The 110,349-nt window shown below is 63.4% G+C and carries 113 protein-coding genes and 1 pseudogene (2 of these 114 cut by a window edge); 56 read left to right on the top strand and 58 right to left on the bottom strand.

Features of this window, described 5'->3' with window-relative positions:
* From lysA to G4923_RS05015, 6 genes are all read left to right on the top strand, one after another.
* Positions 1-742, top strand: the 3' portion of a protein-coding gene (gene lysA / locus G4923_RS05040; RefSeq protein WP_042649014.1) for a diaminopimelate decarboxylase. Its footprint begins 509 nt before the window's first position; only the last 742 of its 1,251 coding nucleotides appear in the window; its start codon lies beyond the left edge, outside the window; the stop codon is at positions 740-742.
* 161 nt (positions 743-903) lie between these two features.
* The gene (gene dapF / locus G4923_RS05035; protein ID WP_106885144.1) at positions 904-1,734 is read left to right on the top strand and encodes a diaminopimelate epimerase; all 831 of its coding nucleotides are present in this window, start codon (positions 904-906) and stop codon (positions 1,732-1,734) included.
* A gap of 228 nt (positions 1,735-1,962) precedes the next feature.
* Positions 1,963-2,643: a DUF484 family protein gene (locus tag G4923_RS05030; RefSeq protein WP_162627239.1), complete on the top strand. Its 681-nt coding sequence runs from the start codon at positions 1,963-1,965 to the stop codon at positions 2,641-2,643.
* Positions 2,636-3,589, top strand: a complete 954-nt coding sequence (xerC, locus tag G4923_RS05025; RefSeq protein WP_163135820.1) for a tyrosine recombinase XerC — start codon at positions 2,636-2,638, stop codon at positions 3,587-3,589. Before G4923_RS05030 ends, xerC begins: the two co-directional genes overlap by 8 nt.
* Before the next feature lie 204 nt (positions 3,590-3,793).
* Positions 3,794-4,504, top strand: a complete 711-nt coding sequence (locus G4923_RS05020) for an HAD-IA family hydrolase (protein WP_163135818.1) — start codon at positions 3,794-3,796, stop codon at positions 4,502-4,504.
* Between the two features lie 92 nt (positions 4,505-4,596).
* Positions 4,597-5,001: a hypothetical protein gene (locus G4923_RS05015; RefSeq protein ID WP_163135898.1), complete on the top strand. Its 405-nt coding sequence runs from the start codon at positions 4,597-4,599 to the stop codon at positions 4,999-5,001.
* Here the strand turns inward: G4923_RS05015 and G4923_RS21220 are convergent.
* The 4 genes and pseudogenes from G4923_RS21220 to G4923_RS04995 form a co-directional block, all read right to left on the bottom strand.
* Positions 4,998-5,152 (bottom strand): annotated as a pseudogene (locus G4923_RS21220) (gamma-glutamyl-gamma-aminobutyrate hydrolase family protein); the annotation flags it as partial. The gene G4923_RS05015 and the pseudogene G4923_RS21220 overlap by 4 nt on opposite strands.
* A gap of 94 nt (positions 5,153-5,246) precedes the next feature.
* Positions 5,247-6,017: a gamma-glutamyl-gamma-aminobutyrate hydrolase family protein gene (locus tag G4923_RS05005; RefSeq protein WP_163135816.1), complete on the bottom strand. Its 771-nt coding sequence runs from the start codon at positions 6,015-6,017 to the stop codon at positions 5,247-5,249.
* Between the two features lie 365 nt (positions 6,018-6,382).
* Positions 6,383-7,192, bottom strand: coding sequence for a sugar-phosphatase (gene yidA, locus G4923_RS05000; RefSeq protein ID WP_163135814.1), 810 nt, complete (start codon positions 7,190-7,192; stop codon positions 6,383-6,385).
* Positions 7,193-7,318: 126 nt separating this feature from the next.
* Complete coding sequence (locus G4923_RS04995; RefSeq protein ID WP_338120436.1) at positions 7,319-8,983, bottom strand: DUF342 domain-containing protein; 1,665 nt, start codon at positions 8,981-8,983, stop codon at positions 7,319-7,321.
* 413 nt (positions 8,984-9,396) lie between these two features.
* Between G4923_RS04995 and G4923_RS04990 the strand changes: the two genes are divergently transcribed.
* Positions 9,397-9,912 carry a metal-dependent hydrolase gene (locus G4923_RS04990; protein WP_106885138.1) on the top strand — a complete coding sequence of 172 codons (516 nt, stop codon included), beginning with the start codon at positions 9,397-9,399 and terminating at the stop codon, positions 9,910-9,912.
* A 7-nt stretch (positions 9,913-9,919) separates the two neighbouring features.
* Here the strand turns inward: G4923_RS04990 and G4923_RS04985 are convergent, their stop codons facing one another.
* Together G4923_RS04985 and G4923_RS04980 are read right to left on the bottom strand one after the other, a co-directional pair.
* On the bottom strand, positions 9,920-11,083 hold the full coding sequence (locus tag G4923_RS04985) for a competence/damage-inducible protein A (RefSeq protein WP_163135812.1): 1,164 nt from the start codon (positions 11,081-11,083) through the stop codon (positions 9,920-9,922).
* A 27-nt stretch (positions 11,084-11,110) separates the two neighbouring features.
* The gene (locus G4923_RS04980) at positions 11,111-12,349 is read right to left on the bottom strand and encodes an HD-GYP domain-containing protein (protein WP_163135810.1); all 1,239 of its coding nucleotides are present in this window, start codon (positions 12,347-12,349) and stop codon (positions 11,111-11,113) included.
* A gap of 144 nt (positions 12,350-12,493) precedes the next feature.
* On the opposite strand from G4923_RS04980, the gene metA reads away from it, so the two are divergent.
* On the top strand, positions 12,494-13,441 hold the full coding sequence (gene metA, locus G4923_RS04975; RefSeq protein WP_163135808.1) for a homoserine O-acetyltransferase MetA: 948 nt from the start codon (positions 12,494-12,496) through the stop codon (positions 13,439-13,441).
* 174 nt (positions 13,442-13,615) lie between these two features.
* Here the strand turns inward: metA and G4923_RS04970 are convergent, their stop codons facing one another.
* Positions 13,616-14,134, bottom strand: a complete 519-nt coding sequence (locus tag G4923_RS04970; RefSeq protein WP_163135806.1) for a phosphatase domain-containing protein — start codon at positions 14,132-14,134, stop codon at positions 13,616-13,618.
* A 160-nt stretch (positions 14,135-14,294) separates the two neighbouring features.
* Between G4923_RS04970 and G4923_RS04965 the strand changes: the two genes are divergently transcribed.
* Positions 14,295-14,765 carry an Lrp/AsnC family transcriptional regulator gene (locus G4923_RS04965; RefSeq protein WP_025325515.1) on the top strand — a complete coding sequence of 157 codons (471 nt, stop codon included), beginning with the start codon at positions 14,295-14,297 and terminating at the stop codon, positions 14,763-14,765.
* Between the two features lie 57 nt (positions 14,766-14,822).
* Here the strand turns inward: G4923_RS04965 and G4923_RS04960 are convergent, their stop codons facing one another.
* The gene (locus G4923_RS04960) at positions 14,823-16,787 is read right to left on the bottom strand and encodes an LTA synthase family protein (protein WP_163135804.1); all 1,965 of its coding nucleotides are present in this window, start codon (positions 16,785-16,787) and stop codon (positions 14,823-14,825) included.
* Positions 16,788-17,051: 264 nt separating this feature from the next.
* Here G4923_RS04960 and G4923_RS04955 point away from each other — a divergent pair, with 264 nt between their 5' ends.
* Both G4923_RS04955 and G4923_RS04950 read left to right on the top strand, forming a co-directional pair.
* On the top strand, positions 17,052-17,324 hold the full coding sequence (locus G4923_RS04955; protein ID WP_025325517.1) for a DUF2442 domain-containing protein: 273 nt from the start codon (positions 17,052-17,054) through the stop codon (positions 17,322-17,324).
* Positions 17,325-17,448: 124 nt separating this feature from the next.
* Positions 17,449-19,065, top strand: a complete 1,617-nt coding sequence (locus tag G4923_RS04950) for an alpha-amylase family protein (RefSeq protein ID WP_163135801.1) — start codon at positions 17,449-17,451, stop codon at positions 19,063-19,065.
* A 60-nt stretch (positions 19,066-19,125) separates the two neighbouring features.
* Here G4923_RS04950 and G4923_RS04945 read toward each other — a convergent pair whose 3' ends face one another.
* Positions 19,126-19,662 (bottom strand): MgtC/SapB family protein, encoded by a 537-nt coding sequence (locus tag G4923_RS04945; protein WP_162520041.1) that lies wholly within the window; start codon positions 19,660-19,662, stop codon positions 19,126-19,128.
* A 24-nt stretch (positions 19,663-19,686) separates the two neighbouring features.
* Positions 19,687-21,129 carry a RimK family protein gene (locus G4923_RS04940; RefSeq protein ID WP_163135799.1) on the bottom strand — a complete coding sequence of 481 codons (1,443 nt, stop codon included), beginning with the start codon at positions 21,127-21,129 and terminating at the stop codon, positions 19,687-19,689.
* Positions 21,130-21,315: 186 nt separating this feature from the next.
* On the opposite strand from G4923_RS04940, the gene G4923_RS04935 reads away from it, so the two are divergent.
* From G4923_RS04935 to G4923_RS04920, 4 genes are all read left to right on the top strand, one after another.
* On the top strand, positions 21,316-21,789 hold the full coding sequence (locus G4923_RS04935) for a GNAT family N-acetyltransferase (RefSeq protein ID WP_163135797.1): 474 nt from the start codon (positions 21,316-21,318) through the stop codon (positions 21,787-21,789).
* 27 nt (positions 21,790-21,816) lie between these two features.
* Positions 21,817-22,062, top strand: a complete 246-nt coding sequence (locus G4923_RS04930) for a DUF3624 family protein (RefSeq protein WP_163135795.1) — start codon at positions 21,817-21,819, stop codon at positions 22,060-22,062.
* A gap of 42 nt (positions 22,063-22,104) precedes the next feature.
* Positions 22,105-22,851, top strand: coding sequence for an SDR family oxidoreductase (locus G4923_RS04925; protein ID WP_163135793.1), 747 nt, complete (start codon positions 22,105-22,107; stop codon positions 22,849-22,851).
* Positions 22,852-23,074: 223 nt separating this feature from the next.
* Complete coding sequence (locus tag G4923_RS04920) at positions 23,075-23,512, top strand: hypothetical protein (protein WP_106885127.1); 438 nt, start codon at positions 23,075-23,077, stop codon at positions 23,510-23,512.
* A gap of 114 nt (positions 23,513-23,626) precedes the next feature.
* On the opposite strand, the gene G4923_RS04915 is transcribed toward G4923_RS04920, so the two are convergent.
* The gene (locus G4923_RS04915) at positions 23,627-24,181 is read right to left on the bottom strand and encodes a hypothetical protein (protein WP_234568490.1); all 555 of its coding nucleotides are present in this window, start codon (positions 24,179-24,181) and stop codon (positions 23,627-23,629) included.
* A gap of 455 nt (positions 24,182-24,636) precedes the next feature.
* Here G4923_RS04915 and G4923_RS04910 point away from each other — a divergent pair, with 455 nt between their 5' ends.
* Positions 24,637-25,812, top strand: coding sequence for an iron-containing alcohol dehydrogenase (locus G4923_RS04910; protein WP_111910702.1), 1,176 nt, complete (start codon positions 24,637-24,639; stop codon positions 25,810-25,812).
* Positions 25,813-26,006: 194 nt separating this feature from the next.
* Here the strand turns inward: G4923_RS04910 and G4923_RS04905 are convergent, their stop codons facing one another.
* The 3 genes from G4923_RS04905 to G4923_RS04895 all read right to left on the bottom strand — a co-directional run bounded on the left by G4923_RS04905 (position 26,007) and on the right by G4923_RS04895 (position 28,332).
* Positions 26,007-26,633, bottom strand: a complete 627-nt coding sequence (locus G4923_RS04905; protein WP_163135789.1) for a glutathione S-transferase family protein — start codon at positions 26,631-26,633, stop codon at positions 26,007-26,009.
* A 101-nt stretch (positions 26,634-26,734) separates the two neighbouring features.
* Entirely contained in the window at positions 26,735-28,003 is a 1,269-nt protein-coding gene (locus G4923_RS04900) for an O-acetylhomoserine aminocarboxypropyltransferase/cysteine synthase family protein (protein ID WP_163135787.1), read from the bottom strand.
* Between the two features lie 152 nt (positions 28,004-28,155).
* Positions 28,156-28,332 carry a hypothetical protein gene (locus G4923_RS04895; RefSeq protein WP_163135785.1) on the bottom strand — a complete coding sequence of 59 codons (177 nt, stop codon included), beginning with the start codon at positions 28,330-28,332 and terminating at the stop codon, positions 28,156-28,158.
* A gap of 100 nt (positions 28,333-28,432) precedes the next feature.
* Between G4923_RS04895 and sgrR the strand changes: the two genes are divergently transcribed.
* Genes sgrR through G4923_RS04880 form a run of 3 tightly spaced genes read left to right on the top strand, consistent with a single transcriptional unit; the run spans position 28,433 to position 31,361 of the window.
* Positions 28,433-30,172: an HTH-type transcriptional regulator SgrR gene (gene sgrR, locus G4923_RS04890; protein WP_163135783.1), complete on the top strand. Its 1,740-nt coding sequence runs from the start codon at positions 28,433-28,435 to the stop codon at positions 30,170-30,172.
* Between the two features lie 50 nt (positions 30,173-30,222).
* Positions 30,223-30,618, top strand: a complete 396-nt coding sequence (locus G4923_RS04885; RefSeq protein WP_106885121.1) for an acyl-CoA thioesterase — start codon at positions 30,223-30,225, stop codon at positions 30,616-30,618.
* A 29-nt stretch (positions 30,619-30,647) separates the two neighbouring features.
* Complete coding sequence (locus G4923_RS04880; RefSeq protein ID WP_163135781.1) at positions 30,648-31,361, top strand: hypothetical protein; 714 nt, start codon at positions 30,648-30,650, stop codon at positions 31,359-31,361.
* Positions 31,362-31,406: 45 nt separating this feature from the next.
* Here the strand turns inward: G4923_RS04880 and G4923_RS04875 are convergent, their stop codons facing one another.
* Both G4923_RS04875 and G4923_RS04870 read right to left on the bottom strand, forming a co-directional pair.
* On the bottom strand, positions 31,407-32,156 hold the full coding sequence (locus G4923_RS04875; RefSeq protein ID WP_163135779.1) for a lipase secretion chaperone: 750 nt from the start codon (positions 32,154-32,156) through the stop codon (positions 31,407-31,409).
* A complete protein-coding gene (locus G4923_RS04870; protein WP_163135777.1) occupies positions 32,153-33,064 on the bottom strand; it encodes a lipase family alpha/beta hydrolase in 912 nt (303 codons plus the stop codon). The genes G4923_RS04875 and G4923_RS04870 overlap by 4 nt, the downstream gene beginning before the upstream one ends.
* A gap of 280 nt (positions 33,065-33,344) precedes the next feature.
* Between G4923_RS04870 and G4923_RS04865 the strand changes: the two genes are divergently transcribed.
* Both G4923_RS04865 and G4923_RS04860 read left to right on the top strand, forming a co-directional pair.
* The gene (locus G4923_RS04865; protein ID WP_163135894.1) at positions 33,345-33,770 is read left to right on the top strand and encodes a hypothetical protein; all 426 of its coding nucleotides are present in this window, start codon (positions 33,345-33,347) and stop codon (positions 33,768-33,770) included.
* Between the two features lie 23 nt (positions 33,771-33,793).
* Entirely contained in the window at positions 33,794-34,408 is a 615-nt protein-coding gene (locus G4923_RS04860; RefSeq protein ID WP_163135775.1) for a superoxide dismutase, read from the top strand.
* 61 nt (positions 34,409-34,469) lie between these two features.
* Here the strand turns inward: G4923_RS04860 and G4923_RS04855 are convergent, their stop codons facing one another.
* From G4923_RS04855 to G4923_RS04825, 7 genes are all read right to left on the bottom strand, one after another.
* Entirely contained in the window at positions 34,470-35,360 is an 891-nt protein-coding gene (locus G4923_RS04855) for a SanA/YdcF family protein (protein WP_163135773.1), read from the bottom strand.
* A 257-nt stretch (positions 35,361-35,617) separates the two neighbouring features.
* Complete coding sequence (locus G4923_RS04850; protein ID WP_163135771.1) at positions 35,618-37,027, bottom strand: AMP-binding protein; 1,410 nt, start codon at positions 37,025-37,027, stop codon at positions 35,618-35,620.
* A 10-nt stretch (positions 37,028-37,037) separates the two neighbouring features.
* Positions 37,038-37,967, bottom strand: a complete 930-nt coding sequence (gene menC / locus G4923_RS04845; protein WP_163135769.1) for an o-succinylbenzoate synthase — start codon at positions 37,965-37,967, stop codon at positions 37,038-37,040.
* Positions 37,967-38,827: a 1,4-dihydroxy-2-naphthoyl-CoA synthase gene (gene menB / locus G4923_RS04840; protein ID WP_106885113.1), complete on the bottom strand. Its 861-nt coding sequence runs from the start codon at positions 38,825-38,827 to the stop codon at positions 37,967-37,969. Before menB ends, menC begins: the two co-directional genes overlap by 1 nt.
* Positions 38,828-38,913: 86 nt before the next feature.
* Entirely contained in the window at positions 38,914-39,747 is an 834-nt protein-coding gene (menH, locus tag G4923_RS04835; protein WP_163135767.1) for a 2-succinyl-6-hydroxy-2,4-cyclohexadiene-1-carboxylate synthase, read from the bottom strand.
* Between the two features lie 69 nt (positions 39,748-39,816).
* Positions 39,817-41,550, bottom strand: a complete 1,734-nt coding sequence (gene menD, locus G4923_RS04830) for a 2-succinyl-5-enolpyruvyl-6-hydroxy-3-cyclohexene-1-carboxylic-acid synthase (RefSeq protein ID WP_163135765.1) — start codon at positions 41,548-41,550, stop codon at positions 39,817-39,819.
* A gap of 30 nt (positions 41,551-41,580) precedes the next feature.
* On the bottom strand, positions 41,581-42,900 hold the full coding sequence (locus tag G4923_RS04825) for an isochorismate synthase (RefSeq protein WP_163135763.1): 1,320 nt from the start codon (positions 42,898-42,900) through the stop codon (positions 41,581-41,583).
* Positions 42,901-43,109: 209 nt separating this feature from the next.
* On the opposite strand from G4923_RS04825, the gene G4923_RS04820 reads away from it, so the two are divergent.
* The 5 genes from G4923_RS04820 to G4923_RS04800 all read left to right on the top strand — a co-directional run bounded on the left by G4923_RS04820 (position 43,110) and on the right by G4923_RS04800 (position 48,092).
* Positions 43,110-44,015, top strand: a complete 906-nt coding sequence (locus G4923_RS04820; RefSeq protein ID WP_162520039.1) for a 1,4-dihydroxy-2-naphthoate polyprenyltransferase — start codon at positions 43,110-43,112, stop codon at positions 44,013-44,015.
* Positions 44,016-44,301: 286 nt separating this feature from the next.
* Positions 44,302-46,428: a pyruvate/proton symporter CstA gene (gene cstA / locus G4923_RS04815; RefSeq protein WP_163135762.1), complete on the top strand. Its 2,127-nt coding sequence runs from the start codon at positions 44,302-44,304 to the stop codon at positions 46,426-46,428.
* Positions 46,429-46,487: 59 nt separating this feature from the next.
* On the top strand, positions 46,488-46,685 hold the full coding sequence (locus G4923_RS04810; RefSeq protein WP_025325546.1) for a YbdD/YjiX family protein: 198 nt from the start codon (positions 46,488-46,490) through the stop codon (positions 46,683-46,685).
* Positions 46,686-46,846: 161 nt separating this feature from the next.
* Positions 46,847-47,860, top strand: coding sequence for a CobW family GTP-binding protein (locus G4923_RS04805; RefSeq protein ID WP_163135761.1), 1,014 nt, complete (start codon positions 46,847-46,849; stop codon positions 47,858-47,860).
* A gap of 13 nt (positions 47,861-47,873) precedes the next feature.
* Entirely contained in the window at positions 47,874-48,092 is a 219-nt protein-coding gene (locus tag G4923_RS04800) for a DUF6500 family protein (RefSeq protein ID WP_111910688.1), read from the top strand.
* Between the two features lie 78 nt (positions 48,093-48,170).
* On the opposite strand, the gene G4923_RS04795 is transcribed toward G4923_RS04800, so the two are convergent.
* On the bottom strand, positions 48,171-49,565 hold the full coding sequence (locus G4923_RS04795; protein ID WP_163135759.1) for a PepSY-associated TM helix domain-containing protein: 1,395 nt from the start codon (positions 49,563-49,565) through the stop codon (positions 48,171-48,173).
* A gap of 259 nt (positions 49,566-49,824) precedes the next feature.
* On the opposite strand from G4923_RS04795, the gene G4923_RS04790 reads away from it, so the two are divergent.
* Positions 49,825-50,232 (top strand): hypothetical protein, encoded by a 408-nt coding sequence (locus G4923_RS04790; protein ID WP_106885105.1) that lies wholly within the window; start codon positions 49,825-49,827, stop codon positions 50,230-50,232.
* A 33-nt stretch (positions 50,233-50,265) separates the two neighbouring features.
* Here G4923_RS04790 and G4923_RS04785 read toward each other — a convergent pair whose 3' ends face one another.
* Positions 50,266-50,556, bottom strand: a complete 291-nt coding sequence (locus G4923_RS04785; protein WP_041206500.1) for a YkgJ family cysteine cluster protein — start codon at positions 50,554-50,556, stop codon at positions 50,266-50,268.
* Between the two features lie 90 nt (positions 50,557-50,646).
* A complete protein-coding gene (dbpA, locus tag G4923_RS04780) occupies positions 50,647-52,026 on the bottom strand; it encodes an ATP-dependent RNA helicase DbpA (protein ID WP_106885104.1) in 1,380 nt (459 codons plus the stop codon).
* Between the two features lie 531 nt (positions 52,027-52,557).
* Between dbpA and G4923_RS04775 the strand changes: the two genes are divergently transcribed.
* Positions 52,558-53,763, top strand: coding sequence for a NupC/NupG family nucleoside CNT transporter (locus G4923_RS04775; protein ID WP_163135757.1), 1,206 nt, complete (start codon positions 52,558-52,560; stop codon positions 53,761-53,763).
* Positions 53,764-53,974: 211 nt separating this feature from the next.
* Here G4923_RS04775 and G4923_RS04770 read toward each other — a convergent pair whose 3' ends face one another.
* On the bottom strand, positions 53,975-54,424 hold the full coding sequence (locus G4923_RS04770; protein WP_111910685.1) for a YaiI/YqxD family protein: 450 nt from the start codon (positions 54,422-54,424) through the stop codon (positions 53,975-53,977).
* Between the two features lie 139 nt (positions 54,425-54,563).
* Here G4923_RS04770 and zntB point away from each other — a divergent pair, with 139 nt between their 5' ends.
* On the top strand, positions 54,564-55,529 hold the full coding sequence (gene zntB / locus G4923_RS04765; RefSeq protein ID WP_106885101.1) for a zinc transporter ZntB: 966 nt from the start codon (positions 54,564-54,566) through the stop codon (positions 55,527-55,529).
* Between the two features lie 9 nt (positions 55,530-55,538).
* Complete coding sequence (locus tag G4923_RS04760; RefSeq protein WP_163135755.1) at positions 55,539-56,057, top strand: mechanosensitive ion channel domain-containing protein; 519 nt, start codon at positions 55,539-55,541, stop codon at positions 56,055-56,057.
* Between the two features lie 39 nt (positions 56,058-56,096).
* On the opposite strand, the gene G4923_RS04755 is transcribed toward G4923_RS04760, so the two are convergent.
* The 8 genes from G4923_RS04755 to G4923_RS04720 all read right to left on the bottom strand — a co-directional run bounded on the left by G4923_RS04755 (position 56,097) and on the right by G4923_RS04720 (position 66,669).
* Positions 56,097-56,345: a hypothetical protein gene (locus tag G4923_RS04755; RefSeq protein ID WP_025325558.1), complete on the bottom strand. Its 249-nt coding sequence runs from the start codon at positions 56,343-56,345 to the stop codon at positions 56,097-56,099.
* 83 nt (positions 56,346-56,428) lie between these two features.
* On the bottom strand, positions 56,429-58,216 hold the full coding sequence (locus tag G4923_RS04750) for a cation:proton antiporter (protein ID WP_163135753.1): 1,788 nt from the start codon (positions 58,214-58,216) through the stop codon (positions 56,429-56,431).
* A 124-nt stretch (positions 58,217-58,340) separates the two neighbouring features.
* A complete protein-coding gene (locus G4923_RS04745; protein WP_163135751.1) occupies positions 58,341-58,862 on the bottom strand; it encodes an MltR family transcriptional regulator in 522 nt (173 codons plus the stop codon).
* 114 nt (positions 58,863-58,976) lie between these two features.
* Complete coding sequence (locus G4923_RS04740; RefSeq protein ID WP_163135749.1) at positions 58,977-60,122, bottom strand: mannitol-1-phosphate 5-dehydrogenase; 1,146 nt, start codon at positions 60,120-60,122, stop codon at positions 58,977-58,979.
* A 37-nt stretch (positions 60,123-60,159) separates the two neighbouring features.
* A complete protein-coding gene (locus G4923_RS04735; protein WP_163135747.1) occupies positions 60,160-62,088 on the bottom strand; it encodes a PTS mannitol transporter subunit IICBA in 1,929 nt (642 codons plus the stop codon).
* 677 nt (positions 62,089-62,765) lie between these two features.
* The gene (locus G4923_RS04730; protein ID WP_139744093.1) at positions 62,766-64,802 is read right to left on the bottom strand and encodes an exoribonuclease II; all 2,037 of its coding nucleotides are present in this window, start codon (positions 64,800-64,802) and stop codon (positions 62,766-62,768) included.
* A 100-nt stretch (positions 64,803-64,902) separates the two neighbouring features.
* Positions 64,903-65,802 carry a LysR family transcriptional regulator ArgP gene (locus G4923_RS04725; RefSeq protein ID WP_163135745.1) on the bottom strand — a complete coding sequence of 300 codons (900 nt, stop codon included), beginning with the start codon at positions 65,800-65,802 and terminating at the stop codon, positions 64,903-64,905.
* Between the two features lie 240 nt (positions 65,803-66,042).
* Positions 66,043-66,669, bottom strand: coding sequence for an acyl-homoserine-lactone synthase (locus G4923_RS04720; RefSeq protein WP_111913449.1), 627 nt, complete (start codon positions 66,667-66,669; stop codon positions 66,043-66,045).
* A 64-nt stretch (positions 66,670-66,733) separates the two neighbouring features.
* On the opposite strand from G4923_RS04720, the gene G4923_RS04715 reads away from it, so the two are divergent.
* The 3 genes from G4923_RS04715 to G4923_RS04705 all read left to right on the top strand — a co-directional run bounded on the left by G4923_RS04715 (position 66,734) and on the right by G4923_RS04705 (position 70,508).
* Complete coding sequence (locus tag G4923_RS04715) at positions 66,734-67,516, top strand: LuxR family transcriptional regulator (protein ID WP_106885094.1); 783 nt, start codon at positions 66,734-66,736, stop codon at positions 67,514-67,516.
* A gap of 264 nt (positions 67,517-67,780) precedes the next feature.
* Positions 67,781-68,401 carry an L-lysine exporter gene (gene lysE / locus G4923_RS04710; protein ID WP_163135743.1) on the top strand — a complete coding sequence of 207 codons (621 nt, stop codon included), beginning with the start codon at positions 67,781-67,783 and terminating at the stop codon, positions 68,399-68,401.
* 127 nt (positions 68,402-68,528) lie between these two features.
* A complete protein-coding gene (locus G4923_RS04705) occupies positions 68,529-70,508 on the top strand; it encodes a bifunctional 2',3'-cyclic-nucleotide 2'-phosphodiesterase/3'-nucleotidase (protein ID WP_163135891.1) in 1,980 nt (659 codons plus the stop codon).
* A 67-nt stretch (positions 70,509-70,575) separates the two neighbouring features.
* On the opposite strand, the gene lpxL is transcribed toward G4923_RS04705, so the two are convergent.
* Positions 70,576-71,499 (bottom strand): LpxL/LpxP family Kdo(2)-lipid IV(A) lauroyl/palmitoleoyl acyltransferase, encoded by a 924-nt coding sequence (lpxL, locus tag G4923_RS04700; protein WP_163135741.1) that lies wholly within the window; start codon positions 71,497-71,499, stop codon positions 70,576-70,578.
* Positions 71,500-71,751: 252 nt separating this feature from the next.
* Here lpxL and hldE point away from each other — a divergent pair, with 252 nt between their 5' ends.
* Positions 71,752-73,179 carry a bifunctional D-glycero-beta-D-manno-heptose-7-phosphate kinase/D-glycero-beta-D-manno-heptose 1-phosphate adenylyltransferase HldE gene (hldE, locus tag G4923_RS04695; RefSeq protein WP_139744090.1) on the top strand — a complete coding sequence of 476 codons (1,428 nt, stop codon included), beginning with the start codon at positions 71,752-71,754 and terminating at the stop codon, positions 73,177-73,179.
* 109 nt (positions 73,180-73,288) lie between these two features.
* Here hldE and tolC read toward each other — a convergent pair whose 3' ends face one another.
* Positions 73,289-74,614 carry an outer membrane channel protein TolC gene (gene tolC / locus G4923_RS04690; protein ID WP_106885089.1) on the bottom strand — a complete coding sequence of 442 codons (1,326 nt, stop codon included), beginning with the start codon at positions 74,612-74,614 and terminating at the stop codon, positions 73,289-73,291.
* Positions 74,615-74,921: 307 nt separating this feature from the next.
* Here tolC and nudF point away from each other — a divergent pair, with 307 nt between their 5' ends.
* The 11 genes from nudF (at position 74,922) to parC (ending at position 86,339) form a co-directional block, all read left to right on the top strand.
* Positions 74,922-75,563 (top strand): ADP-ribose diphosphatase, encoded by a 642-nt coding sequence (gene nudF, locus G4923_RS04685; RefSeq protein WP_025325572.1) that lies wholly within the window; start codon positions 74,922-74,924, stop codon positions 75,561-75,563.
* An 84-nt stretch (positions 75,564-75,647) separates the two neighbouring features.
* Positions 75,648-76,094: a DUF1249 domain-containing protein gene (locus G4923_RS04680; protein WP_025325573.1), complete on the top strand. Its 447-nt coding sequence runs from the start codon at positions 75,648-75,650 to the stop codon at positions 76,092-76,094.
* Between the two features lie 27 nt (positions 76,095-76,121).
* The gene (gene cpdA, locus G4923_RS04675) at positions 76,122-76,940 is read left to right on the top strand and encodes a 3',5'-cyclic-AMP phosphodiesterase (protein ID WP_111913459.1); all 819 of its coding nucleotides are present in this window, start codon (positions 76,122-76,124) and stop codon (positions 76,938-76,940) included.
* A gap of 13 nt (positions 76,941-76,953) precedes the next feature.
* A complete protein-coding gene (locus G4923_RS04670; RefSeq protein ID WP_163135739.1) occupies positions 76,954-77,541 on the top strand; it encodes a YqiA/YcfP family alpha/beta fold hydrolase in 588 nt (195 codons plus the stop codon).
* 2 nt (positions 77,542-77,543) lie between these two features.
* A complete protein-coding gene (locus G4923_RS04665; protein ID WP_163135737.1) occupies positions 77,544-78,167 on the top strand; it encodes an NUDIX hydrolase N-terminal domain-containing protein in 624 nt (207 codons plus the stop codon).
* 37 nt (positions 78,168-78,204) lie between these two features.
* Complete coding sequence (locus G4923_RS04660; protein WP_163135735.1) at positions 78,205-78,606, top strand: GFA family protein; 402 nt, start codon at positions 78,205-78,207, stop codon at positions 78,604-78,606.
* A gap of 108 nt (positions 78,607-78,714) precedes the next feature.
* Positions 78,715-78,936 (top strand): DUF1656 domain-containing protein, encoded by a 222-nt coding sequence (locus G4923_RS04655; RefSeq protein WP_163135733.1) that lies wholly within the window; start codon positions 78,715-78,717, stop codon positions 78,934-78,936.
* On the top strand, positions 78,929-79,795 hold the full coding sequence (locus G4923_RS04650) for an efflux RND transporter periplasmic adaptor subunit (RefSeq protein WP_163135731.1): 867 nt from the start codon (positions 78,929-78,931) through the stop codon (positions 79,793-79,795). Before G4923_RS04655 ends, G4923_RS04650 begins: the two co-directional genes overlap by 8 nt.
* Position 79,796: 1 nt before the next feature.
* Positions 79,797-81,809: an FUSC family protein gene (locus tag G4923_RS04645; protein ID WP_163135729.1), complete on the top strand. Its 2,013-nt coding sequence runs from the start codon at positions 79,797-79,799 to the stop codon at positions 81,807-81,809.
* A 261-nt stretch (positions 81,810-82,070) separates the two neighbouring features.
* Positions 82,071-83,966 (top strand): DNA topoisomerase IV subunit B, encoded by a 1,896-nt coding sequence (parE, locus tag G4923_RS04640; protein WP_163135727.1) that lies wholly within the window; start codon positions 82,071-82,073, stop codon positions 83,964-83,966.
* A 78-nt stretch (positions 83,967-84,044) separates the two neighbouring features.
* Complete coding sequence (parC, locus tag G4923_RS04635) at positions 84,045-86,339, top strand: DNA topoisomerase IV subunit A (protein ID WP_163135725.1); 2,295 nt, start codon at positions 84,045-84,047, stop codon at positions 86,337-86,339.
* A 52-nt stretch (positions 86,340-86,391) separates the two neighbouring features.
* Here the strand turns inward: parC and G4923_RS04630 are convergent, their stop codons facing one another.
* Positions 86,392-87,123 carry a hypothetical protein gene (locus tag G4923_RS04630; protein WP_163135723.1) on the bottom strand — a complete coding sequence of 244 codons (732 nt, stop codon included), beginning with the start codon at positions 87,121-87,123 and terminating at the stop codon, positions 86,392-86,394.
* A 783-nt stretch (positions 87,124-87,906) separates the two neighbouring features.
* Here G4923_RS04630 and G4923_RS04625 point away from each other — a divergent pair.
* Positions 87,907-88,119, top strand: a complete 213-nt coding sequence (locus tag G4923_RS04625; protein WP_111913395.1) for a hypothetical protein — start codon at positions 87,907-87,909, stop codon at positions 88,117-88,119.
* Positions 88,120-88,233: 114 nt separating this feature from the next.
* Here G4923_RS04625 and G4923_RS04620 read toward each other — a convergent pair whose 3' ends face one another.
* The 9 genes from G4923_RS04620 to atcJ all read right to left on the bottom strand — a co-directional run bounded on the left by G4923_RS04620 (position 88,234) and on the right by atcJ (position 93,737).
* Positions 88,234-89,007 (bottom strand): CPBP family intramembrane glutamic endopeptidase, encoded by a 774-nt coding sequence (locus G4923_RS04620; RefSeq protein ID WP_163135721.1) that lies wholly within the window; start codon positions 89,005-89,007, stop codon positions 88,234-88,236.
* 257 nt (positions 89,008-89,264) lie between these two features.
* A complete protein-coding gene (locus G4923_RS04615) occupies positions 89,265-89,708 on the bottom strand; it encodes a GNAT family N-acetyltransferase (RefSeq protein WP_163135719.1) in 444 nt (147 codons plus the stop codon).
* A 69-nt stretch (positions 89,709-89,777) separates the two neighbouring features.
* Positions 89,778-90,152: a hypothetical protein gene (locus G4923_RS04610; protein WP_163135716.1), complete on the bottom strand. Its 375-nt coding sequence runs from the start codon at positions 90,150-90,152 to the stop codon at positions 89,778-89,780.
* Positions 90,153-90,223: 71 nt separating this feature from the next.
* A complete protein-coding gene (locus tag G4923_RS04605) occupies positions 90,224-90,475 on the bottom strand; it encodes a hypothetical protein (RefSeq protein WP_162520044.1) in 252 nt (83 codons plus the stop codon).
* A 196-nt stretch (positions 90,476-90,671) separates the two neighbouring features.
* The gene (locus G4923_RS04600) at positions 90,672-90,887 is read right to left on the bottom strand and encodes a glycine zipper 2TM domain-containing protein (protein ID WP_163135714.1); all 216 of its coding nucleotides are present in this window, start codon (positions 90,885-90,887) and stop codon (positions 90,672-90,674) included.
* Positions 90,888-91,226: 339 nt separating this feature from the next.
* The gene (atcC, locus tag G4923_RS04595; protein WP_163135712.1) at positions 91,227-92,129 is read right to left on the bottom strand and encodes a cold adaptation protein AtcC; all 903 of its coding nucleotides are present in this window, start codon (positions 92,127-92,129) and stop codon (positions 91,227-91,229) included.
* A gap of 10 nt (positions 92,130-92,139) precedes the next feature.
* Complete coding sequence (gene atcB / locus G4923_RS04590) at positions 92,140-92,901, bottom strand: cold adaptation protein AtcB (protein WP_163135710.1); 762 nt, start codon at positions 92,899-92,901, stop codon at positions 92,140-92,142.
* A gap of 13 nt (positions 92,902-92,914) precedes the next feature.
* Positions 92,915-93,445: a cold adaptation protein AtcA gene (gene atcA, locus G4923_RS04585; protein WP_163135708.1), complete on the bottom strand. Its 531-nt coding sequence runs from the start codon at positions 93,443-93,445 to the stop codon at positions 92,915-92,917.
* A 7-nt stretch (positions 93,446-93,452) separates the two neighbouring features.
* Positions 93,453-93,737: a cold adaptation protein ActJcold adaptation protein ActJ gene (gene atcJ / locus G4923_RS04580; protein ID WP_163135706.1), complete on the bottom strand. Its 285-nt coding sequence runs from the start codon at positions 93,735-93,737 to the stop codon at positions 93,453-93,455.
* A gap of 360 nt (positions 93,738-94,097) precedes the next feature.
* On the opposite strand from atcJ, the gene G4923_RS04575 reads away from it, so the two are divergent.
* The gene (locus G4923_RS04575) at positions 94,098-94,517 is read left to right on the top strand and encodes an EF-hand domain-containing protein (protein ID WP_106885069.1); all 420 of its coding nucleotides are present in this window, start codon (positions 94,098-94,100) and stop codon (positions 94,515-94,517) included.
* 79 nt (positions 94,518-94,596) lie between these two features.
* On the opposite strand, the gene G4923_RS04570 is transcribed toward G4923_RS04575, so the two are convergent.
* The 4 genes from G4923_RS04570 to G4923_RS04555 are packed head-to-tail and all read right to left on the bottom strand — an operon-like array spanning position 94,597 to position 98,326.
* Positions 94,597-95,124, bottom strand: coding sequence for a protein disulfide oxidoreductase (locus tag G4923_RS04570; protein ID WP_163135704.1), 528 nt, complete (start codon positions 95,122-95,124; stop codon positions 94,597-94,599).
* 3 nt (positions 95,125-95,127) lie between these two features.
* Positions 95,128-95,859: a DsbA family protein gene (locus tag G4923_RS04565; RefSeq protein WP_163135702.1), complete on the bottom strand. Its 732-nt coding sequence runs from the start codon at positions 95,857-95,859 to the stop codon at positions 95,128-95,130.
* Complete coding sequence (locus G4923_RS04560; RefSeq protein ID WP_163135700.1) at positions 95,856-97,898, bottom strand: protein-disulfide reductase DsbD family protein; 2,043 nt, start codon at positions 97,896-97,898, stop codon at positions 95,856-95,858. The genes G4923_RS04565 and G4923_RS04560 overlap by 4 nt, the downstream gene beginning before the upstream one ends.
* 50 nt (positions 97,899-97,948) lie before the next feature.
* Entirely contained in the window at positions 97,949-98,326 is a 378-nt protein-coding gene (locus tag G4923_RS04555; RefSeq protein ID WP_106885065.1) for a hypothetical protein, read from the bottom strand.
* A gap of 176 nt (positions 98,327-98,502) precedes the next feature.
* On the opposite strand from G4923_RS04555, the gene G4923_RS04550 reads away from it, so the two are divergent.
* From G4923_RS04550 to pspG, 4 genes are all read left to right on the top strand, one after another.
* Positions 98,503-99,231: a 1-acylglycerol-3-phosphate O-acyltransferase gene (locus G4923_RS04550; RefSeq protein ID WP_106885064.1), complete on the top strand. Its 729-nt coding sequence runs from the start codon at positions 98,503-98,505 to the stop codon at positions 99,229-99,231.
* Positions 99,232-99,440: 209 nt separating this feature from the next.
* Positions 99,441-100,103 (top strand): phage shock protein PspA, encoded by a 663-nt coding sequence (gene pspA / locus G4923_RS04545; RefSeq protein ID WP_163135697.1) that lies wholly within the window; start codon positions 99,441-99,443, stop codon positions 100,101-100,103.
* A 2-nt stretch (positions 100,104-100,105) separates the two neighbouring features.
* A complete protein-coding gene (locus tag G4923_RS04540; protein WP_005331055.1) occupies positions 100,106-100,312 on the top strand; it encodes a PspC domain-containing protein in 207 nt (68 codons plus the stop codon).
* A 48-nt stretch (positions 100,313-100,360) separates the two neighbouring features.
* Positions 100,361-100,579, top strand: a complete 219-nt coding sequence (pspG, locus tag G4923_RS04535; protein WP_005331057.1) for an envelope stress response protein PspG — start codon at positions 100,361-100,363, stop codon at positions 100,577-100,579.
* 56 nt (positions 100,580-100,635) lie between these two features.
* On the opposite strand, the gene G4923_RS04530 is transcribed toward pspG, so the two are convergent.
* Together G4923_RS04530 and rarD are read right to left on the bottom strand one after the other, a co-directional pair.
* A complete protein-coding gene (locus G4923_RS04530) occupies positions 100,636-100,980 on the bottom strand; it encodes a GIY-YIG nuclease family protein (RefSeq protein ID WP_338120434.1) in 345 nt (114 codons plus the stop codon).
* Positions 100,977-101,870, bottom strand: a complete 894-nt coding sequence (gene rarD, locus G4923_RS04525; protein WP_163135695.1) for an EamA family transporter RarD — start codon at positions 101,868-101,870, stop codon at positions 100,977-100,979. The genes G4923_RS04530 and rarD overlap by 4 nt, the downstream gene beginning before the upstream one ends.
* 101 nt (positions 101,871-101,971) lie before the next feature.
* Here rarD and G4923_RS04520 point away from each other — a divergent pair, with 101 nt between their 5' ends.
* The gene (locus G4923_RS04520; RefSeq protein ID WP_163135693.1) at positions 101,972-102,553 is read left to right on the top strand and encodes a uracil-DNA glycosylase family protein; all 582 of its coding nucleotides are present in this window, start codon (positions 101,972-101,974) and stop codon (positions 102,551-102,553) included.
* A 1-nt stretch (position 102,554) separates the two neighbouring features.
* On the opposite strand, the gene G4923_RS04515 is transcribed toward G4923_RS04520, so the two are convergent.
* Positions 102,555-103,412 carry a DMT family transporter gene (locus G4923_RS04515; RefSeq protein ID WP_005331061.1) on the bottom strand — a complete coding sequence of 286 codons (858 nt, stop codon included), beginning with the start codon at positions 103,410-103,412 and terminating at the stop codon, positions 102,555-102,557.
* A 91-nt stretch (positions 103,413-103,503) separates the two neighbouring features.
* Here G4923_RS04515 and G4923_RS04510 point away from each other — a divergent pair, with 91 nt between their 5' ends.
* Positions 103,504-104,394: a LysR substrate-binding domain-containing protein gene (locus G4923_RS04510; RefSeq protein WP_163135691.1), complete on the top strand. Its 891-nt coding sequence runs from the start codon at positions 103,504-103,506 to the stop codon at positions 104,392-104,394.
* A 97-nt stretch (positions 104,395-104,491) separates the two neighbouring features.
* Here the strand turns inward: G4923_RS04510 and znuB are convergent, their stop codons facing one another.
* Both znuB and znuC read right to left on the bottom strand, forming a co-directional pair.
* Positions 104,492-105,271, bottom strand: coding sequence for a zinc ABC transporter permease subunit ZnuB (gene znuB / locus G4923_RS04505; RefSeq protein WP_163135688.1), 780 nt, complete (start codon positions 105,269-105,271; stop codon positions 104,492-104,494).
* Positions 105,272-105,291: 20 nt separating this feature from the next.
* Positions 105,292-106,056 (bottom strand): zinc ABC transporter ATP-binding protein ZnuC, encoded by a 765-nt coding sequence (gene znuC, locus G4923_RS04500; RefSeq protein WP_106885058.1) that lies wholly within the window; start codon positions 106,054-106,056, stop codon positions 105,292-105,294.
* Between the two features lie 94 nt (positions 106,057-106,150).
* Between znuC and znuA the strand changes: the two genes are divergently transcribed.
* Both znuA and G4923_RS04490 read left to right on the top strand, forming a co-directional pair.
* Complete coding sequence (gene znuA, locus G4923_RS04495) at positions 106,151-107,089, top strand: zinc ABC transporter substrate-binding protein ZnuA (protein WP_163135686.1); 939 nt, start codon at positions 106,151-106,153, stop codon at positions 107,087-107,089.
* 76 nt (positions 107,090-107,165) lie between these two features.
* The gene (locus tag G4923_RS04490) at positions 107,166-107,840 is read left to right on the top strand and encodes a transglutaminase-like cysteine peptidase (protein ID WP_163135684.1); all 675 of its coding nucleotides are present in this window, start codon (positions 107,166-107,168) and stop codon (positions 107,838-107,840) included.
* On the opposite strand, the gene G4923_RS04485 is transcribed toward G4923_RS04490, so the two are convergent.
* On the bottom strand, positions 107,835-108,776 hold the full coding sequence (locus G4923_RS04485) for a TAXI family TRAP transporter solute-binding subunit (RefSeq protein WP_163135682.1): 942 nt from the start codon (positions 108,774-108,776) through the stop codon (positions 107,835-107,837). The two genes, G4923_RS04490 and G4923_RS04485, sit on opposite strands and share 6 nt — an antisense overlap.
* On the bottom strand, positions 108,773-110,071 hold the full coding sequence (locus tag G4923_RS04480) for a LapD/MoxY N-terminal periplasmic domain-containing protein (protein ID WP_163135680.1): 1,299 nt from the start codon (positions 110,069-110,071) through the stop codon (positions 108,773-108,775). Before G4923_RS04480 ends, G4923_RS04485 begins: the two co-directional genes overlap by 4 nt.
* A 270-nt stretch (positions 110,072-110,341) precedes the next feature.
* On the opposite strand from G4923_RS04480, the gene mepM reads away from it, so the two are divergent.
* Positions 110,342-110,349, top strand: partial view of a murein DD-endopeptidase MepM gene (mepM, locus tag G4923_RS04475; protein WP_111913439.1) — the beginning only. Its footprint extends 1,330 nt past the window's final position; the window shows 8 of its 1,338 coding nt (coding positions 1-8); its start codon is at positions 110,342-110,344; its stop codon lies off the right edge, out of view.

The raw sequence follows: 110,349 nt of genomic DNA, 5'->3' as shown, positions 1-110,349 counted from the left end.
CAAGTTCGGCATCCCCATAGAGCAGGCGCCCGCTATCTATCGCAAGGCGGCGGCCATGGCCCACATCGAGATCAAGGGGGTGGATTGCCACATCGGCTCTCAACTCACTGAATTGAATCCCTTTATGGAGGCGGCGGACAAGCTGCTGAAGCTGATCGACGAGCTGGCGGCCGAAGGCATCCATATCCATCACCTGGACGTGGGCGGGGGCCTGGGGGTCAACTATGGCGCCGAGCAGCCACCGCACCCGACCGAGTACGCCGAGGCGCTCAAGCAGAAGCTGGCGGGCCGGGATCTGACCCTGCTGTTCGAGCCGGGCCGTGCCATAGTCGCCAACGCCGGCGTGCTGCTGACCCGGGTCGAGTTCCTCAAGCCCGGCGAGACTCGCAACTTCGCGCTGATCGACGCCGGTATGAACGATCTGCTGCGCCCCTCCCTCTACGGCGCCTGGATGAACATCATAGAGGTGGACAGCCGCACGACCCACGAGAAGGCGCTGTACGACGTGGTGGGCCCCGTGTGTGAAACCGGTGACTTCCTCGGCAAGGAGCGTACCCTGGCGATTGCCGAGGGCTCCCTGCTGGCGGTCCGCTCCGCCGGCGCTTACGGCTTCACCATGTCCTCCAACTACAACACCCGTCCCCGTGCGGCCGAGGTACTGGTGGACGGTGACCAGGCCCACCTCATTCGTGAGCGGGAGCAGCTCGCCGACCTCTGGCGAGGCGAGCACCTGCTGCCTTGAGCTATATGGATTTTCAGCGTTCCTCCAGGTGAGAGCGTGATAAACGGTGAGACAGGAACGCGCGATGTTGATTGAGTTTTCCAGGATGCATGGGGGGTTGGACAACGACTTCAGGGTGGTTGGCGACTTTCGTTACGGCCTGAACGGCGCAGGGAAAAAAGATGTTGATTGAGTTTTCCAAGATGCATGGCCTGGGCAACGACTTCATGGTGGTGGACGGCGTCACCCAGAAGGTGTTTTTCAGCAACGACGTCATCAAGAAGCTGGCGGATCGCCACTTTGGCATCGGCTTCGATCAGCTGCTGCTGGTGGAGCCGCCCTATGATCCCGAGCTCGACTTCCACTATCGCATCTTCAATGCCGATGGCAGCGAGGTGGAGCAGTGCGGCAACGGTGCCCGCTGTTTCGCCCGTTTCGTGCGCCTCAAGGGGCTGATCAACCGGGATCGCATCGCGGTCAGCACGGCCCGTGGCCGCATCACCCTGCAGCTGGAGGGTGAGAACCAGGTCACGGTCAACATGGGGGTGCCCCAGTTCGAGCCGGGCAAGATCCCGTTTCGCGCCCAGAAGGCGGAGAAGACCTACCTGCTGCGGGCGCAGGATCACACTGTGATGTGCGGTGCCGTCTCCATGGGCAATCCCCACTGCGTCATCGAGGTGCCCTCGGTGGCCGATGCTCCGGTGGAGACCCTGGGCCCCATCATGGAGCGCCACGAGCGTTTCCCCGAGCGGGTCAACGTCGGCTTCATGGAGATGGTCAGCGCCAGCGAGATCAAGTTGCGGGTGTTCGAGCGCGGGGTGGGGGAGACCCTGGCCTGCGGCACCGGCGCCTGTGCGGCCGTGGTGCTCGGCATCAGCCAGGGCAAGCTCAGAGAGCGGGTCACCGTCACCCTGCCGGGGGGCAAGCTGACCATCGCCTGGAAGGGGCCGGGTCAGCCGGTCTACATGACTGGCCCGGCCGAGCATGTCTTTGATGGCCAGATAGAGTTGTAAGCCAGTGAGCGGGCCAGCCGAGCATATGACGGGCCCGGCCGAGCATGTCTTTGATGGCCAGATAGAGTTGTAAGCCAGTGAGCGGGCCAGTCGAGCATATGACGGGCCCGGCCGAACACGTGTTCGACGGCCAGATAGAGTGATAGGCATCGAGCGGGGACGTCCTCCGCGCAGCCAAACGGTAATGTCGGGGCCCTGTGCCCCTTTTTCGGATGGATCAACCAAGTTATGAGCGAACTCAAACGGCAGGAATCACTGATGGACGAAGCCACAGTGCTGGAGTACCTGGCCCGTTACCCCGAGTTTTTCCAGCGCCACGGGGCCATGCTGGACAGGATCCGCATTCCCCATGAGCACAAGGGCACCATCTCCCTGGTGGAGCGCCAGCTGGACAGACAGCGCGAGCGCATCGAGCAGCTGGAGCAGGAGATCACCGAACTGATGGGGATCGCCAGTGAGAACGAGCGGATTTTCCGGGTCTATGCGGATCTCTATGGCGAGCTGTATGGCTGCCAGACCCTGTTCGAGCTGAGCGCCGTGATGGGCAAGGCCTTCGTGCAGCGGCTGCGGCTGACTGGCCTGCGGCTCTGGCTCAGCCCGAAGAAATTCCAGCTGACTGGCCCCGAGCAGCGTTTCCTTGCGGACGGCAAGCAGCTCGACCAGCTGCTGGGCCAGCGGCTGCCCGGGACGGATTACTACTTCGGCCGGCTCAACCAGAGCGAGAAGCAGGCGCTGTTTGGCAGCGACGTGCTGGTCAACTCCGTGGCCCTGATGCGGCTCGGGGATCTCGGCGTGCTGGCCTTCGCCAGCTCGGATCCCAGCCACTTCACCCCCCACAACGACACCCTGCTGCTGGGTCAGCTGGGGCGTCTGCTGCAACTGCGTCTGCCCGAGCTGGTTCGTGGCTAAGGCACCCCTCCCCGCCGCCCCCCTGCCTCCCGCCCTGGCGGGGGAACTCACCGCCTTTATCGAATACCTGAGGGTCGAGCGCCAGCTCAGCCCTCATACCCGCAGCAACTATCAGGCCCATCTGGAGGCCATGGCCGCCGAGCTGGTCAGGCTGGGGGTCGATGACTGGGCCCGACTCGAGGCGAGCCAGGTGCGCAGCCTGGTGACCCGGATGCACAAGGCCGGCCTGGCCCCCCGATCGCTCGCCACCAAGGTCTCTGCCCTGCGCAGTTTCTGCGACTGGCAGGTGCGCCAGGGGCGGCTCCCTGCCAACCCGGCCCGCGGCATCGTCACCCCCAAGCAGGGGCGGCCGCTGCCCAAAAACCTCGACGTGGACGAGATGTACCAGCTGCTCAACATCACCGACGAGCAGGATCCGCTGGCGGTGCGGGATCGCGCCATCATGGAACTGATGTACTCCTCCGGCTTGCGCCTCGCCGAGCTGGTGGGGCTCAACCTCGCGGACGTGAAGCTCGATGAGCGCCAGCTCAGGGTCACCGGCAAGGGGTCGCGGGAGCGGGTGCTGCCCATGGGCAGGATGGCGGTGGAGTGGCTGCAGAAGTGGCTCAAGGTGCGGCCCTTGCTGGCGGGGGAAGAGGGGGAGGCGCTGTTCGTCTCCAAGCGCCGGCAGCGACTGTCGGCCCGCTCGGTACAGGAGCGGCTCGACGGCTGGGGCAACAAGCAGGCCCTCAATGCCCACGTTCATCCCCACAAGCTGCGCCACAGCTTCGCCACCCACATGCTGGAGTCCTCCGGCGATCTGCGGGCGGTGCAGGAGCTGCTGGGCCACGCCGATCTCTCCACCACCCAGATCTATACCCACCTCGACTTCCAGCATCTGGCCAAGGTGTATGACAGCGCCCACCCCAGGGCCAAACGGGATCCTGCCACCCCGGAAGATGAGTGAGCTTTGCCAGTTATCAAGGGGCCAAGGGAATGACAGCGCACCATTCGCGAGGGCCAAACGGGATCCCGCTACCCCGGAAGATGAGTAAAAGCGACTGTGCTCGAATGGTTCTGCTCCCTTCTCCCCTAGTGGGAGAAGGCTTGGGGATGAGGGGAATGGGTTTGACAACAGGTAACGGGAACAGCCCCATAAAGAGGAATGACCATGCAGTTCTACCGTCGCTGGCAGCCGGTGGCCGCCATCTCGTTTGACCTTGACGACACCCTCTATGACAACGGCCCCGCCATAGCGCGGGCCGAGCAGTGGATGCTGAGCCACCTGCGCAGCGAATACCTGGCCACCGCCATGCTGGACAAGCCGCGCTGGCTCGAGCTCAAGCGCAACCTGCTGCTGGCCCGGCCCGAGCTGAGCCAGGACGTCAGCCTGGCGCGCCAGCACGGCATCCGCGAGGCCATGGTGCAGGGGGGCATGGCCGCCTCCCGGGCGGAGCAGGAGGCAGAGCGGGTGTTCGCCGCCTTTCTCGCCGAGCGCTCGAAGATAGAGGTGAGCGAGGCAACTCACGCCCTGCTGGCTCGCCTGGCGGAACGCTACCCTCTGGCTGTGATCACCAATGGCAACCTGGATCTGGTGCAGGCTGGCCTCGCGGACTACTTCACCCTGGTCTGCAAGGCGGGGGCCGGGGCCAGGATGAAGCCGGCGCCGGACATGTTCGTGCAGGTGCAGCAGGCCCTCGGGCTCGCCCCCGGCCAGATACTCCACGTGGGGGATCATCCCGAGACGGACGTGCTGGGGGCCAGGTTGCACGGCTTCAAAGCCGCCTGGCTCAACGAGCGCCGGTTGCCCTGGCAGTCGTTGCAGTTGCTGCCGGATGTGGAGCTCGCCACCCTCGACGAGCTGGCCGGGCTGCTGCTCTGATCCTGCTAGAGGGGCAGAGAAAGAGATGCGCAGGCGAGGCCATTTATTTATCCTTGGCGCGGACTGACAAGGGAGTGCTGGGCGTGAGTGGAATGAAGAGTGTCATCTGGTTGGCCATCCCCATGGTGCTGGCGGGCTGCGATCTGTTTAGCGACCACTACCGGATGGAGTTCAGGGATGGATCCTGGCGGGATATCGCCACTTCGCCCTTTTCGGATCAGGCCCGCTGGCGTGAAGGGTGCGCCACCGGCGAGATACTGGTGGACATGACCCTGCCCCTGAAGCGGGGCAAGGTGGTCGATGGCCGCGAACAGCTGCTGATCGGCGGCGAGCTGTTCGAGCTGGAAGAGGCCCGGCTCTATCGCGGCAATGGCATGGTGCTGGGGCAGGCCCCTGACCATGTCCAGCGGGGCCTCAAGGGGCTGGATGTCTGCCGTACCCTGCGCCCGGATCGCGGGGCCCTGCCCAAGTTGAAGGGCAAGGGATTCGGCGACTAGCCCGCCCGCTGCCGATACTGGCGACAGGCGTCGCCGAAGGCGCTAAACAGTTTGATGGAGTGGGGGTTCTCTTTCGCCTTCCACTCAGGGCGCCACTGCACCGCCAGGAGAAAGAGGGTGGGAGCGTGGCATGAATAGCCTCGATCAAGCCACCCTAGACATGGGCCAGCGGCGCTGGATGTCTGTCACACCTTGCGCCCGGATCGCGGGGCCCTGTCCAAGCTGAAGGGCAAGGGGTTCGGCGACTAGCCGACCCGCTGCCGATACTGACGACAGGCGTCGCCGAAGGCGCTAAACAGCTTGATGGAGTGGGGGTTCTCTTTCGCCTTCCATTCCGGGTGCCACTGCACCGCCAGGAGGAAGGGGGAGAGGGCAGGGGCGTGGATCGCTTCGATCAGCCCGTCTTCGGCATGGGCTAGCGGGGCCAGCCCCTTGGCCAGCGTCTTGATCCCCTGGCCGTGCAGGGAGTTGACCGGGATCTGCGCCTCCCCCATCAGGTCGGCAAACCAGCTGCCGGGCACCAGACTCACCTGGTGGCTGTGGCCATACTGCTCCTCCACGGGATCGTCCGCATCCTCTCTGTGATCCGCATAGCCGGGCTCGCAATAGACCTTCTGATGAATATCCCCGCCCAGCGCCACGTTGATCTCCTGCATGCCGCGGCAGATGCCGAGCAGGGGCAGTCCCCGATCGAGGGCGGCGCGCACCAGGGCTATGTCGAACAGATCCCTGTCCCTGTCCTGGGCCTTCTCCGGGGTCAGGTTCTCCTGGCCGTAGAGAGCGGGATCTATGTTGGATCCGGCCCCGCTCAGGTAGACCCCATCGACGAGATCCAGATACTGTTCCAGATCAGCTGTCCCGCAGCAGGTGGGAACCAGCAGGGGCACGCAGCCGCTGAGCTCCACCAGGGGGGTGATGTATTTGTGGGTCATTACCTGGTAGGCGTGGCCACTGCGGGCCTGGGCCCCCATGGTCATCAACACGACGGGTTTGGAATGGGAACTGGGGTTGGGCATAGGTCACCTTGGCTATCCTTGGCGGTCTCATCCTGCGCCTTGGGAAGGCCCTTGCCGCGTCACTCTCGCAAGGGCATGCCTCAAGGCATGGTCATGGGATCAGGGTCGTGCCACAGTGCCAGAATCGTCGGTCAGCCTGGGCGATGACAGCCTGGATCCCGATCCCAGTCTGCCAAGGCCGTTCAATATGTCAAACGAAATGATGCGTTAATGTTAAATCTAGTGGCGACTGAGCCAGCTTGAGTCCCTGCATCAGGGGCTTTAGCGGCAGTTGGCGGGCATTTGGGGGAAAGGTGTGGTGGATATATTAAACATTCGGCCCTGATGGCCGGATAGCAGAAGGGGCCCGCAGGCCCCTCGTCGATTCAGGCATTGAGGATGAACTGCTCTATCACCCTGGCCACGCCGTCCTCGTCGTTGCGGGCCGTGGTGTGTTGCGCCAGCGCCTTGATCTCGTCGGTGGCGTTGCCCATGGCGACCCCGAGTCCGGCATATTCGATCATGTGGCGGTCGTTGCCAGCGTCGCCCACCGCGATCACCTGGGAGGCGTCCAGGTCCAGGTGCTCCGCCAGGGCGGCCACGCCGGTGCCCTTGTTGCTTCGCTTGTTCATGAACTCGAGGAAGTAAGGGGAGCTGCGCACCACCGTGTAGCGCTCATAGAGCTCGGCGGGCAACTGGGCGATGGCGCGGGAGAGCTGGGGCTCGGGGTCTATCATCATCACCTTCATGATCTGCTCGTCGGCGGGCAGGGTGGCGAAGTCCACCAGGTTGATCGGCATCTTGATCAGTTGGGACTCGTGCTCTGTGTAGGTGCTGACCCTGGGGCTGATGAGGCCCTGGCGGACGGAGAAGCCGTGGACGTTGACCCCCAGCTCAGAAGCGAGATGGGCGATGGCGCTGGCGTCGCTGCCGGTCAGCAGCTGGCTGCGCAGTATGCGTTGATCCGCAACCTGTTGCACCAGGGCGCCGTTGTAGCAGATGACGTAGTCATCCTGACCGGTGAGGCCGAGTTCGGCCAGATAGGGGGTCATGCCTTCCAGCGGGCGACCCGAGGTCAGCACTACTGTCACGCCCTGGGCGCGGGCGGCCGCGATGGCGGCATGGGTGCGGGGGGTTATTTGACCGTGCGGGTTCAGCAGGGTGCCATCCATATCCAATGCGATCAGCTTGTACATCTTCTCACTACCTGAGTCTGGCCGGCCCGCCCTATGGGGCCAAGGGGAGGCCGAGTGTAGCGAAAATCGCCGTCGGGATCACGAGTTGAAGGGTTGCATGGGCGGCACTGTCTCTGACTGCGCCTCTCAGTGCTGGCCCTCGTAAGGGGTCAACTGCAGTTGATCTTCCCGGATGGCGAAGTGGATGGGGCCGTGTTCTATGTCGACCCTGTTGTGGTGATGGGCCATCTCCACCTCGACACCGGGGAAGAGGCGCTGGGTGGCGATGATGTCCATGTTGGCCATCAGGGCCTGCAGCTCGCGCTGCGCCTCGGCAAGCTGCTCGTCAAGGGACTTGCTCTCGTCCAGCTGACGGGTGCGGAGCTCCTTGATCTTCTTCAGGGTCTCGGGATTGCGCTTGTCACCGGGCAGTTGCAGCAGCCGCAGGATGAGATCCTGCAGCTTGTCGAGCTGCTCCCGGCAGGCCTGCTTGCGTTGACGCAGGGCCTGCTCCTGCTCCTTGTGGCTGAAGTAGCCACCGAGGATCTGCAGCCGGGTCCGGTTCGCCGCCGAAGCCCCGAGCACGGGCGCCATGATGAGCCGGTTGGCGATGTTGATGCCGCCGATGAGGTGGCCCTTGCGCATGGCGCTGTCCCCGACCCTGATGTCCTGGCCGCTGCGGCAATAGCTGTGGCTGAGCTGGCTCTGGATATGGATGTCGCCATCGGCCTCCAGCCTGGCGTACTGGGCATAGCTGGCGTGGATCTCGCCCCCGGCGTTGAGGTGGCAGAGGTACTGGTCCCCCTCCAGCTTGCGCCCTATGATGCCGTTGCGCACAGTGATGGTGCCGCCGGATTCGATATAGCCCCCCTCGACGAAGCCCCCTATCACCACATCGCCGCTGGTCTTGATCCGCATGCCGGGCATGACGTCCCCGGTGACCAGCAGGGAGCCCTCGAACATGACGTGACCGTGGCGGATGTCGACCTGCTTGACGCTCAGCACCTCGTCCACCCTCATGCCGGCCCGCTCCTGGCAAGGTAGCCCGGCACGGGTCGCCAGCAGCAGATCCGGGTCCTCGGGGGAGAAACAGGTTCCTTCTCCCGCCGTCATGGCGCTCTCCTTGCCGTGGCGGGCCGGCAGCACCTGGCCAGTCACCGTGAAGCCGTCTATGCCCTGGGTGGCGGGGTGGCGCCGCATCAGGGGGGCGCCCGCCTTGACGGTGAGCAGGGTGCCGAGATCGCGCATGTCCACCTTGCCGTGGTCCACCTCCTGGGGCCTCAGGATCCGCTCCGCCGCCGTCTCCACCAGCCGCTCCAGCCGGGTATCCTGGCCATGTCTGGCCGCCTTGCCCAGGGCGATGACGGGGTTGAGTCGGGCGCCGGGGGCCGCCTCGCTGGCGGCCTTGATGGCGGCGGCGAGCAGCCGCTCGCTCACCCCCTGCTTGATTGGGCTCGCCGCCACCGCCTCCTGCAACTGCGCCAGGGTCAGGGGGCTGCCGCCCCAGTCGGCGGTGATCTGGGCGCTGGCGCTCATCTGATCCTTGTCGACCAGCACGAGGAGCCGGGCATCCTGCCGCTGGGCTATGGGTACGGGAGGGTGGTGGGGAGCGTCCGGCTGGGTCAGCAGGGTGTTAAGCAGGGCGACGGCCTGCCGGATTCCCTCGTCGAGGGGCTGATAGCGTCGGCAGTTGGAGAGCCGCAGCAGGGCCAGGACATGTTGCTCCTGGACGGGCTCGGTGAGACCCGGGGTAATGCGCAGACAGACATAGGTCATGTCTGCCGACAGCTGAAACCACGCTTTGCTTAACACCGGGATCCTCCTTCGTTGTCCCGATCCGGCTAGCCCCCCTGTGGCCGGGGGCGGGATCCTTGCCAAGAGTCGATGCCGCCGGGGCGGCCAAGAACCGCAGTATTCTGACATTTCGTCGTCCGGGTCAACGAGCCGAGTGCAAATGGGTGAGCCGGGTTGAGGAAATCCTGTGTGACGGGGAGTTGGGCCGATGGCGAAGGCGCGGCGGCTTGCTGAGTGTCAAATGAGGTGTTCTTGGCGGTATCTGCTGACTATTTCACCGACTGCCGCCCCCGACGGGCATCAAGTTCAGGGTGGCGATACGATTCACCTTGCCAGAGGCGGTTCAAGGGATTTTAATCTGCCGCCGCCCCGAGGCGCTGACGCCGGTCGCTGCCGACCATACTGCCCTCTTGTCCAACCGAACGAGCCCCATGACCGCCCAAGGCCACCTGCTGTTTTCCGTTACCTGCGCCTTGCTTGCCCACAAGGTCGAACTCACTCCGGCCCTAGCCGAAGGCAGCCTGTGGCACATAGTGCCCATGGCCCTGGCCAGTGCCCTGCTGCCGGATCTCGATCACCCCCAGTCCCTGCTCGGTCGGCAACTGCCCTGGATCTCGGGGCCCCTCTCCCGCCTGTTCGGCCATCGCGGCTTCACCCACAGCCTGCTGGCGGTGGGCCTGGGGATATGGGGGCTGGCGCAGTTTCAGGCACCCGGCCCTCTGTCCGGGGTGATGAAGGACGCCCTCATCGTCGGCTACCTCAGCCACCTGCTCGGGGATTGGCTCACACCGGCGGGCATTCCCCTGTTCTGGCCCTGGCGCCGACGCTTTCGGCTGCCCGGCCTGCCCCTCAAGAGCGGCGGGGGCTACGAGAAGGCCTTCTGCCTGCTGACCCTGGCGCTCGCCGGGTACTGGGTGCATGGGAGCGCGGGCTTAGGCGCCTTCTAGCCCGGTATCAGTCGATGCGGCGGGCGGTTCTGGTCAGGGTGAGGTAGTCGGCGAGCACCGGCAGGCCCTGCAGGTGACGGCGCAGCATGTCGAGGGCGGCGAAGGCGAGGATCCGGCGGCCGCTCTCGGGATCCGGGTGACTTAGCTTCACCGTCTGGCCGATTCGCTGGCCGTCTGCGCACAGCAGCAGCGGTACGCCGCCTGGGCCCGCACTGCCTATGGTCAGGCTGGGTTCCCGTCCGCCCCCCGTCAGTTGGTCGAGCTCGCTCGGGAGGTTGTGGCTGAAGCTGGCCTCCAGCACCGGATGGGGGTGGCACATGGCCAGCAGGGCGCCCCGGCTCTCGCCTTCTTGCAGCCACAGCGGCCGCTCCCCCAGCAGGGCCAGGATCTGCTGCGCCGACTCCTCGTTCCCCCGTCCCACCAGCCAGGGACTTATCTCCCCGAGCAGGCGCGCCTCGGCTGCCGCCATGTCGGCGGCGCTGGCCCCATGGCCGATGAGTTTCAGCTCGATGAGGGGCATGGAGGAGCGGTAGCCGAGTTCGATGCCGGCGGGCCAGGGCGCCGCATCCAGCTTGTCCGAGAGAGCGGACTCCGAGATGCCGAAGGTATAGAAGCGGCGCAGCTCTGTGTCCGTCTCTTCCCCCGCCAGCGCCTTGAGGCGCGGCAGGATTTGCTCGCGTACCATCTGCTTGAACTCGAACGGCACGCCCGGGGTGAAGAAGAGCCGGCTCTGGCCGTGGCTGGCCGGGTGGCTGACCAGGAAGCCGCAGGCGGTGCCGACCGGGTTGTCGAGGATCTCGCAGCCCAGGGGCAGCCAGGCCTGCTTGCTGTTGCTCTGGGCCATGGTGCGGCCCCGGCTGGCGTAGCGCTCGGCCATGGTGGCTAGCCAGTCGGGGAACAGGGTCAGGGGCTGGCCGAAGGCCTCGGCCGCTGCCTGGGCGGTGAGATCATCCGCGGTGGGGCCCAGGCCCCCGCACACCAGCACCACCTCGGCCCGGCTGGCACTCTCCTGCAAGGCGGCCTTCAGATCGGCGAGGTTGTCCCCCACTGTGAGGCGGCGGCGCACCTGCCAGCCTTGCTCCAGCAGCAGGGCGCTGAGCCAGGCGGCGTTGGTGTCCACCACCAGGCCGGTCACTATCTCGTCCCCCGTGCTGATGATCTCGATACGCATGCAGACTCCTTGGATGGTGGACCCCAATCAGGGCTTGTTGTGCTCGAAGTAGTAGCTGATCCGGGTGCGCGGGTTGAGGTACTCGAACACCGCCGGGGGCAGTCGCTTGGGGTGGATCACCTTGGCAATCGTCAGCTCGGCCTGCTCGAGATCTATGATGGCCGCCTCCTGGCGCGGGATGCGGGGATCGTACACCAGCACGGCGGGGTAGAGCAGGCGGGAGGCGTTGACCGACATCACCAGCCCGACCTGGCCGTTGGAGAGCTGCACCACGCTGCCGGGCGGGTAGATGCCCATCAGGCGGATCAGCATGCCGAGGTGGTCGGTGTTGAACTGGGCCTTGCGCTGCTTGTAGAGGTTGCCGAGGGCCGAGTAGGGCACCTTGGCCTGCAGGTGGCAGAGGTTGTCGTACTCGTTGATGAGGGACACTATCTGGGTCAGGGGGTCGAGCTGATCCCCCCTGAGCCCCTGTGGCCCGCTGCCGTCCAGATATTCGTGATGGTACTGCACTATGCGCTTCGCCGGCTCAGGGAAACCGCTGGCCAGGCTCAGCAGCTCCAGGCCATAGCGCGGGTGCTGGGCCATCAGATTCTGCTCCGGTTTGGTCAGGGGGCTTGTCTTGCGCAGGATCTGGCTCGGGATCTTCAGCTTGCCGATGTCGTGGAACAGGGCTCCCATGCCGACCTGGCGAATAGCCTCGGCCGGCAACTTGCACTCCCTGGCCAGCAGCATGCTGAGCACGCTGACGTTGAGGGAGTGGAACTGGAGGCTGTTACCATCCGCGCTGTCGGAGACCAGGTGCAGCACCATCTCGTCCACCGACAGCAGTTGCTCCGTCATGGCGTTGATCAGCTCCTGGGCCTCATTGATGGCGTTGAGGGGGCGGGACTGGATCTTGCCCATCAGGTTGCGCACCTGGGCCAGGGACTGCTGGAAATGCTTCTCGCACTGCTGCAGATCCCGACGGTAGCGCTGCAACTGCTCGATGCGCCTGGCCTTCTCCTGCTGCATCTCCTGCTGGCGGCCGACGAGATCGTCAGTGCCATCCGGTGCGGGCTGCACCTGATCGAGGGGCTTGGGGGGGGCGTCGCTCTTGTCGGGAATGATGGTCACCAGCTTGAGACCGAGCCGACGGATCAGCTCTATCTCCTCTTCACTCTTGAGTTTGAAGCTGGAAAACAGGAAAGGGTGCTCGCGCCATCCCAGTGGCAGGGAGACGTAATTGCCGACTTGCAGCCGGTCTACGGAGATCTTGATTCCTGTCATGGGGTTGGGCACGAGAGACACACAGAGCCGTATGCTAGTCAAAGGCAGGGGTGAATACAAAAGGTATCTGATGACAGGATGAGCGCTTTATTATAGGCTTCTAGATGTCCAGACATATTTACCGATGCAGTACAGGGAGTCAGCATGCCGATCAAGATCCCGGACCAGTTGCCCGCCGCCGAAGTGCTGGGGCAGGAGAACATCTTCGTGATGACGGAATCCCGGGCCGTCACCCAGAACATCCGTCCGCTGCGGGTGCTCATCCTCAACCTGATGCCCAAGAAGATAGAGACCGAGATCCAGCTGATGCGGATGCTCTCCAACTCGCCGTTGCAGGTGGATGTGGATCTGCTGCGCATCGACGATCGGGAGTCGAAGAACACACCCCAGGCGCACCTCGAGAACTTCTATCACGACTTCGAGCAGGTGCGTGGCAACAACTACGACGGCATGATCATCACGGGGGCGCCGCTCGGGCTGGTGGAGTTCGAGGAGGTGGTCTACTGGCCGCGCATCGTCGAGATCATCGAGTGGTCCCATCAGCATGTGACCTCGACCCTGTTCCTCTGCTGGGCGGTGCAGGCGGCGCTCAAGGCGCTCTACGGCATGGAGAAGCAGACCCACGGCGAGAAGCTGTCAGGGGTCTATCGCCATCATCGCCTCGATGAGCACGAGCCGCTGCTGCGTGGCTTCGATGACGAGTTCGTCGCACCCCACTCCCGCTATGCGGCCTTCGACGGTGACCTCATCCGCGCCCACACCGATCTGCAGATCTTCGCCGAGTCACAGGAGGCGGGGGTCTATCTGGCGGCGACCAAGGATTGCCGCCAGGTGTTCGTCACCGGCCACCCGGAATACGATGCCCTGACCCTGGACGGGGAGTACCGGCGGGATCTGGCGGCGGGCCTCACCCCCGTCATCCCGGTCAACTACTACCTGGACGACAATCCCGGCCAGACTCCGCGCGCCACCTGGCGCAGCCACGGCCACCTGCTGTTTTCCAACTGGCTCAACTACTACGTCTATCAGCTCACCAGCTATCGGCTGGAGGACATCGGCAAGGTGTTCACCTACGAGCAGCCCAAGGGCTAGGTGTCTCGGGCTGGCTTACCCGCGATGGTCCGCCATCGCCTGGAGGACATCGGCAAGGTGTTCAGCTATGAGTCGCCCAAGGGCTAGGTGTCATCGGGCTGGCGCACCCGTTATGGCCCGCTATCGGGCAAGATGTTCACTAGTCAATCAGCAGCCCAAGGGCCAGGGCACCCTTTAGTCTGCCCCGGCCAGCCGTCGCCCACGGGTGTCGAGCCAGTGACGGTGGCAGGCCAGGGTGAAGGCGCCGGGCCGCCTGGCCCGGATGGCGGCCATGGCCTCCGGCTGGGGCCGGCCCAGGGTCATCAGCAGCAAGGCCGCCACCAGCCCGGTGCGGCCGCTCCCTCCGTGACAGTGAATGGCCAGGTGCCGGCCCTCGCGCAGCAGGGCGAGCAGTTGCGGCAGCACGGGGGGCCAGGCTTGCTCGAAGGCTTCATCGGGGGCCTCATCGTCCGCTATGGGCAGGTGAAACCAGGCCATGCCCCTGGCCTTGACCAGTGAGCCGAGGGAATCTGCGCCGCGTGCGGCCAGCTCATCCTTCGTCATCAGCGTGAGCACACCGCCGGCACCGGCCAGCTGCAACTGGGCCAGGGCGAGGGGCATGGCAACCTGCTGGTTGCCGGGGCAGGGGGTGAGCAACAGCTGACCGTCGAGGCGCGGAACCTCCAGGCTCCAGAAGGGGTGGGCACTGAGCATGAGGATCCTTGTCGGTGCTAGGCGGGTGTCAAACGAACTTGTTGGCCCCCTGTTTGAGTGCGGCACAGCATAGAGGGCGCGGGTGCGATGTCAATCTGCGTTGTGTTCGGCCCGGTTTACGGGCAGAGTCTAAAAAAATTGAGCGATGGAAGGAGTAGAGATGAGAAACCTGGATCAACTGGACTTGGACATCCTGGCCCATCTGTTTCGCGATGCGGGCATGACCAACAAGGATTTGGCGGCCCTGGTCGGGGTGGCTCCCTCCACCTGCCTGGAGCGGGTGCGCAAGCTGCAACAGGACGGGGTGTTGAAGGGCGCTCACTGCGAGGTGGATTATCAGGCCCTGGGCGGCCATATCCAGGCCATGGTCTCCCTGCAGCTGGCGCGCCACAGCCGGCAGATCATAGATGCGTTTCGCGATGCCATACTGGCGTTGCCCGAGGTGATCAGCCTGTTTCACATGGGTGGCAAGGATGATTTCCTGGTGCACCTCTGCGTCGCCGACACCGAGCACCTGCGCAATTTCGTGTTCGATCACTTCACCTCCCGGGAAGAGGTGGTGCACCTCGAGACCTCCCTGGTGTTCGAGCACAGGTTCAGCCGCTCCCTGCCCTGCTTCACTCACCCCTGAGCGCCAGGGAAGCCGCAAAAAACCGCCAGTTGGCGGTTTTTTCGTTTCTGCATCGTGTCAGTTGAGGGCGAGCCTGTCGTCCGGCGCCGTCTGGTAGAGCCCCTGCTGGTAGGCCAGGTTGCCCCAGAGTACCAGGCCCAGAGCGGCGTCCTTCATGGCATCCGGCTGCGGGGCCGGGGTGAGGGTCTCGCTGGCATCGTCATAGACGAAGCCTTCCGCCGCCCGCTCGGGTTGCAGTATCACCACATCCTTGCCCCGCATCAGGGCGAAGTTCTTGTCGTACTGCATGATGGCGCGCCCCGGCCAGTCCGCCGGCATGCGGGTCAGATCCTTGCCCAGCATGGGGTAATCGGCGCTTATGCCCATCAGGGAGAGCAGGGTGGGCGCCATGTCTATTTGGCTGACGATGCGCCTATCCTGTTTCGGCGCTATGCCCTCTCCCACTATGACTCCAGGGATATGGAAGCGGGGGATGGGCACCAGGCTGGCGCCGCCGACCCGGCTGTCGTGATCGGCGATGACCAGGAACAGGGTGTCCTTCCAGTAGTTCGATGCCTTGGCCTTCCTGAAGAACTCGCCGACGGCGTAATCCGCATATTTGGCGGCGTTGTTGCGGGTCGCCTTGGGCTGCTCGTAGAGGGAGATGCGGTTGTCCGGGAACTCGAAGGGATCGTGGTTGCTGGAGCTGAATACCAGGCTGAAGAAGGGCTTGCCCTGCTTGTGGAGTGCCTCGAAGGTGTCGTTGGCCTTGGCCATGAGATCTTCATCCGAGGCGCCCCATGAGCCCTCGAACACAGGGTTCTTGAAGTCCTTCTGCTCGACTATGGTGGTGAAGCCATTGCCGAGGAAGAAGCTGCGCATGTTGTCGAAGTGGCTCTCGCCGCCGTAGATGAAGCTGGTGTCATAGCCCCGCTGCTTGAGCAGATCCGCGATGGTGAAGAAGTTGGTCTGGCTCTTGCCGAGTTTGACCACGGCCTGGGCCGGGGTCGGGGTGAAGCCGGTCAGCACAGCCTCTATGCCGCGCACCGAGCGGGTGCCGGTGGCGTAGAGTTGCTCGAACGCCCATCCCTCCCGGGACAGCGCATCTATGTTGGGGGTCAGGGGCAGGCCGCCGAGGGAGCCGACGAACTGGGCGCCCAGACTCTCCTGCAGCAGGATCACCAGGTTCTTCGGCTTGCCGCCATGGCTGGCTTCGTTGAAGGTCTGGCTGGGCAGGCTCTCGGAATTGAAGTCCTGGCCGGGGCGGCCGCTCTCCTCGCGCACCAGTTCCAGGATCCGCTCTCTGGGCAGTTCCCCGTAGAATTCGCCGGCACTCTCCTCGTTGCTCATCTGCTTGATGGCGAAGAAGAGGGAGTAGGCGGAGTTGACCGTCAGGGCGTTGACCAGGGGATCGCTGGCGAACGCCACCATGGCCGGGTTCAGGGCCCTGTGCCCCAAGCTGGAGCGGGCGCCGAGGAAGCCGATGGCCAGGATCAGCAGGGCGAAGGCCGGGCGCAGATGCCAGCGCGGGAAGCTCAGGTGCCGCATCAGGCGCCCACTCAGCCACCAGCCGCCCCCCAGGGTCAGCAGGCTGAACACCAGGGCCAGCAGCAGTTCGCCCTTGCGGCCCGCCCACAGCATGGCGAGCACCTCCTTCGGGTAGATGAGGTATTCGATATAGAGGCGGTTGGGGCGTACCCCGTATTCGGTGACGAAGGCGGGGGTGGAGATCTCGAGGAAGAGCATCAGCCAGAGCCCCAGGGTCAGCCAGACCCGGATAAGCTGCAACCAGGCGCGGCCCAGGGCATGGGGGCCGGCCAGCAGCAGGGTGAAGACGGCGGGCACGCCCCACAGCCAGCAGAGGGTGGCGAAGTCGACGCGCAATCCCTGCAGCAGCATCTCTGACCAACCGGCGACGGCATCGACCCGCTCCTGTTGCCAGAGCCCCAGGCCTGCCCGGCTGGCGGAGAGGGCGATGAGCGCGATCACCGAAAAAATGGCGATGGGCCAAAATGGACCCAGCCAATCTCTTATTTTTGTCATTGTTTTTCCTGATAAAACCTGTTTTTTGATGCCCATCCGAGGACAGCTTTTTTTATATTGCAGGGTTATGACAATGGGGGCTGGGAAAGGTTGCGTACGGGACAGGAAAAAGACGAAGGCACTTCAGCTGCAATGGAATCATTGTGACGGAGTCCTCTGACCGGTGCGAGATAAACGGCTGTAAGAAGTGTGATCCCCACAGCAAAGCGGGGAAGGGGGGCTTGCCTATAATGGCACCGGATTTTCTCAATCGGAGCCGAAGGGATGCCGGTCTTTATCGATGTGGAGTATGTGCACGGCTGGTGCCTGTTCGTGGTGCTCTCTGACGGCACCACCGGGGTGCTGGACCTGACCCCCTGGCGCAGCCAGCCCCTGTTCGCGGCACTGGATACTGAGCGGCGTTGTGCCCGGGTCTTCATCAATCGCCGCCACCAGCTGGAGTGGCCCTCGGGCTGCACCCTGTCGGCCCAGGAGGTCTATCACCTGATTGCCCCCATCGACGAGCGCGAGGCCTTCCCGGATCGCAATCCGGGCTGAGAGTGATGGGCTAACTCGTTGAGCCAGGTAACGTTTTCAGTCACAGACCCGCTTTGGCGAGGCCGTTATCATGGCCTCAGGGTGGCGCATTTTGCGCCAGCACCACCACAGCGGGAAGATAACAATGAAACAAGGAAGGTTGCGCCATGGCGGCCTGATCGGGGCCGCCTTGTTACTGACAGCGTGCGGCAGTGGCGGCGGGGGATCCAGCGGCGAGACCCAGCCCCCCGTGGTCAATCCGCCCCCCACCTCGGACAGTCGCGCCTGCTACGGCGATGATAAGCCCACCTGCAACCTGAGAACCTATCAGGTGATGGTGGAGTCCTTCGTCGATGGCGACGGCAGTGCCAATTACGGCGTCGGCTACGGCCCCTCCAGGCACAACGGCGATCTGCAAGGGATCATCGACAGCCTGGACCACATCAAGAGCCTCAACGTCAACGCCATCTGGCTCACCCCTGTGTTCGACTCCTGCGCCGGTCAGGCCGGGGACGACAGGCTGGATGCCACCGGTTATTTCGCCTGCGACTTCTTCAACGTGGACCCCAACTTCGGCAGCAACGCCCAGTTGAAAAAACTGGTGGAGGCGGCCCACCAACGGGGCCTCTATGTCTTCCTCGACGGCGTCTTCGGCCACGTCAACAAGGTGGGGGTGAGCAAGCCCTCCCCCGAGGGTCGTCTGCCTGCCCTCAAGAGCGGCGGTGCCGGTTATCCGGGCCAGCTGGTGGATTACGGCCAGCCCGAGAGCCTCGCCTACTTCAAGGAGGTGGCCCGCTACTGGGTCCAGCAGTACGGCATCGACGGCTGGCGCCTCGATCAGGCCTATCAGCTGGGGCTGGATGATTGGCGCGCCATTCGCACCGAGGTGGAGCAGGCCAGCGCGGCGCGCAAGGCCGCCGGCCAGCAGTGGGGCACCCTCGGTTACCTGGTCGGGGAGGTGTGGAAGGGAGCTGACGAGATCCGGGCCCAGGCTTATGGCAGCAGCGACAACCCGGCGCTCTCCTCGGCGTTCGACTTCCCGCTGCGCTACGGCCTGGTGCAGGCGCTGGCGGTGGAGGAGTCCGGCAAAGGCGGGCAGGGCGCCAGCGTGCTCGATGCCAGCTGGAACAAGGTGGAGAACTACCCCAATCACGCCATGCCGAACCTGATGCTGGGCAACCATGATCTGGTGCGCTTCGGCGATCTGCTGGAGCGCGGCAACTTCAATCAGGCGGACTACTGGCAGCGCCACAAGGCGGCCTTCAGCTTCCTGGCGGCCCGCTCCGGCCCCATCACCCTCTACTACGGCGAGGAGTTTGGCGACGAGGTGCCGGGCTTTGCTGCCCAGGTGAGCGGTGACTGTGCGGCCCAGGGATTGTGCGACGATCACGTGGCCCGCAGCGACGGCAAGGTGCCCGGTGTCACCGGCTTCACCCCGAGCGGCGAGCAGGCCGAGCTCAAGCAGTGGCTCAGCGAGCTGCTGGCCTTGCGCGCCGCCCATCCCGCTCTCTATCAGGGGGAGCGAGTCAAGCTGGTGGCCGATGGCAGTGTCTATGGCGACATCAAGCAGACGGCGGCCGAGCAAGTGGTCTACCTGCTCAACGTCTCCACCACGCCCCAGAGCTACAGCCTGCCTCTGGCCAAGCTGCGCAGCGGCAGCGCCCTGGTGGATCTGCAGAGCGGCGAGCGCCTGGCCATGGGGGGCAGCAGCCTGACGGTAGATCTGCCGCCCCTCACCGGCCGCTTCCTGCTGCTGCAATAAGACGGCAAACAGCAAAAGGGCTCCCGCAGGAGCCCTTTTTGTTGCCAGCTGGCGGCAGGGTCACTTCTCGAGGCCGCTGCCGAGCTCCTCCTGACGGGGGCTGGCCGGCACGCCGCGCTCGTTGCCGTTGCGCCAGTGCTCCAGCCGGTTGTGCACCCCGCGGCGCAGGCTCTTGAAGCTGGTCTCCAGGTAGTGAACCCCCACCAGGATCCCCAGGGTCACGCCTGTGAGCAGCACCGCCTGGTGCAGCATTCCCATGCCGATCAGGGCCCCGAGGGCGGCCAGCATCCAGATGGTGGCGGCCGAGGTCACCCCCAGCACCTGACCATCCCGGGTCATCATGACCCCGGCGCCGAGGAAACCGATGCCGGTGATGAGCTGGCCCAGCACCCGCGCCTGATCCGCAGACTGCGGGCTGACGGCGGCGCCGATGGCGAGAAAGCAGTAAGTGCCGAGCACTATGAGGGAGGAGGTGCGAATGCCGACCGGCTTGCCGTGCAACTGACGCTCCAGCCCGACCAGACCGCCACACACCAGACAGGCCAGAATGTTGTTCCAGCCAAGGGGCGCTATGTCCCACCACTGCGTTGTCATCATACCCACCTCTGCCGATCCTGCTTGTTATCCTGCCGCGCTCTGCCCCCGGTTCTCCAGCCGTTGCCGGAAGGCCCTGGCCAGGCGCTCGTAGAGATCTTTGGCCTCTCTGTCTTCAATATCGCCACGTATCCAGGGATTGTCGATGATTTCCAGCAGCACGCAGCCCTGTCCCTGCTGGCGAAGATCCACCCCGAACAGGCCGTTGCCGAGCTGGTGCACGGCGCGGCGGGCGGTCTGCAACACCCGCTCCGGCACCTCGGTGAGCGGCAGCGCCTCGATGCGGCTCATGTCGAGGGGGTGCTTGCGGCGGCGGATGCGGTTGCCGGGCTCCGGCCGGTAGCGGCGGCAGGCGAACAGCGGCGAACCGTCGAGAAAGCCGATGCGCCAGTCGAATTCGGCGGGGATCCGGCTCTGCACCAGCAGCAGGGCTGAGCGGCCCAGCCCCTCGTCCAGCAGGCGGGCGAGCTGGGGCTCGTCGCTCGCCATGGCGAGATCCCGACCCTGGGCACCGTCGGGCACCTTCACCATCAGCGGCAGGCCGAGCCGCTGTACCAGCTCGTCCACCTGGTGGCGGCCACGGCGAGTCACCACCATGGTGGGCGGCATGGGCACGCCGCTGCGCACCATCAGCTCGTAGAGGTAGAGCTTGTTGCTGCAGGCGAGGATGGCGCGGGAGCTGTCGATCACCGGCATCTTGAGCTGCTCGGCGCGGCGGGCAAACTCGAAGGTGTAGTGGCCGACCGCGGTCTCGGCCCGCAGCCAGAGGGTGTCGAACTCCGGCAGCCGCTCTATGGCGGAGGGCGCCAGTATCTCGGCCTGGATCCCCTGGGCGGCGGCGGCCTGGATGAAGCGATCTATCGCCAGGGCGTCGCTGCTGGCGCGGCCATCGTTCTGATCCATCAGGATGGCGAGCTGATAGAGCGGCGCCGCCTGCTCCTCGCCCCCGGTGCCCACCAGGGCCTGGGAGTGTTGCAGCATCAGCTCCCGCTCGCTCTGGCTCAACGCCAGCGGGGAGAGGCTCTGCTGCTGGCGCACCGACCAGCCGTGACGGCCACGCTTGAGGGTCAGCTCCTGCAACGGCAGCTGGCTCAGGCCGTAGTAGTAGCGGGCCAGCCCCCCTAGCTCGCTCTGCTCGCACTGGCCGAAGATGGCGCGTACCCGGATCCTGTCCTCGCTCTGGCGGGTCAGCCAGCCCTGCAGCTTGCGCCACAGCTTGGCCGGTGGCTGCTGGGGTTGCAGCCGGCTGATGGCCTGCAGTCCCGGCAGGCAGTGGTGACTGCGGGCCTGGGCCAGCAGTGAGCAGTAGTAGCCCGCGCTCAGGTGTTCCAGACTGCGGCAGAGGTTGATGATGCGGGGGCGGCCGCCCGTGGTCGGCACGCCGTGTTGCAGATAGGTGCGGGCGGTCAGCAGATAATCGGCATGGCAGGGCCAGTCGCCCAGCTCCTCGACGATGACATAGGTACTCATATTTTCGGCTCCACAGAAAGGACTGCCCGAAAAGGCAGGATCCCCAGTGGGCTTCGATGCACCGACAAGCACGACAATGGCGCGAGGGGAAACAAGAGGTTACAGTGCCTAATATTCTGCCTTGGTAACTTGTGATACAAGTCGCATTTCTGGTGCTGAGGATAAATAACCGAACAAGGACTCCCCGTGTTGACCGTGCGCGCGGCCCGAACCGATGATTTGGGCGCCATCGTGAAGCTGGAACGCTACTGTTTCCCCCCCGAAGTCGCCTTCGGCCGCAGCCGCTGGCACTACCTGCTCAGCCATGCCAAGGGGCGCACCCTGCTGCTGCTGGATGAGAAGGCGCAGTTGATGGGCTACCTCAGCGTGCTGGAGCACAGGGGCTGGGACAGGCTCATCATCCAGACCCTCGCCATTCGCTGGACGGTGCGCCGCCAGGGCTGGGCCCGGCGCCTGCTGGAGCAGGTGATCCGGGAGGGCCGGGAGGCGGGCTGGGGCGCCATCCGGCTCGAGGTGGCCGACGCCAACCCCGAGGCCCAGACCCTCTACCACAGGCTGGGGTTTCGCCCAAGGCTCAGGCTGCCGGACTACTACGGGCCGGGTCAGCATGCGCACCGGCTGGTGCTGGCGCTGCGCCCCATAGGGCGGGACCCTTCGTGAATCGCGTCCAGCCATCGAGAGGCCGGCATGAGCTGTGACGACTGTCTGGCTACCGCCATCAGGGCCAAACTCGGGCGTTGCCCGGTTTGCGCCATCCAGACCTTCGTCATCGGGGCCGTGGGCTGGCTGGTCTGGTGGTGGTGTGGCGCCGACACCTCGGTCAATGCCCTCACCGGCCTGCTGTTTGCCCTGGGGGGCAGCGGCCTGCTGCTGCTGCACCTGTCGGTCTTCCTCTGGCGCAAGGTGACGGGGCGCGAGCTGGATAATGAGTGAATTCTTTTTGTTTCAACCAGATAAATAACAATGGAGGTTCAGATGATCGCAATGGTAACGGGCGCCTCGTCCGGGTTTGGTGAGGCCATCAGCCGTCAGCTGGTGCAGGCTGGTTACAGGGTGATAGGCACCGGTCGCCGCGCCGATCGGCTGGCCGCCCTGGCCGACGAGCTGGGGGAGCAGTTCCTGCCGCTGGCGTTCGATGTGCAGGACAAGGCCGCCACCCGCGCCGCCATCGAGGGGCTGCCGGCCGCCTGGCAGGAGGTTGATCTGCTGGTGAACAACGCCGGGCTGGCGCTCGGGCTTGAGCCTGCCCACAAGGCGGATCTGGAAGACTGGGAGCAGATGATAGCCACCAACATCAGCGGCCTGACCCTGCTCACCCGATTGCTGCTGCCGGGCATGGTGGCGCGCAATCGCGGCCACGTGGTCAACATCGGCTCCATCGCCGGCACCTACCCCTACCCGGGCGGCAACGTCTACGGCGCCACCAAGGCGTTCGTGAAGCAGTTCAGCCTGAACCTGCGGGCCGATCTGGCGGGCACCGCCATCCGCGTCACCAACCTGGAGCCTGGCCTGTGCGGCGGCACCGAGTTCTCCAACGTGCGCTTCCACGGTGACGACGCCAAGGCGGCGACCGTCTACCAGGGGGTGCAGGCCATCCAGCCGGAGGACATCGCCAATACGGTGCTCTGGGTCAGCCAGCAGCCCGCCCACGTCAACATCAACAGCATAGAGATCATGCCGGTGGCCCAGACCTTCGGCCCGCTGCAGATCAGCCGTCGCTGAACCCGTCTCGCCGGGATGAGAAGAGGCACCTCTAGGTGCCTCTTCTCGCTGCTGCCCTGTCGTTTTTCTCCGCCTGCCCACCGCGCCGTCTGGCGTCATTCATCCGCTATCCCAGGTCGCTGCCACCCAGTGGTCAAGTTGGCCTGCAACTTGCTGAGTCATGGTTATTGGCGGGGAGTCTCTCCCCGGACGCCGGCCTGGCCGGCAGCAGCTTGGAGCCTTCATGGACATCAAACCTTATGGTCAGCAACTCGCCCAGAGTGCGTCCCACAGCCGTGCCCTGGCCACCCTCAGTGGCGATGACAGCCAGCAGGGGAGCTGGGATCAGCAGGTCAGCCTCTCCAGCCAGGTGCTGACCGGCAAGGCGCAGCAGGTACTGACTTACGAGCATCTGGCCAGAAGCGGCAAGAGCGCCTCCCTGGCCGGGAGCGCCAACAATACGGTGGTACAGCAGCTGGTGGACAAGGCACTCGGCTTCGATCGCAAAAAATTTGACGATCTCGAGAGCCAGATCAAGGGGGTGGCCGACAACAAGGCGCTCTCGGCCGAAGAGCGTGAGACCCAGACCCGGGCCCTGACCGAGCAGCGTGATGCCATGCTCAAGGCGGCCATGGACAGGCTCACCGGCAAGTCGTCGAGCGGTCAGAGCGCCCAGGCCTGACACCAACGACTCGAACGGCAATCTTTGGTGTCAACTGGGCAAGATTTTGCCCCGGATGCCGGGGAAGGATGAAGCAGGGAGCGCCAGCGCCCTCCCTGCCGCAGACGGCGTGTCTCAGGGCTGTTTGGGCACTATCCCTATGGCGATGGCCGTGGTCTGGACGGCCTTGATCTGATCCCCCTTGGCGATCAGGGCGAACTGGGCCGGATCCTTCACCTTGAGGGTGAGGGTATCGTCCACACCCTTGACCCTGATGGTCTGCTGCGCCTTGTCGACGTCGATGACGTCGGCATAGATGGTGACCTGCATGCCAGCCCCGGCGCCCGGCTGCTCGCCGGCGGCCGCCTTGCTCCCTTCGACCTCCACCACCCGCTTTCTCACACCGGCTGTGCCCTTGAGCAGCTCGAGATCCAGCAGTTGCAGGTAGCGCAGCGCCACCACGTCCCCCACCTTGAGGTTCTGGAGGTTGGTCACCTCTTCCCCGGCGACCAGATCGAAGGTCTTGCCTTCGGCATTCTTCAGGCTGATCTTGCGGGTCGCGAGATCGATGGCAGTGACGGTCGCCTCGGCCTTCACCTCTTCTGCCAGGCTGGCCTGGCCCGGGGTGACGGCCACATTGGCGGTCACTTCGGCGGCCTGTATCAGGGGATTGACACAGAGAGTGAGCACTCCTGCGATCCATGCGTGCTTCAGTTTCATGATTGAGACCCTATGACTGGAAAACAGAACCCCGTGAGAGGCGTCAGGATGACGACATGGCGCGGCGCCATGACGGAGCGGGGAGTGTTCCCCCTGCTCCAGTGACACCATAGCAAAGTCACACCTGAGTACCATCATGTCAAAGAGGGCGCATCACCATTTTGATGGCCCGCTCCCGTTTTTGACCCAATGGGATGACGGCATGGCGCGGCGCCATGGGGGAGCAGGGGACTGCTCCAGTGACACCATGGAAAAGTCATGCCTGAGTACCATGATGCCAAAGGGGAGATCGCCATTTTGATGGCTCGCTCCCGTTTTTGACCCAATGGGATGACGGCATGGCGCGGCGCCATGGGGAGCAGGGGAGTGATCCCTCAACCCCCGTTTTTTGACCTGATGGTATGGCTGGCGCACAATCCCCCAGCATGCATTCAACCGAGGGCTCTGCCGTGTACAACTTCCAATATGCCAATCCCACCCGCGTCTGTTTCGGGGAGGGCCAGATAGCCACGCTGCCGGAGCTGATACCGGCGGGCAGCCGCCTGCTGGTGCTCTACGGCGGCGGCAGCATCAAGCAAAACGGCGTCTATGAGCAGTTGACCCAGGCGCTGGCGGGCAGGGAGTGGCTGGAGTTTCCCGGCATAGGTGCCAACCCCCAGTACGATCAGCTGATGGAGGCGGTGGATCTGGTCAAGCGCGAGCGCATCGACTTCCTGTTGGCGGTCGGTGGCGGATCCGTGGTGGATGGCACCAAGTTCGTGGCCGCCGCGGCCTGCTTCGAGGGGGAGGATCCCTGGGACATCTTGCTGGACAAGGCGCCCATCAAAGCAGCGTTGCCGCTCGGCTGTGTGCTGACCCTGCCTGCCACCGGCTCCGAGAGCAATCCCGCCGCCGTGGTGAGCCGGGGGGAGGCCAAGCTCTCCTTCTACAATCCGCTGGTGCTGCCCCGCTTTGCGGTGCTGGATCCCACCACCACCTACAGCCTGCCGGTGCGCCAGGTGGGCAACGGCGTGGTGGATGCCTTCGTCCATATCCTGGAGCAGTACCTCACCTTCCCGGTGGGAGGGGATGTGCAGGACCGGCTGGCGGAGGGCCTGCTGCAGGTGCTGGTGGACAACGGCCCGCGGGCGCTGACGGAGCCCACCAACTACCAGGTGAGGGCCAACCTGATGTGGGCCGCCAGCCTGGCCCTCAACGGCCTCATCGGGCGCGGCGTGCCCCAGGACTGGTCCACCCATGCCATAGGCCACCAGCTCACCGCCCTGCACGGGCTGGATCATGCCCAGAGCCTGGCGGTGGTGCTGCCCTCCCTGCTGCGGGAACAGGCGGCCCAGAAGCAGGAGAAACTGGCCCAGTTCGCCGAGCGGGTCTGGCACTCCCGCCGGGAGGACAAGGCGCTGCGCATCGAGGAGGCCATCATCCGCACCGAGCAGTTCTTCCAGCAGATGGGGGTGGGCACCCGCCTCGCCGACTACGGCCTGAACGAGAGCTGCATCCCCGCCATCTGCTCCAACCTCAAGCGCTTCGGCCTGACCGCGCTGGGGGAGCAGCAGGACATAGATCCGGACAAGGTGGCGCGGATCCTCTCCCACGCGCTGTGATCCCTGCGTTCTGTGCTCCAACCTCAAGCGCTTCGGCCTGACCGCCCTCGGTGAGCAGCAGGACATAGATCCTGACAAGGTGGCGCGGATCCTCTCCCACGCCCGCTGATCCCTCGGATCCCGAGTTGAAAAGAGAACGCCCCGCTGGTCGGGGCGTTCTGCATTCTATGGTGGGGGGGGGCCGGGGGAGAGGCTCAGGCGCCCTGATCCAGCTCGCGCTCCAGTGTCACCGCTTTCTGGCGGGCCGGATGGGTATTGAGGCGTTCCCAGTAGCTCTTAAGGTGCGGGAACTGGGCCAGCTGGCCGCTTTGTGCCAGCAGATCCACCAGGAAGGAGTTCATGATGTCGGCGCCGGAGAGGCGATCCCCCACCAGATAGTGGCGGCTGGCCAGCACTTCGTTGAGATAGCCCAGCACCTTGGCGCACTCCGCCTGGGCGTAGCCCGGCAGGAAGCGCATCGGGCTGCCATCCTTGCGCACGAACATGTCCAGCAGCAGCGGCAAGATGCCGGAGCTCTCGGCGAAGTGGATCCATTGCAGGTACTCGGGGTAGTCGGGGCTGTCGGTGGCTGGCGCCAGCCGCTCCGGGGCGTGACGGGCTATCAGGTACTCGGTGATGGCGCCGGATTCCGCCAATACGCGGCCGTCGAACTCGATGACCGGTGACTTGCCGAGGGGATGGATGGCCTTGAGCTCGGGGGGCGCCAGGAAGCTGGTGGCGTCGCGCTGGTAGGCCTTGATCCGGTAGGGCAGGTCCAGCTCTTCGAGCAGCCAGATAATGCGTTGTGAGCGGGACTTGTTCAGGTGGTGCAGGACAATCATAGGGACCTCGATTCGGTGGCAGGATGAGGTGTACGAGTGGGCGAGGCAAGTGGTTCACCGGCAGGCAAAAAAGAGCGGGCAGATGCCCGCTCTGTGCTGACTCAGGCCTCCAGCGCCTGATCCAGATCCGCCAGTATGTCTTCGATCGCCTCGATCCCCACCGACAACCGGATCATCTCCGGCTTGACCCCGGCCTTGGCCTGCTCGGCGTCGCTCAGCTGGCGATGGGTGGTGGAGGCGGGGTGGCAGGCCAGGGACTTGGCATCCCCTATGTTGACCAGCCGCTTGAAGATCTTGAGCGCATCGTAGAAGCGCACCCCGGCCTCGTACCCTTCCTTCAGACCGAAGGAGAGGATGGCCGAGGGGCGGCCGCCCATGTACTTCTCCGCCAGTGGATAGTGGGGGTGACCCGGCAGACCGGCGTAGCTCACCCAGGCCACCTTGGGGTGATGCTTGAGGTGGTGGGCGACCCGCAGGGCGTTGTCCACGTGGCGCTCCATGCGCAGGCTCAGGGTCTCCAGCCCCTGCAACAGCAGGAAGGCGTTCATGGGGGCCAGCGCCGCGCCTGTGTTGCGCAGGGGTACGGTGCGTACCCGGCCGATGAAGGCCGCCGGGCCGAAGGCTTCGGTGTAGACCACCCCGTGGTAGGAGGGCTCGGGCCGGGTGAGCTGGGGGAAGCGTTCGGCGTGATCCGCCCAGGGGAACTTGCCCGAGTCGATGATGGCCCCGCCAAGGGAGTTGCCGTGGCCGCCCACGTACTTGGTCAGGCTGTGCACCACTATGTCGGCGCCGTGTTCTATGGGTTTGCAGAGCACAGGGGTGGCGACAGTGTTGTCGACGATGAGCGGTACGCCGCGGGCGTGGGCCACCCTGGCAAAAGCCGCCAGATCGACGATGTTGCCCGCCGGGTTGCCGATGCTCTCGCAATAGACCGCCTTGGTCTTGTCGTCGATGAGGGCGGCGATGGCCTCGGCGCTGTCATCCTTGGCAAAACGCACCTCGACCCCGAAACTCGGCAGCATGTGGGCGAACAGGGTGTAGGTGCCGCCGTAGAGCTGGGGGGTGGAGACGATGTTGTCGCCGGCGGCGGTAAGCGCCTGGATGGCGTAGGTGATAGCGGCAGACCCCGCCGAGACCACCAGACCGGCTATGCCCCCCTCCAGGGCGGCCATCCGCTGTTCCAGCACGTCGTTGGTGGGGTTCATGATGCGGGTGTAGATGTTGCCAGGCACCGCCAGGTTGAACAGATCCGCCCCGTGCTGGGCGCTGTCGAACTCGTAGGCCACCGTCTGGTAGATGGGCACGGCCACCGCCTTGGTGGCGGGATCGTGGGAAAAGCCGTGGTGCAGGGCCAGGGTCGCATCTTTCATCACACACTCCTTGTTGGACGTCGTCGCCATTATGGATGGATAGACGTCCAATCTAGCAGGCCCTGCGCCGATGTAAACCACCCAATCCGGCAAAGCATAGAGGCTTGCAGTGATCCTGTGGCGCCCTTTCCCTGCCCGGAGCCCTGGCCCAATCAGAGGCGACGGCGATACTCCCTGTCGTCTATCTGGTGCATGTCCCACTGCATCAGGCGGTTGAGCTGATGCATGGGATCCTCGATCAGGGTCAGCGGGCGGGGCAGGATCCGGCGGAAGTAGCGGCGCATTCCTTGCTGGATCCGGTTCGGTGCATGGGGGGTGGTCTGGCTCATGATGGTGCTCCTGTGCTGTGGTGCTCACGTTCGCCAACAGTATTGAGCTAAAATGAGGAAGTAAAAACTGACGACTTGACTGAAAAGGATTTCCTCTTTTATGCCCAGCAGCCGCCTCTACCAGCAATTTCAACGGCTCGCCCAGCAGCTTGGCTGCGATGAGCGGGAGGCCAGCCTCGCCGAGGTGGCGGACTTGCTCTGCTGCACCCCGCGCAACGCCCGCCTGCTGCTGCGCCGCATGCAGGATCAGGGCTGGCTCAGCTGGTCCGCCGAGGCGGGGCGGGGGCGCCGCTCCCGGCTGACTCTGCTCGACAACCAGGAGAGCCTGACTCGCCGCCGGCTGCGGGATCTGCTGAGCCAGGGCCAGCTCGCCCAGGCGGTGCGGCTGGCGGAGGGGCGGCTGGACTTGCTCACCCCGCTGCTCATCGAGCAGCTCGGTCAGGCCACCCGGGAGGGGCGCCAGATCCTGCGGGTGCCCTATTACCGGCCGCTGCCCCGCCTGCTGCCCACGGATCCCCTGCGCCGCTCCGAAATTCACCTGAGCCGCCAGATCTTCAACGGCCTCACCCGGCGAAATGAGGAAAATGGGGAAATCGAGGGGGACCTGGCCCACCACTGGGAGTGTCTGGGCCCCTGTCACTGGCGCTTCTATCTGCGCCCGGCGGTGCGCTTTCACCACGGCCGCGAGCTGGCGGTGGAGGATGTGATGGAGAGCCTGCTGGCCTTGCGGGATCGCCCGCTGTTTGCTCACCTGGCACGGCTGGAGAGCCGCTGGTCGCGCACCCTGGATCTGCACCTCGACAGCCCGGATCCCCTGCTGCTGCACCTGCTGGCGGAGCCGGTGGCGGCCATCTTGCCCCGCGAGCTCAAGGGGGAGGCGGGCTTTGCCCTGCAACCCGTGGGCACAGGCCCCTACCGAGTCACCGCCAACGATCCCCTGCAGCTGTGCCTCGAGGCCTTCGACGACTACTTCGGCCTGCGGGCCCTGCTCGACGAGATCGACATCTGGATGCTGCCGGAGCTGGCGGAGCGGCTGGAGAGCCACCTGCAGCTGGGGCGCGACAGCCCCGAGCTCGGCACCATGCGCGGCGAGTCGGAGCTCGAATCCGGCTGCTACTTCCTGCTGCAGGACGACAGATCCCCCCTGCTGCAGGATCCCGCCTTGCGCCAGTGGCTGACCCGGCTGCTCAACCCCATAGCCCTGATGGGGCGGGTCGCCCCCGAGCTGCAGCGGGGCTGGACCAGCGCCCTCGGCCTGCTGCCCCACTGGCGCGAGGCTCTGCCCGCCGAGGAGCCTAAACCGGCGCTGCTGCCGACCCGGCTGGTGCTGGCTTGTTTCAACCAGCATCTGGAGTTCAACGAGTGCGCCAATGCCATGGCCAGCCTGCTGGCAGAGCAGGGGATCCGGCTCGAGGTGCGCACCCTGGATTACGGCCGCTGGGTGAGTGGGGAGGATGAAGATGTGGATCTCTGGCTCGGCACCTTGAACCTGGAGCATGAACACGCCTTCGCCCCCTACGCCTGGTTGCAGGGCACCCCCTTGCTGCGCCGGGTATGGGGGGGGCAGCAGGCCCTGTGGCAGGGATTGACGCAGTGGCGCGCCAGCGGCGCCGAGCCTGGCCCGCGCGCCTTGCTGGCCGAGGTGCAGCGCCAGGGCTGGTTCGTGCCCCTGTTTCACCACTGGCTGGAGCTGGAGAGCCGGGTCGGCGTGCATGGGGTGCGGATGACGGCCCTCGGCTGGTTCGATTTTCGCAGCGCCTGGCTCAAACCCGAACAGGGGATGGCGGCGCCGGAAAGCGGAGGCGGCTCCCACCCGGATGCCGGGACGCTTGAGTCATAAGGGTTGGCGCGCTAGCCTGTGCGCGGTCCCACGACAAGGAGTCTAAACCTATGCTGGAAATGCAGATCCAACCCCGTTTTCAAGAGACGGACGCCCTCGGCCATATCAACAATACGGTGCCGGCGGTCTGGTTTGAATCGGCCCGTGATCCCCTGTTCCGCCTCTTCTCTCCCGAGCTGGATGTGCACAACTGGCATCTGATCATTGCGGGCTATGGGGTGCAGTTCAAACGGGAGCTGTTCTATGGCCAGCAGGTATTGATCAAGACGGGGGTGCGGCGCATCGGCACCAGCTCCTTCACCCTCTGGCAGGAGGCCTGGCAGGGGGGCGAGCTGGCGGTGACCGCCGAGACGACCCTGATCCATTTTGACTACCAGACCCGTCAGTCCATCCCCCTGAGTGACGCGCACCGGGAGGGGCTGAGGGCCTGGCTGGTAGAGAGTTAACCTGGCCTTTGGGCCATCACAGGACACTTATGCGCAAGACAGCGATCGCCCTGAGCCTCGGCTTGGGACTGGGACTCTGCTCCCTGCCTTCTCTGGCCACCACCCTGGCCGAGCAGTTCACCCTGATGGAGAAGGGGGCCGACTATGGCCTCGACACCCGGCTGTTCAGCCATGACGGTGTGGACATCAAGGCCTGGATCGACGGGGTTCCCGTCATCATAGCCGTGCCCATACTGAACGAGCAGGGCAAGCAGGAGGGGGAGAGCCGCTACTACTTCAAGGGGGGCAAGCTGTTCGGGGTGAAGGAGCCCGCCGCCCAGTTCGCCTTCGATGACAAGGGCAAGCTGACCCGTTGGCTCGACGAGAAGGGGCAGCCGGCGGAGTTCGTCAGCAAGATGAGCATGCAGCAGCGGGAGGCCTGGCTCACCCGGCGGGCAGCCGAGCTGAGCGCGCTGTTCGTGCCGAGCCAGGCGGAGCAGCAGGCCGGTGAAGGCGGCGTCAAGCTGAAGGGGGCCGAGCTGACCCGGTGGCTCTGCAACGGCAAGCTGATGGCGCTCGCCAAGGGCGACAAGGTGACCTTCGAGCAGGCGAAGCTCAAGACCAGCGCAGAGGGCATGAAGGGGGAGGTCTCCCTGCGCCAGGAGAAGGGGTGGCAGGATCTCTGCCTCACCTGCGAGGTACAGGGCACCCAGGTGACCCGCCTCACCTGGCAGCCATTGCCAGGAGCCAACAAGCCGCAATAACGGCATCGAGGATCGACGAGGGGGCCAACAGGGCCCCCTCGCTATTTATGGCCGCTCCCCGAGCCTCAGCCGGGTCAGCGCCTCCACCCGCCGCCACTGCCCGGGCTCGAACCAGCGCGCCAGGATCGCCTGCTGCTGCTCGGCCCGCTCCAGGGGGAGCAGTGGCTCGAGTTCTGCCAGATAGCCCGCCAACTGCCGATCGAACCCTTGCTGGCTCTGCGCCAGCTGGCGTAGCCGATCCACCGCCTCAGGTCCCAGCTGCTCCAGCAGCACGGCGTCCCGCTCGGCGGGGGAGATCCGCTCCAGCCGCTGCAGATCGCCGAGCAGACGGCCGTTGGCTTCCGCCTCCCTGAACCACTGGGGTTGCTCCGCCAGCCAGAGCGCCAGCTCCTCCCCCAGCATCACCCTGTCGGCGGCGTCGGCCTCTGCCAGCGCCTTGCGCCTCAGGGTCCACTGCTCCATCAGCCTCTCTTCGGCAAAGAGCGACCCCTGCTCGGCGGGGCTGAAGTGTTGCCGGCGCAGCCGCTCACGCTCGTCAAACAGCAGTTGCAGGCTGGCGAGGCCCGGATCCGTCGGCACCGTCAGGCTCCCTTCCGCCCGCAGAAATTGCCGGTAGCGGGCCAGCATGGCGTCCTCTTCGTCCGTCTCACCCAGCTCCAGCCGCTGGGCCAGCTGGTGGCGCAGGGCTCCCCGCTCGGGGGCCGCCGCCAGATCAGGGGCAGGCTCGGGCCAGAGCAGGAGTGCCCCCAGCAGGGCCGCGCCCAGGGAGAGGGCGACCAGCAGGATCCGTCTCATAGCCCCAGCCTCTGCAAGCGGTTGGCGTGCTGACGATAGAGGGTGACGGGATCCGTGTCGAACAGGTGGTGGATGCCAAACGACTGGTTCACCTCGTCCAGGTGGTTCATCCGGTAAGCCGTGCCTATCACCTTGCCGAGGTGGCTGCTGCAGACCCCGACCAGGCCGTCATTGGGCTCATGAAAGAAGCTGCCGGTCAGGGCCAGCGCCGGATCCACGGGATCCAGTATGTTGGTCATGTTGCCGCGCCCGCTCCAGGAGAAGTAGTAGACGCCGTTGTCGGCCAGCAGCGGCCCCTCGCCGCAGTGCTGGCTGGGCAGCCCTTCTGGATAGCGCTGGTTGAAGCGCTGGGCACCGGCGCTGGTCAAGGCATCGAGGGAGGCGAGGGGATCCTGGGGCAGGTCACTGCCGCCGGAGAGCAGCGAGATGACCCCGGAGAGCGCCGAGGCGGCGGCCAGCGCCAGCTGCTCGGCCACCGAGCCAGGCGCCACCCTGGCGCGCACCAGATCGGCGATCTCGGAGCCCTGGTTGACGCCCCCCACGCTGGTGGCGGAGGCGACCAGCTCGGGGGCGACCGAGGCCACATAGCGAATGGTGGGGCCGCCGTGGGAGTGGCCTATGAGGTTCACCTTGTCGGCCTCCGTGATGGCGAGCACCTGCTGCACCTGCCTGAGCAGCTGCTCGCCGCGCAGCTCCGAACTCTGGGTGGCGGAGACCTGCGCCACATAGACGCGGGCGCCGTCCCGGGTCAGGGCCTGGGGAATGCCGTAGAAATAGTCGACCCCGAGCAGCTTGTCGAAGCCGAACAGTCCGTGCACCAGCACTATGGGGTAGCGGGTCTGGGTATAGCCGGCCCCCTGACCCAGCATGGGCAGGGCGCACAAGAGCACCAATAGCCATCTTTTCATCATCACCATCCTTGTGAAAACCGGCTGCGCTCCGGCAGCCACCGGCCTCATGCCAGTACCGGCAGCATGGTAGCTGAACTCAAATGTATCTGTGGATGAGATCACTAAACCGGGGATTGCAGAAAAACCCTACCCATATGGGCAAAAAGGGGCCGCGCCAACTATTCCTTGTGTCCACCCATCAAATAAGTTAAATAATAATTATTATCATTTGAGTGTCTGAGTCATGACGGTAACCTGGGTGAAGGGATGGGTCGGTGCCACCGACGGGGACAGCAGCATGGCGCACTGGAAGGCGCAGACCCTGAGTGGCAATCGCCACTTCGACGCGGGTGAGCACGCCAGGGCGCTCGACTATTACCAGCAAGCCCTGTGGCTGGCCCGTCAGCAGTTCCCCTGCTGGCCGGATGCGGACGAAGCCGTGGCAGCCCTGGTGGTGGCCCACCACAACCTGGCGGATCTGCTGGTGGCCATGACGTTGCCGGACAGGGCCGCCGACATGTTGTGCCATGTCCACGACTGCCTGCTCGCCACCAGCCAGTCTCCCGCAAGCCCGGATCCCCTGCGGGCGGCGGCCCTGCGCCATAGCCGTGGCACTCGCACCGAGCTGCTCGCCTTCGTGCGCAAACACGGTCATCACGACGGCATCTTGCGCTGCCTCGGTCAATGTCAGTGCCAGACCGAGCCCGCCCATCAATTGCATTGAGCCCAACAAGAGAGAGAACGACCATGAGCCATACCTTGCCTGCCCTCGCCTATGCCTATGACGCGCTGGAGCCCCACATAGACGCGCTGACCATGGAGATCCATCACAGTCGTCACCATCAGACCTACATCACCAACCTCAACGCCGCCCTGGCCGAGATCCCCGAGTTGGCGGCCCTGCCGGTGGACGAGCTGCTGCTGAGCTTCGACAGCCTGCCGGCCAAGGTGCAGGGTGCGGTGCGCAATCATGGTGGCGGTCATGCCAACCACAGCCTGTTCTGGCAGGTGATGAGCCCGCAAGGGGGCGGTGAGCCGGGCGGTGAGCTGGCCGAGGCTATTGCCCGGGATCTGGGGGGCCTGGATGCCTTCAAGCAGGCCTTCACCCAGGCGGCGCTGAGCCGCTTCGGCAGCGGCTGGGCCTGGCTGGTGGTGGATAAGGCGGGCCGCCTGCAGGTGGTGAGCAGCGCCAACCAGGACAGTCCCCTGATGGAGGGGCTGGTGCCTGTCCTGGGGCTGGACGTGTGGGAGCACGCCTACTACCTCAAGTACCAGAACAAGCGTCCCGACTACATAGCCGCGTTTTACCAGGTGATCGACTGGGACGAGGTGGCGCGCCGCTACCGGCAGGCGCTGGCCTGAGCCCTCTCCTTTTCTTCCCCCATAAAAAGAGACCCGCCATCAGGCGGGTCTCTTTTTATGTTCAGGGCGCGGGCGCGGCCGCGCTGGTCGATGGCGATGTACTGGCGGCATCACTCGGTGCCTGTGCTGGGGCGGTCGAGACGGCGGCACTGGTCGCCTTGGCCGCACTGACGGCAGGGGCAGGTGTTGGCTTGGTGGCTGGTGCCATGGGCAGGCAGGGCTGGCTGGCCCCTATGGTGCTCAGGGCCTGGCAGGGGATGGGGCCGCCGATGACGATGGGCTCGCCGAGGAACTTGGGCCCCTTGTCCAGCACGTAGAGATCGAGCAGCCCCATCAGGCGGGCGAACACCTCGCGCACCCGGGTCTTGATGCCCTGATAGGCGCTGGGATCCAGGGCGTTGAAGCCGACGGCCTCGATGCCGAAGTGGCGGGCGATAAAGATGGCGCGCTCGTTGTGGAAGGCCTGGGAGACCACGGTGAAGCGGGCCTGCCCGAACACCTCCTTGGCGCGCACTATGGAATCCAGGGTGCGAAAGCCCGCGTAGTCGCTGTAGATGGCCTTGGCCGGGATGCCCGCCTGGATCAGGGCCCGCCGCATCTGGCGCGGCTCGTTGTACTGGACGGTGGCGTTGTCGCCGGAGACCAGGATGTAGTCCACCTTGCCGTTGTTGTAGAGCTCGGCGGCGGCCTTGATCCTGTACTTGAAGTAGTGGTTCGGGCTGCCCCCGATCAGGTACTTGGAGGTGCCGAGCACCAGGGCGACCCTGTTGTAGGGCACCGCATCGACGTCGTCGTAGGTGTAGTGACGGGCGTCGGAGACGGTCCACTCGCTGTAGCCCAGCAGCGCGGCGACTGAGGCCAGCAACAGGCAGAGGCAGGCGAGCAGGATCTTGGCAAACTTCTTCATGCGCGGTGCGGTTCGGGTCTGAAGTAAGAGATGACAGGGGGCCATTCTATTACAACTTGCCCTGGCGCGTCAGGTTTGATGCTCCGGCATGGCGTCACTCGGGCACAGGCTGTCGCAGAGTGCAGCGCGATCTTGAGCCCATCAAAGGGCGTCATAAAAAGGGCGGCCATGGCCGCCCTGTCTCATTCACGCCTCACCCTCAGTGGGCTGAGTCGTTCGCCTTGCACTCGTCAGACTCCTTGTTGGCCTCCCACCAGGGCAGCAGATCCCGGCTCAGCCATGCCTGGTAGGCCTCGCTGTCGCTAGACACTCTGTTGCAGGCTGGCGGCCAGCTTGCTGCGGGAGGGTTTCAGGCTGCCGCCGAGATCCGGCCAGGGCAGCCAGCGGTCCGGCACCATGAAGCCAGGCAAGGACTGCCTGATCCAGGCGGCCAGCTCGGCGTGGGGCACAGGTTCGCCGTGCCAGTCGATAAAGGCGGCGGGGCGCTGCCCCCACTGTGCGCTGGGGATGGGCACCACCAGGGCCTGGGCCACGGCGGGGTGATCCACCAGCCGCTGCTCTATGGTCTCGGGCTGGATGTTCTCCCCTCCCGAGATGAAGAGGTTGTCGAGCCGCCCCTCCACCATCAGCTCGCCGGCCGGGGTGAAATGCCCCTTGTCCCGGGTGTGGAACCAGCCCTCCTCATCCAGCGGCAACACCAGCTCCCCGGCCTGGAAATAGCCGGCAAACAGGGTGTCGCCGCGCACGCAGATCTCCCCCTGGCGTATGCAGACCTCCCGCCCGGGCAGAGGCCTGCCCACCACCCCGGCACCGGCAGGCAGGCCGGTGCAGACCTGGCTGCCCATCTCGGAGAGGCCATAGCTCGACTTGGGGGTGAACCCCAGGGCCTTGAGGCGATTGACCAGGGGCTCAGGGATGGCGGCCCCCCCGAGCAGCAGCTCGCGCAAGCGGGTGCGACCGGGGTCGAAGCCTTGCGCCAGCAGGCGCCAGAGCTGGGTCGGTACCAGCGAGAGGTGGGTGATGGGCTGATCCTCCAGCCGCCCCTTGAGGGGCTGGGTGCGATCGTCCAGCACCAGGCTGGCCCCCGCCAGGAAGACCCGGAACAGGATGGCGTAGCCGCCCACGTGAAACAGCGGCAGTGAGAGCAGCCAGCCGCAGTCGGCATCGAGCGGGATCAGGCTGACCGAGCCCCGGGCCGAGGCGAGGTGGTTGGCGAGGCGGTGCACCACCGCCTTGGGTGTGCCGCTGGATCCCGAGGTGAGGATCATGTTGTTGAGCTGGGCCGGTTCAAGCGGCCAGGCTTCCTCGCTTGCCGGCAGTTCGCGTGTGAAGTCGAGCTGCAATGGCAACCCGCTCCCCACCGGAATCTCCCCCGCTGACCAGAAGGCGCAGGCATCCAGCTGTGCGGCCAGCTCGGCCTGCCTGGGGAGGGGGAAGGCGGGATTGAGCGGGCAGAAGACGAGGCCGCTGCGCACGCAGGCCCAGGCCAGCAGCACGTCCTCCAGGGCGCCACGCACCACGGCGACCAGCCGGTCTCCGGCCTTTAAACCCGCCTGCTCGAGCTGCTTGCACAGGCCGTTGAGCCGTGCATCCAGCTGCCGGTAGCTGAGGGAGCCGTTGCCGTGGATGGCGATGCGTTCGGGTGCCGTCCGTGCCCAGTGGCGCACTGGGCAGGCCTCCAGTGAGGTGCCAGCTGCACGGACGGGTGGCATGGGAGCCCCTTCAGTCACGGTGAAACAGGGGAGTCATCAGGCTTGGGTCGGGTTGACCCTGCTTGTCCAGCAGATCCCTGGCCAGCCAGCGCCTGGTATCCAGGCCAGGGGCCTGATCCGGTGCCCACTCCCCCGCGAGGCGGGCGAGCTGACCGAGACCGACGCCGGACTCGAAACAGGAGGAGACGATGACTTTCAGCTTAAGCTCGCGGGCGCGGGCCACCAGGGCCTCGCTGTTGGCCAGGGAACCGAGCAGGGTTGGCTTGAGCACCAGGGCCTTCAACTGGGGTATGGGTTCCCATGGCTTGCCCTGGGCCAGCAACTCGTCGAGGGCCACCGGCATGCCGGTACGGTTGGCGACGAAGGCGATGTCGGCAAAGTCGGCACAGAGATCTTCCAGGTATTCGATCCGGTTCGGATCCAGGTGACCGCAGAAGGCCCAGGCCTCCTCGCGGGTCCAGCCCTGGTTGGCGTCCAGCACCAGCTTGAGATTGGGGCGCCGATCGAGCAACAGCCGGATCAGCGCCAGCTCGTCCCGCATGGGGTAGCGGGCTACCTTCAGCTTGGCCTTGAGGGGGGTCTCGTGCAGCCACTGCTTCCAGTTCTTGAGCAGCTCCTGGGGGGAGCCCTGAATGAGGGGATAGGGTTCGGGCAGGCTGGTGTTCTGCTGTGGCCAGTGACGGCGGGCACAGTCGAGCCCGAACTGCACCGAGGGTAGCCGGGGGGCTATGGTCTGCCCCCGGGCCAGCTGCGCCAGGCAGGCCAGGCTCTCGGCTTGCGCCTCGGCCAGGCTCTCCCTGGAGAAACCGGGCAGGGGGGCTATCTCCCCCCAGCCGTCGTTGATGCGCACCAAGAGGCCCTCTCGCGCCACCTCCACCTTGCCGTGAAAGGTCAGGGGTTGGGTAAAGGGCAGTTGGTAGCGATAGAGGGCGAGTGTCATCAGGGGTTCCGCTTGTATTTGGAGAAGTCGGGGCGGCGCTTCTCGTTGAAGGCGTTGCGCCCTTCCTGACCCTCTTCGGTCATGTAGAAGAGCATGGTGGCATTGCCCGCCAGCTCCTGCAAACCGGCCTGGCCGTCGCAGTCGGCGTTCAGTGCGGCCTTCAGGCAGCGCAGCGCCATGGGGCTGTTTTGCAGCATCTCCCGGCACCAGCGCACGGTTTCCCGCTCCAGCTCGGCCAGGGGCACCACAGTGTTGACCAGCCCCATGTCGAGGGCTTGGCTCGCATCGTACATGCGGCAGAGGAACCAGATCTCGCGGGCCTTCTTCTGGCCGACGATGCGGGCCATGTAGGAGGCGCCCCAGCCGCCGTCGAAGGAGCCGACTTTCGGGCCTGTCTGGCCGAACTGGGCGTTGTCGGCGGCTATGGTGAGATCGCACATCATGTGCAGCACGTGGCCGCCACCGACAGCGTAACCGGCCACCATGGCGACCACGGGTTTGGGGCAGGTGCGGATGTCGCGCTGGAAGTCGAGTACGTTGAGGTGATGAGTCCCCTCGTCGTCGCGGTATCCACCGTAGTCGCCACGGATCTTCTGGTCACCGCCGGCGCAGAAGGCCTTCTCGCCAAAGCCGGTCAGTATGATGGTGCCTACCTTGTCGTCGTAGCGGGCATCGGCCAGGGCCTGCAGCATCTCTTTCACAGTGCGGGGGCGGAAGGCGTTGCGCACCTGGGGGCGGTTGATGGTGATCTTGGCAATGCCATCCTGGGACTTGTGATAGAGGATGTCCTCGTAACCGGCGGAGCAATCCTGCCACTCAATGGGAGCGTACAGTTCCGCTTCCGTCATTGCCTCAATCATGGTTTTTTCCTTCTGGTGTGGTAGAGGTCAGCCGGGCAACCCTGTCAGGGGCGACGGGGGCATAGGGTTGCGCTTCCGTCATTGCGTCAGTCATGACTCTTCTCTTCTGGTTGCTTGACCCAGTCCCGCAGGCGCCGGGCAAAGGTGTCGGGCTGGCTGGCGTGCAGGTTGTGCCCGCCATCCAGAGCCAAGTGATTGATATTGCAGCCTTGCTTGACCAGCTGGCAAGCCAGGCGATGGAATTTGTGATCCCGGCTGCCGGAGATCCAGCGCACCGGCAACCGGGTTTTGCCCAGCCAGGGGGCGAGATCCGGCTGCTTGCCAAGGGAGGTGGCGCGCAGCATGGCCGCCACGGCGGAACCCTCGTTGCCAAGGCGTTTAGCCATTTGGCGGCCACGGGCCTCCTCGTCCAGATCGGCGAACACCCCCTGCCGGTACCAGTCCGCCAAGACCTGGGCCAGGGGTTCGTGCTCGAAGCGCCGGGCCCAGCCCTCGTCGTGTTCGAGGCGGGCGGCGAGCTCGGCTACCGGCAGGCCGGGGTGGCAGTTCTCCAGCAAGAGCGCCTGCAAGCCGGCGGGGGACTGGCTGGCGTGATAGAGGGCGAGCCGCCCCCCCAGGGAGTAGCCCGCCAGCCGGTAGCGCGTGATACCCCGCGCGGCCAGCTCGCCGCAGAGCCACTCGTGGGCCTCGTCAAAGCCGCTCACCCTCAGCCCCTTGTTGCTGCCGTGGCCCGGCAAGTCCAGCGCGTGGCAATCTATTCCAGGCATTGCCTCGATCACTGGCTGCCAGTCGTCGGCATTTCCGAGCAGACCGTGCAGCAGTACCAGGGTTGGCAGGTCAGTGCTAGATACCACGGATAAGGGTTTCCAATGCCTTGAGATCCTCGGCTGCCTCGTTGTCACGCAGGACCTTGATTTCATATGCCACGGATAAGGGTTTCCAGTGCCTTGAGATCCTCGGCTGCCTCGTTGTCACGGAGCACCTTGATTTCATATGCCACGGATAAGGGACCCCAGTGCTTTAAGATCCTCGGCCACCTCGTTGCTCGGCACCTTGATTTCAATCAGGGTTACCCCTTTTTCCAGGGCGGTTGCGTAATCTTGCTCGAACTCGGCCAGGGTGGTCGGCGCTCTGTAGTTCAGGCCGAACATGGCGGCGGCGTGCTCGAAGTGCAGGCCGTGGGGCAGGCAGTAGTAGGTCTCCAGCAACGCATCTTTAGTCGGTACCGGCAGCATGCGGAAGATGCTGCCACCGTCGTTGTTGAGCAGGATCACCACCAGGGGGCGGCTCCCCTTGCCGAGCAGGGCCAGGCTGTTGAGATCGTGCAGGGCGCTGAGATCGCCGAGCAGCAGTGTGGTCGGCTCGTCGCTGGACAGGGAGAAACCGAAGGCAGTGGCGATCAGGCCGTCGATGCCGGAGGCGCCGCGGTTGGTCATCAGCCGGCTGGGGCCCTTGCCGGTTTCGCCGAGCATGTCCATCAACCGGGCCGGCATGCTGTTGCCGACGAACAGCTGGCCCTGGATGAGCTGGGTCAGACGGTGGCAGACCCCGAGTTCTGAGAAGCGATCGCAGGCGCGGCGGATCTGGCCGCTGATGCCCTGCTGGCGCTCCGCCAGCCGGTGCCAGGGCAGATGGCGGTGGTCCACCGGATGGGCCGCGGCGAAGGCGCCGGGCGTACACACCAGGCGGCGGCGCAGCCGGTAGTCCGGATCCAGCCTGGCCGGTTGCGGGTCCACCAGCCAGTAATCCTGCCAGGGGTGCTGCTTGATGAACTGGCCGAGCCGCTTGGAGATGAGGCGGGCACCGAACTGCAGCAGCACCTCGGCCCGGGCCAGCTCGGTCACGAAGCAGCTGTTTTGTAGGGCGAGATCCATGTGGATGAGGTTGCGGCTGTCGAAGCGGATCTGGCTCTGCAAGTCCGCCAGCAGCGGCCAGCCGAGGCGCTCGGCCAGCTGGGCCACCCTCTGCGCCTCGGCCGGATCCTGAATGCGGCCCGCGACTATGACGCCGCGTTTGCCCTGCAAGGCGACCCAGTCGGGCTGGCGGGGGCAGTGCTGCTCGCCCTGCTGCCAGGGGCTCCAGGGCTCCCTTGAATGGAGCCAGTCACCGAGCGGGGCCAGGTAGTCGGAAAAATCCAGGTACGCTTCACCGGGATAGAGGGGCTCGGGATACATGCAGTTGAAGTGAACCGGCCCCGGGGTCAGTGCCTGTCTGGCCAGGGCCTGATCCACCGAACTCAGCACGAAGGCCGCCGGTATGGTCGGGGTGGGGCTCGGCAGGTTCTGCTGATAGACGGGGTAGCGACCGAAGATCCCCTGCTGATCGATGGCCTGGTTGGCGCCGTTGTCGATGAGCTCCGGGGGGCGGTCGGCGGAGAGGATGATGAGGGGCACCCCGGTGAGCTGGGCCTCGGCCACCGCGGGCCAGAGGTTGGCCACCGCAGTGCCCGAGGTCATGATCACCGCCACCGGTCGGCCGCTCCCCTTGGCCAGCCCCAGCGCCATGAAGCCCAGACCCCGCTCGTCGAAGTGAAGATGACGGCGAAAGCCTGGATGGGCGGCGGCGGCCATGGTGAGCGGCGCCGAGCGGGAGCCCGAGGCCAGCGCTATGTCCCGCACCCCGAGGCGATAGAGCTCTTCCAGCAAGAGGGAAGACCAGACGTGGTTGAAGGTGGCATGCTGGCTGGCAAACGCTCGGTGCTCAGGCAATTGGCTGGCGGGCATAAGGCTCTCGCAGTGGGTCGATGAAAAACGCTATCCCAGCAGGGAGAGCACGTTGGCGATCTTGTTGTCGAGTTCGGCCCACTCGGCGGCGGGCTCGGACCCGGCCACTATGCCGGCACCGGCAAACAGGCTGATGCCCCGGGTCGTGATGCGGGCGCTGCGGATGGCGACCGAGAACTCAGAGGTCTCCCGGCTCAGCATGCCGCAGGCACCGGCGTACCAGCCGCGCTGGTAAGGTTCATATTCGCGGATAAAGGCCAGCGCCGCCTCGCGGGGGGCACCGCCCACCGCCGGCGTCGGGTGCAGGGCGGCCAGCAACTGCCAATCGCACACGCCGGGTTTGAGCTCGGCCTCTATGTCGCACTTGAGGTGTTGCAGCAGCCGCAGTTTCAGGATTCGCGGCTCGGTCAGGGTGGCGTCCGTGGTGAGGGGAGCCAGGCGGCTCAGGATGTCGGCGTGCACCAGGCGGTTCTCCAGCCGGTTCTTGCTGTCGGCCAGCAGCTCGGCGGCCAGGGCCGCGTCGGCCGCCTCGTCACCGGAGCGGCGTATGGTGCCCGCCAGCGCCTCGGTGAAGAGGTGGCCGCTCTCCCGGCGATAGAGGCGCTCGGGGGAGCAGGAGATGAAGCTCTGCTCGGGGGAGAACTGGAAGCCGAAGTGGAAGCACTCCTGGGCGTGACTTGCCCACTGGGTGAGCAGGGACCAGGGGCAGAGGGGGGCATCCCCATGCTGGCCGGTCAGCACGCTTTCCCGGGAGAGCACCACCTTGGGGGTGTGAGCCTGAAAGGCGGGCGCCGTCACCCGCTCTACCAGGGTTTGCCACTGGGCCTGACCCGGAACATCCCGGCGCTGCCAGGGGCGTTTTTGCAGTGGGGGCAGGGGGGCTTCCGGTTTCAGGGCGTCGAGGGCGGCCTCGGCCGCCTGCAGTTCGGCATCCAGATTGCCGTCGGTCAGCCAGAGGTTGAGGCAGAGGCTGACACACTCTCCTCGGCGCACCAGCTCGATGCGCGGCAGCACGAAGCGGCAGGGGCCGAATCCCTGCCAGCCGGGCTGGGCCGGATCGAACGCCAGGCCGCCGTAGTAACGGGGGCTGTCTTCACTGTTTGAGTTGGCGAGATCGCAGACCCGCTGGATATCCGCTGGCCGGGTCAGCTCGTGGATGGCGCCGAGGGCCACGTACTCGGGGCTCCTGGGGCCACGGGCCTGCCAATAGATGCGGGGATACAGGGTCTGCGCCGCCAGCCATCCCGGGAAGAGGTCGACGTTGGCCGCCACGCGCAACCGCACGAAGCCGCTGACATTGCTGTGACGCAGGGCGTCCAGTTGTTGCTTGAGATGGGTCTGAGCCAACATGGATGTCTTGTCTGAGCCGGATAGTCGCAATCGCTCTGGGGGAGGATGGCGCAGGTTGATGCCAAAGGGCGATGATTTCCTATATATTATCTGCCCATTCTTCCATGTAAATTGCCCGAGGGAGCCCAGCCCCCACGGAGCCAAGTATACCTAAATCCGGTTCGATAACCCTTAACACGATCAATATCTGATTGTTTGGCCATCACAATATGACAAATACCTTCTCTGTTTGGTTGCTGGCGGCGCGTTTGCGAACACTGCCCCTGGCGTGCTCCTCCATTTTGCTGGGCTCGGGGCTCGCAGCCAGCCGGGGGGCCTTCGACGGCGCCATCATGGGCCTCTCCCTGTTGACCGCCATACTGCTGCAGATCCTCTCCAATCTGGCCAATGACTATGGTGATGCGGTCTCCGGTGCCGACAACGGCGAGCGGATCGGGCCCCAGCGTGCCGTGGTCTCCGGCCTCATCACCCGCCACCAGATGTGCATTGCCATGGGGTTGACCGCGCTGGCGGCCGTGGTGAGCGGCCTCTCCCTGCTGGTCTGCGCCTTCGGGGAGCAGTGGCAGCAGATCCTGACTTTCATCCTGCTGGGGGGAGCCGCCATAGTCGCGGCCATCACCTACACGGTGGGCAAGACCCCTTACGGCTATCGCGGTTTCGGGGACATCTCGGTATTCCTGTTCTTCGGCCTGCTGGGGGTGCTCGGCTCCTACTACCTGTTCACCCATACCCTGCAGTGGGATCTGCTGCTGCCTGCCACCGCTTGCGGCCTGCTGGCCACCGCTGTGCTCAACATCAACAATGTGCGGGACATAGAGAGCGATGCCGCCAGCGGCAAGATCACCCTGGCGGTGCGGCTCGGCCGCAACCGCGCCATCGCCTATCACTGGGGGCTGCTGGGGGGGGCGCTGCTGGCCACCATCGCCTTCCTGCTGACCCAGCCCGCGAGTGTCTGGCCCTGGATCTTCCTGCCCGCCATCAAGCCCCTCACCGATGCCGCCCGCACCCTGCGCGAGAGCTTCGACGGCGAGGTGTTGACCGGCGCCCTCAAGAAGACCGCCATCAGCGCCTTCCTGTTCAGCCTGCTGCTCTCGGTCGGGCTGGCGCTCTCCTGAGCGCTGTGCCGCCATGAACTGGCGCTGTTTGTCGTGCGCCAGACCAGGAAGGGCCCCGTTGAAGGGGCCCTTACTGTTGGTGTGCCTTGCGGTTTTCTTCAAGCATTTCAGCGCTTTTCCCTCCTGCTACAGGCCTGATGGCCGTGATCCGGCTGGCAATATTGAGAAATTCTCGGAGCGGGTCGCCGACTTGTGACGGGCCTCGATTGTGGCACGGCGTCGATTGCTATAGAGATGTAAGCGTATGGGGCTTCATATGTAAAAAACCAATGGCAGGGACAGGCTTATGGACAGCTTAGGGAAACATCTTGGATGGGGGTTGCTGGCACTGCTGGGCGCCAGCTCCCTCGGTTACATCGCCCTCAACAGGGGCGAGCAGATCAACGCGCTCTGGATAGTGGTCGCGGCTGTGTGCGTTTATCTTATCGCCTACCGCTACTACGGGCTCTTCATCGCCAAGCGGGTGCTGGCGGTCGACAGCAGCCGCATGACGCCGGCGGTGCGCCACAACGACGGTCTGGACTATGTGCCGACCGACAAGAAGGTGCTGTTTGGCCACCACTTCGCCGCCATCGCCGGCGCCGGTCCCCTGGTCGGCCCCGTGCTGGCGGCCCAGATGGGCTACCTGCCCGGCATGCTCTGGCTGCTGGCCGGGGTGGTACTGGCGGGGGCGGTGCAGGACTTCATGGTGCTGTTCGTCTCCACCCGTCGCGATGGTCGCTCCCTCGGCGAGCTGATCAAGTCGGAGATGGGCCCGGTCGCCGGGGTCATCGCCCTGGTCGCCACCTTCATGATCATGGTGATCATACTGGCGGTGCTGGCGATGATAGTGGTCAAGGCGCTCACCCACAGCCCCTGGGGCACCTACACTGTGGCCTTCACCATACCGCTCGCCATCTTCATGGGGATCTACACCCGCTACCTGAGACCGGGCCGCATCGGTGAGGTCTCCATCATAGGTCTGGTGTGCCTCATCTTCGCCATCGTCTCCGGTGGCTGGGTGGCCGAGAGCCAGACCTGGGCTCCCTACTTCGACTTCGACGGGGTGCAGCTGACCTGGATGCTGGTGGGCTACGGCTTCGTCGCCTCCGTGCTGCCGGTCTGGCTGCTGCTGGCGCCGCGGGACTACCTCTCCACCTTCCTCAAGATAGGCACCATCATAGGCCTGGCCATCGGCATACTGGTGACCCAGCCGACCCTGCAGATGCCGGCGCTGACCCAGTTCGTGGACGGGACAGGCCCGGTCTGGGCCGGGGATCTCTTCCCCTTCCTGTTCATCACCATCGCCTGCGGCGCCGTCTCCGGCTTCCATGCGCTCATCTCTTCCGGCACCACCCCCAAGATGCTGGCCAACGAGAACCAGGCCTGCTTCATCGGTTATGGCGGCATGTTGATGGAGTCCTTCGTCGCCATCATGGCGCTGGTCTCCGCCTGCGTCATCGATCCGGGCGTCTACTTCGCCATGAACAGCCCCCTGGCGGTGCTGGCACCGGCGGGCACCGCCGACGTGGTGGTCTCCGCCGCCGCCGTGGTGAGCAGCTGGGGCTTCCAGATCACCCCTGAGACCCTGACCCGCATCGCCAGCGAGGTGGGTGAGCAGAGCATCATCTCCCGTGCCGGCGGTGCCCCGACCCTGGCGGTCGGCATGGCCTACATACTGCACGGCGCCCTCGGCGGCCTGATGAACGTCGCCTTCTGGTACCACTTCGCCATCCTGTTCGAGGCGCTCTTCATCCTCACCGCCGTGGATGCCGGCACCCGGGCGGCGCGCTTCATGCTGCAAGATCTGCTGGGGGTCATCTCCCCCTCCCTGAAACGCACCGACTCCCTGCCGGCCAACCTGCTCGCGACCGCCCTTTGCGTGCTGGCCTGGGGTTACTTCCTGCATCAGGGGGTGGTGGACCCGCTCGGCGGCATCAACACCCTGTGGCCGCTGTTCGGCATCGCCAACCAGATGCTGGCGGGCATGGCGCTGATGCTGTGCGCCGTGGTGCTGTTCAAGATGAAACGTCAGGCCTATGCCTGGGTGGCCCTGCTGCCCACCAGCTGGCTGCTCATCTGCACCCTGTCGGCGGGTTGGGAGAAGACCTTCAGCGACAATCCCAAGCTCGGCTTCCTGGCCATAGCCAACAAGTTCCAGGCGATGATCGACAGCGGCACCATTCCGGCCCAGTACACCGAGTTCCAGCTGGCTCAGCTGGTGTTCAACAACCGCCTGGATGCGGGGCTGACCATCTTCTTCATGGGGGTGGTGGTGGTGCTCGCCGGCTTCTCCCTGAAGACGGCCCTCAAGGCGCTGCGAAACCCGCAGCCGACCGCCAACGAGACCCCCTATCAGCCGATGCCGGCGCAACAGGGTGCCACCCGGCCCCAGTCTGATGACGACGGCGATCTGGCTCCCAGCCTCAAGTAAGTCAGCAGGCCGGCACCCCAGGGTGCCGGCCCCTCATCGACGGCGAACAAGGAGCAAGCATGTTTGATACCCTGGCCAAGGCGGGCAAGTATCTGGGGCAGACCGCCAGGCTGATGGTGGGCGTACCCGACTACGACAACTATGTGCAGCACATGCGGCTGACCCACCCGGAGCAGACCCCCATGAGCCACGACGAGTTCTTTCGCGAACGCCAGGATGCCCGCTACGGCGGCAAGAATGGCGGGCGCTGCTGCTAATTAGGCCACCACCAGCGCGCACGCCCTGGCCTCGGCGCCGGCTGGATATAATCCCTTTTTCCACAGGACCTCAACATGACACAGGCTGTAGCGGTCACCCTGCTGACCGGTTTTCTCGGTTTCGGCTAGATATACGATCCCCACCTCACAGGATGTCCAACATGACACAAGCTGTAGCGGTTACTCTGCTGACCGGTTTTCTTGGCGCCGGCAAGACCACCTTGCTCAACCACTTCCTGCGCCACCATGCCGATGCCTCCGTGGCCATCCTCGAGAACGAGTTTGGCGCCGCCAATATCGACGGTGCCCTGCTGGAGGGAGGCTCGGGGGTCAGCGTGGTGGAGCTCAGCAACGGCTGCGTCTGTTGCAGCGTGCGGGGTGAATTTCGGGCCGCCCTGAGCGATCTGCTGGCCCGGCGGGCCGCGGGGGAGCTGAGGTTCGAGCGGTTGATCGTCGAGACCACAGGGCTCGCGGACCCTGCCCCCATCATCCAGACCTTCTTTGTCGAAGAAGAGTTGCGCGATGCCTTGCGCCTGGATGCCGTCATCACCCTGGTCGACTGTGAACACATAGGCCGCCAGCTGGATGAGCATCCGGTGGCGGCGGCCCAGATAGGCTTTGCCGATCGCATCCTGCTCACCAAGACAGATAGGGTGGACGGAGCGACCCGGGAGGCGGCCATAGTGCGAGTCCAGGGCATCAACCCCAAGGCGCAGATCATCGACATAGTGCGGGGGGAGTGTCCGGCCGGGCTCTGGCTCGATCTGGATGCCTTCGCCCTCAGCGACGAGCTGAGCCTAAGCCAAGGCATCAAGATAGTGCGTGAGGGCGGTCAGGGCGTCGAGGCGTTTGCGCCCCTCTCGGCCCGGCCCCGCTCCTGGCAGGATGTCATCTCGGCCCACCTGTTCGAGGGGGGCGAGCTGGACTTGAAGAAGATAGGGGCCTTCATGGAGCAGTGCATAGAGCAGCATGGCAACGACATGTTGCGCTACAAGGGAGTGCTGGCCATCGCCGGGGAGCCGCGCCGGCTGATAGTGCAGGGGGTGCACAGGGTGGCGGGGTTCGATTACGGCTCTCCCTGGGGTGACGAGGTGCCCTGCTCGCGGCTGGTGGTGATCGGTCGCTACCTGCCCCTGGAGGCGCTGGAAGAGGGGTTCGCCCTGGCCCGGGCCTGAGGAAACATGACAGATGCGTGAATCACTCAAACAGAAAATCATCCAGGTCTGCCACCAGAAGATCGGCCAGAAGGGGGAGGGGGTGGGCGTCTCCTTCTATGCCTTTTTCGCCAACAGGAACGACGATCCCGAACTGCTGATGGAGGCGGCGACCTGGTGGATCCAGACCCAGAGACTCGACCACTTCGAGAAGGCGCGCAAAATCATCGCGCTGGTCGAGGCCATGAAATAGGGCTGGGATGAAACAAGAAGGGCTCCTGATGAGGAGCCCTTCTTGTTTGCAGTGTGCAGCCATCGTCGCCGAATGGCCTTAGCTGGCTGGCGCCACGGCGGTCCGGCGGGAGAAGAAGAGACAGTCCAGCAGCCAGATGACCAGCATGGAAGCGCCCACCAGGGGGAAGCAGATCCCGAGCAGCACCAGCACGGCTATGGCGCCGCCCATGGGGGGCAACTTGGCGGGCAGGGGCGGGGCGGCGAGCCGGCCCTTGGGGCGGCGGCTCCACCAGATCCAGAGTCCGCTCACCGAGCTTGCCAGCACCATCAGGCAGATGATCAGCATGACGAGCTGGTGGGGCCAGCCGTAGATCTTGCCCATGTGCAGCATGACGCCGGTTTCCACCGTCTTGGCGACCGGACCGTAATCCTGCCAGCGCACGTCGGCCAGCACCTTGCCGCTGTATTGATCGATGTGCAGGGTGGCGTCGTTGCGCGGGTCATCGGCGAACAGGGCTATGGTATAGACGCCAGTGTCACCGACCGGCGGTGTGATGCTGTAACCCGGGTGAACCTTGCGCTCAGTGGCGATCTCCACTACCCGTTGCAGGGGGATGCGGTGGCTGGCCATGACCATGCCGTCGTGTTCCCCGCCATGGTTCATGGCGCTGTGATCATGGCTTTCCGGCGCCGGCTGCGAGCTCGGCATGGGGGTGTTCTCGACGGCCCAGGGCACAGTCTGTTCATGGGCATGGTTGAGGGTGCGGGCGAGAGGGGCGGATTTGGGCACCTCGTTCCACATGGCGGCCGGGAAACGATTCCAGACGTTGGCGAACTGATCGCCCCAGAAGCCGGTCCAGGTCATGCCGCTCAAGAGCAGCAGCAGCAGGAAACCCGCCCCCCAGAAGCCGACCACTGCGTGCAGATCGCGCCACCAGAGGCGTCCGCGCTGGTTCATTCTGGGCCAGAGGATGCCCCCTACGCCGGGTCCCTTGCGCGGCCACCACAGGTAGAGCCCGCTGACGAGCAGCACTATGCCCCAGCCGGCGGCCAGTTCGATCAGCCGATCCCCTGTGGTGCCGAGCAGCAGCTCCGCATGCAGGGCACGGGCCACCGCCTGCAGGTTCCATTGGTTGTCCATGGTGCCGAGCAGGGCGCCGCTGGCGGGATCCATGAAGAGGGTCAGCTCGCGCTCACCCTGATTGACGATGAGCTGGGCGCTCGCGTCGGTGGCCACGGGGGGCAGGTATTTGCGCAGGCTGGCATCTGGCATGGCGATCTTCGCCTTGGCCAGCAGTTGATCGGCGCTCAGGGCCTGGGTAGCGGGGGCCACCTTCATCAGCTCGGGGTAGAGCAGGTTGTCGAGCTGGGGCTTGTACAGGTACAGGATGCCGGTGAGGGAGAGCAGGATCAGAAAGGGGGCGACGAAGAGACCGGCATAGAAATGCCAGCGCCAGATCCTTTGGTAATAACTCGCGTCTTGATTCTTCATCTTTGATCCTTGCGCCCAGGCTAAAGGTTTCAGTTGGTGGAATGTTTGGTTGGCGCGGATGATAGCAGCAACGTTTTATTAACTGCAACAGAACATGCTGGCTCCGCCTTCACTTCGTTGCGCACAGAAACTGTGCCATTTGGCGTCGATGTCTGTCGGTGATGGCCTGGGCTCCATAGACTTTTTGCATATAAATCCTTACCTTGTTGCAACATCAGGCGGCGTCGGCGCGGCGAAAAATTCAGGGGAGGAGGGGGACGTGCACTTGCAACCACACGGCCATTTCGAGATGCAGCGACAGGGGCAGGTGCTGATTTGCCGCCCGAGCGGTCCCTTCAATCTGGCGGGCGCCATGGCCTATGAGGCTGCCTTCAGCCAGCAGATCGCAGGATTGCGCGATGCACCCTGGGGGATCGTCGAGGTGGCGACCGAGTTCGAGGCCGCCGGTCCCGAGGTACTGGCGCGCTTTCGTCGGCAGTTTGGCTGGTGCGCCGCCAATGGCTGCGCCTTTCTCGCGGTCGTGGTGGTGGGCGGGTTCAAACGCTATCTGGCGGATCAGGTCTTCAGCGAGTTGCCGTTCAGTACGGTGCGCTACTTCGAGCAGGAGGCGGCGGCCATCCGCTGGCTGGGGGAGCAGCTCGGCGGCGACGTCACACCGGTAAGCTGACCCGGCAGCCCGGGGCCGTCTTGTCTGCCCGTCTCATTCCAGCTTGATAAACCACTTGTCCCGCTCGTCGACACAGTCGGGCTCGCCCATCTCGAATTCGCGACAGATGAGGGGGCGCACCTCATAGATGCGGCACATCATGGTGTTGCGGTCCAAGGCCGCACACCAGCCATCTTCCAGCCGGCGCATCACGGGGATTTCCCCTTCCCTGTCGAGCACATAGCGATCCGGCACGCCGGTATCGGTAAAGAGCATCACTTCGAGGCGGCAGCAGCAGGCTTCGCAGTTCTGGCAGCTCACGTCGGTTTGGATTGCTTGGGTCATGGTGCCTGTCTTGCCGCATGGCGGCATCGAAATATATGAAACAGGCGCCTGTCAGGCGCCTGTGGTCTGGCTAAGGGCCTGTGAAGAACCTTAGCCCAGTTTGCGGGCGCGGTAGGTGCGCCCCTTGATCTTGCCTTCCTGCAGCCGCTTGAGGGCGGCGCTCGCCACCTGACGCTTGACCGCCACGTAGGAGTACTGCTCGGAGATCTGGATCTTGCCCACATCGGCGCCAGCAATGCCACCTTCGCCGGTCAGGGCGCCCAGGATGTCACCGGCCCGCACCTTGGTCTTGCGACCCGCATCGATGGAGAGGGTCACCATCTGCGGGGCTATCGGCTTGATGTCGCGGCCTATGGTGTCGAGATCCCCCAGCGGCATCGGCGCCTGCTGGTACTCCTCGATCAGGTTGACGCGCTGGGCTTCGTTGGGCTGATAGAGGCTCAGGGCCAGGCCCTGCTGGCCGGCACGACCGGTACGACCGATGCGGTGCACATGCACTTCAGGGTCATAGGTCAGCTCGTAGTTGATGACGGCGCCCAGCTCCTTGATGTCGAGGCCCCGGGCCGCTACGTCGGTCGCGACCAGTATGGTGGCGCTGCCGTTGGCAAAGCGGACCAGCACCTGATCCCGCTCCCGCTGTTCCAGATCGCCGTTCAGCGCCAGGGCCGAGAAGCCCTTGGCGGCCAGGTGATCGGCCACGTCGTTGCAGGCGCGCTTGGTGTTGCAGAACACCACGCAGGAGCTCGGCTGATAGTGGCTGAGCAGCCAGGTGAGGGCGTCGAGGCGCTGACCGGCGGGCACTTCATACAGCTTCTGTTCGATGGCGCTGCCCTCGTGCAGGGACTCCACACTCACCTCGACCGGGTTGCGCTGCACACCGCGGCTCATCTGGGCTATCCCCTCCGGATAAGTGGCGGAGAACAGCAGGGTCTGACGGCGCTCGGGGGCATAGCTGATGACGCGGTTGATGTCTTCGCCAAAGCCCATGTCCAGCATGCGATCTGCCTCGTCCAGCACCAGAGTCTCCAGGCTGGAGAGCTCCAGGGTACCCTGCTCCAGGTGCTTGAGAATACGACCCGGGGTGCCGACGGCGATGTGGGCGCCGAAGCTCAGGGTGGCGGACTGAGGTGCGGTCGGGGTGCCGCCACACAGGGTCACCAGCTTGACGTTCGGCAGGGCGCGGGCCAGACGACGGATCTCCTGAGCCACCTGATCCGCCAGCTCGCGGGTCGGACAGAGCACCAGGGCCTGTACGTCGACACGGTTGACGTTGAGGCGGGAGAGCAGGCCCAAGGCGAAGGCGGCAGTCTTGCCGCTGCCGGTTTTGGCCTTGGCGATCAGGTCTTTGCCTTCGAGTACCAGGGGCAGGCTCTGGGCCTGGATCGGGGTCATCTGCAGGTAACCCAGGCTGGTGAGGTTCTCTTGCAGGGCGGGGGAGAGATTGAGGCTGCTAAATTCGCTGTTGTTCACAAAAGGACTCTATTTCGGAGAAAACGGGGATGCGCGAGCGCTAAGGCCGCGCATCATACCAGAATGTGGCACCGGATGTGGCGGATTTTTGAACGCTTAAGCCGGTGCAACCTCAGGGCGGGTTCATCCGTCCCCGTGGCGACAGAGAGGTGCAACCGGGGTGGCACCTGGTGAATGTTTGCGGTCGTTCGCTAATTATTTATCAGGGGTAAACGTTTTCTATTCTGGTTGATTAAATTTCCTGGATGAAATAGGTGTCGTGCATGAGAAGGAGTGTTGCGAAAATGATACTGGAATATCCATTGGCGCTGTCAGCGCAATCAGAATATTCCTATCGACATGTTCTATAAGGCATTTTTAACTTGATGTTGCACGATTAATATACCGTTAATGGTTAATTAATTTAAAAACGTTTGTATTATCTCGCATACATATTATTGAGCCAGATTGTGATGGCTATCTGATTTTTAAATATACGATTCTTTATGATGGCGCCGGTCAAAAATAACAATTCATTCAGGTGCTACAGGTATGGAATACGTTCACTTTGTGCTTGGACTCGTGATGGTCCTCGCGTTGGCGTTGCTGGCAAACCGCCGCAACTGGAAACAGATCAAGCTGCGCTATATCGGGCAGCTGTTGGTGGTGGAACTGGCGCTGGCCTGGTTCATGCTGAACTCCGAAGTGGGCCTGGCGGTCGTGGGTGGCTTCGCCGCTGGCTTCACCAAGCTGATGGAGTTTGCCAAGCAGGGGACCGACTTCGTGTTCGGTGGCCTGGTCAACGAAGGAGCCTTCTCCTTCTTCCTGATGGTGCTGATGCCCATCGTCTTCATCTCTGTGCTGATCGGCATACTGCAGTACATCCGTCTGCTGCCCATCATCATTCGTGGCATAGGCACAGTGCTGGCCAAGATCAACGGCATGGGCAAGCTGGAGTCCTTCAACGCCATCAGCTCCATGATCGTCGGCCAGTCCGAGAACTTCATCGCGCTCAAGAACACCCTGCCGCACCTGAACGAGAAGCAGATGTACACCCTGGCGGCGACGGCCATGTCCACCGTCTCCATGTCCATCGTCGGTGCCTACATGCAGCTGATCGAACCGCGTTACGTGGTGGCCGCGCTGGTGCTCAACATGTTCAGCACCTTCATCGTGTTGTCGCTCATCAACCCGTACGAGCCGGACAACTCGGTCACCGACCTGAAGGCCATCGCCGAGGGTGACGAGCACCACACCCCGAAGAAAGAGAACTTCTTCGAGATGCTGGGGGAGTACATCATGGCCGGTTTCTCCGTTGCCGTGATAGTGGCCGCCATGCTGGTGGGCTTCATCGCCCTGATCGCCCTGATCAACTACCTGTTCGAGATGGCGTTTGGCGTCAACTTCCAGTACGTCATGGGCTACCTCTTCTACCCGATCGCCTGGATCCTCGGCATCCCGGGTGGTGAGGCGCTGCAAGCCGGCTCCATTATGGCGACCAAGCTGGTGACCAACGAGTTCGTGGCCATGATGGATCTGGGCAAGATTGCCGCCGATCTCTCGCCCCGCACCGTCGGCATCCTCTCCATCTTCATGGTGTCGTTCGCCAACTTCAGCTCCATCGGCATCATCGCCGGTGCGGTGAAGGCGCTGAACGAAGAGAAGGGCAACATGGTCTCCCGCTTCGGCCTGAAGCTGGTGTACGGCTCCACCTTGGTGAGCCTGCTCTCCGCCGTGATCGCCGGTGTGATGATCTAATCGCACCTCGCCATCACAATGACAAACCCCTGCCTCGGCAGGGGTTTGTTTTTTTGGGGCCGGTAACCACAGCAGCCAGCAGGGGGTGAATACAAACGCCAGTCCCGATGGCAGGGCATGGTGCCTATCGGGTGGAGTTAGCCGGCTGTGATTTAAAAAAATCAGTATGTTGCGGCGATAAAATGCCGACAATGGTCCCGTTAGCGTCGGCTTAGAACTTGCCTTTGAGCAGCCATTTGTCGAGGGCATTGGCGAAGCGCTGCTTGTCGGCGGCGTTGAAGGGGGCCGGGCCGCCGGTCTGTACCCCGGCCGAGCGCAGCTCCTCCATGAAGTTGCGCATGCCGAGCCGGGCCTGGATGGTCTCGCGGGTGTAGATCTCACCACGGGGATTGAGCGCCTCGCCGCCGGCATCGATCACCCAGGAGGCGAGGGGTATGTCGCCGGTGATCACCAGATCGCCGGGCTGAACCTGCTGGGCAATGACATGATCCGCCACATCGAATCCCTTCTCCACCTGTTGGGTCTTGATGAAGGGGGAGGGGGGGACCCGCAGCCCCTGATTGGCCACCAGCGTGGTGACGACCTGGGCGCGGTGGGCGGCGCGGTAGAGGATCTCCTTGACCGGAATGGGGCAGGCATCGGCATCGACCCAGATGGGCATGGCATGGTTTCCTGTAGTTGAAACGGGCATAAAACGAGAGCGGGCATGGTAGCACAGGCGCACCCTTCCCGGTGCGGGGCTGAGTCGGCCCCCGCTTTCGTGTAAGCTGGGGCCTGAGCATGAACGAGAAGGAGACGAGATGGATCGGGTGCCCAGTGACGTAATTTATGGTCTGACCCTGGATGGCAAGGGGGGCATGACCCCGCTGGCCACAGGCAGCGAGATCCCGGCAGCCCAGCCCAGCTGGGTGCATCTGGATTACGGCAATCCGGAGGCGGCCCGCTGGCTGTTGCAGACCCCCTTGCTCAATGACGCCGCGCGCGAATCCTTGCTCGGCCAGAGCAACAGGCCCAAGCTGGTGCGGATGGGGGAGACTGTGCTGCTGATCCTGCGTGGCATCAATCACAACAAGGATCACAGGCCCGAGGAGATGGTGGCGCTGCGCATCTACATCACCCCGGATTTCATCCTCAGCAGTCGCCGTCGCTCCCTGCTGTCGGAAAAAGATGTCTTCCAGCAGTTGGCGCTGGGGGGCGGCGCCATCTCTACCGCCGACTGGCTGGTGGAGATCTGCGATGCCCTGACCGACAGGGCGGGGGAGTTTGTCGAGGAGCTGCACGATCAGATCCTTGAGCTGGAAGAGATAGTGCTGATGCGTGAATTGCCCGCCAACGGCCGACTGGCGCGGATCCGCAAGCAACTCATCATGATCCGCCGTTACCTCTCTCCCCAGCGGGATCTGGTGGCGCGCCTCGCCAACGAGAAGCTCACCTGGCTGGATGAGGATGACAGGCGGCGCCTGCTCGATATCGCCGATCGACTGCGCCGCTGGCTGGACGATCTGGACGCCGGGGTGGCTCGCTCTGCCGTGCTGGCGGACGAGATCAACAACCTGACGGCGGAGGCCACCAACCGCCGTGCCTACCAGATGTCGGTGATGGCGCTGATGTTCCTGCCCGCCAGCTTCCTGACCGGCCTGTTTGGCATCAACCTGGGTGGCATCCCCGGGGCAGAGAGCCCGACCGCCTTCTGGATCTTCTGCGGATCTCTGGTGGGGCTGGCGACCGGGCTGGCGGTCTGGCTCAAATATCGACGCTGGTGGTAAGGAGCGCGCATGACGACATGGGAATCCTTTGGTGTGACCCTGCTGCTGTTGCTGGGACACACCCTGATCCGCGGCCTCATTCACAAGAGCCTGATGGCGCTAGGACAGAGCCGACAGGTGAGCGAAAACCGGGTGCTCTATGTGGAGCATGTGTTCCACTTCCTGCTCGGCTGCGCCACCCTGCTGATCCTGGTGGGGGTGTGGGGGCTCGACTTCTCCCGGCTGGTGGTGCTCGCCTCCTCCTTCTTTGCCGTGCTCGGCGTCGCCATGGTGGCGCAGTGGTCGATCCTCTCCAACATCACCGCCAGCATCACCATCTTCTTCGCCTTCCCCTACAAGATCGGCGACCGGATCCGCATCCTCGACAAGGATGACTCAGTCACCGGCGTCATCACCGAGATAGGCCTGTTCTACCTGCGGGTGAGGGATGACAACGGCGATCTGGTGACCTACCCGGCCAACCTGATCCTGCAAAAGCCGGTCAGGCGGCTGGAGGGCAAGGAAGCCGAGCCACTGCAGCCGGAATGAGAAAAGGCTCCCTTGGGAGCCTTTTTGCTGGCATCGGTCTCAACGCTCGAAGAAGCGATAGAGGTGCTCGACCTGGATGGGGCAATCGGCTACCAGGTGGATATGGTCGCGAGCCTCTTCGGTCGAGGAGAAACTCATCGGGCAACCCAGGGTGTCCGTCATCATATAGAGATGGCCGTCCTGACCCCGAAACTCCACTACCCAGCCGGGGGAGATGATGTCATGCATGATCTCCGCCTCCCTGAATCTGTGCTGCTGGTGAAGCGCACGCAATTCGCTGACTGTCATGACATCCTCCTGTGACTCATGGCACCACCCTCAAGTCTAGTCGCCGCGGCGGTCGCAGGCCCGGATCACCGGATGGCGGCGCATCAAGCCGCCTGGGGCTCCCGTGGTGGCTGCAGGGCGATCAGCAGTTCCCCGGCCACTGGCGCCACCGGGCCTGTGACGACCCGGGGTTTTCCCCTGGTATCGACGATGAACAGGGGAATGGCGCCGGGATTGGCGTCCTGATACTGGGTCCAGTCGAAGGCCTCGCTCAGGCGGGTCGCCTTGATCTGGCCGCCCCGGCTCAGCAGGCCGCTCAGGCGGGCGAAATTCATCTCGGGCCCGAACAGATCCTGGCGTGCGCGGAAGGTGGCGCTCTCCCGGTTCGCCTTGCCGTGCTGCTCGCTGGAGCGCAGGGAGTGGACTTTTTCCTCCCCGTACAGGTGGGCAAAGTGCAGCACCCCCAGGGCGTTGTTATGACGGTTGGGGGAAAGGGCCAGCACCGTATGTATGCTGGTGAGGGGCAGGTGCAGCTCGGCGTGTTCCGACTGTGGATTGCCGAAGTAGCAGGGCAGGCCGCTCATGCGGGCCAGCTTGCAATGTTCCCAGGCCGGATCGGAGAGATGGACGGGTATGCCCTGATCCGCCAGCGCCCGGCCTATGGCGCGGGCCACCGAATTGGCGCCGATCAGCAGCCAGGTGTCGGGAGCGGGCTGGCGCATGCCGAGCAGCCTGGCCAGAGGGGTCGCCGTCAGGCTCTGCAACACCACTGTGAAGATGATGACGGCAAACACCAGGGGCACCAGCTTGTCGGCATCTTCAATGCCGGCTTCGTGCATGCTGATGGCAAAAGAGGCGCTGACCGCCGCCGCCACTATGCCGCGGGGGGCTATCCAGGCGAGCAGGGCCCGGGCGCGCCAGGGGAGATCCGATCCCAGGGTCGAGACCAGGATGCAGAGCGGGCGGGCCACGAACTGCACCACGCACAGCAGTACCAGCACCATGGGGCCGAGCTGCCAGAGCTGGGCCAGATCGAGGCGGGCCGCCAGCAGTATGAAGAGGGAAGAGATGAGGATGACCGCCAAATCCTCCTTGAATGCCAGCACCTCCTCCAGATCCAGTCCCTCCTGATTGGCGAGCCAGATGCCGAACACCGTCACCGCCAGCAGCCCGGACTCGTGGCTGAGCCAGTCCGACAGGGTGAAGGTGACCAGCACCAGGGCCAGCACCCCGAACTTGTGCAGGCTGACCGGCAACCAGTCCTTGCGCATGATCAGTGTGGTGATCCAGCCGGCCGCTACCCCGATCAGCGAACCCACTCCCACCGTCTTGGCCAGGGCCAGCAGGGTGTGATCGATGAGATCCCCCTGGCTGCCGAGGCGCACCGCCTCGAACACCAATACCGCAAACAGGGCGCCGATGGGGTCGATGACTATCCCCTCCCAGCGAAGGATCTTGTCCACCTCCCGCACCGGCCGAATGACGCTGAGCATGGGAGCGACCACGGTCGGCCCTGTCACCACCAGCACGGCCCCGAGCACCATGGCGACCCGCCAGTCCAGCCCCAGCAACCAGTAGCTGGCGGCGCCTATGACGGCGAAGCTGACCAGCATGCCGGTGGAGCAGAGGTTGCGCACCACCTTGCCTATCCCCTTGAGCTCGGTCAGGTGCAGGGTCAGGGCCCCTTCAAACAAGATGATGGCGACCGAGAGCGACACCAGCGGAAACAGCAGCTCCCCCAGCAGTTGATCCGGGTCGAGCACGCCTGTCACCGGGCCAAGCAAGAGGCCGCTCAGCAGCAGGAACAGGATGGCGGGAACCCGCAGTGACCAGGCGAGCCACTGGGCGAGCAGGGAGATCAGGGCGATCCCGGCGAGAGAGAGTGCAATCATGCCAACCTCGGGTGGGTAATGGGGTTGGGAGTAGTGTAGCGGGGAAGGAGGGCAAATTGACACCCGGTAGAGGCGGCCTCGGGGAGGCCGGTATCCCGGGAGTAACCTCAGCGGGCTGGCCTGATCAGATGGGGCTCTCTTTGTGGAGTTCGGTGACGCAGTCGGTCACCGCCAGCACCAGTGCGGAGCGCACCATCTGATCGAGCCGGTTGAGCTGCATTTGATAGAGGGGCCAGTCCTCCTCGTTGGCCGGGGGATCCTGCGGCATCATGCTGGTCTGATGGATGGCATGCAGGCGGCTTAGCAGGTCGCGGATCGGCTTGTCGCTGAAGCGATAATCCTTGGGGTCGCGCACCAGAAAATCTCGGATCTTCACGTAGGCCTCGAGATCCTGGTAGTGCTCGAGGGAGATGAGGCCGAGGGCGAAGATGAGCTTGAGGCGCACCTCCAGCTGGCCGAGGGGGCCGCTCTGATTGAGCAGGGGTTCGATGGCGTATTTGACGGCATACTCCTCCTGGCGGAACGCGCGCCGCATCAGGGAGTCGACCGCCTCTTCCAGGATGGTCACGACCTCGAGAAAGAAGCCGCGAGGGCCATCCTGCTCGTTGAGTCGCTCCAGTACATCATCTTCCTGGTGTGTGGTCATAGGTGCTTAAGGTCCGGCTGACTGGGAGAGAGAGTGCCTCTCTCCCGGTTTTTATCATATGGGGCGGCGTCACTCGCCATGCGCTCGGGCTGCCGGCGAGTGCGCCCCATGGGATCACTTCAAGGTGTCATAACGGGCGACGATGGCGCGCACTATGTCGCTGCCTTCATCCAGCCCGGTCACCCGGGCCAGGGTCCTGGCCGGGCCCAGCTCCGCCAGCAGGGCCTGCAGCTCCACCGCCTGGGGATCATCGTCGTTGTGGTAGTGCAATGCCGCGGCTATCCCCTCCTGCAGGTGGTCGCTCGGCAGGCCGTACTCCAGGGTACCGAGCAGCGGCTTCACCAGCCTGTCCCCCGCCGCCAGCTTGCGCAGCGGCTGACGGCCGACCCGGTCGATTTCATCCACCAGATAGGGGTTGGCGAAGCGGGACAGGATCTTCTCTATGTAGGCGGCATGCAGGCGCGGATCGAAGCCGTAGCGTTTCACCAGCACGGCCCCGCTCTCTTCCATGGCGCGGCGCACCTTGCTGCGGATGAGCGGATCCTCGATCGCCTCCCGCACAGTGCGATAGCCCCGCAGCTTGCCGAGGTAGGCGGTGACTATGTGCCCTGTGTTGAGGGTGAACAGCTTGCGCTCGACGAAGGCCATCAGGTTGTCGGTGGGCTCCATGCCCGCCACCTGGGGCAACGCCCCCTTGAACTGGGTCTGGTCGACGATCCACTCGCTGAAGCTCTCCACCGTCACCTCCAGCGGATCATCGTTGGCCGCGGCGGGCGGCACTATGCGATCCACCGCCGAGTCGACGAAGCCGACGCAGTTGTCGAGGGTGGCATGATACGCGACCGGCAGGTACTTGAGTACCTCCTGCTTGAGGTGGCTGGTGCCGCGCACCATGTTCTCGCAGGCGATGACGTTCAGCGGGGTCAGGTTGCCGGCATCGAAGCGGGCCTGCAGCCCCTTGGCCAGGGTGCTGGCTATCTTGTCCAGTATGTTGGGGCCCACCGCCGTGGTCACCAGATCGGCGGTGATGATACGGGCTATTACCTCGTACCCGGCCGAGCTGACGGCGGCCACGTTGCGCACCACGTCCAGCTTCTGATCCGTGCCCACCACGTGCACCTTGTACTCCTGGCGGTGATTGAGCTGATCGATCAGGGTCTCGTTGACGTCGGCGAAGGTGACCTGATGGCTGGCGTCCGCCAGCAGTTTTCCGATGAAGCCACGGCCTATGTTGCCGGCACCAAAATGCAATGTTTTCATGATATTAACCTCTATAACCAAAGACGATGAAGGACGATTAGGCAGCCTGTTCGGCCCCCAGCAGATCCAGGAACTCCTGGGGATCCTGGGTGCTGGCCAGCCGGTCGATGAGACCGGGTTCATCCAGTGCATTGGTCAGGCGGGTTATGACCTGCATGTGTTCGTCATTGCGGGCGGCGATGCCGATCACCAGGCGCGCCACCTCGTCGGCGGCTTCGCCAAAGGCGACCCCGGCCGGGTACTGGCAGATGACGATGCCGGTACGCTTCACGTGCTCCTTGGCGGCTATGGTGCCGTGGGGGACGGCGATGGACTCGCCGAGGTAGGTGGATACCAGCTGCTCGCGCTCCAGCATGGCGTTGACGTAGTCGGGCGCCACATAGCCCCGCTCCGCCAGCAGCTTGCCAGCAGCCCGGATGGCGGCCTCCTTGTTGTCGGCCTTGAGACCCAGGTGCACGTCCTGAAGGCTCAGGGTGAAGACCTCGGCGGCCTGCGGCTCGTAGCTGTCGTCGTTGGCCGCCACCAGCAGTTGCGGGTTGGCCACGTCGTCGTTGGCGGCCCTGGCCAGGCTGAGGTTCTGCACCAGCTCCTGATAGAGGGCGTTGTCGAGGAAGTTGGAGAGGGAGATATGGTGAGCGTGAGGCGCATGGCGACGGGCCCGCTCGGTCAGATCCTTGTGGGTGATGACCCAGTCCACCTGATCGTCGAGCTGATCGATGGCGCGATTGGTCACGCTGATGTTGAGCCCGGCGGCCTGCACCCGCTTGCGCAGCAGGCCGGCGCCCATGGCGCTGGAGCCCATGCCCGCATCGCAGGCGACCACTATATTGCGCACCGCAGTCAGCTCGGCACCCGGCTTCTTGGCCGCAGTGGTCTCGGGTTTGGCACCCTTCATGCTCTTCATCTTGCGGGTGGCTTCACCCAGGGCATCGGCCTCGTCGGCTTCTGGCTGCTGGGCACGGACGAACACGGCGGCGACCAGGAAGGAGACGGTGGCGGAGGCGATGATGGAGAGCAGCACCCCGATGAGGGAGGCTTTCGGCGTCATCAGCAGCACGGCGAAGATGGAGCCCGGGGAGGCCGGGGAGACCAGACCGGCGTTGAACAGGGTCAGGGTGAAGACCCCTGTCATGCCACCGGCGATCACCGCCAGGATGAGGCGCGGGTTCATCAGCACGTAGGGGAAGTAGATCTCGTGGATGCCACCGAAGAAGTGAATGATGGAGGCACCGGCGGCGGACTGCTTGGCGGCGCCACGGCCGAACACCATGTATGCCAGCAGCACCCCCAGACCCGGACCCGGGTTCGCCTCGATCAGGAAGAAGATGGAGCGACCCTGCTCGGTGGCCTGCTGGATCCCCAGCGGCGAGAAGATGCCGTGGTTGATGGCGTTGTTGAGGAAGAGGATCTTGGCCGGTTCGACGAAGATGGAAGTCAGCGGCAGCAAACCGTGGGCGACCAGGAAGTCGACGCCACCGGCCAGGGCGCCGGAGAGCACCTTGACGAAGGGACCTATGACGAAGAAGGCGAGGATGGCGCACAACATGCCGATGATGCCGGCGGAGAAGTTGTTGACCAGCATCTCGAAGCCGCTCTTGACCCGACCTTCCATCGCCTTGTCGAAGCGCTTGATGGCCCAGCCACCCAGGGGGCCGACCATCATGGCGCCCATGAACATGGGGATGTCGGTCCCCACGATGACGCCCATGGTGGTGATGGCACCGACCACGGCACCTCGCTCACCCCCGATCAGCTTGCCGCCGGTATAGCCGATGAGCAGGGGCAGCAGGTAGGTGATCATGGGGCCGACCAGCTTGGCCAAGGTTTCGTTTGGCAGCCAGCCGGTGGGGATGAAGAGTGCGGTAATGAAGCCCCAGGCGATGAAGGCGCCTATGTTGGGCATGACCATATTGGACAGGAAGCGTCCAAAATTCTGTATCTTGACTTTGGTATCCGGTGATAACATGTCGGGACCCCGTTTTAAGCCTGTGTGATTGAAAGTGGTAGTCGGGATGACGGGTTTTGCCGAACCCCCATCCCTGTCGTCTAAGCAACTTCAATCTACCAGCTTGTGATCAAATTAGGCTGAAAACGGGGTGTCTTGTGACCCAGCTCTCAAATACCCCGACCTCCCCCCTCCCTTCATGGTGATGCTGATCACATTCAGGCGCTGTAGTTTGGCTACATTTCGATCTTTCCCGTCGTGAACGGCTTTTTAATGTGACTCGGATCACTTTTTGTCGTTTGCGCAAACCACATGTCAATGTGATTGCTATCACATATCTTTCATTTGTAGCCAATTGGAGCATGCCTGGTGACGGCAATTCAGAGGGTGACGACGATGGATTTCGCATCATCATCAACTACTAATCAATGAATCAGTGGTTTTGTAACCCACTTTCAGTTTTGCTCCCCGCGCTTTCGGCCACTTGGGCGCTGTCCCGCCTCCTTTGGTTGGTCCTGATGGCCTCCCTGGCGACGCCTGCCAATACCCGCTGCGAAAAATGGGAGTGTCGGCACAGCCACAAGCACAGGTAGGGGTCGACCCAGCCCATCCACACCCCCTGAGGCTGCTGCCCAGGTTGCCGCGCCCATAAAAAAGCCCGCAATGTTGCGGGCTCTTGGCGTGCAGGGGCGCGGGGCTTATTCCGCCTTGGGGGCCGCGTCGGCCGCCGCCTCGCTGCTCTCGCTTGCTGTGCTCTCGGCCGCCGGTGCTTCCGGTGCCGGACCCGGCACCAGGGCCACCGCCGGCTTGGCGATGAGGGAGCGGGTCTCTTCCACCGCCTCGCTCAGCTTCACCTCGATGATCTGGCCCAGCTCATAGACCACTTCGGTCTTGTCCAGGTAGACGCGACCGTTGTCCCAGTTGCACTCCAGCCTGTCCTTGTTGTCCAGGATATGGCGGGCGGGCATGAAGACCACGGCGCCGTTCTCCTGCAGACGCAGCTTGAGGCCGGCCCGCATCACATCGATGATCTCGGCGTTGAACAGCTGATCGGTACCGGCGGCGGCCTGGAGGTAACGGACATAGAGCCAGTCGCCGATGTCGCGCTCCACCCTGCGGTGCAGGCGGCGGCACTCGGTCAGGTGTTCGGTCAGTTCCTGGCTCGGACGCTCACCCGGGGTCTTGCCGGCGATGACGGCCTTGAGCAGACGATGGTTGACCATATCGCCGTACTTGCGGATCGGGGAAGTCCAGGTGGCGTAAGCATCCAGCCCCAGGCCGTAGTGGGCACCCGGCTCGGCGGACATCAGCGCATAGCTCTGGAAGCGGCGGATCTTGCCGTCCAGCCAGCGGGTGTCCAGGCTGTCGATCCAGCGGCGCAGGGCGCAGAAGCCGGTCAGGCTGGCGATCTCTTCCTTCTCGAACGGCGCCTCGGCGCTCTTGAGCAGGTCGATGGCGCCGTCGAGGGACTCCTCGTCAAAACCGGTGTGGACGTTGAAGATGCCGTAGCCGACGCTCTTGCCCAGCACGCGACCGGCGCAGATGTTGGCGGCTATCATCGACTCTTCGATCATCCGGTTGGCGATGCGGCGCGGCTCCACATGGATGGCCAGCACGGCGCCGTTCTCACCCAGTTCGAAGTCGTAGTCGGGACGGTCCGGGAACACCAGGGCGTGCTCGGTACGCCACTTGATCCGCGCCTCCGTCATGGCTTTCATCAGCGGCAGCTGGGCCAGGACGCCAGCGTCTATGTCCAGCGCCTTGCCGTGCTCGGCCCAGTCGGAGACGTCGTCATAGTTCAGACGAGCGTGGGAGACGATGCGGGCGGCGAAGAATTCGGTCTCTTCCAGCAGCAGGCCATCCTCGGCGATCAGCAGACGTGCGCACAGGGTGTTGCGCTCCTCGCCCTCTTTCAGGGAGCAGAGCTCGTCGGAGAGGGTGCGCGGTATCATGGGCACATTGCGGCCCGGCATGTAGACGGTGAAGGCGCGCTTGGCGGCTTCCTGGTCCAGCTCGCTGCCTTCGGCCACATAGGCGGTCGGATCGGCGATGGCGACCAGCAGCTCCCAGCCGTTGTCCAGTTTGCGGATGGAGAGGGCGTCATCCATGTCCTTGGTCTTGGCGCCATCTATGGTGAAGAAGGGCACCTGGGTCAGATCGCGACGGGGCAGCTCTTCCTCTTCGATGACGTTCCACTCGGGCAGGTCCGCCGGCTCGATCTGGGCCAGGTTGTGGCGCGCCAGCACTACCCACCAGGGCACGTTGTGATCGTCCTTGTCGGCGATGAGCTGGGTTATCTCGGCGGAGAAGTTGCCATCCACCAGGGCGTGACGCTTGAGGGTCGCCACCACCCAGTCCCCTTCCTTGAAGGACTTCTCGTCCAGACCCTTCTTGGCGCGGGCCTTGATGGCGTCCTTGATGAGGGGGTGATCAGGCACCACGTTGAGGCGGTCGCGGAACATCTTGACGCGGCCGACGAAGCGGACCACGGCCTGCTCCAGCAGGGCATCCGGCTCGGCCACTTCCTTCTCTTTCTCGGTACGGATCAGGGCGCTCACCCGGTCACCGTGCATCACCTTCTTCATGTAGGGAGGCGGCACGAAATAGCTGGTCTTCTCATCGACCTCCAGGAAGCCGAAGCCCCGATCGGAGGCGCGAATAACACCCTCTTTCTTGGGGATGTTTTCGCGGATTTGTTGCTTGAGCTGGGCCAGCAGCGGATTGTCTTGGAACATAAGTGAGGAACCTGAAGTGGAAAACCTGGGTGGAGACCTGATGAAGGATCGCCCAGCACTATACGTTTTTACCCCTCCAAAGCCAAGGTGAATGGCCCGCTCAGCGGGGTTGCAGTGCCCGGCGACCCTGCTCGATCAGGCGCAATGAGATCTGCTTGTGCAGCCCCCGCTCCAGCACCCAGCGGTGCCAGTAGAGGCGCTCGACCAGGTGGAGATCCGGGCTGAGATCGAGCAGCAGCCCCTGTGCGAGCTGTTGGCGGATCTGCAACTCGGGGATGAGACAGCAGGCCAGCCCCTGCTCGGCCATGGCGACGAAGGCCTCCGACGAGCGCACCGTGTGGCAGGGGTAGCCGCCGGGGGCCAGGGCGAAGTGGCGGGCCATGAAGCTGACGTGCATGTCGTCGCGCTGATCGAAGGCGACCGCCGGTGCCTTGGCCAGTGCCGCCGGGGTGAGCCCCTTGGGGAAGTGGCGGGCGACGAAGGCGGGGCTGGCGGTCAGCAGGTAGCGCATCTCGCCGAGCTCGTCGACGCAGCAACCGGCCAGGGCCTGCGGCTGCAGGCTGACTGCGCCGAACGCCTGGCCCTCGCGCACCTTGTCGAGGGTGCGGCTCTCGTCATCCACCAGCAGGTTCAGCTCTATGGGGTGCTGTTCCAGCAGGGGGGCCAGGGCGGGCAGAAACCAGGTGGCCAGGCTGTCGGCGTTGACGGCTATGCTGACCCGGATCGGCGCCTGGGGCTCGCTGGGGGAGAGTTCGCCCGCCAGCTCCAACTCCAGCTGGCGTACCTGACGGTAGTGGGCCAGCAGCTTCTGCCCGAGGGCCGTGGCCTGCAGGGGCTGGCTGCGGATGATCAGCGGCTCGGCAAACTGCTGCTCCAGCTGCTTGATGCGCTGGGAGATGGCGGACTGGGTGATGTGCAGACGCTGGGCGGCGCGCTCGAAGTTCTGCTCCTGCATCACGGCATCCAGTGCCAGCAGCAGCTTGTAGTCCAGCGTCTTCATCAGCATTCCTTATCAGAGAAGGGGATTGAGCAAGGATGCTACTGGAGCGGGGGAGGGAGAACAACCAGGCCCGACGGCGGGCACTGCGTGGGGGACATCCCGGGCTGTCACTGTGAGATGTGACAGTAGCGACAAAGTGAGATTCATAAGATACTCATTTGGTCCGTTTTTGCATGGGGTGGAAACGGGCCATAGCGAGAGTTTTGGTCCCGGGTGTCAGCCCGGGACTTTTTTATGGGGTCAGCTCATGCCGAGCAGCTCCCCGGCCGGGGCGTACTCCCCCCGCAGGGGACGGTTGACGGCGCGCTCGAAGCGCTCGTCCAGCTGGAAGCGGATCCCGACTCCGCGTACGGCCCCCAGATCCACCGCCTGACGGTGACCGAGCCGCTCTATGGGCAGGCCGAGGCGGCGGAAGATGCGCTCCACCGGCAGGCTGACCACGGCGACCAGCTCCCGGATCCCCTGTTCCCTGGCGAAGGCATAAACCTCGCGGAAGATGACGCAGGTCAGCTCGCTGATGCCGTTGTCGAGCGCGGGAGCGCGGCCGGCATCGATGGCAAGCCGGGTCAGCTCCCAGACATCGGCGCCGCGCGGGGGACGCTCGCCGGCGAGGGCACCGGGAAAGATGCTGGGCAGCATGTAGTCCTGGGCGCAGCTGAGCAGCCTGATGCAGCCGCACAGACCCTCTTCATCTTCAATCAACACCCAGTGGGTATCGGGCTTGTCGAAGCTGTCCCGCTCCAGACCCCGGTGGGATTCCACGTCCCAACCGAGCCGATCGGAGAAGACGCGCTTGCGAAAGCGATAAAGCTCGTTTTCGACCTCCCATCTGGGGTGTTCTTTCAATTTTCCTTTGAAAACAAGCATTCATGTCTCTCCATTTCATGGTTAGGCGCTATAATCCAAGGCCTTGGCCAGGGGAGGCTAGCCTATGACACGCGACCAACTGCTTGAGTATCTGGAACATTTCACGCTGGTAACGGATGGAAACCGGCTGGCCGAGCTGATCGGCCGCTTCACCCTGGGAATGGGCTACGACTACTATCGATTTGCGCTTATCCTGCCCATGTCGATGCAAAGGCCCAAGGTGGTGTTGTTCAACCAGTGCCCTGACTCCTGGGTGCAGGCCTACACGGTGAACAACATGCTGGCCTGCGATCCCATCATCCAGCTCGCCCGCACACAGACCCTGCCCATCTACTGGAACCGGCTGGACGAGAAGGCGCGCTTCCTGCAAGAGGGGAGCATGGACGTGATGGGGCTGGCGGCGGAGTTCGGGTTGCGCAACGGCATCTCGTTTCCGCTGCACGGGGCGACGGGGGAGAACGGCATACTGTCGTTCATCACCCGGGAGCGGGCATCCAGTGACCTGCTGCTGGAGTCCTCGCCCATCCTCTCCTGGATGTCCAACTACATCTTCGAGGCGGCGATCCGGATAGTGCGTCAAAGCATGAGGGAGGAGGATCCCCAGGAGGCCCTGACGGATAGGGAGACCGAGTGCCTGTTCTGGGCCAGCGAAGGGAAGACATCGGGGGAGATCGCCTGCATCCTCGGGATCACCGAGCGCACCGTGAACTACCACCTCAACCAGGTCACCCGCAAAACGGGGTCGATGAATCGCTACCAGGCCATCGCCAAAGGGGTCAGCAGCGGTATCTTGCTGCCGAATCTGGAGCAGGTGGTGGTCACCAACTTCCCCAGACTGTTGCAGTGAATGCCGGCCGGGCGACGCTGCCCTGTCGCTCGGCATCTCCTCTGTCGCCATCACCCAGTGTCCCAAGCCGATCTCGTCACTTTGGCGATTCTCGGGGCGGGCCCCCGGGGCCACAATTGTCAGATCCTGCAATTGACAGCCTGTCAGATGTCGTTTTTCGCCCCGCCTTATCAGTTTTTTGAATGCATCAGAAAATGAATGAATTTCTCTGATTTCACGCCTCCCCTTATAGTGCCCCCAGATCTCCCACACAAAGGTTTGTCCATGTTCGCGACCACACTGCAGGGCTTTACCCTCGGCCTCGCCATGATCATCCCCATAGGTGCCCAGAATGCCTTCGTGCTGAGCCGGGGCATTCACCGCAACCACCATCTGCTGACGGCGACCCTCTGCTGTCTGTGCGATCTCGTGCTGATCGGCATAGGGGTGTTTGGCGGTGCCAACCTGCTGGCGGCCAGCCCTATCGGCCTGGCGCTGCTGACCTGGGGCGGCGTGCTGTTTCTCGGCTGGTTCGGGGGGCGCTCCCTGCGCAGTGCCTGGCGCGGACAGGGGGCGGCCCTAGCGGACTCTCCTCAGCTGATGGGGGTCAAGAGCGTGCTCGCCATGACCCTGGGGGTGACCCTGCTCAACCCCCACGTCTACCTGGATACCCTGATGCTGCTCGGCTCCTTCGGCAGCCAGTTTGCCGAGGATCTGCGGCCCGCCTTCGCCGCAGGCGCCATGCTAGCCTCTCTGGTATGGTTCTACGGGCTGGCCTTCGGGGCGGCGGCGCTTTCTCCCTGGCTTGCCCGGAGCAGGGTGCAGCAAGTCATTGATATGGTTGTCGGTATCATAATGCTGGTGCTGGCGGTCAAGCTGGCCAGCGGGGCTCTGCTGGCCTCATAAGGCTATTTTTGTGCCGGGCTTCATAAAAATGAGTCCCGGTGTCATCTGCTGACATATTCGTCTGTTAAATTCCCGGCGCTGGTAAAGCGTTACTCATAATAAAAGGGAAAAGACAGTGAATAACTCCATGAAGCTGGGGGCAATCGCCGCCATCGTGCTGCTGACCGCCTGCAGCAATGAAAATGACAGCAAGGCGCAGCCGGGGACAGTCTCCCTGCGCCTGATCCAGACCTCCGACATCCACTCCAACGTGCTGGGGTATGACTACTACCAGAACAAGGAAGACCGCAAGTTCGGCCTCTCCCGCACCGCCCTGCTGATCCGCGCCGCCCGCGCCGAAAACCCCAACAACCTGCTGCTCGACAACGGTGACCTGATCCAGGGCACGCCGCTGGCGGACTACATCTTCGAGCAGTCCGGTGCCGGCTACCTCGAGAAGCAGGCCCACCCTGTGTTCAAGGCGATGAACGAGCTGGGTTATGACGCGGGCAACCTCGGCAACCACGAGTTCAACTACGGCCTGGATTACCTCGGCAAGGTGCTGGCGGGGGCCGAGTTCCCCTATGTAAACGCCAACGTGTTCGAGGCGGGTGCCTTCAAGCGAGACGCCAAGGGACAGATTGACTGGAGCGGCAACAAGTTCACCCCTTATCTGCTGCTGGAGCGCCAGGTGACGGATGACAAGGGCCAGTCACAGACCGTCAAGGTCGGCATCCTGGGTCTGACGCCGCCCCAGGTGCTGCAGTGGGACAAGCGCCATCTGGAAGGCAAGGTGGTGGTGGCCGACATGGTCGAGACCGCCAACCACTATGTGCCCGAGCTGCGCGCCAAGGGGGCCGATCTGGTGGTGGTGGTGGCCCACACCGGCATCAATGCCAACAGCTACGAGGCCATGATGGAGAACTCCGCCTGGCACCTGGCCAAGGTGAAGGGGATAGATGCCCTGATGCTGGGTCACGCCCACAAGAACTTCCCCGGTGACTTCCCGGACTTGCCCGAGGTGGACAACAAGGCCGGCACCCTGAGTGGCATTCCGACCGTGATGCCCGGCTACTGGGGCAACCACCTCGGCATCATAGATCTCAAGCTGGAGCAAGTGGATGGCAAGTGGCAGGTGAAGCAGAGCCAGGCCAGCCTGCGCAAAATAGATTCAAGCGAAGGCAGCGCCGTGGATCAGCGGGTGGTGGATCTGGTGCAGGCGGATCACGACGCCACCAACCAGTGGCTGGACGAGCCGCTGGGCAAGATCACCTCTCCCATCCACAGCTTCTTCGCCCTGGTGCAGGATGACCCCTCGGTGCAGCTGGTGAGCGATGCCCAGCGTCAGCACGCCGAGCAGCTGCAACGAGACGGTCTGCTCAAGGAGTCCTACCCGATCCTGTCGGTGGCAGCCCCCTTCCGCGGCGGGCGCAACGGCATCAATGACTTCACCTATGTGGCCCAGGGGAACATCTCCTTGCGCAACGTCTCCGATCTCTACATCTATCCGAACACCCTGCAGGTGGTCGAGGTGAACGGGGCCACCGTCAAGGAGTGGCTGGAGATGAGCGCCGGCCAGTTCAACCAGATAGACACCGGCAAGAGCGAGGTGCAGTGGCTGGTGAACGAAAGCTTCCCGACCTACAACTTCGACGTGATCGACGGGGTGAGCTACGAGGTGGACATCACCCAGCCGGCCCGTTACAGCAAGGAGGGGCTCAAGGTGAGCGACGGTCAGCGCATCAGCGGCCTCACCTTCAACGGCCAGCCGGTGGATCCGGCCCAGAAGTTCTACGTGGTGACCAACAACTACCGCGCCAGCGGCGGCGGTCACTTCCCGGGGATCGATGGCAGCAACATAGTCCATGAAGATCCCTTCGAGACGCGGGAGATCATCGCCCAGTACCTCAAGTCCCAGTCTGCTGCCAATCCGGCGGGCTTCAGCCCGGCGGCCAACAACAACTGGCACATGAAGGCGCAGCCAGTGGGGGTTGACGTGCGGCTCTACTCCTCGCCGAGCGATGAGGCCAAGGCTCTGGCCGGTGCGGATCTTGAGTACAAGTCCACCCTGGCGATGGACGACGCCAAACATCCCGGTTACGCCATCTACCGCCTGATCCGCCAGTAATTCAGGCGCGGTCGCAGACCCGTAAAAAAGCCCTCGCATGCGAGGGCTTTTTCATTGGGAAGGGGCCTTAGTAGAAACCCGCGTCGTCCGGGTTGGGACGGGTCTTGAAGCGGCGATGCAGCCACATGTACTGCTCCGGGGCCTTGCGCACGGCGGCTTCAATCTCGCGGTTGGCGCGGGCGGCATCGACCAGGTCGTCACCGCTCGGGTAGCCTTCCAGCGGCGCTCCTATGTGCAGGGTGTAGCCCTCCTGGGTACGGATGTTGTAGCAGGGCAGGGTGACTGTGTTCTTGACCCTGGCCAGGGTGGCGGTGCCCGTGATGGTGGCCGCCTGCTCCACCGCGAAGTAGGGCACGAAGACGCTGGCGTGGCTGCCGTAGTCGTGATCAGGCGCATACCAGAGGGCGTCGCCGTTGCGCAGCGCCTTGATCATCCCCTTCACGTCCATGCGATCCACCAGGTACTTGTTGGAGGCGCAGCGACCGTGGTACTGGGCGTACTCCAGCACCGGATTGGTGTTGGGGCGATAGACGCCGACCCCGGGCCGCACCAGGCCGAAGCAGCGGGCATTGAGCTCCAGCGTCAGGAAGTGGCAGGAGAGTAGCAGCATGCCCTGACCCTTTTCGATGGCGTCGATGACATGCTCTTCCCCTTCCACCTTCATCAGGCGGCGCATCCGCCAGTCGGGCCAGAACCAGGCCATGCCCACCTCGAAGATGGCGCAACCCACGCTCTCGAAGTTCTGTTTGAGCAGGGTTTCCCGCTGATCCCGACTGAGCTCGGGCATCGCCAGCTCCAGGTTGCGACGGGCAATCTTGACGCGGGATTTCAATACCTTGCGGGCCAGGGTGCCGAGCTGGCGACCCAGCCACATCTGGCTGCGCCAGGGCAGCAGTACCAGCAGCCAGAGCAGGCACAGACCGAACCAGCTGCCCCAGTAACGGGGATGGAACAGACGGGGTTCGAGGCGGGGGGCATGTTCGTTGGCCATGAAGAGTCTCTTGTTCACAAAGGCAAGGGAGGGAGCCCAGCCGACACGGGGGGATCGGAGCCCCTGGATAGGCTGTCACTCGCAATCTGGGGATTCTATCCGAAAAATGGGGGTGGGTGCGAATCGCCATCACCTGGTCAGAGGGGTCAGACGGGGGCGCCGTGGCGGGCATGGCTGTGCTTTTTTCACGTCCCGGAAAAGAGTGTGATAAAATCGGCCGCTGAAATTTTCAGGTTTTGAGAGCCGATACAGATGAAAATCACCCTGCCCGAGTTTGAGAAAGCCCGCGTTCTGGTCGTTGGCGATGTCATGTTGGATCGCTATTGGCATGGCCCCACCGGCCGCATCTCCCCCGAGGCGCCGGTGCCCGTGGTCAAGGTCGAGCACATCGAAGAGCGCCCGGGTGGCGCCGCCAACGTGGCCCTGAACTCCGCCGCCCTGGGTGCCCAGGCCGTGTTGCTCGGGCTGACCGGTCAGGATGAGGCCGCCGATGCCCTGGCCGGCCAGATGGCAGGGGTCAAGGTCGCCTGTGATTTCGTTCGTCTGACCGACTACCCGACCATCACCAAGCTGCGGGTGCTGTCCCGCAACCAGCAACTGCTGCGCCTCGATTTTGAAGAGGCCTTCCACGACGTGGACGCCAGCCTGCTGATGAGCAAGGTGGAGCAGGCGCTGCCAGGGGCCGACGTGATGATCCTCTCCGACTACGGCAAGGGCGCCTTGAACGACGTGCCTGGCATGATTGCTCGCGCCCGTGCCGCCGGCATCCCTGTGCTGGTGGATCCCAAGGGGACGGATTTCGAGAAGTATCGCGGCGCCACCCTGCTGACCCCCAACATGTCCGAGTTCGAGGCCGTGGTGGGCAAGGTGAAGAGCGAAGAGGAGCTGGTCGCCAAGGGGCTGGAGCTGGTCAAGCGCTTCGAGCTGGACGCCCTGCTGGTGACCCGTTCCGAGAACGGCATGACCCTGATCCGCGAAGGACAGCCCGAGCTGCACCTGCCGGCCCAGGCTCACGAGGTCTATGACGTCACCGGTGCCGGCGATACCGTCATCTCCACCCTGGCGACCTCCCTGGCCGCCGGCATGAGCCTGGACGAGGCCTGCGCCCTGGCCAACACAGCCGCCGGCATAGTGGTGGGCAAGCTGGGTACCTCCACAGTGAGCCCGGTGGAGCTGGCCAACGCCCTCTACACCGAACAGGAGACCGGCTTTGGCGTCATGTCCGAGGCCCAGCTCAAGGTGGCCGTGCAGGCCGCCCGCCTGCGCGGCGAGAAGGTGGTGATGACCAACGGCTGCTTCGATATCCTGCATGCGGGCCACGTCTCCTACCTGGCCAATGCGGGCAAGCTGGGGGATCGCCTGATAGTCGCGGTCAACACCGATGAGTCCGTGCGCCGCCTCAAGGGGCCGGGCCGTCCGGTCAACCCCACAGAGCGCCGCATGACGGTGCTGGCGGCTTTGGGTGCCGTAGATTGGGTGGTGCCCTTCGGTGAGGACACGCCCCAGCGACTGATCGCCGAGATCCTGCCAGACCTCTTGGTCAAGGGGGGCGACTACAAGCCCGAAGAGATCGCCGGCTATGCCGAAGTGACCGCCAACGGTGGCGAGGTGCGGGTGCTGAACTTCGAGGACGGCTGCTCCACCAGCGAGATCATCAAGACCATACGCGAGCGCGGCTGAGCACCTCCGGCCTCGGCCGGAGGTGCCTGACCACTCGCCTCTGGCGAGCGGCAAGCAGGCAGCAAAAAGGCGACCATAAGGTCGCCTTTTTTCATGCCGTGAATCCGGCTCAGGACTTCTTGGTGACCTGGGCGGCGGGCATCAGGCCCTGGTTCACGTCTTCCAGATCCTTCTGCTCCAGTATGCCGGCGGCCTGCTTGAGGGAGAGGATGCTGAGGATGTAGTTGTAACGGGCCTCGGAGAGTTTCTGCTTGGCCTGGTACAGCTTGCGGGTGGAGTCCAGCACGTCGACTATGGTCCGGGTACCCACTTCATAACCGGCCTCGGTCGCCTTCAGGGCGCTGTCGGCGGAGATGACGGACTGGCTGTAGGCGCGCACCGAGCCGATGCTGGCGTTCACGTTGTTATAGGAAGAACGCACTGTGCTCTGCACCGAGCGGAAGCTGCGCTCCAGCTGCTCGCTGGCGGCCACGTAGTTGAATTGGGCCTGCTTGACCTGGGAGGTGGTGGCGCCCCCGGTGTAGAGCGGCAGGTTGAAGTTCAGGCCGATATTGCCCTGATTGCTGTTGCTCTCGGGGTTGCGGATCTCGTCCTTGTAGTCGTTGTAACCGGCGGTGAGGCCGGCGCCCAGATCCAGGGTCGGCTCATGGCCCGTCTTGGCCAGATCGATCTGCTCCTTGGCGATGTCCTTGCCGATGCGGGCGCTGTGCAGCTCCAGGTTCTTGTCCAGGGCCAGCTCCAGCCACTTGTCGGAGTTGAACGGGGTCTTCTGCGGGGCGAAACGCTCGGTGTTGAGCACGTCCAGCTGGCGATGATCGATGCCGGTCAGCTCGCGCAGGCTCTCGTAGCTGTTGTCCAGGGTGTTCTCGGCATTGATCTCGTCTGCCAGCGCCTGATCGCGCTCGGCCTCGGCTTCATGCACGTCCGTGATGGCGGTCAGGCCCACTTCGAAGCGCTGCTGGGTCTGTTCCAGTTGACGCTCTACCGCGGTCTTGTTCGCACGGACGAACTCCAGGGTATCCATCGCCTTGAGCACGTCGAAATAGGCCTGAGCGGTACGCAGCATCAGGTTCTGGTACTCGAGGTTGTAGGCCACGTCGGACTGGGTGGCGCTCTTCTCGGTCAGGTCCAGGTTGACCCAGTTGCTGCGACGATAGACGGACTGATCCAGGGTGACGCTGCCGCTGGCACCGCTGTTGGTCTGGGTATCGTCCTTGTTCTGCAGGTAGTTCAGGCCGGCGCCCAGATTGATCTGTGGCAAGAGAGCGGCGCGGGATTCGTTGATCTTCTCGAAGGCTTGGTCCCGCTTGGCCTTGGATTCCAGCAGCTGGGTATCCTTGATCTGGGCTTGCTGGTAGATTTCGAGCAGGTTTTCGGCATGAGCGGCACTGCTCACACCCAGCATCACCATGACTGACAAGAGTGTTCTTTTCATATGATAGTTTTAACCTTATTTATCAACCCAAAGCTGTCCGCTGGATGAAGGAGGGGATTGTCACCGACCAAGCTTGATTTCAGCTTAACCACTCTACTACAAGCAGATTTCATTGCGAACTGTCTCTTTTCCAGCGACAGAAACGTCAAGAGTCAGGGCGAGTTTTCTCGGCCACGCGCCTAGCCAAATGTCCTGTGGCTGCTAAAATCCATCCCTCATCGTCGGCGAGAGCGAGTGAATGAATGTTCATTCATGCCCCCGAATATTATGGTCAAACCAAGCCAAGTCAAGCTGGTAGGAGTCTCGTATGTCACAGCAAGCCTTGCCTCAAACCAGTCACTATTCCGGTGATGATGTGAAAATCATCGATAAATCATCTGGATACAACGGCTTTTTCAAAGTGAACGTCTATCGCCTGCAACACAGGTTATTTGCCGGTGGCTGGAATGAGCCCATAGTCCGCGAGCTGTTCGAGCGGGGCCATGCGGCCGCGCTGCTGCCTTATGATCCCGTGCGCGACCAGATAGTGCTGGTGGAGCAGTTCCGCATCGGTGCCATCGAGACCAGCCCCACTCCCTGGCTGCTGGAGCTGGTGGCCGGCATCATAGATGAAGGGGAGACAGCAGAAGCCGTGGTACGCCGCGAGGCGGTGGAAGAGGCGGGCATCGAGGTGGGTCGCTGCGAGCATGCCATCAGCTACCTGGTGAGCCCGGGTGGCAGCACAGAGCGTATCGAGGTCTATGTGGGGGAGGTGGATGCCAGCCAGGCGGCGGGGATCCACGGTCTGGCGGAAGAGGGTGAAGACATCCGGGTGCACGTGGTGAGCCGCGAGCAGGCCTACGCCTGGCTCAAGGAGGGGCGCATCGACAATGCCGCCTCCGTCATCGCCCTGCAATGGTTGGCCCTCAATCATGGCGAGCTGCAGGCCCGCTGGCTGGCGGGGCGCTAAGGTGGCGCTCGTTCACGCCAGGCACCATGTGCCTCCTGCCTGCGAGGTCAATCGTCCATGGACCCTGATTGATGGAGTTGCGATATGCCATTAGTCCAGAGCCCGATGAAACGCTATGTGCCTGATCTAATGTCCTTGCAGCGCACCTGCGAGGTAAATTACATGGCCTTGATGAAGCTGCTGCCCCCCGGTGGCAGCGTGGGGGCGGAGCGCCGTTATCAGGTGGGCAACGGCCTGCAGTTCCAGCTCACCGTCAGCGAAGAGAGCCGCTTCACCAGTCAGGTGATCCTGGCCCAGCACAATCCCGAGTTGCCGAGCTACTTGCAGGCTCGTATAGAGATTCGTTTGTATCACGATGTGCGGATGGCGGAAGTGTGTGCGGCGCAACAGATTTCAATGTTGCAACCACGTTATGATTATCCCAATAAAAAAATGCACCACAGGGATGAAAAAGAGCAGGTAAATCTATTCTTGGCCGATTGGCTAAGATTTTGTCTCAAACATGGCACCAGCCTGATCAACATCCTCTAGTCGAACCCATAAAAAAGAAGCGTGATTTTGGAAACAGAGCTACCTCAGGCGCCGGACGGCAGTGTGCGCCTGTTACAGATTACCGATACCCATCTCTTCGCCAGTGCAGAGGGACGACTGCTGGCCGTGCGAACCGCAGAGAGCCTGGCCGCCGTGCTGGAGCAGGTGCAGGCCAATGCGCATCCGTTCGATCTGATCCTCGCCACCGGGGATCTGTCCCAGGATCACAGCCCGGAATCCTATCAGCGGTTCGCCTCCATGATGGCCCCGCTGGCGCGCCCCATCTACTGGTTGCCCGGCAACCACGATGACGGCCCCCTGATGACGGAGTACCTCCACGCCGCCGGGATCAGCGAAGCCAAGCAGCTGGTGGGAGACCACTGGCAGGTGATCCTGCTCGATACCCAGGTGCGCGGCAAACCCCATGGTGTGCTCGGGGATCACCAGCTGGCGGCGCTGGACAGCGCCCTGCGTCAGCATCCCGAGCGCCACGCCCTCATCGCCCTGCACCATCAGGCGGTGCCGGTGGGCTGCGCCTGGCTGGATCAGCACAATCTCAAGAATGCCGACGATCTCTTCGCCGTGCTGGCCCGCCATCCCCAGCAGAAGACCATCTTGTTCGGCCATGTGCATCAGGAGTTTGACGAGGTGCACCAGGGGGTGAGGCTGATCGCGAGCCCCTCCACCTGCATCCAGTTCAAGCCGCTCTCCGATGGCTTCGCCCTGGACGAGTCCGGCCCGGGCTGGCGTTATCTCACCCTGCATCCGGATGGCCGCATTGCCAGCCAGGTGTGGCGGTTGCCGGTGGGGCAGTTCGTGCCCGACCCCAACGCCACCGGGTATTGAGGAGTCCGCCACCATGACCCCGGTTCTGCTGTATCTGCACGGTTTCAACTCATCGCCCGGCTCGGCCAAGGCGCAGCAGATGGCTGCCTGGGTGGCCGAGCACAGGCCCGACATCGAAGTGCTTATCCCGGCCCAGCCCAATACCCCGGCGGCGGCCTGGGAGGCCATAGAGGGCGTCATTGCCGAGGCCAGGGCTCGCCATGATGGCCGCCTCAGGCTAGGTGCCGTGGGCAGCTCCCTCGGCGGCTTTATGGCGACCCGGGTGAGCGAGCTGCATGGCTGCCGCGCGGCGCTGATCAATCCGGCGGTGCGCCCCCATGAACTGCTCTGCGACTACCTGGGCCACCAGGTCAATCCCTATACCGACGAGCGCTACGAGCTGCTGCCGACCCACATGGACGAGCTGCGGGCGCTGGCGGTACCGGTGAGCGCCCCCGAGCGACTCTGGATCCTGCAACAGCAGGAGGATGAGGTGCTCGACTATCGCAAGGCATTGAGGGAATACGAGTTTGCCCGCCTCTCCCTGGAGTGCGGCGGCAACCACGCCTTCGTCGGCTTCGAGCGCTATCCCGCCCAGATAGTGCGCTTCCTCGGGCTCTAGCCGTGCAACCGCCGTTGGCCGCCTTTCTGGAACAGGTGCTGGCCACGGCTCAGGCCGGGCTCACCTACTCCCAAGATCCCTTCGATATCGCCCGCTTCGAGGCGCTGCGAAACGCGGCTGCCACGCTTATCGCCAGCCAGAGCGAGCTGGATCACGAGGCCATCGCCCACTGGATTGCTCTGGACAGCGGTTATCCCACCCCCAAGCTGGATGTGCGGGCGCTGATCCTGGATGACGCGGGCCGGCTGCTGCTGGTGCAGGAGCGCAGCGACGGACTCTGGACTCTGCCCGGGGGCTGGTGCGACATAGGCGACTCGCCAGCGGGCGCAGTGGTGCGCGAGGTTGTTGAAGAGACGGGCCTTGAGTGCCGCGCCGTGCAACTGCTGGCCCTGTTCGACAAGCTCAAACACCCCCATCCCCCGCAACTGCCCCATGCCCACAAGGCCTTCTTCCTGTGCGAGGTGACAGGCGGAGTGCTGCTCACCGAGACTGACGAGACCCGAGGCGCGGCCTATTTCCCCATCGACGCCCTGCCTCCGCTCTCCCGCCACCGGGTGGTGGAGTCCCAATTGCGCAGTCTTCACGACCATGTGCGGCAGGGGCGGTGCGAGACGCTGTTCGATTGAGACGACAGGGCCCCGTGCCCGGTGGCAAGGAGGCCATATGATCAAACAAATCGGCAATACCCCCATTCAGGCGAAACACAGGGCCAGCTGCCATTGCGGCGCCCTGGTGCTGGAGCTCAGTCTGCCGGATGGTGTGGTGGATCCCCGCCGCTGCGACTGCTCCCTCTGCCGGCGGCGGGGGGCCATAGTCGCCTCTGTGCCGCTCTCTGGCATCCGCATCCTGCAGGGAGAGGAGGTGCTGCGCTGTTACCAGTTCAACACCCGTACCGCCAAGCACTACTTCTGCGGCGTCTGCGGCATCTACACCCACCACCAGCGCCGCTCCAACCCGGCCGAGTATGGCTACAACCTCGCCTGTCTCGAGGGGGTCAACCCGTTCGCGCTCGGCGAGGTGCCGCTGCGGGATGGCATCAACCACCCGGCCGACAGGGCTGAATGACGGCATGGAGCCATCTGCTTCTGTAGCCGCCGAAATGGCTGTGTTAACCTTGGTCAGCCTGCGCTCTGGCGGGCCATTCTCCTCCTCTTGCCAACCGGGAGCCTGCCCATGACGACTGCTTCAGCGCTGCCGGATCTGATCCTGGGGGCCTCGCTCTACTTTCCCCCCCTGTTCAAGGCGGTGCTGCTCGGCCTGCTCGGCTGGTTGCCGGTGCACCACCTGCTGAGAGACTGGCTCTACGGCGGGGACGTCTGGCACCCTCTTCTGATGGATCTCTCCCTGTTTATCCTCGCCGTCAGTGGCGCACTCTGGATACTGCTACATGGCTAAATCTCCCCTGGCAACCCTCAAATACTTCTCCACCCTGCTGGTGTGCGCCCTGGCGCTGGTGTCGCTCTGGTGGTTGTGGAACTACTACATGCAGGGCCCCTGGACCCGGGATGGCAAGGTGCGGGCCGAGCTGGTCAGCATCACCCCCGAGGTGTCGGGCAAGATAGTCAGCATCTGGATCAAGGACAACCAGCTGGTGAAGAAGGGGGAGACCCTGTTCAGCCTGGATCCCGTGCCCTACCGGATTGCCCTGGACAACGCCAACGCGGCGCTGGCCAAGGCGAAATCGGATCTCGACAAGGCGGAGCACGAGGCCAGGCGTCGCCAGGGACTGTCCCGCACCGTCATCTCCGCCGAGGCGGTCGACGAGTCCAGGCTCAATGCCCAGGCGATGAAGGCGGCCTATCAGGTGGCCCAGGCCAATCTGGAGCAGGCCAGATGGTCGCTCGCGCGAACCGAGGTGCACGCCGCCAGCGACGGTTACATCACCAACCTGCAGGCCAGGGTCGGCAACTACGCTAGCGCCGGGGTGCCTCTGGTGGCTTTGGTAGATATCCACTCCTTCTACGTGCAGGGTTATTTCGAAGAGACCAAGCTCAGGCACATAGCGCCGGGCAAGCCGGCGCGCATGGTGCTCTACAGTGGGGAGCAGGCGCTCAAGGGGGAGGTGGAGAGCATAGGGCGCGCCATTCACGATCAGAGCCTGGAGGGGAGCCAGGGGCTGCTGCTCGACGTCAAGCCGAACGTGCCCTGGGTGCGGCTGGCCCAGCGGGTGCCGGTGCGGATCCGTCTGCTGGATGTGCCGCCCGAGCTTGCCCTGATCGCGGGCACCACCTGCACCATCACCATAGGGGAATAGGGTGGCAGGCCGGGGACGCTGGCGCCAGACACCCTGGGGTCAGGCCAATGAGGGCCAGTGGCGCTATGCCCTGCGCAACAGCCTGGCCATGTGCCTGTCGCTCTGGCTGGCCTTCGTGCTGCAACTGGATGCCCCCTACTGGGCCATGACCTCGGCCGCCGTGGTGAGCTTTCCCACCGTCGGCGGCGTCATCAGCAAGAGCCTGGGGCGGGTAGTGGGCAGCCTCATCGGCGCCATGGCGGCCGTGATGATCACCGGTCTTGGCATCAGCGATCCCTGGCTGTTCAGCTTCCTTATCGCGCTCTGGCTCGGCCTTTGCACCTACATCTCCAACCACTATCAGAACAACGTCTCCTACGCCTTTGCCCTGGCGGGCTACACTGCGGCCATCATCGCCTTCTCCTGCGTCAACGTGACCGAGACAGAGCACATCTTCGACATCGCCCAGGCCAGGGTGAGCGAGGTGATAGTGGGCATCCTCTGCGGCGGTCTGATGATGATGATTCTGCCGAGCCTCTCGGATGGAGAGACACTGCTGGCGTCCCTTGGCAAGAGTCAGGCCCGGCTGCGGGAGCACGCCCAGTTGCTCTGGCTGGGGGAGGCGGGGGCCGATGTGCGCGGTGCCCACGAGGGAATCATCGGCCAGATCCTCACCATGAACGTGCTGCGCATTCAGGCGGTGTGGAGTCACCACCGGCTGCGCCGCCACAACCGGCTGCTCAACTTCCTGCTGCACCGCCAGCTGCGGATGGTCAGCCTGATCTCCGGAGTGCGCCGCATGCTGCAACACTGGCCGCAGCTGCCGGACGGGTTGACCCCCCTGCTGACCTCGGTGATCCGCGCGCTGGGCGAGCCCGATTGCGACAAATACCGCATCGCCCGCCTGCTGGCTCCCTTCGTGGCCGAGTCGGGCCGTGATTTTCGCCACCGCACCTTCTGGCTGCGCCTGCGCCATTTCTGCTGGAGCTATCTGGAGTGCCAGCGCTGGCTCGGCCGGCTGGCGCCCTATGACGGCCAGGAGTGGCCCACGCCGCCGCACCACAGCTCGCTCACCCGTTACAACGACAGCGTCGAGGCGGCCTACAACGGCGGTCGCACCTTCCTCTGCGTGGTGCTGGGCTGCGCCTTCTGGATCAACACCCAGTGGGAGTCGGGCGCCTCGGCCCTGACCCTGCTCTCCATCTGCTGCGTGCTCTATTCGGCCACCCCGACGCCGACCAAGGGGACCCAGACCATGCTGCAGGCCATCCTGCTGCTGAGCCTGGTCTGCTTCGCGGTCAAGTTCGGCCTGATGATCCGCATCGACGACTTCTGGCTGTTCTGCGCCCTGCTGTTCCCCGCGCTCATCACCATGCAGTTGATCAAGTTGCAGCGCCCCTCGTCGGCGGCGCTCTGGGGCCAGCTCATAGTGCTGCTCGGCTCCTTCCTCGCCATCACCAACCCGCCGAGTTACGACTATCAAACCTTCGTCAACGACAGCATCGGCAAGGTGCTGGGGGTCATGGTGGCGGGACTGGCGTTCCAGATCCTCAGACCCAGCTCGGACAGGCGCAAGAGCCGCCGCCTCATCCGCTCCCTGCGCCGCCACTTCATCGATCAGCTGGCCGCCAGGCCCCGGCAGAGCGAGAGCCAGTTTGAATCCCTCATCTATCACTGCATCAGCCAGCTCGGTCAGGGGCAGGATCAGGGCGCCCGGCTCTGGGTGCTGCGCTGGGGCGTAGTGCTGCTCAACTGCAGCCACATCGTCTGGCAACTGCGCCAGTGGCGGGGCAGGGAGCCGGCACTCTATCTGGTGCGGGACGCCTGCGTGCGCTGTCTTGAGGGGATCCTCACCGAGCAGGGGGTGCAACACGGCTCCCTCCATCAGACCCTGGCCGAGCTGGATCGCATCAGCCTCGGCCTGGCCGATCACCCCGAGCCCTCGGCCCGGGAGCTGGCGGGCCTGGTGTGGCGACTCCATTGCTCCCTCTCCCCCCTGTTGCAGGCGCAGCCTTCGGCCCTGGCGCCCGCCTGATCCCTCTCGTCCTTGTTGCAGGTGCAGCCCATGGCCCTGGCGCCCGCCTGATCCCTATCGTCCTTGTTGCAGGTGCAGCCCTCGGCCCTGGCGCCCGCCTGATCCCTCTCGTCCTTGTTGCTGGCGAAACCCAAGGCACTGACACCCGCCTGATCCTGCGGGGCCATAGCCTCTCTGGATCACCCTTTGCCACCGCCCTATTTGTCCAAGACCCTCCCAGCGAGTAAGATTCCCTCCAAACGTCAATTCGCAAGGCCCTCCATGTCCACTCAATACAATGCGGATGCCATTGAGGTCCTCAATGGCCTCGAACCGGTGCGTCGCCGCCCCGGCATGTACACAGACACCACCAGGCCCAATCACCTCGGCCAGGAGGTCATCGACAACAGCGTCGATGAGGCGCTGGCGGGCCATGCCCGCACCCTGGAGGTGATCCTGCACGAGGACCAGTCTCTCGAGGTGATCGATGACGGCCGTGGCATGCCGGTCGACATTCACCCGGAAGAGGGCGTTTCCGGTGTGGAGCTGATCCTCTGCAAGCTGCACGCGGGGGGCAAGTTCTCCAACAAGAACTACCAGTTCTCCGGCGGTCTGCACGGGGTGGGCATCTCTGTGGTGAATGCCCTTTCCGATCGGGTCGAGGTGACGGTGCGCCGGGACGGCCAGGTCTATGACATCGCCTTCGAGCGCGGCGACAAGGTGCAGGAGCTGACCATCACAGGCACCTGCGGGCGCCGCAACACCGGCACCCGGGTGCGCTTCTGGCCAGAGGCGCGCTACTTCGACTCGCCGCGCTTCTCGGTCTCCAAGCTCGAGCATCTGCTCAAGGCCAAGGCCGTGCTCTGCCCCGGCCTCACCATCAAGTTCCTCGACAAGAACACCGGCATCAAGCTGGAGTGGTGCTACGAGGATGGCCTCAAGGATTACCTCATTGATGCGGTCAAGCAGTTCACCTGCCTGCCGGAGCAGCCCTTCGTCGGCGCCTTCAGCACCGAGCAGTCTGCGGTGGACTGGGCCCTGTGCTGGCTGCCGGAAGGGGGCGAGTGCCTCGCCGAATCCTATGTGAACCTGATCCCCACTGCGCTCGGCGGCACCCACGTCAATGGCCTGCGTCAGGGCCTGCTGGACGCCATGCGCGAGTTCTGCGAGTTCCGCAACCTGTTGCCGCGCGGGGTCAAGCTCACGCCGGAAGACATCTGGGATCGCTGCGCCTACATCCTCTCCGTCAAGATGCAGGATCCCCAGTTCGCCGGTCAGACCAAGGAGCGGCTGTCGTCCCGCCAGAGCTCGGCCTTCGTCTCCGGGGTGGTGAAGGATGCCTTCAGCCTTTACTTAAACAGCAACACCGAGCTGGCGGAGCAGATCGCGGAGATCTGCATCAGCAGCGCCCAGCGCCGGATGCGCGCCGCCAAGACTGTGGTGCGCAAGAAGATAACGCAAGGCCCGGCCCTGCCCGGCAAGCTCACCGACTGCAACTGCGCCGACCCCATGCAGGGGGAGCTGTTCCTGGTGGAGGGTGACTCTGCAGGCGGCAGCGCCAAGCAGGCGCGGGACCGTGAATTCCAGGCCATCATGCCCCTGCGCGGCAAGATACTGAACACCTGGGAGGTGGAGGCCGGTCAGGTGCTCGCCTCCCAGGAAGTGCACGACATCTCGGTGGCCATAGGCCTGGATCCCGACTCCGAGGATCTCTCCGGCCTGCGCTACGGCAAGGTGTGCATACTGGCGGATGCGGACTCGGACGGTCTGCATATCGCCACCCTGCTCTGCGCACTCTTTGTTAAGCATTTCAGAACCCTGGTCAACAAGGGCCACGTCTATGTGGCCATGCCGCCGCTCTACCGGATCGACATCGGCAAGGAGGTCTTCTATGCCCTCGACGAGGACGAGAAGAACGGCGTGCTGCAACGGGTCGAGGCCGAGAAGAAGAAGGGCAAGGTGATGGTGACCCGATTCAAGGGCCTGGGTGAGATGAACCCGAAACAGCTGCGGGAAACCACCATGGATCCCAACACTCGCCGCCTGGTGCAGCTCACCATGGGCGAGCTGGAGGAGGGGGACGAGACCCTGCAGCTGATGGATATGCTGCTGGCCAAGAAGCGTGCCCCGGATCGCCGCGAGTGGCTTGAGGAGAAGGGCAACCTTGCGATCATCTAAGCCAATGGCCTCTGTCATCAGCCGACCCGACTTTCAGGTGCGCCGCCCAGTGGCGCACCCTAGCAAGAGAACAACCTTATGAGTGATGCTATCGAGCTCAGTCTGGACGGGGTAGAGCGCCAGCCCATGCGCGCCTTCACCGAACAGGCTTACTTGAACTACTCCATGTACGTCATCATGGACCGGGCCCTGCCCCACATAGGTGACGGCCTCAAGCCCGTGCAGCGGCGCATCATCTACGCCATGAGCGAGCTGGGGCTGTCCGCGCTCTCCAAGCACAAGAAGTCCGCCCGTACCGTGGGTGACGTGCTGGGTAAGTACCATCCCCACGGCGACAGCGCCTGTTATGAAGCCATGGTGCTGATGGCCCAGCCCTTCTCCTACCGCTACCCGCTGGTGGACGGTCAGGGCAACTGGGGTGCGCCGGACGATCCCAAATCCTTCGCCGCCATGCGTTACACCGAGGCGCGGCTGTCGCGCTTCTCCGAGCTGCTGCTCTCCGAGCTCGGCCAGGGCACTGTGGAGTGGACGCCGAACTTCGACGGCACCATGAAGGAACCCGTGGTGCTGCCCGCCCGCCTGCCTCACATACTGCTCAACGGGGTGACTGGCATCGCGGTGGGCATGGCGACCGACATTCCGCCCCACAACGCGCGGGAAGTGGCCCTTGCCTGCGCCGAGCTGCTGGACAACCCCAATGCGGGGCTGGATGTGTTGATGACACATATCCAGGGGCCGGACTACCCGACCAACGCCGAGATCATCACGCCCCGGGACGACATCCGCAAAATCTACGAGACCGGCAAGGGCTCCATCAAGCAGCGGGCGGTGTGGAGCGAGGAGGATGGCGACATCGTCATCACGGCGCTGCCCCATCAGGCCTCGGGCGCCAAGATCATGGAGCAGATCGCCGCCCAGATGGTGGCGAAGAAATTGCCCATGGTCACCGACCTGCGGGATGAATCGGACCACGAGAACCCGACCCGACTGGTGATCATTCCCCGCTCCAACCGGGTGGATGTGGAGGGGCTGATGGCCCACCTGTTCGCCACCACGGATCTGGAGAAGAACTACCGGGTCAACCTCAACATCCTGGGGCTGGACAACAGACCCCAGGTGAAGACCCTCAAGATGATCCTCTCCGAGTGGATCATTTTCCGCCGCGAGACGGTGCGTCGCCGTCTGCAATATCGTCTCGACAAGGTGCTGGCCCGCCTGCACATCCTCGAAGGCTTGCTGGTGGCCTATCTCAACATCGACGAGGTGATCGAGATCATCCGCACCGAGGATGAGCCGGGCAAGGTGATGGTGGAGCGCTTCAACATCAGCGAGACCCAGGCCGAGGCCATCCTCGAGCTCAAACTGCGCCATCTGGCCAAGCTCGAAGAGTTCAAGCTGCGCGCCGAGCAAGAAGAGCTGGCGCTGGAGCGCGACAAGCTGGAACTGATCCTGGGTTCCGAGCGTCGCCTCAACACCCTGCTCAAGAAAGAGCTGCTGGCGGATGCCGAAAAGTACGGCGACGATCGCCGCACCCCGCTGGTGGAGCGTGCCACCGCCGTGGCCCTGACCGAGAAAGAGCTGACCCCGAGCGAGCCGGTAACCGTCATTCTGTCCGACAAGGGCTGGGTACGGGCCGCCAAGGGCCACGACGTAGACGTGGCCGGCCTCTCCTACAAGGCGGGGGATGGCTATCTGGCCCACGCCTGCGGGCGCAGCAACCAGCAGGCAGTCTTCCTCTCCAGCCTGGGCCGCACCTATTCCCTGGAGGCGCACACCCTGCCTTCCGCTCGCAGTCAGGGGGAGCCGCTCACCGGCCGCTTCGCCCTGGGGGCGGGGGAAGAGGTGCGCCATCTGGTGATGGGAAATGAGGGCGAGCCTTATCTCATCGCCAGTGACGCCGGTTACGGCTTCGTCTGCAAATATGACGACCTGATTGGCAAGAACAAGAACGGCAAGGCGCTGCTGACGGTGCCGGAAGGGGGCCTGGTGATGGCACCCCAGAAGATTGGCTCGCCAGAGACCGATCTCTGCATGGCCATCTCCAACGAGGGGCGCATGCTGCTGTTCCCGCTCAGCACTCTGCCGGTGCTCGGCAAGGGCAAGGGCAACAAGCTGATCAGCATTCCGTCGGCGCGGGTCAAGGCGCGGGAGGAGTTTATGGTGATGGCCGCCATTATCCCGCAGGGGCAATATGTCACCCTGTTCGCCGGCAAGCGCAAGCTGACCCTCAAGCCCTCGGATCTTGACTACTACCGCGGCGAGCGCGGCCGCCGCGGCGCCAAGCTGCCAAGAGGCTTGCAGCGGGTAGATCGCATCGAGATTGAACCCGTGGCCGGTGCCGAGCCGGTGGCCGGGGAAAATCAGGAAGGGTAATTAGCAGAAAGGGCGCGAAAGCGCCCTTTCTATTTATGAGGTGAATAAGTGTTTATACGTATTTGGGTTTGCTTAGTTCGAGTCTTAGGCACTCAATATATTGCGAGATTTTATGATGTGATATTTTTATAAGATTTAAAGTATCGTGTTCTGAGTTTTCAAATTTAAATTCTACCCACTCGAATTCACGGGACACCGGAATTGGTATTGCTATATTCCTCCTGATTTCCTCAGTAGACATATCTCCTGAGATGACCGCTGGCTTCCCCCACCCTAATGGCATACCATTATAATTGCAGTCTTTGAATGTTACTGTGCTGCCTGAACCCATACGAACCAGCCCTCCTATTTGAGTAACTGATTTTTTTGAATTCTCACGTACCTGTCTTCCTAGTGAAATATGCTTATTGAAATTAGTTTGTTTACATAATTCAATCAACCAGTTATTCCCACAGACGTGTGGTTGGATTGACTCTACTATATTATATAAATCTCGTTGCTCGTGAAGCTTTGGAAGATTTCTTTTTACATTGGCTTTGAATAGAGCTTCAGTTTCACCATAGGGGAAAAATAATTTAGCTGAACAGTTGTTATATGATGACCAGATATCTTGTGCAGAATATTCAAGAGCGCTTCTTAAGTGCTCTAGGCACGTTTTCACTAATGGTCTAAGTATATCTTTTATCGATTCATCCTTCTTTGCTTTTTCATATTTTTCTTCAAGCCGAGTTATGTTGAAGTGAACCTCGGTTAGTAACTCAATAATATCATTGTATCGATTCATGACATTCCTTTGTGAATGATGTCAACTTGTATAAGTTAACATTAAAATAGTTTAAGGCATATAGCGTGTAGGCCTGATTCATGAGCAGGGCTTTAAGCGTTGCGTAGGTTTGATTAGCGAAGCGTAATCAGACGATCGCGAAAACAGGTTGCCGCGATTCTGCTGGTAATCCATCTGCTCAAATATCCATAACCACGGAGATTGCGGTGTGGTCGATTACGCTTCGCTAATCGACCCTGCCGCCCCTGTTGGATTCAGCGCTCTGTAGCTTGTCTATGGCTTCTGTTGTGATGGCTTGATCCCCCTCATCCCTGACCCTTCTCCCCCTGTTTTATGGCAAAAAGTGGGAGAAGGGAGCCCAGATCGCAGCGATTTTGGAATGGCGTGACAGCTACGGCACAGGTTGGCAGGCGCTTGTTCCCTTGGGAGAGGGCTAGGGTGAGGGGAGGTAACCGTAGGGTGCAATGAACAGGGTAGGGTGAATTGCACCGTTATTGACCCCGCGAGGTTGCCGGTGCAATGCGCTTCGCTTATTGCACCCTACGTCCTTTCTCTTTTGCCTGCTCGCGACCGGATAACCGGTGCGGCCGATTACGCTTCGCTAATCGACCCTACTTGCCTCTGTTTTATTTAAGGTTCTGTTGCTGGTCGATGGCTTCTGCTGTGGTGGCTTGCTCTCCCCTTTACCGATTGCCACAGGTCAAGGATTTGGCCGATTAGGCCCCGCAAGTCGCACTTGCTCGCTAACCTTGAAGGGAACAGCACAGTGCCAGGAGGTCAAATATGGAAACGGAGAAAGCCATAGGGCTAATCGAGGCTCACGGGGCCTTTCACGGGGATCACTACAGCTTCAACAGCGACGAGTTCGTGCAGTGGTGTCAGCAGGATGCCCACCAAACCCTCAGCCTGGAGCAGGCCAATCACGAGCTTGCCCCCTTCTGCATCCGGGTCGGCTATGCAGAGCCGAGCAGGTCGTGGCGTTACTATCTCACCTGATGCCCATCCGACGCAGGCGAAGGCGAGGCAAGGGCCTCGCCTTTTCTATGGGCAATGGAAAAAGGAGCCGGCAAGGCTCCTTTCCTGTGATCATGCCCCGGCCTGTTGTTGGTCTTATATGCCGGCCTGGCCACCACGCAGCAGTACCATGATGGTAAACAGCAGCCAGTCATTGATGATGTGTGCGCCTGTCGATACCCAGATATTTTTGGTGATGATGTAGCCACTCAGCAGCACTATGCGGGCCGTCCCAATCACCAGAAAACATTGCAGAAAATTCCAGTCATAAGTGGGCAGGTGCATGGCCCCGAAGATAAGGGCGGTGCAGAGCCAGGCGGTGATGATGGCGGACTTGCGGCTCAGGCTGAGCTTGGTGTGACAAAACCAGAGGATGGCCAGAAAAGGCAGTATGGAGACCACCTCCTCGCCAAAGAGCTGGGGCGCCGTTTTTACATAAAAGAGGATGCGCGCCGTATTGGAGGCCTCTGCCAGCATGGCGTTGACCGGGTTTTCACTCATCTTGAACAGGTGCTGCAGTACCAAGGCAACGATGACCGAGACCAGGATGTTGACGCCGGCAATCGCCAGCATAAAGAGGACATCCCGCCCCGTCGGTGTTCGAAACAGCGATCGCCATGCCTTCCCCGCCACCATGGCGAGCACGGCCAGGGGGATGAGAGGAAACAGGATGGCGGGGACAAAGCCGCCCGCCGTGGTTTTATAAAACCCTATGTGCGCCGTCAGCACGGCAAAACCCAGCACCACCCCCAGCAGGATCAGCACCCAGCTGCGGCCAGACAAGGCATTTGGGGATTGGCGATAGAAGGGGAAGTCCCCGGCACTTTTGCGCTCGACGCCATAGTAATCACCGTCATTCAATACCGGCATTGATGCTGATTGGTGCTCACCCATGCTGACCCCCGATAGTTCATTCAGTTGGCATGAAGACAACCCTACACCAAGTGGGGCGGCTGAGTGGCCACGCCAGCCTCTTTATTTAACGGCCGACCATCAAGCTGTTATTGCGAAGCACCTGCCTTTTTGGTTGCCGCAATTTTACGAACAACCAATATTTTCCCCCTCTTTGCCTGTGGCGACGGGAACAGCGCCATGGTCGATGAGACTGCGTCGCTCAACCCTGCTCGCTAAACCCCTTGGGTGTAGTGATCAAAGGCGACAACCTTTTGATATCCCTCCGATTCGTAGAGTGCTTTTGCGGGCAGATTGGATACGGCTGTGGCCAGTTTGACCGTCAGTGCGTCCGTCTCCCTGGCAAAGGTCGCCACCTGTTTTAGCAAGGCTCTCGCGACTCCTTGCTGGCGGGCCGATGCTGCGACAAACAGATCGTTGAGATACCACATCCGCTTCATCGCAACGGATGAGAAGGCGGGATAAAGCTGGGCAAAGCCAATGGCTTCACCCGTCTCACCGCGAGCCAGAAAGATAACAGACTCACTTTTGGCAAGACGTTCGGCAATGAAGGCGGCTGCGGCCATGGGCGCCGGAGCCTGTCCATAAAATTGGCGATAGGCATCAAACAAGAGGGTGAGATCGTCGATATCAACGGAGGTTGCCTGGTGAATCTGCATCTAATGTCCTTATCAGTGCTCAAGAGCCGGCAGTGCGCAATAAACAAGGTGAATCGCACCGCCGAAGTATTAATTATTGAAATTCCAGGGGATGGGCAGCTCAAGGTCGAAGACAAGCTCATCCCCTTCCAGGCGAAAAGGCACGCTGGTCTGGTGTTGGTCATATTCGTTGATGATGAGGCAGCTCTCGGCGAAGTTGGACTCGTAGTTGAGCTGGGCCGTGCCCGTGGCTCCTGTGGCGTCGAGCGCTATGCCAAGCACCCGCAGCGGGTTCTGCTGGCTCAGGTTGACTCTGGTGTCCCCCACGTCCACCAGTCGCTCCAGCAGGGGGAAGAAGTCCTGCTTGTGGTGCTCTATTGCCCGGGCTATGGCCTGCTCCAACTCGGCCTGAGTGGCAAAGGGGCCCGCCAGCTTATATCGGGTCTGGATCCGCTCCTGGGTCATCTTGGTCTCCTTCTCGCTTGTGCCCGATCCGGGCCTGTCGGTCACACCTTATCAGATATGGATGCAGAGCATCAGGCGGGGATGCGGCCGCTGCGCACTAGCGCCCGGCGGATGTTCTTGCACATCTTGCCGAAGCGGTTGAGCTCGTCGAAGCTGGGCGCAATGCCGCGCTGGATCTGATATTGCCAGTAGCAGAGATCCGTATCCACCAGCTCCATCAGCTTCTTGGGGCAGCCGATGCAGCTGTTGTCCGGCCCGCATTTGAAGGTATCTGGCTGATAGAGCGGGAATTCTTGCTTCACGGCGTCGATGATCTGCTGCATGGCGGTAATGCGGTCCGGCTTTCTGCTCACTGCGTTCCCCTGCGGTCGGTATGAGGGCGCCATTATATCCCTGACTAAATGTGGGCCAATGACGCTGAGGAGGTAGTTGGCGCCACCCGGCCGGCATTGGAGGTCATGAGTTCAGGCAGAACAGCGCCCGACGGATCGGGCGCTGGATGAGAAGGGAGGGGGAGACCTACTTCTTGATCTCGTGGCCGATGACGCCACCGACGACGGCACCACCTATGGTGCCGGCCGCGCTACCTCCGGTCAGGACGGCGCCGCCGACGGCACCTATGCCGGCACCCACGGCGGTACTCTTGCCCTGTTGCGACATGCCGGAGCAGGCTGCCAGGCCAATCAGCAGGGCCATTGCCACCGCCCCTCGTGTCAAACCATGGAGCTTGTTCATGGGGTTACCTCTTGATGTTGTGCAATGCGCCTGGGGTATGCGGCAAACCATCCCGGTGGGGTTGCCGATCCCGACCCGGACCCCGACGCATCAGCCCGGATAGTGGTTGGTTCAGGGGACGCCAGGGCGCAGGGGATGACGCGCCAGGGGGCCGTATATCGGTCGGCGCGACCTGCGCCTGTTCGTGATGGGGCCATCTTCCCTCACCCCGGCAGGGGCGTCTGTACGCTAGCGCTTATAGGGGCACTTTTTATTGGCGGCGCTTGTGCGGGGGCCCAGAGATGACAACGCCCGGCGAGCCGGGCGTTGGGGGACAAGTTCTCAAGGCAGACAAGCGCCCTAGAAGTCGTGGTAGAGGGGCCAGCCGAGCAGGGGGTGCCTGAGGCCGGCGCGCATCTCGAAGTTGTCGAGCTTCTCCGGCGAGGCGTTCTCCCTTTGCTGCTGCTGGTACTGGCGCACAAACCCCAGGGTGTGCAGCAGGTTGGGCACGAAGCCCGGGCTCAGCTCCTGGCGCAGGGCGGCGGCCATGTCGGCGGGCAGCTCGGCGAGCATGAGGGCAAGCTGGGTGGTCAGATGCGCGGTGTCGTACCAGGCCTCGTCGAGCTCAATCTCCCGCGCCAGCCTGCGCTTGAGATCCTGTTTCACCTTGAGGGGCGCGGCGCCGCTGCCCTTGCCGCAGAGGATGCGGTAGAGCAGGGCCTCGGCCAGCTTGTCTTCCATGGCGGGGTGATCGCTCTCGCAGGCGAAGAAGTGCTGATCGATGAGCCCCATCAGGCGGACCTTGTTGTGCTCGGTCAGTGCCTTCTCGTACTCCTGCCACCCTTGCCACTCCTCCACATCGGGAGGGCTGGAGATCTTGTCCAGCAGCCTGGCATCCACGTCCCCATAGAGGCTGTTGCCGGTCTGCCTGGGGCTGACGGAGATCAGCATGGACCAGCCTTTCTGGAACGGCTTGATGGGGCCTTCCGGCGCCTGCAGCAGGGCCAGCGCCCGGGCCGTGTCGCGCCCGGATAGCTCCTGCAACCCTAAGCTCACCACGCCGATGACGTCGTGGGCGGCCTGCTCCAGCAGGTGCATCTTGTACTTGTTGTAGTACTTGTCGGCGAATTTCAGGCTCATCAGCACCGCCTTGCCCTTGATGGCGGCAAGTTGCTGGGCGCTCAGGAGTTCACGCTCGGCGCCAAAGCGCAGCACCTGGGTGAGGAAGGGGCCTTCGTTGGCCTCGCGGATGACTAGTTGCATAGGGCTCTCCTCAATCCAGGAAGCTGAACATGTCGTCCACTTCGTCGTACTCGTCGCTGACCTGATTCTTCTCCTTGGCTTGCATCACCAGCTCGTTGGCGAACTTGTTGATGATCCCCTCCCAGGTGGCGTTCTCGCTGCGCAGCAGCGACTTGATGGCTTTCTCCACCTCGGGAGCCTGCTCGCGGATCAGCATCAACAGGCTTCTCGGATCATCCAGCGGGTAGTCGTGGGCATCCTCGCTCTGCTGGCGCTCGCTGTAGGCGAGGGACTCCTCGAGATCTTCCTCTTCGGCGTGCAGGCCATCGCTATAGCCCTCTTCATCCTCATAGCGATCGCCACGGTAGAACTCGATGAAGGGGATGGCGAGGTAGAAGAGCCCGGCGGGATCCTCGGCGATGCACTCCAGGATCTCGCGCTGCTTGGCCTCGCTGTCCTGGGTGCGGATCAGGTAGTTGAGGAAGTCGAAGGTGTGCTGTTGCAGCTCCTCGGCATTGTTCTTGATGGCCTCCTCCCAGTAGAGAGGCTGCTGGCAGACGATGTCGCGGATCCGCTCCGGGGTCATCAGCTCGGAGATGATGGACGGGAAGGAGATGTCGTGCTGGCCGTTGATCTGGGTCAGGGTGACGATATCAATTTTTTCAATGACTTCGGCCAGTTGCTCGTCGGACATCGTCTTGGCGATCAGCTCGAACTTTTCGCTGGCCTGCTTGGGCTCGACCACGGCCAGCTCTTTGATCTCGATGGCGGTAATTTCTATCAGACTGTTCATGCTTTGCCTCAAATTAGAAACGCACTTCGTCGTACATGTCCTGATCGTCTTCTTCGCCATCACCGCCATGATAGTCGGCGTCGGCATCTTCCCCGTCGTCATCTTCGTCGTCGCGTAGATCAAAGTCGTCATCGGCACGACGGCCACCGCGGGGCAGGGGGTTGTCCAGCAGGTAGAGCACGGCGCAGGCTTCGATCAGCTGATCTTCGCTCTGGGCCCGCACCGCCTTGACCAGCGGCAGATCGGCGTTGTTGAAGGCCACCGACACCTTGAACTCGTCCCATGAGGGTTGTACGTCGTCGGCGAGCCACCTGGCCCACTGCGGCTTCGCCTTGGGCGGGAACTGCACCCGGCCATAGAGGGCCAGCGGCAGGTATTCGGGCATGAACTCCAGCATGCTGATGTCGGCCAGCAGCAGGGCCTTCATCTTGCCGGTGAACTGCTCGAGTGCCTTGGGCTGATCCTGATCCCGGTAGGATTCGATGTTCTCGCTGGCATCACTTTGCAGCGCCTTGAGTCGAGCCTGGTCCCATTTTTTTTGCATAGCGCCCTCAGGGGTAGAATTGGTCCCACATCTCCTGCATGGCAGCAGCGGGATCGGTCACGATGACGTTGTTGAAATCCTTGATAAAAGCGGCTCTCGCCTTGGGATCGGAAAGCACCTCGTATGCCTTCTTCACCTGATGCAGCTTGAGGGCTGCCTGCTCTCGCTCTTCATCCGTCGCCCCGAGCAGCTTGTCGGGGTGGTACTGGTTAGACAGCCGTCGATAGGCTTTCTTGATGTCGTTTTCGCTGGCGTTGGACTTGACGCCCAGCACCCGAAAGTAGTTGTTCATGGCAGATCCTGCATCACTGGCATCATCAGAGTCACAATGCTGGCGCCTGATGGGGCTTGGGGAACCAGGCACGGTAAAAACCCGTCATTTTAACGGAAACCACCGGCCACCGCCATGAATAGGAGGCGATATGGCAGCGACCCGGGGCGAACGGGGAGCCCGGTCGTCATTAAGCGGCTTGCCAGCCCGTCTGGCATGGGGCCCCTGCATGGGGACTACACTGACAGAGGGTATCCGTGACGGGCGACAGTGCGCCCATGCCGGTACCAAATCGCCGGACGTGCATGTGACAAGGGACCTGCCCTGGCGATCCTCATCAGGCCTCGACAAGATCGCGGCCACCAAAAGGAATTAACCGCCATGTTCAAACTTTATCTTCTGCCTCTGGTACTGCTGGGCGGCCTCGCCATCGCCGCCGATGAGAGCCTCGATGAGCCGCTGGTGCTGCTCAAGGGGGATGTCACCAAGGCCCAGTTTATGGAGAGAGCCGAGCAGCGCTTCGCCCGGCAAGACAGCAACGGTGATGGCACCCTGTCGGTTGCCGAGAAGGAGGTCGCCATGGCCAAGATGCAAGAGGCGATGAAGCAATCGGGCAAGGCCATGCCGGGCAAGATGGGCAACATGAGGCCGATGCAGGATACGACCAAGGCGCAGTTCATCCAGCGCCATGAGAGCCTCTTCACCCGTCTGGACAAGAACGCTGACGGCGTGATCGACGAGGCCGAGCGGGCCAGCGTCAAGGCCCGGATCGGGCAGGGGGCCATGTCACCGGCGCAATAGAGGGCGCATCAGCAAGTTCGGCCTTCAGATAAAAAAAGAGCCCGGTAGTCATACCGGGCTCTGCTCATTGTGATGGGGCTCAAGCCAGCCAGCTGGCCCACAGCAGCCGCAGCTGCAAGCCCCAGCGACTGCTCCAGCCCGTGGTGCTGCTCACCACCTTGCCCTCCTTGATGATGAGGAAGCTGGGGGTGACGCTCACCTGCCAGCGGGCGGCTAGCGCCCCCTGCTCATCGTTGTGGGTGGGGAAGGTCAGCCCCTTCCTGGCCATGCCCTGTTGCAACCTGGCGTCGTCGCCGGAGCGCAGCGCCACCGTCAGCAGGTTACCGCCGTCTTGCCAGAGCTGCTCCACCGTCGGGGTAGTGAAGCGGCAGACGGCGCACCAGCTGGCCCAGTAGTAGACCAGCAGCGGCCTGTCCCGGCTCATGGCCTGCAGGTCGGCCTGGGTGCCATCTTGCAGGGTCAGCACAGGCAGCGGGCTGTCTTCTGGCAGCGCCGGGCTGCGCCACAGATCCAGCACGGTCGAGATGATCAGGGCAAACAGCAGCAGCCAGAGCGCCTCCTTGCCCCAGCGTCGCCAGCGGGGTCTGGGTGTGACTGTCTCGGTCATTGGTTACCCCAGTTTCGCCAGTTCAGTTTTCACGAGCTGTTCGAGCTGTTCATAGGGAAGCGCGCCCGGCACCAGCTGGTTGCCGATAAGCGTCGCCGGTGTGCCCTGCACCCCAAGCAGGGTACCGATGCGCAGGCTATTGCGCAGCTCCTCGGTGGCCTTGCCCTCAGGCTTGAGCGCCACATTACCGGTGGCCGCCAGCGCCTTGTTGATGTCCGCCTCGGTCAGCATGCCCTGCTTGCTCATCAGCTTGTCGTGCAGGGCGAGGAAGCGGGCCGGATCCTGCTGCCACAGGGTCAGGCTGTACTGGGCCGCCTTGGCGGAGGTCTGTCCCTTGAACGGCAGCAGCTTGATCACCAACCCCAGATCGTTCGGATAGGCCTTGAGCAGCTTGGTCACCGCTGGGTCGAACTGCTTGCAGTAGGGGCAGTTGTAGTCGGTGAAGAGCACCAGGGTCAGCTTGGGGTTCTTGGCCCCCAGGCGCGGGCTGGTGGCGCTGTTGAACAGCACGTCTTTGTTGCCCTTGATGAAGTCGCCGAGCTGGGCCGCCTGATCGGCGGCGTTCTGTTTCTCCCAGGATTCGGCCGCCTCATCCAGGATCTTCGGATTCTGGACCAGGGTCTCGCGGATGAGCTCCTTGATGCGGGCCTCCTGCTCCGGGGTGAAGGGGGCGGCGTGCAGGGCCGGGGTCAAGAGTGTGCCCAGCAGGGTCAGGGCGAGCAGGGTCGGTTTCATTTGTTTTCTCCTTGAGAGGGGGCAATACCGGCTTGCGCCAGGGTGGCAAGCAGGGTCGATCGGTCCAGCAGGGGGGAGAGGATCTCGCCATCCGTCAGGCCGGGCCCGTAGATCTGGTTGAAGGGAATGGCCACGCTGCCGCGCTGGCGCAGGAAGCTGGCGATGCTGTCGGAAGGGCGGCTCCAGTCCCCGCGCAGGGCCACCACATCGGGTGCGCTCAGGGCCTGTTGCACGTCATCTCGCAGCAGTACGTTGAATTTGTTGGCTTTGCAGGTGATACACCAGTCGGCGGTCACATCGACGAAGACTCGCTTGTTCTGGGCCAGCGCCAGTCTGATGGCCTGCTCGGAGAGCGGCTGCCAGTCGACCCTGTCCTGCTGGGGCTTGCCGTCCAGGGTGAAGGCGCCACCGAGCAGCAGGGCCCCGCCCAGCAAACAGCCCAGTGCCAGCCCCAAAGTCAGCGCCCGTATGCCGTGGCGCCACACCACGGCCAGCAGCAGGGCGACCAGCATCAGCGCCATCAGGATCAGCATCCAGAAGGGGCCTATGTGGTTGCCGAGCAGACTGAGCAGCCAGAGGCTGGAGCCCAGCATCATCAGGCCGAGCAGGGTGCGCAGGCGCCCCATCCAGCGGCCCGGCTTCGGCAGCCAGAGCGCCAGGCGAGGGACGGCAGCGATGAGCAGCCAGGGCAGGCTCATGCCCACACCCAGCGCGGTAAAGATGAGCCAGAGCTGACCCAGCGGCGCCCCGAGGGCAAAGGCGACCGCAGTGCCGAGGAAGGGCGCGGAGCAGGGGGTGGCCAGCAGGGTGGCAAAGCAGCCCTGCAGGAAGTGACCCCCCAGGCCCTGGCCGCCGCTGGTGGCCAGGCGGGTATTGAGGTTGCTCGGCAGCCGCAGCTCGAACAGCCCCAGCAGATTGGCGCAGAACAGCGCCGTCACCACCACCATGAAGCCGATAAACCAGACGCTCTGGAACTGTATGCCCCAGCCGACGGCCCCCTGGGTGGCGCGCAGCAGGGTGCTCATCAGCGCCAGCGCCCAGAAGGAGACCAGGATGCCGGCACTGGCCGCCAGGAATTGCAGGCGCACCGGGCGGCGCTCCCGGCTCTCGAGTTGCAGCACGGATCCCAGCTTGAGGGCCAGCACCGGCAGCACGCAGGGCATCAGGTTGAGGATGAGCCCCCCCAGCAGCGCGGCTCCCAGCAGCCAGAGCAGCGAACGGCCGCCGCTCGGCAGGGTCAGGGGCTCACCTATGCGGACCTCGCTCTGCCAGGCCTGCTCGCCGCTCGCCAGTACCAACCCGAGTGGCTGATGACGGATATCGGGGGCATCCCCCTGCCAGCCATCGCTGACCGGAATGCGGGCGATCAGGGTGTTGCCCTGCACCTCCAGGCTGGGCTCGCCAAATTCGGCCCCCTCCAGGCGCTGGAGGAACACCTGGGGATCCTGCCAGCCCTGGGGGTTGTCTGCGGTCAGTTGCAACTGGTTCTGCCGGTAGCCCGCCTTGAGGGTCACAGTGTCCGGCATGGCCTGTGGCTGGGTGCTCATCGCCTTCGCATAGGCAAGGTCGAACCCCTCAGGGGCAGCGCCATCCAGCGCCAGGGTGAAGGGGTAGTCGGTCAGGATGCAGACGTTGCTGCAGGTCGAGAGGCGCAGGGTGCCCGTCAGTGCCTCGCCGCCGCTGCGGGTGAGGCTGATGGGCAGGCTGACGTCCCCCTGGTAGCCCTGGGTCGAGATGCCGCTGACGTCGAACCGTCTGGGCACTGGCCAGTGCCACTGCGCCGCCGGTTCGGGCTGATCCCAGAGGATCTCGGGGGCTATGCCGCCTTCCCCCGGGTTCTGCCAATAGGTTTTCCAGCCGGATTCAAGCTGCAGGCTGAGCAGCACCCGGGGGGCGGCGGGATCCCGGGTGTCGGCTTGCAGCCGCACCTTGGCGTGATCGTTCTGGGGGCTGGTGAGCCAGCCGGTGTCGCTGGCCAACCCCATGGATTGCCACAGCAGACCGCTCAGCAACAGGGCGGTCTTGATGATGTTTGACATGTGTTTGTCTCTTGAAAATGAAAGTCAGGGTGGAGAAAACCGCCGCAGACTCATTCCCGCCAGACGCACAGGGTGAGGTGCAGTCGCCGTTCGGGAGGCGAGATGTTGATGGGAGGAGGAAGCGCAGGGGCGCGGCGCGACAGGGGAGCCAGCAGGGCAATCACGAAGGCGATGGCAAAGAAGATCTGCTCGGCGCAGAGCAGGTTGGCGGCACTGAGCCACTTGCCGTTGAGCTGGCAACTGCTGGGCTGGGGCGTCGCGGCTTGCCCCTCGTCGGCATCGGCGCTGGACGAGGAGAGGGGGAGCATCTGGCAGCTCAGGGCCTGGTCGAGCTGTGCCAGCCTGGCCAGCGGCTGGGCCGCACAGTTGAGCACCAGGATGCAGACCAGCAGCAGGAGTCTTGTCGCCACGCGTTGTCGCAAAATCATGCTCGTCCTACCCTGTTGAATGGGGCATATCCTATCGATCAATGGTGGCGTGAGCAAGCCAGCGGGATTCGATGCGACCACATGTTCCATCTGGGGTGGTCGGTTCTGTCTGGCGAACGCTTGTTCGCTAAAAGGGGGACCAGTATACTGCGCCGAGTCAAATTCCGAGGTGTTCGATGCTCAAACTTGCCCGTGTGCTGCTGCTTACCCTGCTGCTCATCTTCTGGTTCGTGTTTGGTCTGTTGCTCTGTCTGGTGCGTCCGCGCCACCCCAACAACGTCTATGTTTTCGCCCGCATGTACCATGCCGTCTGCCCGCTCATCGGGCTCAAGGTCCGGGTCACCATTCCGGACGAGGTCAAGTCGGCGGGGCCTGCCGTCTATGTCTGCAATCACCAGAGCAACTTCGACATCTTCACCGTGACCGGTGCCGTGCGCCCCGGCGTGGTGGCGGTGGGCAAGAAGAGCCTGCTGTGGCTGCCCTTCTTCGGCCTCATCTTCTGGCTCTCCGGCAACGTGCTGATCGACAGATCCAACCGCTCCCGCGCCATCGGCACCATAGGCCAGGTGGTGGATCGCATCAAGCACCACGGCACCTCCATCTGGATGTTCCCGGAAGGGACCCGCTCGCAGGGCCGCGGTCTGCTGCCGTTCAAGGCCGGTGCCTTCCACACCGCCGTCCAGGCCGAAGTGCCCGTGGTGCCCATCGTCTGTTCCAGCTACTTCGGTCAGGTTGACCTGAACCGCTGGGACAACGGCGAGGTGCTGCTGGAGATGCTGCCCCCCCTGTGCAGCAAGGAGCACGGCGCCGCCGGCATCCGCGATCTGTCGGATACCTGCCGGGCCAAGATGGAAGCCAAGCTGGCGGAGCTGGATGGCAAGCTGGGCCATCGCCCGGCCGCCTGAGGTTTGAGCCCAACTGCATGAAGGGAGCCGCCGGCTCCCTTTTTTATTGGTTAATATCACCACCATGTTGGCCATTTTTACCAACTCATGGCCTTGAGATGGCAACGTCGAATCTCCATCTATCTGTAAAACAACAATAAATTATCTTGGCACGGCTCTTGTAATGCCATGGGAAGAGATAGCCATCCCCATGAACAAGGAGCCAGACCATGAGCGTATTCAGCCGCCTGACTGACGTGATCAATGCCAACCTGCACAGCCTGCTCGACAAGAGCGAAGAGCCGGAAAAGATGCTGCGTCTGATGATCGAAGAGATGGAGCAGGTGCAGATAGAGATGAGAACCCAGGCTGCCCGCGTCATCGCCGAACAGAAACAGCTGGAGCGCCATCAGCAGGCGCTGCGCCACCAGATCCAGGAGTGGTCTGCCAAGGCCGAGCTCGCCATCCAGAAGGGACGTGAGGATCTGGCCCGTGCCGCCCTCACGGAGAAGCTGGCCGAGGTCAAGAAGTGCGAGCAACTGGAGCAGGACAAGGCCCGGGTAGCCGAGGTGCTGGCCCAGCTCATCGCCGACAGCGAGCGGCTGGCGACCAAGCTGACCGAGGCCCGCGAGAAGCAGAAGATGCTGACCCTGCGCGAACAGACTGCCCACAGCCGGATCCGTGCCCGCGCCCAGGTGGACAACCAGCGCATGCATGAGCTGATGGCCCGCTTCGACGGCTTTCAGGGCCGGGTCGATCAGCTGGAAGCCCAGCTGGAGGCGGCTACTCTGGGGCAGAATCCCTCGCTGGAGGCCCAGTTCCGCGAGCTGGAGTTGAACGATGAGATTGAGCGCGAGCTGGCTCGCCTGAAAAGCCGGAAGGCGGAGGCATAACCATGAGCCCCTGGCCCAAAGATCTGGCCCATCGCAAGCTGACCGGGGTCTGTGCCGGTCTGGCCAACGGGCTTGGGATCTCGAGGGTGACGGTGCGGGTGCTGGCCTTGCTGGCGCTTATCCTGATGCCGCCCCTGGCCCTGGCCCTCTATCTGCTGGCGGTGCTGGTGATGCCGCCCCGTCGTGAATTGAAACGCTGGCTGGACTGATCCCCGGATCAGACCCGCCGGCCACTGCAAGCCTGTGAGGAGCACAACATGCTGGAATTTATCGTCTTGATGCTGGTGCTGGTGACCATGGCGCTGACCGGTTTTACCGTGCTGGCCATGCTGCTGGTAAGCGGGGTCTTCGTGCTGTTTGGCGCCCTGGCCGGCATGTTTGCCCTCATCATCAAGCTGGCGCCCTGGTTGCTGCTGGTGCTGGCAGTGTGCTGGTTGCTCAGCAACAGGCGCAAGCAGTCGAACACCTACCGTTAAACCTCCCTGACCCTTTACGGCCACCCTTTTGGGTGGCCTTTTTTATGGCGGCTGGTTCAGGGGGACGGATTGATGGGGGTCGCGGCGACGCTCAGCCAGGGCTGGCTCCAGTCGTGCCAGAGTTCGGGGTCGAGTACCAGGCGCTCCTTGAATGCCTTGCTCTGCTGCTTGAGGCGATATTCGAGGCGCAGTGCCTCGCCCTTGTCTGCCACCCCCTGGCGCCACACCAGGGTCAGCGGCCCCTTGCCACGCAGGGAGCGGGCGCCCTTGCCGCTCTGATGCTGGCGCAGGCGCCGCTCGGGATCCGTGCTGATCCCCGCATAGAGCGAGCCCGCGCCGGTGCGCACCAGATAGATAAACCAGCGGGGGGACAGCCCAGCTGCCGCGATACTGGCGCTCACGACTCTTTCCACTGTACCCCGCCGCGCCTGAGCAGGTGCAGGGGCAGCAGGCTCACCAGCAGGCCGGCCCAGACGAAGGCGAAGCCCACCGATTTCACCGGATCCGGGATCTCGCCAAACCAGAAGATGGCGAGCAGGAAGGCGAGGCTCGGCTCTATGTATTGCAGCAGCCCAACAGTGCTCATGCGGGTGCGTGCCACTGCGTAGCAGAACAGCCCCACCGGCAGCAGGGTCGCGGGGGCTGTGCCCATCAGCAGCAGCTTGTCGGCCCAGTCACCGGCCATGAACTGGCTTATGCCGTGCAGCCCCAGCCAGGCGAGGATCAGCAGGGCGACGGGAAGCTGGGCCAGGGACTCGAGATAGAGGCTGACACCGGCATCGTGGCGCACCTTCTTCTTGATGAGGCCGTAGAAGGCGAAGTTGGCCCCCATGATCAGGGAGAACCAGGGCAGTTCGCCGTAGGAGAACAGCATGTAGGCCAGCCCCGCCAGGGCCAGGGCGACCGCCAGATGTTTCTGGGGGGTGAGTCGCTCCTTGAGGAAGAGCACGGCGAAGGCGATGTTGAACAGCGGCGTCATGAAGAAGGCGAGGCTGGTGGCCAGCACCTGGCCCGTGGTCAGGCACCAGGTGAACATGCACCAGCTGATGGACATGACGGGGCCCGCCAGCAGGATGAGGCCAAGCTGGCGGGGCTCGCTGCGCAGGCGTGCCCAGGGGACCCGCACCCCGAGCAGCAGGAAGAGGCCGCCCAGCAGGATGACAGACCAGAGTACCCGGTGGGAGAGCAACTCCCACATGTTGATCTCGGGCATGAACTGGTAATAGAGGGGCAGCATGCCCCAGAGCACGAAGGAGAGGGCCGCACTGCCGGGGCCCAGCCAGTTCTTCATCGCTTTCCGTTTATTAAATTAAACAAATGTGGCCGCATGATAAGTATCTGCCGCCGGTTCCACAAGCGGGATCCTGCCGGAAACTCTGTTACCATCAGGCCATGAACCGACTCGACCTGCTGTTTGAACAGATCCGGGCCTGCCGTCTGTGCGAGGCCCACCTGCCGCTGGGACCCAGGCCGGTGATCCGCGGCAGCGAGCGTGCTCGCCTGCTGATCATCGGTCAGGCGCCCGGTACCCGCGTCCATGCCAGCGGCATCCCCTGGGATGATCCCTCAGGCGATCGGCTGCGGCACTGGCTCGGGGTGGACAAGGCCACCTTCTACGACGAGTCCCGCATCGCCATCATGCCGATGGGGCTCTGCTACCCCGGCAAGGGCAAGTCGGGGGATCTGCCGCCCAGACCCGAGTGCGCGCCCACCTGGCACGACAAGGTGCTGATGCTGTTGCCCAACATAGAGCTGACCCTGCTGATCGGCCAGTACGCTCAGCGGCACTATCTGCGTGATGCGGGCAAGGATTCGCTTACCGAGACGGTGCGCAACTGGGCTGACTATGGCCCGGCCTGGTTGCCGCTGCCGCACCCTTCGCCCCGCAACACCTTCTGGCTCAAGAAGAATCCCTGGTTCGAGCAGGAGGTGATCCCCCATCTGCAGCAGAGGGTTGCCCCCTTGCTGCTCTGATTCAGACCGCCGGCTCTGCCAGCGGCTTTGACTTGCCGCGCGCCATGGCGACCAGCGGCAGTATGATGCACAGGCACCCCAGCAGCAGCGGCAGACCCGGTTGCTCGTCGAACAACCAGACCCCGATGGCGACCGCCATCAGCAGGCCCGTGTATTCCGCCGAGGCGATCTTGCTCGCCTCCGCCTTGCGATAGGCCACCACGCACAAGCCCGCATAGACCATGATCAGCGCCGAGGAGCCGAAGGCGGGCCACCACATCTGCCACTGCCAGGCTCCCCCTTCCCACCAGGCCAGCGCCAGTATGATGGGCATGCTCAGCACGTTGGTGAAGAACAGGGTCTGGGCTATGGGCTGCTTGAGGGGGATCCGCTTGATCAGCAGGTTGTTGACCGCCATGGAGAGCGCCACCCCGAGCGCCGCCAGGGCGGCCCAGTTCACCTCGGTCGGGCGCAACACTATCAGCACACCGATGAAACCCACCAGGGCCGTCAGCACCTTCTGGCGCGACAGCGCTTCCCCTGCCAGCCAGACCGCGAGCGGCACCATCAGCAGCGGGGCCGCATAGAAGAGGGCGTTGGCGGTGGCCAGCGGCAAGCGGGTGAGGGCGACCACCATCAGGCAGACGCCGATCGCCCAGATGTGGGCACGCAGCAGGTGCCACTTGATGGCCACCGGCGGGTTGCGCCGCCAGGACCAGAGCAGCCAGGGCGCCAGCAGGAGGGCGGCGGAGAGCTGGCGGAAGAAGACGAACTGGAACACCGGCTGGCTCGGCTCCAGCACCTTGACCAGCGCATCGGAGAAGACCGCCACCATGTTGCCCAGCACCAGATAGAGGATGCCAATCCCGACTGCGTTCATACCACCTCCCACGTTAGATGAGGGAAGGGTAGTCTGACGCCCGTTATCCAGTAAAATGATAAAAAATCACCATCCATGAGAATTTTGGATAATGAAACTACCTCCCCTGCGCGCCGTTCAATACTTCGAGGCGGTTGCCCGCCTGCTCAGCTTCTCCCGTGCGGCCCTGGAGCTCAATGTCAGCCAGAGCGCGGTCAGCCACCAGATCCGCCTGCTGGAGGATTTTCTGGGGGAGCGGCTGCTGCTGCGCCAGGGGCGCCTGCTGTCACTGACCGCCCAGGGGGAGAGCTATTTCGAGGGGATCTCCGCCGGGCTCGGCCAGATAGCCCAGAGCAGCGAACAGCTGCGCGGTGGCGGCGAGATGCGGCTGCGGCTCGCAGTCTACAGCTCGTTCGCGGTGAAGTGGCTGATCCCCAGGCTGGCCGGGCTGCGCCAGCTCTACCCCGAGCTGGATCTGAGCCTCGAGATGGTGGCGGAAGATCCCGAACTCTCCGATCGGGTGGCGGACTGCTTCATCACTGTCTCCCCCCACGGGCGCGGCTATTGCCACGATCTCATCTATCGGGAGCGGCTCTTTCCGGTCTGCAGCCGTCGCCTGTTGCAGCAGGTGGAGGGAGAGTGGCCTGCCGCCATCTGGCAGTTGTCGCTGCTCTCGGTGCAGTCCATCTACAAGGCGCGGGGGGAGGATTGGCAGCGCTGGGCCAAGGCGGGGGGGCTGGTCATTCCGGACGAGGCGCGGATGCACCACTTCAGTCATGTGCTGCTGGCGATGGAGGCGGCGGCCTGGGATCAGGGGGTGGCGTTCGTGAACGACTACATGCTGCGACCGGACGATCCCCAGTTGGTGGCCTTGCCGGTGCACCAGCTGGAGACGGGGGATGCCTTCTACTTCACCTGCAAGCGATCCCGGGCCCATGAGCCCGCCATCAGCCGGCTGCGCCAGTGGCTGATGATGGAGACGCGCCAGAGCATGCCGCTCTAGCCCGGCGAGCTGTTGGCTCAGGATAAACAGGGGCTGGCGATGAACGAGGGGTCGAGGGTGTGAGCGGCCTGATAACTAGGATCAGGCCACTCCAGGCTCAGGCTTTCTTGAACTGGCTCAGGATAAAGAGGCTGGTGGCGCAGACCACGACCGAGGGGCCTGCGGGTGTGTCCTGGTACCAGGAGAGGGTCAGGCCCCCCAGCACGGCGAGGCAGCCGATCAGGGCCGCAAAGCCGGCCATCTGCTCCGGCGTCTGGCTGAAGCGGCGGGCGGTGGCGGCGGGAATGATCAGCAAGGATGTGATGATGAGCGCCCCGACAAACTTCATGGCCACGGCGATCACCAGGCCTATCAGCAGCATCAGCACGCAGCGCAGCACGTCGACCCGCACCCCTTCCACCCGCGCCAGCTCCTCCGAGATGGTCATGGAGAGCAGGGGATCCCACAGCCGCCACAGGGTGAGCAGCACCAGGGTGCCGCCACCGTAGATCCAGAGCAGGTCCATGGGTTGTACCGAGAGCAGGTCGCCAAACAGGTAGGCCATCAGATCCACCCGCACGTTGTCCATGAAGCTCAAGGTGACCAGGCCAAGGGAGAGGGCGCTGTGGGCCAGGATGCCGAGCAGGGTATCGGTTGCCACCTGCTGGTTGCGGCTCATGATCACCAGCAGCATGGCCATGGCGAGGCAGCAGACCACCACCGCCAGGGTGAGATCCACCTGCAGCAGTATGCCGAGGGCGATGCCGAACAGGCAGGCGTGGGAGAGGGTGTCGCCAAAGTAGGCCATCTTGCGCCACACCACGAAGCTGCCGAGGGGCCCGGCCAGCAGGGCGATGCCGAGGCCGGCCGCGAGGGCATATAACAGAAAGCTGTCCACTTGAATGTCCTTAACTGCGCTTATGGATTGCGAGACGGCAGGCGGATGACGGGGACCTGCGGCTCATGATGATGGTGTTCGCCGTCGCAGTGATGGTGGTGGGTATAGACCGCCAGCACCTCCCGCTCCGGGCGTCCGAACAGGCGGGCAAATTCGGGGTGGCGTGCCACGCTCTCCGGCTCGCCGTGGCAGCAGATGTGGCGATTGAGGCAGATCACCTCGTGGGTGCTGGCCATCACCAGGTGCAGATCGTGGGAGACCATCAGCACGGCGCAGTTGAACTCGGCCGCCAGCTGGCTGATGAGGGCGTAGAGCTCGATCTGGCCCGTGATATCCACCCCCTGGACCGGCTCGTCCAGCACCAGCAGCTCGGGCTTGACCAGCAGGGCACGGGCCAGCAGCACTCGCTGCATCTCGCCGCCGGAGAGCTTCTGCATCCGGTTGTCCAGCAGCTCCTGGGCGCCTACACGCTCCAGCGCTTCCTCGATGGAGAGGCGGCTGTTCTTGCCGAGCTGGAGGAAGCGGCGCACCGTCAGTGGCAGGGTGGGATCCAGATAGAGGCGCTGGGGAACATAGCCGACCCGCAGATCGCGACGACGAATGATCTTGCCGGAGTCCGGGTTGAGCAGGCCCAGCACCAGCTTGCTCAGGGTGCTCTTGCCCGCCCCGTTGGGGCCGACTAGTGTGGTGATTTTGCCTTTGTTCAGGGTAAAGGAGACCTTGTCGAGCACGGACCGTCCGTCAAATGACAGACAGACCTCTTTCAGCTCCACCAGTTGGGTCATGACAGCTCCGGGGTTTACAGCCTGTGAGAGTTATAATATAACAGCGACGTTGGTTTGTTATATTATCACACACTCACTCCCTGACGAGACCTCTATGCGAATTCTTACTCTGATCACTGCGCTGCTGGCAGTGAGTCTGCCTGTCCGCGCCCTCGAGGTGCTGACCACCATCAAACCCCTGGGTTTTATCGCGGCGGCCATCACCGATGGCGTGAGCGAGCCCAAAGTCTTGCTGCCAACCGGCGCCTCTCCCCACGACTTCTCCCTGCGTCCTTCCGATATTCGCAGCATCAATGACGCCGATCTGGTGGTGTGGGTCGGCCCCGAGCTGGAAGGTTTCATGGCCAAGCCGCTGGCCGATCATCCCCACAAGCTGACCCTGACCCAGGTCCCGGGGATGCCGCTGTTCAACTACGCGACTCAGGGCAGCCAGGATCCCGCTCATCATGACGACCACGACCATGATCACGCCGCCCATGGGCACGATGACCATGATGAAGGTCATGAGGGGCATCACCACGAGGGGGTGGATCCCCATATCTGGCTGGGGCCGACCCAGGCCAAGGTGATTGCCAAGGCGATCGCGACCGAGCTTGCCAAGCAGGATCCGGCCAATCAGGCCCGTTATGCCGCCAACCTGGCCGCATTCGATGCCAAGGTAGACGCCAAGGACAAGGTGATCGCCGAACAGATGAAGGCGGTGAACCAGAAGGGCTATTTCGTGTTTCACGAGGCCTATGGATACTGGGAGCGTCACTACGGCATGAGCTCCAAGGGCCACTTCACCGTGAGCCCGGAGCGTCGCCCCGGCGCCAAGACCTTGGTGGAGATCCGCAAGGCGCTTGAAGAGAAACAGGCGAGCTGCATCTATGCCGAGCCGCAATTCTCGCCTGCGGTGATCGAATCGGTCGCCCGTAATACCGGCGCCAAGGTGTTGCTGCTCGATGAAGTGGGTGAGCAGGTGCCGCTTGGTGCTGATGCTTATCCGCACTTCATGCAACAGTTGGCCGACGCCTTCGCCCAGTGCCGCTGAGTCATCCCAGACTCGCCCTATGGGGTGGCCGCGGCCAACTATACTGACCTCCAGCGTCTGATATGGAGCGTCAGTTATGAAATTATTGCTTGTCCCCACCTGCACCCTGGCACTGCTCTGTACCAGCGTGCAGGCCTCCCGCCTGTCCGAGCACATTGCCAGCCCAGAGCTGAAGGCAAAAATGCAGGAAGTCTATGGCGCCAGGGCTATCCAGCGCGCCGAGGCCTTTTCACGCCTGCTCGCGCCCAGAGCGGGCACCACGGATCAGCAGAAGCTGGAACTGGTCAACAACTACTTCAACAATCTGACCTACAGCGAGGATCCCAGGCTTTGGGGGGACGAGGACTACTGGGCCAATCCGCTGGAATTCATCGGGGCCAGAGGGGGTGACTGTGAGGATTACAGCATCTCCAAGTACTACACCTTGATGGAGCTCGGCGTCGACGAGAAGAAATTGCGGCTGGCCTATGTGAAGGCGATCCGCTACAACCAGTTTCACATGGTGACGCTCTATTTCCCGACGACCAAGTCCGACCCTCTGGTGCTGGACAACATCAATGGTCGCATCCTGCCCGGCAGCAAGCGCAATGACCTGCAACCCGTGTACAGCTTCGACGCCAAGAGCATCTGGGTCATGAAGTCACGCCGTGAGGGGACCCTGGCCGGGAGTGCCGATCGCCTGACCCAATGGAAGTCGATGCAGAGCCGCTTCTCCAGCGAACATCTGCGTGCCCCCCGCCGCCAGCTATAGCTTGCCTGCGGCCTTCAACTCCTCGAAATACCTTGCCGCCCCCGGATGTTGCGGGGCGTTCAGCACAGGACCAATCTTGTTACGCGCCTTGTGGAACAGGTTGGCATAGCCATAGGTCTGCTCGTTGAAACTGGTCTGCTGGCTCAGCATAGCCTTGGTCAGGCGATAGGCGTCTTCATCCGGCGTGGCGGCATTGGTCACCAGGGTGGCGGCGATGGCAAAGGTGGGGGTGGCTTTCAGGTTGCCGGGATAGATGCGGGCCGGTACCTGGCTGCGCTGGTAGAATTTGACGCCTTGCAGCAGTTGATCCCGGGTCGTGCCCTCGATGGCCATGAAACGGATGGCACAGCGTTTGGATGTCTCCAGCACAATGCGGTTCGGGTGCCCCATCACCAACCCATAGGCATCGATCTGTTTGCTGCACAAGGCTTCGGACAGATTGGCCACGCTCTTCAGATCGAGATCCTGTTCCTTTGCCCCCAATACGTTGAACAGTGCCAGCGCCGTCTGGCGAGTGCCCGAATTCTTGAGTCCCATGTCGATGGGGGCCAGCTTGAGTTGCTCCAGGGTGGTGATGTCGCCATCGGCCCGCACCACTATGGTGAAAGGCTCAGCATGAGTGGCAAAGAGGGTTCTCAATTCGGGCTGGGGTTGCTTGGCAAAGGGTCCCGTGCCCTGGCGGGCCTGATAGAGCCAGTCAGACTGGACGAGGGCGTAGGGGATCTCTTTGGCTTGCAACTGCCGCAGATTCTCGATGGAGCCCGAACTGGCCTGCGGTTTGCATTGCAGTGTGGGGTCGCTCTTGTGAGCCAATCGGCAGAACTCCTTGATGACCTGGTAATAGATACCCTGTTCTCCCCCCGTGCCTATGGTCATGGACACGGCGTGCGAGCCGGGCTGCCACAACAGGACAAGCAATAGGATAGGGATTCTCATGATGCCTCCTGGCTGGCATAGCCATCGATGCCCCAACTGCGCAGGGTATCCGTGTCGTTGATGTCGCCGGCTTCTGCCAGCAGGGTATAGCCGGAGGCATGTAGACACTGGGAAAGCAGGTTCCAGTAGAGGGGGGCCTGGGTCAGCTGGCAGCTGATGAAGACCGGCTTGATGGGGTCTAGCTTTGTCAGGTTGTCGTTGTTCATGGGCACATTGCTGAATGCCATCTCGACCCCCTGAGCCTGAAGCGCCCCCAGGCGCTCCTCGGCCAGGGGAGGGAAGCTTGCCAGATCCCAGCGCCAGTCCAGGGTCTTGCCCCTGGCGCTGGCCAGGGAGGAGGCGAACTGTGCCCAGTCGGGATGATTGAGCAGGCTGAGGGGGAGCTGTAGCCCTTCCGTCTTCTGAGTCAACCAGTCGTTGAGCAGCGCCCGGATCTCATCCGGCGAGCTGTCCGTGGTAGGTGGGGTCTGGGGCAGTAACCGGCTATAGAGGCGGATGTTTCCCTGAGTGGAGAAAAAGTGTTGCAGATACATGCCGTTGGCGATGTCGGTCAACCCCGCGAGTTTCTGATGAGCCTGCAGGCTGTCATGTTTGCCGAGCTGGGTGATCTTGAGTCTTTGCTGCAGCAGATCCCGCTTGCGCTCGGAGACCAGCTGGTTGATGGAGACCACGACCTCCTGCAACTCGCGAAGCCATGGGGTTGGCAGATTGCCGCTGAACTGGCGTTTGCGGATCTGCACCAGTTGCAGGCTGACTTGTTCGAGGGGGCGCAGCAGGCGGCCGCACACCCAGGTGATCACCAGGGTGAATACCAGCAGCCCCGCGAGCAGTGCCAGTCCGGTGCGGCTGATGGCGTTCCAGAGGTGTTGGTAGGCGTATCCCTCGTGGCCTTCGAGGGTGAGGGTGCCTAGAATGCGCCAGCCATCGGTGAGCTCCTGCTCGATCTTGACCGGTGGCATGTGGACGACAGCGGGCAGCCAGCTGGGGATATTTTGCTGGGCCGTGTGGAAGATTTTCTGGAACAGCAACTGGCCATCGGGATCCAGCAGCGTGACCGAGCTGACGAAGCCGCCATCGAACATGGCGTTGACTATGGTTTCCGCCAGTACCTTGTCATCGTTGAGCAGGGTGCCTTGCAGCACCAGACCCAGGGCTGTGATGGCCGTCTCCAGATTGGCCGACATCTGATCGAGAATGGACTGCCGTACCGTGGTGATCTCCAGCATAAGCAGCAGGATGGCACCAATGGTGAACAGGATCAGGATGATTACATTTAACAATCTTGCCAATGACATAACCACTCCCTGGAAATGTTTTTGCAACATTTGGTGGTCCGGGGATGAACTCAACCGGACTTGGTTCTTAAAAATAGAAAAAAATGGCTGAAAAAGGCGATCATTTCTGCCCATGCGGGAAGGTTATGCATAAAATGTGAGTTTCGTGCATATCGCGATGAACTTTTTGTAAGTATTTAGGTCTAAAACCCAGATATTCGGTTTTCATAATAAAAAATCATAAAAACAGACCCACAACTACCACCCTTAGATCTAATAACAGGATAGCGGATGAAACG

The sequence above is a fragment of the Aeromonas rivipollensis genome (genome assembly GCF_010974825.1).
Taxonomy (GTDB): Bacteria; Pseudomonadota; Gammaproteobacteria; order Enterobacterales; family Aeromonadaceae; genus Aeromonas; species Aeromonas rivipollensis.
Note: the sequence above shows the minus strand (reverse complement) of the source record. Positions and strands in the feature narration are given on the sequence as shown.

Bases quoted from the DNA above. Each gene is read 5' to 3' on its own strand.
- dapF (WP_106885144.1), top strand. From the start codon at position 904: ATGTTGATTGAGTTTTCCAAGATGCATGGCCTGGGCAACGACTTCATG.
- G4923_RS05030 (WP_162627239.1), top strand. From the start codon at position 1,963: ATGAGCGAACTCAAACGGCAGGAATCACTGATGGACGAAGCCACAGTG.
- G4923_RS05020 (WP_163135818.1), top strand. From the start codon at position 3,794: ATGCAGTTCTACCGTCGCTGGCAGCCGGTGGCCGCCATCTCGTTTGAC.
- G4923_RS05015 (WP_163135898.1), top strand. From the start codon at position 4,597: ATGAAGAGTGTCATCTGGTTGGCCATCCCCATGGTGCTGGCGGGCTGC.
- G4923_RS05005 (WP_163135816.1), bottom strand. From the start codon at position 6,017: ATGCCCAACCCCAGTTCCCATTCCAAACCCGTCGTGTTGATGACCATG.
- yidA (WP_163135814.1), bottom strand. From the start codon at position 7,192: ATGTACAAGCTGATCGCATTGGATATGGATGGCACCCTGCTGAACCCG.
- G4923_RS04990 (WP_106885138.1), top strand. From the start codon at position 9,397: ATGACCGCCCAAGGCCACCTGCTGTTTTCCGTTACCTGCGCCTTGCTT.
- G4923_RS04985 (WP_163135812.1), bottom strand. From the start codon at position 11,083: ATGCGTATCGAGATCATCAGCACGGGGGACGAGATAGTGACCGGCCTG.
- G4923_RS04980 (WP_163135810.1), bottom strand. From the start codon at position 12,349: ATGACAGGAATCAAGATCTCCGTAGACCGGCTGCAAGTCGGCAATTAC.
- metA (WP_163135808.1), top strand. From the start codon at position 12,494: ATGCCGATCAAGATCCCGGACCAGTTGCCCGCCGCCGAAGTGCTGGGG.
- G4923_RS04970 (WP_163135806.1), bottom strand. From the start codon at position 14,134: ATGCTCAGTGCCCACCCCTTCTGGAGCCTGGAGGTTCCGCGCCTCGAC.
- G4923_RS04965 (WP_025325515.1), top strand. From the start codon at position 14,295: ATGAGAAACCTGGATCAACTGGACTTGGACATCCTGGCCCATCTGTTT.
- G4923_RS04960 (WP_163135804.1), bottom strand. From the start codon at position 16,787: ATGACAAAAATAAGAGATTGGCTGGGTCCATTTTGGCCCATCGCCATT.
- G4923_RS04955 (WP_025325517.1), top strand. From the start codon at position 17,052: ATGCCGGTCTTTATCGATGTGGAGTATGTGCACGGCTGGTGCCTGTTC.
- G4923_RS04950 (WP_163135801.1), top strand. From the start codon at position 17,449: ATGAAACAAGGAAGGTTGCGCCATGGCGGCCTGATCGGGGCCGCCTTG.
- G4923_RS04945 (WP_162520041.1), bottom strand. From the start codon at position 19,662: ATGATGACAACGCAGTGGTGGGACATAGCGCCCCTTGGCTGGAACAAC.
- G4923_RS04940 (WP_163135799.1), bottom strand. From the start codon at position 21,129: ATGAGTACCTATGTCATCGTCGAGGAGCTGGGCGACTGGCCCTGCCAT.
- G4923_RS04930 (WP_163135795.1), top strand. From the start codon at position 21,817: ATGAGCTGTGACGACTGTCTGGCTACCGCCATCAGGGCCAAACTCGGG.
- G4923_RS04925 (WP_163135793.1), top strand. From the start codon at position 22,105: ATGATCGCAATGGTAACGGGCGCCTCGTCCGGGTTTGGTGAGGCCATC.
- G4923_RS04920 (WP_106885127.1), top strand. From the start codon at position 23,075: ATGGACATCAAACCTTATGGTCAGCAACTCGCCCAGAGTGCGTCCCAC.
- G4923_RS04910 (WP_111910702.1), top strand. From the start codon at position 24,637: ATGCATTCAACCGAGGGCTCTGCCGTGTACAACTTCCAATATGCCAAT.
- G4923_RS04905 (WP_163135789.1), bottom strand. From the start codon at position 26,633: ATGATTGTCCTGCACCACCTGAACAAGTCCCGCTCACAACGCATTATC.
- G4923_RS04900 (WP_163135787.1), bottom strand. From the start codon at position 28,003: ATGAAAGATGCGACCCTGGCCCTGCACCACGGCTTTTCCCACGATCCC.
- G4923_RS04895 (WP_163135785.1), bottom strand. From the start codon at position 28,332: ATGAGCCAGACCACCCCCCATGCACCGAACCGGATCCAGCAAGGAATG.
- sgrR (WP_163135783.1), top strand. From the start codon at position 28,433: ATGCCCAGCAGCCGCCTCTACCAGCAATTTCAACGGCTCGCCCAGCAG.
- G4923_RS04885 (WP_106885121.1), top strand. From the start codon at position 30,223: ATGCTGGAAATGCAGATCCAACCCCGTTTTCAAGAGACGGACGCCCTC.
- G4923_RS04880 (WP_163135781.1), top strand. From the start codon at position 30,648: ATGCGCAAGACAGCGATCGCCCTGAGCCTCGGCTTGGGACTGGGACTC.
- G4923_RS04875 (WP_163135779.1), bottom strand. From the start codon at position 32,156: ATGAGACGGATCCTGCTGGTCGCCCTCTCCCTGGGCGCGGCCCTGCTG.
- G4923_RS04870 (WP_163135777.1), bottom strand. From the start codon at position 33,064: ATGAAAAGATGGCTATTGGTGCTCTTGTGCGCCCTGCCCATGCTGGGT.
- G4923_RS04865 (WP_163135894.1), top strand. From the start codon at position 33,345: ATGGCGCACTGGAAGGCGCAGACCCTGAGTGGCAATCGCCACTTCGAC.
- G4923_RS04860 (WP_163135775.1), top strand. From the start codon at position 33,794: ATGAGCCATACCTTGCCTGCCCTCGCCTATGCCTATGACGCGCTGGAG.
- G4923_RS04855 (WP_163135773.1), bottom strand. From the start codon at position 35,360: ATGGCCCCCTGTCATCTCTTACTTCAGACCCGAACCGCACCGCGCATG.
- G4923_RS04850 (WP_163135771.1), bottom strand. From the start codon at position 37,027: ATGCCACCCGTCCGTGCAGCTGGCACCTCACTGGAGGCCTGCCCAGTG.
- menC (WP_163135769.1), bottom strand. From the start codon at position 37,967: ATGACACTCGCCCTCTATCGCTACCAACTGCCCTTTACCCAACCCCTG.
- menB (WP_106885113.1), bottom strand. From the start codon at position 38,827: ATGATTGAGGCAATGACGGAAGCGGAACTGTACGCTCCCATTGAGTGG.
- menH (WP_163135767.1), bottom strand. From the start codon at position 39,747: ATGAAATCAAGGTCCTGCGTGACAACGAGGCAGCCGAGGATCTCAAGG.
- menD (WP_163135765.1), bottom strand. From the start codon at position 41,550: ATGCCCGCCAGCCAATTGCCTGAGCACCGAGCGTTTGCCAGCCAGCAT.
- G4923_RS04825 (WP_163135763.1), bottom strand. From the start codon at position 42,900: ATGTTGGCTCAGACCCATCTCAAGCAACAACTGGACGCCCTGCGTCAC.
- G4923_RS04820 (WP_162520039.1), top strand. From the start codon at position 43,110: ATGACAAATACCTTCTCTGTTTGGTTGCTGGCGGCGCGTTTGCGAACA.
- cstA (WP_163135762.1), top strand. From the start codon at position 44,302: ATGGACAGCTTAGGGAAACATCTTGGATGGGGGTTGCTGGCACTGCTG.
- G4923_RS04810 (WP_025325546.1), top strand. From the start codon at position 46,488: ATGTTTGATACCCTGGCCAAGGCGGGCAAGTATCTGGGGCAGACCGCC.
- G4923_RS04805 (WP_163135761.1), top strand. From the start codon at position 46,847: ATGACACAAGCTGTAGCGGTTACTCTGCTGACCGGTTTTCTTGGCGCC.
- G4923_RS04800 (WP_111910688.1), top strand. From the start codon at position 47,874: ATGCGTGAATCACTCAAACAGAAAATCATCCAGGTCTGCCACCAGAAG.
- G4923_RS04795 (WP_163135759.1), bottom strand. From the start codon at position 49,565: ATGAAGAATCAAGACGCGAGTTATTACCAAAGGATCTGGCGCTGGCAT.
- G4923_RS04785 (WP_041206500.1), bottom strand. From the start codon at position 50,556: ATGACCCAAGCAATCCAAACCGACGTGAGCTGCCAGAACTGCGAAGCC.
- G4923_RS04775 (WP_163135757.1), top strand. From the start codon at position 52,558: ATGGAATACGTTCACTTTGTGCTTGGACTCGTGATGGTCCTCGCGTTG.
- G4923_RS04770 (WP_111910685.1), bottom strand. From the start codon at position 54,424: ATGCCCATCTGGGTCGATGCCGATGCCTGCCCCATTCCGGTCAAGGAG.
- zntB (WP_106885101.1), top strand. From the start codon at position 54,564: ATGGATCGGGTGCCCAGTGACGTAATTTATGGTCTGACCCTGGATGGC.
- G4923_RS04760 (WP_163135755.1), top strand. From the start codon at position 55,539: ATGACGACATGGGAATCCTTTGGTGTGACCCTGCTGCTGTTGCTGGGA.
- G4923_RS04755 (WP_025325558.1), bottom strand. From the start codon at position 56,345: ATGACAGTCAGCGAATTGCGTGCGCTTCACCAGCAGCACAGATTCAGG.
- G4923_RS04750 (WP_163135753.1), bottom strand. From the start codon at position 58,216: ATGATTGCACTCTCTCTCGCCGGGATCGCCCTGATCTCCCTGCTCGCC.
- G4923_RS04745 (WP_163135751.1), bottom strand. From the start codon at position 58,862: ATGACCACACACCAGGAAGATGATGTACTGGAGCGACTCAACGAGCAG.
- G4923_RS04740 (WP_163135749.1), bottom strand. From the start codon at position 60,122: ATGAAAACATTGCATTTTGGTGCCGGCAACATAGGCCGTGGCTTCATC.
- G4923_RS04735 (WP_163135747.1), bottom strand. From the start codon at position 62,088: ATGTTATCACCGGATACCAAAGTCAAGATACAGAATTTTGGACGCTTC.
- G4923_RS04730 (WP_139744093.1), bottom strand. From the start codon at position 64,802: ATGTTCCAAGACAATCCGCTGCTGGCCCAGCTCAAGCAACAAATCCGC.
- G4923_RS04725 (WP_163135745.1), bottom strand. From the start codon at position 65,802: ATGAAGACGCTGGACTACAAGCTGCTGCTGGCACTGGATGCCGTGATG.
- G4923_RS04720 (WP_111913449.1), bottom strand. From the start codon at position 66,669: ATGCTTGTTTTCAAAGGAAAATTGAAAGAACACCCCAGATGGGAGGTC.
- G4923_RS04715 (WP_106885094.1), top strand. From the start codon at position 66,734: ATGACACGCGACCAACTGCTTGAGTATCTGGAACATTTCACGCTGGTA.
- lysE (WP_163135743.1), top strand. From the start codon at position 67,781: ATGTTCGCGACCACACTGCAGGGCTTTACCCTCGGCCTCGCCATGATC.
- G4923_RS04705 (WP_163135891.1), top strand. From the start codon at position 68,529: ATGAAGCTGGGGGCAATCGCCGCCATCGTGCTGCTGACCGCCTGCAGC.
- lpxL (WP_163135741.1), bottom strand. From the start codon at position 71,499: ATGGCCAACGAACATGCCCCCCGCCTCGAACCCCGTCTGTTCCATCCC.
- hldE (WP_139744090.1), top strand. From the start codon at position 71,752: ATGAAAATCACCCTGCCCGAGTTTGAGAAAGCCCGCGTTCTGGTCGTT.
- tolC (WP_106885089.1), bottom strand. From the start codon at position 74,614: ATGAAAAGAACACTCTTGTCAGTCATGGTGATGCTGGGTGTGAGCAGT.
- nudF (WP_025325572.1), top strand. From the start codon at position 74,922: ATGTCACAGCAAGCCTTGCCTCAAACCAGTCACTATTCCGGTGATGAT.
- G4923_RS04680 (WP_025325573.1), top strand. From the start codon at position 75,648: ATGCCATTAGTCCAGAGCCCGATGAAACGCTATGTGCCTGATCTAATG.
- G4923_RS04670 (WP_163135739.1), top strand. From the start codon at position 76,954: ATGACCCCGGTTCTGCTGTATCTGCACGGTTTCAACTCATCGCCCGGC.
- G4923_RS04660 (WP_163135735.1), top strand. From the start codon at position 78,205: ATGATCAAACAAATCGGCAATACCCCCATTCAGGCGAAACACAGGGCC.
- G4923_RS04655 (WP_163135733.1), top strand. From the start codon at position 78,715: ATGACGACTGCTTCAGCGCTGCCGGATCTGATCCTGGGGGCCTCGCTC.
- G4923_RS04650 (WP_163135731.1), top strand. From the start codon at position 78,929: ATGGCTAAATCTCCCCTGGCAACCCTCAAATACTTCTCCACCCTGCTG.
- parE (WP_163135727.1), top strand. From the start codon at position 82,071: ATGTCCACTCAATACAATGCGGATGCCATTGAGGTCCTCAATGGCCTC.
- parC (WP_163135725.1), top strand. From the start codon at position 84,045: ATGAGTGATGCTATCGAGCTCAGTCTGGACGGGGTAGAGCGCCAGCCC.
- G4923_RS04630 (WP_163135723.1), bottom strand. From the start codon at position 87,123: ATGAATCGATACAATGATATTATTGAGTTACTAACCGAGGTTCACTTC.
- G4923_RS04625 (WP_111913395.1), top strand. From the start codon at position 87,907: ATGGAAACGGAGAAAGCCATAGGGCTAATCGAGGCTCACGGGGCCTTT.
- G4923_RS04620 (WP_163135721.1), bottom strand. From the start codon at position 89,007: ATGCCGGTATTGAATGACGGTGATTACTATGGCGTCGAGCGCAAAAGT.
- G4923_RS04615 (WP_163135719.1), bottom strand. From the start codon at position 89,708: ATGCAGATTCACCAGGCAACCTCCGTTGATATCGACGATCTCACCCTC.
- G4923_RS04610 (WP_163135716.1), bottom strand. From the start codon at position 90,152: ATGACCCAGGAGCGGATCCAGACCCGATATAAGCTGGCGGGCCCCTTT.
- G4923_RS04605 (WP_162520044.1), bottom strand. From the start codon at position 90,475: ATGCAGCAGATCATCGACGCCGTGAAGCAAGAATTCCCGCTCTATCAG.
- G4923_RS04600 (WP_163135714.1), bottom strand. From the start codon at position 90,887: ATGAACAAGCTCCATGGTTTGACACGAGGGGCGGTGGCAATGGCCCTG.
- atcC (WP_163135712.1), bottom strand. From the start codon at position 92,129: ATGCAACTAGTCATCCGCGAGGCCAACGAAGGCCCCTTCCTCACCCAG.
- atcB (WP_163135710.1), bottom strand. From the start codon at position 92,901: ATGAACAGTCTGATAGAAATTACCGCCATCGAGATCAAAGAGCTGGCC.
- atcA (WP_163135708.1), bottom strand. From the start codon at position 93,445: ATGCAAAAAAAATGGGACCAGGCTCGACTCAAGGCGCTGCAAAGTGAT.
- atcJ (WP_163135706.1), bottom strand. From the start codon at position 93,737: ATGAACAACTACTTTCGGGTGCTGGGCGTCAAGTCCAACGCCAGCGAA.
- G4923_RS04575 (WP_106885069.1), top strand. From the start codon at position 94,098: ATGTTCAAACTTTATCTTCTGCCTCTGGTACTGCTGGGCGGCCTCGCC.
- G4923_RS04570 (WP_163135704.1), bottom strand. From the start codon at position 95,124: ATGACCGAGACAGTCACACCCAGACCCCGCTGGCGACGCTGGGGCAAG.
- G4923_RS04565 (WP_163135702.1), bottom strand. From the start codon at position 95,859: ATGAAACCGACCCTGCTCGCCCTGACCCTGCTGGGCACACTCTTGACC.
- G4923_RS04560 (WP_163135700.1), bottom strand. From the start codon at position 97,898: ATGTCAAACATCATCAAGACCGCCCTGTTGCTGAGCGGTCTGCTGTGG.
- G4923_RS04555 (WP_106885065.1), bottom strand. From the start codon at position 98,326: ATGATTTTGCGACAACGCGTGGCGACAAGACTCCTGCTGCTGGTCTGC.
- G4923_RS04550 (WP_106885064.1), top strand. From the start codon at position 98,503: ATGCTCAAACTTGCCCGTGTGCTGCTGCTTACCCTGCTGCTCATCTTC.
- pspA (WP_163135697.1), top strand. From the start codon at position 99,441: ATGAGCGTATTCAGCCGCCTGACTGACGTGATCAATGCCAACCTGCAC.
- G4923_RS04540 (WP_005331055.1), top strand. From the start codon at position 100,106: ATGAGCCCCTGGCCCAAAGATCTGGCCCATCGCAAGCTGACCGGGGTC.
- pspG (WP_005331057.1), top strand. From the start codon at position 100,361: ATGCTGGAATTTATCGTCTTGATGCTGGTGCTGGTGACCATGGCGCTG.
- rarD (WP_163135695.1), bottom strand. From the start codon at position 101,870: ATGAAGAACTGGCTGGGCCCCGGCAGTGCGGCCCTCTCCTTCGTGCTC.
- G4923_RS04520 (WP_163135693.1), top strand. From the start codon at position 101,972: ATGAACCGACTCGACCTGCTGTTTGAACAGATCCGGGCCTGCCGTCTG.
- G4923_RS04515 (WP_005331061.1), bottom strand. From the start codon at position 103,412: ATGAACGCAGTCGGGATTGGCATCCTCTATCTGGTGCTGGGCAACATG.
- G4923_RS04510 (WP_163135691.1), top strand. From the start codon at position 103,504: ATGAAACTACCTCCCCTGCGCGCCGTTCAATACTTCGAGGCGGTTGCC.
- znuC (WP_106885058.1), bottom strand. From the start codon at position 106,056: ATGACCCAACTGGTGGAGCTGAAAGAGGTCTGTCTGTCATTTGACGGA.
- znuA (WP_163135686.1), top strand. From the start codon at position 106,151: ATGCGAATTCTTACTCTGATCACTGCGCTGCTGGCAGTGAGTCTGCCT.
- G4923_RS04490 (WP_163135684.1), top strand. From the start codon at position 107,166: ATGAAATTATTGCTTGTCCCCACCTGCACCCTGGCACTGCTCTGTACC.
- G4923_RS04485 (WP_163135682.1), bottom strand. From the start codon at position 108,776: ATGAGAATCCCTATCCTATTGCTTGTCCTGTTGTGGCAGCCCGGCTCG.
- G4923_RS04480 (WP_163135680.1), bottom strand. From the start codon at position 110,071: ATGTCATTGGCAAGATTGTTAAATGTAATCATCCTGATCCTGTTCACC.